Source organism: Rathayibacter sp. AY1C1, assembly GCF_002932105.1.
GTDB lineage: Bacteria > Actinomycetota > Actinomycetes > Actinomycetales > Microbacteriaceae > Rathayibacter.
Map to the genome: position 1 here is coordinate 1 of NZ_PSWH01000002.1, position 112173 is coordinate 112173.

A 112173-nucleotide genomic window follows, 5' to 3' on the forward strand; every position below is an offset into this window, starting at 1 on the left:
GTCGGCTCCCGCCCCGGCCGCCGCCGCGCCGGCCCCCGCGGCCGCCGCGCCCGCCGCCTCCCCGGAGCCCACCGACTCCAACCCCGGCTACGTCACCCCGCTCGTGCGCAAGCTCGCCGGCGAGAACGGCATCGACCTCTCCACCCTCACGGGAACCGGAGTCGGCGGCCGCATCCGCAAGCAGGACGTCCTCGACGCGGTCGAGGCCGCCAAGTCGGCTCCGGCCGCCCCGGTCTCGGCGCCCGCCGCCGCAGCCGCCAAGGCCGCGCGCACCCCGCTCGAGACGTCGCCCCTCCGCGGCACCACGCAGCCGATGTCGCGCCTGCGCAAGGTCCTCGCGCAGCGCGCCGTCGAGTCGATGCAGACGAGCGCCCAGCTCACCTCGGTCATCGAGGTCGACGTCACGGCGGTCGCCCGCTTCCGCGACTCGGTCAAGAAGAGCTTCCAGGAGAAGACCGGCGCCAAGCTGTCCTTCCTCCCGTTCTTCGCCCTCGCGGCGGCCGAGGCGCTCAAGGCCTACCCGGTGATCAACTCGACCCTCGACGGCGAGTCGATCGTCTACCCGGACCACGAGAACATCAGCATCGCCGTCGACACCGAGCGCGGCCTGCTGACCCCGGTCCTCAAGAACGCGTCCGAGCTGAACCTCGCGCAGATCGCCTCCACCATCGGAGACCTGGCCGAGCGCACCCGCAACAACAAGCTGAAGCCCGACGAGCTCGCCGGCGGCACCTTCACGCTGACCAACACCGGTTCGCGCGGGGCCCTGTTCGACACTCCCGTCGTGTTCCTGCCGCAGACCGCGATCCTCGGCACCGGCATCGTCACCAAGAAGCCGGCCGTCGTGCAGGTGGACGGTGCTGACGCCATCGCGATCCGCTCGACCGTCTTCCTCGCGCTCTCGTACGACCACCGCACGGTCGACGGAGCCGACGCGGCGCGCTTCCTGGTCGCGATCAAGGAGCGCCTCGAGGAGGGCTCGTTCGAGAACGACCTCGGCATCTGACACGCTCCCCCTGAGCGCGCCTCTCACGAGGCCGCTCCGGTGTAGACGTCGCGGATGAGCCAGCCGGCCTCCGTCCTGATGATCAGGACGGAGGCCGCTGTCGTCCCCGGGGCTGTCCGGAGGTGCACGACCGCCGATGCCCCGTTCACGTCGACGAGGACTGCCGACGCCTCCCCCGTCGCCGGGACAGCGGAGGCGGGGCCGTCCGCTGCGTCGCCGAGCGGCGAGTCCGCCGTGACCAGACCGCGGGCGCACTCCCGGTCCCCGCACGCGCGCACCGCGTCGATCAGCACCTCCGCCGCCTGCTCGGCGTCGAGTGAGGTCGCCGCGACCGGAGCCGGCGGTGCCGCGGTCGCCACCGCCGGCGGAGTCGACCGCGCCGGAACGGGCGCGGCTGCGGTCGGCGCCTCCGCATCCTGCACCTGCCGATCGGGCCCGCCCGCGAGCGAACCGGCGAGCACCGCTCCCAGCACGATCGCCGTCCCGACCGAGAGCGGTCCCCGACGCCGGACGACGAACGCCCGGAGGCGGTCCTGCCAGCCGTCGAGCGGATGGACCCGCCGGTGCCGGGCAGTCGGAGCAGGCACCGCCTCCCGACCCCGTGCATCCGCGCCGGACGTCGGCAGCGCCCGCACCGCCTCGCCTATCCCCTGCGGATCAGCGAGTCCGTAGAGGTTGCCCTCCAGCGCCAGCAGGTCGCGGTGCCGCGCGAGGGCGGCGACCGGCAGCTCCGGGCAGAGCATTCCGAGGCGCTCCAGGACCCGCTGCAGCGCGTCGCGCGCCGCACGCGGGGTGTCGACGGCGGGCGTCGTCAGCAGCAGCAGCGGCCGACCCTCCTCCGTCAGGCCGATGTCGTCCGTCGTCGGAGCCAGCCATGCTCCCTCGAGCGCGGCCGAGCGGACCGCGCCCACCACGGGGGCGAGGAGGGTGACCGCGGCGCCGAGTCCGATCCCCCGCTCGACCCGCAGGAACCTCTCGAGCGTGGCGACGACGGGAGGGGCGGTCGACACGATGCACCTCCTCGGAGACGACTCCACCCGGACGATGCTCTCGCGGTGGCGGTGCTCGGCGAGCCGAGCCACCGGCGACGCCTGCAGCGCCTCGGCCTCCCGCGGCCGCATCGTCCGCTCGGCCGACGGTGCGGCGTCCGGCGCAGGCGTCCACCGCCTCCCCGTCCGCGCTCCGCCGATCCTCCGGCCCTGGACCGTCCCGCTGCTCGTCATGAGGCGAGCCTGACCGCAGGCCGAGGCGGAGGACGCCCGCCGATCCCGATCGGTGGAGGGATCGGCGCACGTGCCCTCTGTGGAGGAGTCGGATCCGCGTCCGGGGTCCGCCGCCGCGCTCCCGCTCGGTATCCTTGACGTCATGGCACGCAGCACGGAACCGTCGACGAAGGCGGTCAAGGAACCCGGACGTCTCAAGCAGATGTGGCAGGTGTTCCAGATGACCCGCCGCTACGACAGCAGCGCCGTCTGGATCATCCTCCTCGCGCTCCTGCTCCCGATCCTGCTCGGCGTGCTCCTCGGCATCCTGCTCGGCAACGGCAACGGCTTCGTGATCGCGCTGTGGATCATCGTGGGCGTGATGGCCGGCCTGGTCGCCGGACTCGCCGTGCTCTCGCGCCGCGCCGAGCGCGCCGCCTACGGGCAGATCGCCGGGCAGCCCGGCGCGGTCGGCGCCGTCCTGCGCAGCGGACTGCGCGGCACCTGGACCGGCGGCGAGATGCCCGTTGCCGTCAACGGCAAGACCCAGGACGCCGTCTACCGCGCCGTCGGCCGCGGAGGCGTCGTGCTGATCGCGGAGGGCCCCGCCTCCCGGACCAAGCGCATGCTCGAGGACGAGCGGCGCAAGGTGTCGCGGATCCTGCCGAACGTCCCCGTCACCTTCGTGCACGTCGGCTCCGACGCCGATGCGACTCCGCTGCACAAGGTGCCGAGCCGCCTCTCGAAGACGAAGAAGGTCCTCACCAAGGCCGAGGTCCTCGCGGTGAAGAACCGGCTCTCCTCGCTCAACACGTCGCTGCCCATCCCGAAGGGCGTCGACCCCTTCAAGGTGCGCCCTCAGCGATCGCGCTGACGCAGACGCGACAGGCCGGTCGGGATCTCTCCCGGCCGGCCTGTCGCGTCTGCGGCGCGAGTCAGTAGCGGACGAGAACCGTGCCGGCCACCTTGTCGTGGAAGCCGCGCTGGTCCGAGTCCCAGACGAGCGCCGGCACCAGCACGGCCAGCAGCACAGAGCGCACGATCGGGCGCCACACGCCGACCCAGCCCCCGCCGAGACGGATGACGCGCATCCCGAGCAGGCGGTGCCCGATGCTGCCGCCGATGGTGGGGATGAAGACGACCTGCAGCAGGACGAACAGCAGCAGGCTCGCCCAGCGGTCGTAGTCGAAGAACGCGAGCGACAGCAGAGCGGCGACGGCGAAGTCTACGGCCAGGGCGGCGATGCGGCGGCCGGACCGTCCGACCGAGAGGCGGCCCTCTCGGGGGAGGCCGAGACGCTCCCCCGGGTACGAGCTCGGGGCGGCGTCGGCGAAGGTCCTGCGGTCGGCGGCTGGCATCCTCCGATCCTATCCGCGGCGTCTCGGAGCGGACCGAGGAGCGGGTGGTCCGGCAGACGACGTGGAGCCCGACCCCGGACCGGCCCCGTAACATGTCGGAAACAACAGGGACACGGTGGGGAAACCCCCCGTCACTACCCTGGAACGGCTGCGCTCTGCAGCACCCCGTCACGCCATTGGAGACCTTTGCATGTTTAAAGATTCTTCCGAGGTGCTCTCGTTCATCAAGGACACGGACGTCAAGTTCCTCGACATCCGGTTCACCGATCTCCCCGGTGTCCAGCAGCACTTCAACATCCCCGCCTCGACTGTCGATGAGGAGTTCTTCTCCGTCGGTCAGCTCTTCGACGGGTCCTCGATCCGCGGATTCGCGAACATCCACGAATCGGACATGCAGCTGATCCCTGACGTGACCACCGCCTACGTGGACCCGTTCCGCGTCGAGCGCACGCTGATCCTCGTCTTCGACATCTACAACCCGCGCAACGGCGAGATCTACTCCAAGGACCCGCGTCAGGTCGCGAAGAAGGCCGAGAAGTACCTCGCGTCGACCGGCATCGCCGACACCGCGTTCTTCGCCCCCGAGGCGGAGTTCTACATCTTCGACGACGTCCGCTACGAGATCACGCAGAACTCCGCGTTCCACTCCGTCGACTCGGTCGAGGGCGCCTGGAACTCGGGACGCGTCGAGGAGGGCGGCAACCTCGGCAACAAGACGCCCTACAAGGGCGGCTACTTCCCGGTGAGCCCCGTCGACAAGCAGGCCGACCTCCGCGACGACATCTGCCTCAAGCTGATCGACGCCGGCCTCATCCTCGAGCGCTCGCACCACGAGGTGGGCACCGGCGGCCAGGCCGAGATCAACTACCGCTTCGACACGATGGTCCACGCGGCGGACGACATCCTGAAGTTCAAGTACATCGTCAAGAACACGGCCGAGCAGTGGGGCAAGACCGCCACGTTCATGCCGAAGCCGCTCTTCGGCGACAACGGCTCGGGCATGCACACCCACCAGTCGCTGTGGAACGACGGCACGCCGCTCTTCTACGACGAGAACGGCTACGGCGGTCTCTCGGACCTCGCGCGCTGGTACATCGGCGGCCTGCTCAAGCACGCCCCCGCCGTCCTCGCGTTCACGAACCCGACGGTCAACTCGTACCACCGCCTGATCCCGGGCTTCGAGGCGCCGGTCAACCTGGTCTACTCGGCCGGCAACCGCTCCGCGTCCATCCGCATCCCGATCACGGGCACGAACCCGAAGGCCAAGCGCATCGAGTTCCGTGCGCCCGACGCCTCCGGCAACCCGTACCTCGCGTTCGCCGCCCAGTTGATGGCGGGCCTCGACGGCATCAAGAACCGCATCGAGCCGCACGAGCCGGTCGACAAGGACCTCTACGAGCTGCCCCCCGAGGAGGCGAAGCTCATCCCGCAGGTCCCCGCGACCCTGGGCGAGGCGCTCGACGCCCTCGAGGCCGACCACGACTTCCTCCTCCAGGGTGGCGTGTTCACTCAGGAGCTCATCGACACCTGGATCGAGTACAAGCGCGAGAAGGAGATCAAGCCCCTCGCGCAGCGTCCTCACCCGTTCGAGTTCGAGCTGTACTACGGGGTCTGATCCCGCAGCACTGCCGAAGGGCCGTTCCTCCTCGGAGGGGCGGCCCTTCGCCGTCCCCGGCGCGCGGGCGTCAGCGGTAGGAGGGAGCGTCTCCCGCGGCCGGCCCGTAGAACAGGCGCTCGAAGACCGCGCGGGAGCGGCGGGTCACGCCGAGGTAATCGTCCTCGAGCGCCGTCGCGGACCCGGCCGGATACTCGAGCAGGCGCGCGACGCCCTCGAGCTGCCGACGGTCGGTCGGGAGGACGTCGCTGGTGCGGTTGCCCCAGAGCGTGGTGCCCGAGCGGACACGGGACGCGAGGATCCACGCGGCACGCAGCCGCTCCGCGTCCTGCGGGCCGACCATGCCCTCCTCCTCCGCGACCGCGAGGGCGGTGAGGGTCGAGGTGGTCCGCAGCGCCGGGGTCCGCCGCGCGTGCTGCAGCTGGAGGAGCTGCACCAGCCACTCGACGTCGCTCAGCGATCCGCGGCCGAGCTTGAGGTGACGGCGGGGGTCGGCGCCCTGCGGCAGACGCTCGCTCTCGACCCGTGCCTTGATCCGCTTCACCTCGCGGATGTCGCGGTCGGAGACCGCTCCCGGGTAGCGGACCCCGTCGGCCAGCTCCTCGAAGTCCTCGATGAGCGCCTGGTCCCCCGCCACTCCCCGCGCCCGGAGCAGCGCCTGCGCCTCCCAGGTCAGCGACCAGCGGGCGTAGTAGGCGCGGTAGGAGTCGAGGGAGCGCACGAGGGGCCCGTTCTTGCCCTCGGGCCGCAGGTCGGCGTCGAGGTCGAGCGGCAGGCGGGAGTCCTCCGTGAGCCGGACCAGCTCGGCGACGACGAACTGCGAGTAGAGCTGGGCCTGGTGCGGCTCGGCGGTGCCGGGTCGCTGGACGTACATCACGTCGGCGTCGGAGCCGAAGCCCAGCTCCGCCCCTCCGTACCGGCCCATGCCGATGATCGCGAACTCCGCGTCGGCGCCGGGCCGGGTCGCACTGCCGCGCCGGATGGCGGCGAGCACGCCGCCCAGCAGTGCGCTGATGATGTCGGTGAGGCTGGTCGCGATCTCCTCGATCGAGCTGAGACCGAGCACGCCCCCCATGGCGGTCCGCAGCACCTCGCGCCGGCGCATCGAGCGGAGGACCGAGGCGACTGCGTCGGGCGTCTCGTGCCGGGCGAGCACGGCGCGCACCTCCTCGGCGAGCTGGGCGGCGCTGCGGGGGCGGAGGGCGTCGTCGTCCTCGAGCCAGGCCGCCGACTCCGGGATGCGGTCGAGCAGCTCGCCGACGAAGCGCGATCCGGAGAGCACCGTGGTGAGCCGCTTGGCGGCTCCGGACGAGTCGCGCAGCATCCGGAGGAACCAGGGCGTCCCGCCCAGTGCGTCGCTGAGGCGCCGGAACGCGAGCAGGCCGTAGTCGGGGTCCGGTCCGTCGGCGAACCACTGCAGCATCACCGGCACGAGGTGGCGCTGGATGCTCGCGCGGCGCGAGACGCCCGAGGTCATCGCGGCGATGTGGCCGAGCGCCCCGCGGGCGTCCGCGAAGCCGATGGCGGCGAGGCGCGCCTCCGCCTGGCCGGTGGACAGCTCGGCGCCGCCGTCGGAGAGCGCGGCGACCGCGGAGAGCAGCGGACGGTAGAACAGGCGCTCGTGCAGGCCCCGGACGCGGTGCTTGATCCCGTTCCAGACGCTCAGCAGCTCCTCCGCCGTGCGGGCGAGCCCGCTGGAGCGGGCGAGGGTCCGCAGCTCGTGCTCGTCCCGCGGCATCAGGTGCGTGCGTCGCAGGCGCCGCAGCTGGAGGCGGTGCTCGAGCAGCCGGAGTGCTCGGTAGTCCTGCGCGAACTCCTCCGCGGCGGAGCGGCCGATGTACCCGCGGTCGGCGAGGGCGCCCAGGGCGAGCAGAGTCCCGGGCATGCGGATCTCGTCGTCGGTCTGCCCGTGGACGAGCTGGAGCAGCTGCACCGTGAACTCGATGTCGCGCAGGCCGCCGGGCCCGAGCTTGATCTGGTAGTGGACGTCGTTCTGCGGGATGTTCTCGGTGACCCGCTCCCGCATCCGCTGCACCGACTCGACGAAGTTCTCGCGGGAGGCGCTCGACCAGACCTTGGGCGCGACCGCGTCGACGTACGCCCGCCCCAGCTCCTGGTCGCCGGCGAGCGGACGCGCCTTGAGCAGCGCCTGGAACTCCCAGCTCTTCGCCCACCGGTCGTAGTAGGTGATGTGCGACTCGAGGGTGCGCACGAGCGCGCCCTGCTTGCCCTCCGGGCGCAGGTTCGGGTCGACCTCCCAGAGCTCCGGCTCCATCGCCAGCGCAGAGGTCCCGCGCATGAGGAGCACGGCGAGCCGGGTGGCGACGTCGATCGCACGGGCGTTCGTCAGCTCCTTCTCCGGGTCGCCCTCGGCGACGAAGATCACGTCGACGTCGCTGACGTAGTTGAGCTCGGACGCTCCCGCCTTGCCCATGCCGATGACGGCGAAGCGGGTGGCGGCGACCTCGTCCCGGCCGAAGCGGCCTGGGCCCGTGCCCTCGACCAGCTCGGTCCGCGCCACGGCGAGGGACGCCTCCAGCGCGGCTCCGGCGAGGTCGGCCAGCGCCCTCGTCACCCGGTCGATCGCCGCGACGGGGTCGGCTTGGCTCAGATCGTGGACGACGATCCTGGTGAGGAGGCGGCGGTACCGGACGCGCAGCGCCGTCCAGCCCGCCTCCTCCCGGAGCGACGAGAAGCCGTCGACGGCGCCGACCGACTCGAGCAGCTCGGCCTTCATCTCGGCGCGCCCGGGGAGCGTGCGCACCGGCTCGAGCACGCTGGCCAGCTCGTCGGGCCGGCGCTGGAGGAAGTCGGCGAGGCCGGAGGAGGCCCCCACCACCAGAAGCAGCCGGGTCAGTGCCTCGTCGTCGGCGAGGACCGCGTCCATGCGGTCGCGGTGCCGCCGCAGCAGGTCGATCAGAGCGAGCAGCGCCTCGTCCGGGTCCGCCACCCGGGCGAAGGAGGGCAGCACCGACTCGAGCTGCCGCCCGGCGAGCTCCTCCGCCTCGGCCAGCCGCGCCCCGGTCTCGCCGAGCGCGGCGAAGCCGAGGCGTGCGACATCGCGGAGGGAGCGTTCACGGGGCATGGCCGAGGCGTCAGAGCATCTCGAGATTGCTGCGCAGCTCGTACGGCGTGACCTGGGCGCGGTACTCGGCCCAATCCTTCCGCTTGTTGAGCAGCACGAAGTTGAACACCTGCTCGCCCAGCGTCTCGGCCACGAGCTCGGACTCCTCCATCAGCGAGATGGCGCGGTCGAGGCTGGCGGGCAGAGCGCCGTAGCCGAGCGCCCGGCGCTCCGCGTCCGAGAGGGCCCACACGTTGTCCTCGGCCTCGGCCGGGAGCTCGTAGCCCTCCTCGATGCCCTTGAGCCCGGCCGCCAGGAGCAGCGAGTACGCCAGGTAGGGGTTCGCCGCGGAGTCCAGCGCCCGGTACTCGATGCGCGAGGACTGCCCCTTGTTCGGCTTGTAGAGCGGGACGCGCACGAGGGCGGACCGGTTGTTGTGGCCCCACGAGACGTAGCTGGGCGCCTCGTCGCCGCCCCAGAGCCGCTTGTAGGAGTTGACGAACTGGTTCGTCACGGCGGTGATCTCGGGGGCGTGCTTGAGCAGGCCCGCGATGAACTGGCGGCCGAGCTTCGAGAGCTGGTACTGGGCGCCCTGCTCGTAGAACACGTTCACGTCGCCCTCGAAGAGCGAGAGGTGCGTGTGCATGCCCGAGCCGGGGTGCCCGGAGAGCGGCTTCGGCATGAACGTCGCGTAGACGCCCTGCTCGATCGCCACCTCCTTGATCACGGTGCGGAAGGTCATGATGTTGTCGGCCGTGGTGAGCGCGTCCGCGTAGCGGAGGTCGATCTCGTTCTGGCCGGGGCCCGCCTCGTGGTGGCTGAACTCGACCGAGATGCCCAGATCCTCCAGCATGCGCACGGAGCGGCGGCGGAAGTCGTGCGCCGTGCCTCCGGGGACGTTGTCGAAGTACCCGGCGGAGTCGACCGGCTCCGGACCCTCGGCGCCGAAGGACGACGACTTGAGGAGGTAGAACTCGATCTCGGGGTGCGTGTAGAAGGTGAACCCGCGCTCGGCCGCCTTCGCCAGCGTGCGCTTGAGCACGTTGCGCGGGTCGGCGACGGCGGGCTGGCCGTCCGGCGTGGTGATGTCGCAGAACATCCGCGCCGTCGGGTCGATCTCTCCGCGCCACGGGAGGATCTGGAAGGTCGACGGGTCCGGATGCGCGAGGACGTCGGCCTCGAAGGAGCGGGTGAGGCCCTCGATGGCGGAGCCGTCGAAGCCGAGCCCCTCCGCGAACGCGCCCTCCACCTCGGCCGGCGCGATCGCGACCGACTTCAGCGTGCCGACGACGTCGGTGAACCAGAGGCGAACGAATTTGATCCCTCGCTCTTCAATGGTACGAAGAACGAAGTCCCGTTGCTTGTCCATCCAGACCCCTCCTGTTTCGACCCTCAGGCTACTGCCTCCGACCGGGGCCCGCGGGGCGCCCGAGGCGCGCCGTAGACTGGCGCCCATGTCAGCGCAGCCCGTGAAACGCGTTCGAACCCGCCACTTCCAGAACGCGAAGGACTCCGGTGTCCGCATCACCGGGCTGACCAGCTACGACCAGCTGACGGCGAAGATCTTCGACGACGCCGGGATCGACTTCCTCCTCGTGGGCGACTCCGCCGGCAACACGGTGCTCGGCTACGACACCACTCTGCCCGTCACCGTCGACGAGCTCATCCCGCTGGCACGTGCCGTCGCCGGAGCCGTCGAGCGCGCCTTCGTCGTCGCCGACATGCCCTTCGGCTCCTACGAGTCGGGTGCCGACGACGCGCTGCACACGGCGTTCCGCTTCATGAAGGAGACGCACGCGCACGCGGTGAAGCTCGAGGGCGGAGTCCGCTCCGCCGAGCAGATCCGGCGCATCGTCGAGGCGGGCATCCCCGTGATGGCGCACATCGGCTTCACGCCGCAGAGCGAGCACGGGCTCGGCGGTCACATGGTCCAGGGGCGCGGCGAGGGCATCGAGCAGCTGCTCGCCGACGCGCGCGCCGTCCAGGAGGCCGGGGCGTTCGCCGTCGTCCTCGAGATGGTGCCCGCGGACGCGGCACGTCAGGTGACGGAGGAGCTGCGCATCCCCACGATCGGAGTCGGAGCGGGACCGCACGTCGACGGACAGCTGCTCGTGTGGACGGACTTCGCCGGATTCACCACCGGCCGCATCCCCCGCTTCGTGAAGCAGTACGCGGATCTGCGCGGCGTGCTCACCGGAGCGGTCACCGCGTACCGGGACGACGTGGAGTCCGGCGCCTACCCCGGCGCCGAGCACAGCTACGAGTAGCCGCGGTCAGCGGTCCTCGGCGGCGTCCTCCTCTGCCCACTTGCGGCTGTTCTCGTGCAGCCGCTCGAGGGCGTGCTCCGCCTCCTCGCGAGAGGAGAAGGGTCCCACCCGGTCGACGGAGGGGGACACGAATCCCTGCTCCACCGTGCCGGCCTTGAGGTTGTACCACCAGGAGTTCGTGTCGCCGTCAGCCATGCCGCGATCCTACGCCGCAGCCCGCGTCGGTCCGCACCCCCGCCCTTCGCTAGCATGGCCGCTATGACTGCTGCGGCGACCGCCATCGGGATCGACATCGGGGGAACGGGCATCAAGGGGGCCTCGGTGGACCTGGCCGCGGGCACCCTGCTCAGCGACCGGATGAAGCTCGCCACTCCCCCGGGAGGCACGCCGAAGGACATCGTCGCCACCGTCCAGCAGATCCTCGAGAAGATCCCGGACCTGCCCTCGGACACCCCGGTCGGCATCTGCTTCCCCGCCGTCGTCGTCCACGGACGGACGATGTCGGCGACGAACGTGTCGGACGAGTGGATCGGCCTCGAGGCCGAGAAGCTCTTCGAGGACGCGATCGGCAGGAACATCTTCTTCGTCAACGACGCCGACGCGGCGGGCTACGCCGAGTCGCGCTTCGGAGCGGCGAAGGACAAGAAGGGCCTGGTCATCATGACCACCCTCGGCACCGGCATCGGGACGGCGCAGATCCACGACGGGATCCTCATCCCCAACGCCGAGCTCGGCCACCTCGAGATCCACGGCGGCGACTACGAGAAGAAGGCCTCGTTCGCCGCCAAGGAGCGCGACGACCTCGACTACAAGCACTGGGCGAAGCGCCTGCAGCGCTACTACTCCCACCTCGAGGCGCTGCTCTGGCCCGATCTCTTCGTCGTCGGCGGCGGCATCTCCAAGCACCACGACGAGTTCCTCCCGCTGCTCGACCTGCGCACCCCGATCATCCCGGCGGCGCTCCGCAACAACGCCGGCATCCTCGGCGCGGCCGCGCTCGCAGGGCGGGGCTGAGTCTTTCTCCTCGGCGGTCCCCGCCCGCCGAGGCGCGGTCGGCCTCGGGAGGTGACGCGATCCGGGGAGCGGGGTGCGGACGGCTACGGCGAAACGCTGGCACGCGTTTCGCCGGTTCGCCTCGTGCGTGGCGCCGTGGCGCACGGGCGTGATCGGACCTTCGGGGTCCAGTCGTCGCGGTGAGCCACGACGGGGCGGGGCACCTGGTCCTCGGCGGTCGATCCGCAGCGGCGTCCCAGGACCGTCCTCCGGGACCGTCGCCTGCCGGACGCCGTGCTGCACCGCTTCGTCCGCAGGAGGCAGCGCGAGAGATGGACCGCGCCAGTCCTGTCGAGTGGCGGCGCAAGGATGTATCGAGACCCGGGAACCGCCACGGCAGGCCGTCGCGCCGCCTGCGGGCGGGAGCGCGAGCTCGGCGACCGGTGGAGACGCGAGATGCCCCGCCGGGGCGGGGCATCTCGTGGCGAAGGGGTCGGCTGATACGCCGGGTTCTGTTCACGCCGCGCCTCTCGGCGGGCGCTGGACGGCCATCTCTCTCGGAGCCACGTCGCCGTGACCCTCCAGCGGTCTACCCGAGGACCCGACGAGCAGCCGCATCGTCCTCTGTCTGACCTTGCTCCGGGCGAGGTTTACCGAGCGGACCGGATCACTCCGGCCCCTGGTGGTCTCTTACACCACCGTTTCACCCTTACCGCCGGCCGGAGCCGACGGCGGTCTGTTCTCTGTGGCACTGTCTCGCGGGTCGCCCCGGGTGGGTGTTGCCCACCGCCCTGCTCTGCGGAGCCCGGACGTTCCTCGGCACCACGGCTCTCGCCGCGGTGACGCGACCGTCTTGCCGGCCCGTTCGCCCGTCCAGTGTACGGCTCAGGCGAGGGTGGACTCCTCGCCGCGCACCAGGATGCAACCGCTGTCGGGGCAGAGGACGACCTCGTCGGGAGCGGAGGCGCGGATCCAGGAGAGGTCCGACTCGGTGAGGGCCACGCCGCTCCCCTCCGACACCTTCCCGCGGAGGAGGGCCGCGCCGACTCCGTAGCGGGCGCGCTGCTTCTCGTACAGTTCGACCAGGTCCTCCGGAAGGGTCGTCACCAGGTCGGCGCGGTCCCGGGCGAGCGCCTCCTGCTTGTCGCGGAGCTTCTCGGCCTGCGCGTCGCGCTCCTCGGCGAGGGTCCCGAGCGAGGCGACGACCTCGTCGCGCTCGGCCTGAGCCGCGGCGACCTCGGACTCGATGCCCTCGATCCGCTCCATCAGGGTCAGCTCGATGTCCTCGAGGTCTCCCCGCCGCTTCACGAGGGAGGTGATCTCGCTCTCGAGCGCGGCGATGTCCTTGGCCGCGGATGCGGTCTGCAGGCGGTCGCGATCGCGGGTGAGCCGCTTCTCGACCACGCTGACGTCGGACTCGATGCGCCCGAGCTCGGTGCGCACGTCCTCGAGGCGCCCTGTGCGCTCGGCGAGGGAGCGGCGGGTCTCGTTGTCGCGGGCCTGCATCGCCTGGATCCGCGCGATCTGCGGGAGCGTCGCGAGGGCGTGGCGCAGCTGCGCGCCCCTCGTGTCCAGACTCGCCAGAGTCAGGAGTTCGCGCTGGTGTGCGGGGCTGGCTTTCACGTGGCGGTCCTCGTTCCCGGCGCGCAGTACGGGCGCGCCGCGTCCATTCTCCTGTGCCCGCGGCGGGTCAGTGCACGATCGCGAAATCCCACGGGTCGGTGCGGGTCTCGCTCACCTCGACGGTGACCGTGGGCAGGGCCTCCCGCAGCGCGGTCGCGGCGACGTCGAGCCACAGCCACTCGCTCGCCCAGTGCGAGACGTCGATGAGGGCGGGGCCGGTGCCGTGCAGGGCCTTCTCGCGCGCCTCGGACGCCGGGTGGTGCCGGAGGTCGGCGGTGATGAAGACGTCGCTCGTGCGGACGGCGGGGGCGTCCAGGAGCGAGTCCCCCGCTCCCCCGCAGAGCGACACGCGGCGCACGGGCGTCTCGTAGGCGCCCGCGGCCCGCACTCCCCCTGCGGTGGCCGGCAGGAGCTCGGCCACGGCTCCGGCCAGGCGTCCGAGCGTCACCTCCTCGGGCAGGTCGCCCACTCGGCCGAGCCCGACCGACGGGTCGGCGCCCGGGACGAGCGGAGTCGCGCCGGTCAGGCCGAGGCGGGTGGCGATCACGTCCGAGACCCCGTCCGCGACGATGTCGGCGTTCGTGTGGGCCGAGATCAGTGCGCAGCCGCCCCGGATGAGGTCCGCGAGCAGGCGGCCCTTGTAGCCGTCCTCGGCGATCGAGGTGACGCCGCGCAGCAGCAGCGGGTGGTGCGCGACCAGGAGCTGGTATCCGCCGTCGACGGCCTCCGCGACGGTGTCGGAGACCACGTCGACCGTGAGCAGGATCCGCTCCACCGCAGCGTCGGGGTCGCCGGTGACCAGGCCGGGCGCGTCCCAGCTCTCGGCGGCCGCCTCGGGCCAGAGACGGTCGATGACGGCGTGGACGTCGCGCAGTGAGGGCATGCGTCCAGGGTAGGGCCGCTCAGGGCGGGTGGTCGGTGTCCACGGCGCGGATCCCGGCGTCGGCCGCCGCGTCCAGGTCGGCTCGCGGGTGGTCGTCCGACTCCAGCAGGAGGACGGTGATGCCGCCGTACTGCTCGATCTCGAGCAGGCCCGCGACTCCGGAGGCGGCGAGCACGTGGCCGCCGATCCCGCCGGTGGTGTCGACGTCGTGCGTGTGCAGGCCGGCGACGCTGATCCCCTGGAACGGCTGCGGGCCGACGAAGCCCAGCAGCGTGCCCTCGACGCCGGTCAGCCGGACCTCGTGCTGGTCGCGCATCGCGTCCGCCAGGCGGCGGTAGGGCTCCGCCTGCGCGATCGGCCGGCGCAGGGTCGGCGTCTCCGTCCGCGCGCGCAGGCGGACGCCGACGAAGACGTCCGGACAGGGCACGAGCGAGCGCACCGCGGCCGGTCCGCCGAGCGGCGTGATCGGGAGCCGTCGCGGCGCACGGTCGGTGGTCCGTGCTTGCCTGGGGACCATGAACGAGTACCTCCCCTGGGCCGTCGCGGCCGCCCTGCTCCTGGCCCTTCTCATCACGGTCGTCGCCGGCCGCCGACGGCGCACTGCGGCGAGAGCGGCGGCGGAGCAGGCCGCGGAGGAGGCCTCGGAGGAGGCCTCGGAGGAGCACCAGCGCACGATCGCCGAGCGCGACCGGAGCCACGAGGCGGCGCTCAAGGCACTGACGCGCGCGCGCGACGCCGAGCGCGACCTCAGTCGGACCGAGCTCGAGACGGCGCAGGAGGAGGCCGAGCAGACCCGTGACGCGCTCGCCAAGACCTGGAGCAGCGAGGCCGTCTCGCACACCCTGATCCGGGAGGCGTGCGCCTCGGCGGGGCTGTCCGGCGTCCTCGCCACGAACGTCGTCTTCGTACCGGTCGACGCGCGCACGACGCGCCGCTTCCTCGCGCAGATCGACCATCTGCTGCTCACCCGGCACGGCGCGCTCATCATCGAGGCCAAGTACTGGCAGGGGGTCGTCTTCGACGGCGTGCGACCCGGTACCGTCCACCCCTCCTACGGCGTCCTCCTCGACGAGGATGCACTGCCCGAGGCCTTCGCGGTTCAGATCGCACCGGGGACGGTGTCGCGGTGGACGGTGCGCACGCATGTCGAGCAGCACGTCCCCGCCCGGCAGGTCCGGATCCAGGCCGCGAGGCTCAAGGAGCACCTGGCCCTGAACGGTCTGCCCACGCCGTGGTTCGAGACGGCCGTGCTCTACAGCCACCCCGACGTCAGGACGTACGCGCCCGGATGGCAGGGCACGGGAGCGGCACGGACGAGGATCCTGACGGGAGTCGACGAGCTGACGGACGCTCTGGCCGATCTCGCACGGCGCCCGGGCACCACGATCGGGGAGGACGCCTGGGGCGAGCTCTCCGGATTCCTCGCCGGATGCGGCGGCCATGTGGAGCCGGTCGGGCCGACCCGTGCGTGACCAGCAGGGGGACCCGGTGGCCGGACGGGCACGGTCCTGGCTGGCCTGACCGGCCTGAGCCGGACAGGACGGCGCCGGACAGGACGGCGCCGGACAGGACGACGTCAGACCCTGTAGCGCCGTGAACGACGAAGGTCCGCACTCCCGGAGGAGTGCGGACCTGTTCGGTGGATCCGAGGGGATTCGAACCCCTGACCCCCTGCATGCCATGCAGGTGCGCTACCAGCTGCGCCACGGACCCATGTTGTGTTCTGTCTTGCTTCGTACTGTCTTTCGCTGTCTCCGCCCGGCGGAAGCAACTCGAATAAACTACAACACGATTCGCGTGAAATGAAATCGAGCGCTGTCGCCGGGCGTGTTCGTCAGTTCGAGGACGTCGACGAGTCGACGGCGACGGGCTGCTCGAGGGTGAACGGCACCGTCGGGCAGTCCTTCCAGAGGCGCTCGAGCGAGTAGTACATGCGGTCCTCCTCGTGGAAGACGTGCACGACGAGGTCGCCGAAGTCGAGGAGGATCCAGCGGCCCTCCGCACGGCCCTCGCGGCGCAGCAGCTTGGCGCCGGAGTCGTTCAGGCGGTCCTCCACCTCGTTCGCGATCGCGACCACGTTGCGCTCGGAGCGGCCGGTGGCGAGGAGGAAGATGTCGACCAGCGGCAGCGGCCCCGAGACGTCGAGGGCGACGAGGTCCTCACCGCCCTTGGAGTCGGCGGCGGTGGCCGCGAGCTGGAGCAGGGCGCGGGCGGAATCGGTCGCAGTCATGAAGCCTTCAGTGTCGGTGGTGGAGATCAGAAGATGTTGAGCACGAAGCCGCCGATGAACAGCGCGATCGCGCCGACCAGCAGGACGGCCGCGGTGATCGCGAGGACCACCGGGACGCTCACGCCGGCGCGCTTCTGCGGCGCGATCATCGAGGTGCCGGCGGCGTGGGTGGAGACGGCGCTGGACGCCCGGACCGGCTCGGACTCGCCGACGGGCTGCTCGCGGTCGATGCGGTCGACGTAGCGGTCCACATCGGGCGAGTCGTAGAGGTTCGGGTGCTGGCCCGTGGAGCCGAGGCTGCGCGGGAGGTCGAACGAGCCGGTGACGAGGATCTCCCCCGTGTCCGTGCCGACTGTCGCGCCGGGGCCCGTGGTCGGCAGGATCAGCGCGTTGGTGGTGGTGACGGCACCGGTGGCGGCGACTCCGCTCGCGATGAGGGAGTCGAACGAGGCGTCCACCTCCTCCTTCGACTTGCTGTCGAGTTCCTCGGTGATGGCGAGGTGCTCGATCGGCGGCTCGAAGCTCCCGGTGATCTCGGTGGCCTTCTCGTCGGCGATGTCGAGGGATCCGCCCACCGACGCGAAGAGCGCGGTGTTCAGGTGCGGCTGCTCGGGCTGCTCGCCGGCCGTCGGCTGCTCGTCGTCCGCGTCCCGCTCGTCGGAGGCGTCCGCGGACGGCGTCTCGTCGTCGGAGGAGGAGCTCTCGATCTCGGCCTCGTGCACCTCGGCCGCGTCGGCGTCCGCGGTCGCATCGGTGGCGGACTCGTCCGCCTCCTCCTCGGACGCCTCGGGGGCGTCCTCGGTGACGACGTCCTCGTCGCCCTCCGGCTCCTGCTCCGCTGCGCCCTCGGGCACCGGCTCCGCATCACGGGACTCGTCGGCCGCCTCGATCACGGGGACCGCCCCGGTCGGCGGGAGCGCCGAGGCGCGCTCGAGGGCGCCCTCGACGTAGTCGGAGCGCTCGTCGTCGGACCGCTCCTCGTCGGCGGGCGGCTCCGCCTCCGGTGCGGCGGCGACCTTCTCCGCCTGCTGCTGCGCCAGCAGTGCGCGCAGCTCCCGACGGGTCAGCTGGCGGCCCGTGGCGTTCTCGGTGGCGACGATCTCCATCGAGGAGGTGCGCAGGTCGGGCTCGCTCGCGGGGCTCGGCTCGACGGGGGTGATCCGCAGGGCCTGGGTGGGGGTCAGCACCGGCATGTCGCCGGCGGTGGTGGCGGTCGCGGTGGCAGCTCGGCGGGACGTCGTCGGAACGGCGGCGGTCGTGGCCGCACCGGCCTCGCGCCTCTCGCGCTCGCGGATCTCGCGCCGGGTGAGCGGCTTCTCCTCGGGCTGAACTGTCATGACGTGCTCCGATACAGGTGGTGCTTCGAGATGTACTGGACGACACCGTCGGGAACCAGGTACCAGACCGGATGACCCCGGTTGACGCGGCTCCGACAGTCGGTCGAGGAGATCGCCAGTGCCGGAATCTCCAACAAGGATACGTCCTGGGCCGGCAATCCCGAAACGTTGAGGACGTGCCCCGGCCGGCTGACGGCGACGAAGTGGGCCAGCTCCCACAGCTCGTCGTAGTCCTTCCAGCTCAGGATCTGAGCGACCGCGTCCGCGCCGGTGATGAAGAACAGCTCGGCGTCGGGGTGCGCGGCGTGGATGTCGCGCAGGGTGTCGATCGTGTAGGTCGTGCCGATGCGGTCCACGTCGACTCGGCTGACGGTGAAGCGCGGGTTCGACGCCGTCGCGATCACCGTCATCAGGTACCGGTGCTCGGCGGAGGTCACCGTCTTCTTGTGCCACGGCTGGCCGGTGGGCACGAAGACGACCTCGTCCAGGTCGAACGACTGGGCCACCTCGGAGGCGGCGACCAGGTGACCGTGGTGGATCGGGTCGAAGGTGCCGCCCATCACGCCGATGCGCGGACGCCGCGGGCCTCCGCTCGCGGCGGACGTCACGATCGCTGGGCTCCCCGCCTAGTGTCCGTGACCGTGCTGGTCGTGGGAGCCGGCACCGGTCTTGTGCGAGTGGCGGTTCGCCACGTCCCGGTAGCTCCAGGTGACGAAGCCGAGGGCCGTGAAGGCGACGGCGGCGATCAGGCCGAAGACGATCGGGGGGAACGGCAGCTCCGTGTGGGCCGCTGCTTCGGCGAGGACGGTCGTCGCGAGGGACATGCAGTGCTCCTTGGAGGTCGTGGTCGCCCCGGCGGGGCTCCGACGAGTCTACCCGGACGCCGCTCGACGCCGGATCGCCGGTCCGGGCGCTAGGCGCGGACCTGTCCCGCGCCGCGCAGCAGCCACTTCGTGCTGGTCAGCTCGGGAAGGCCCATGGGACCCCGAGCGTGCAGCTTCTGCGTCGAGATGCCGACCTCGGCGCCGAACCCGAACTCCCCGCCGTCGGTGAAGCGGGTGGAGGCGTTGACCATCACGACCGCGGAGTCGACCTCGGCGAGGAAGCGCTCGGCGCTTCGGAGGTCGTTCGTCACGATCGACTCGGTGTGGTGGGTGGAGTACCGGTCGATGTGGGCCATCGCGGCCTCTAGGTCGTCGACGATCGCGACGGCGACGTCGAGCGAGTAGTACTCCGCGGACCAGTCCTCGTCGGTGGCGGGCACCGCGTCGGGCCAGAGCGCCGCGACGCGCTCGTCGCCGTGCACGGTCACTCCCGCTTCCGCGAGCCGGCCGAGCACGGGCGGGAGGAGGCGCTCGGCGGCGTCGCGGTGGACGAGGAGGGTCTCGAGGGCGTTGCAGGTGCTCGGACGCTGCACCTTGGCGTTGTGGACGATGTCCACGGCCCACTGCTCGTCGGCACTGGCGTCGAGGAAGACGTGGACGACGCCGGCGCCCGTCTCGATCACGGGGACCGTCGACTCCGTCACGACCGACTCGATGAGGCCGGCGCTCCCCCGCGGCACCAGGACGTCGACGTAGCCGCGCGCTCGCATGAGGGCCTTCGCGCCCTCGCGGCCGTGGTCGTCGACCGTCTGCACCAGCTCGGCGGGCAGGCCGACGGAGGCGACGGCCTCCTGCAGCAGCTCCACCAGGACGCGGTTCGTGTTCTCCGCGGCCGTGCCTCCACGCAGGATCACGGCGTTCCCGCTCTTGAGGGCGAGCGCCGCGATGTCGATGGTGACGTTCGGGCGCGCCTCGTAGATCGCTCCGACGACGCCGAACGGGACCCGCACCTGGGTGAGGGAGGCGCCGTTGGGCAGGTTCGATCCCCGCACCGTCTGCCCGACCGGATCGGTGAGCCCGACGACCGCGACGACGGCGTCGGCGAGGGACCCCAGGCGCGCCGCATCGAGGCGGAGGCGGTCCTGCAGGCCCGCGCTCATCCCGCTCTCGCGACCCCGCTGGAGGTCGAGCTCGTTCGCCGGGACGACGCGCGCGGCGCTCGAGCGCACCGCGTCGGCGATGGCGAGCAGAGCCCGGTTCTTGAGGTCGGTGGTCGCACTGCGGAGGGAGCGCGACGCGGCACGGGAAGCGGCGAACCGCTCGGTCAGCGCACTGCTGTCGGGGGTCGTCTGCGGCATCCGGCCAGTGTAGAGGCAGACGACCCCGGCGGCGGGAGTCAGCTCTCCTCGCCGGCCTCCGTGCCGTCGCCCTCGTCGGCGACGCGCCAGACGCCGCCCTGGCGCTCGCGCTCGAGCTCCGCGCGGGCCTCGGCCTTGGCGTCCATCCGCTCGAAGTAGTCCTCGCGACGCTCGTTGCGGGTCTTGCGCCGGTTGTCCTCGAGGCGGAGGTCCGTTCCGCGGGGCGCGGTGATGAGCTCGGCCGTCGAGGTGAGGGTCGGCTCCCAGTCGAAGACGACGCCGTCGCCGGGGCCGATGACGACGGTGGAGCCGGCGACCGCTCCAGCCGAGAACAGGCCGTTCTCGACTCCGAGCTTGGCCAGGCGGTCGGCGAGGAAGCCGACGGCCTCGTCGTTCGTGAAGTCGGTCTGCGCGACCCAGCGCACGGGCTTGGTGCCCAGGACCCGGTACACGTTGCCGTACGAGCCGCCCTCGACCCGGATCTCGAAGTCCTTCTCGTCCACGGCGCGGGGGCGGATGGTGATGCGCTCCACCCGCGGCACGGCGGCGAGCTCGAGGCGGTGCTTCTCGACGATCTCGGCGAGGGCGAACGTCAGCTGGCGGAGTCCCGAGTGGCTGACCGTCGAGATCTCGAACACGCGGTAGCCGCGGCCCTCGAGGTCGGCCCGGACGAAGTCGGCCAGTTCCTGGGCCTCGGGCACGTCGACCTTGTTGAGCGCGATCAGCTGCGGCCGCTCGATCAGCGGCACCTGTCCGTCGCCGACGGGGTACGCCGCCAGCTCCCCGAGGATGATGTCGAGGTCGGTCAGCGGGTCGCGGCCGGGCTCGAGCGTGGCGCAGTCGAGCACGTGGACGAGCGCGGTGCAGCGCTCGACGTGGCGGAGGAACTCCAGACCCAGGCCCTTGCCCTCGCTCGCGCCCTCGATGAGACCGGGCACGTCGGCGACGGTGAAGCGCGACTCCCCCGCCTGCACGACGCCGAGGTTGGGCGCGAGGGTCGTGAACGGGTAGTCCGCGATCTTCGGCTTGGCCGCCGAGATCGCCGCGACGAGGCTCGACTTGCCCGCCGAGGGGAATCCGACGAGCGCGACGTCCGCGACGGTCTTCAGCTCGAGGACGACGTCGCCCTCCCAGCCCGGCGTGCCGAGCAGCGCGAAGCCGGGCGCCTTGCGCTTCGTGGTGGCGAGCGAGGCGTTGCCGAGCCCGCCCTGCCCGCCCGGAGCGATGACGAACCGGAGGCCGGGCTCGTCCATGTCGATCAGCTGGTCGCCGTCCGGCGACTTGACGACCGTGCCGACCGGGACGGGGAGCTCCATGAGCTCGCCGTTCCCGCCCGCGCGGTGGTCGCCCATGCCGGGACCGCCGTTCTCGGAGCTGCGGTGCGGGTGGCGGTGGTAGGCGAGCAGCGTCGTCGTCTGCGGGTCGGCGACGAGGACGATGTCGCCCCCGTGCCCGCCGTTGCCGCCGTCGGGGCCGGCGAGCGGCTTGAACTTCTCGCGACGGACGGAGACGCAGCCGTTGCCGCCGTGGCCGGCACGCAGATGCAGCGTGACGTTGTCGACGAAGGTGACCATGGTGTGAATCCGTCCGTGAGTGCGTGCGGCGCCGGGATGCCGGCGCCGGGGGGCTGTGCCCCGGTAAACGCGCAAGGGGCGAGCCGAAGCCCGCCCCTTGCGTCCTGTGCCTGTGCGGCCGAGGAGGTCGACCCTACTGGGCGGCCGCCACGATGTTGACGACCTTGCGGCCGCCCTTGCTGCCGAACTCGACAGCGCCCGCCGAGAGGGCGAACAGGGTGTCGTCGCCACCGCGTCCGACGTTCGCGCCGGGGTGGAAGTGGGTGCCGCGCTGGCGGACGATGATCTCGCCCGCGTTCACGACCTGGCCGCCGAAGCGCTTGACGCCGAGACGCTGCGCGTTCGAGTCGCGACCGTTGCGAGTGGAGCTCGCGCCCTTCTTGTGTGCCATTTCTCATCTCCTCGAGACCGGGGGGCCGCAGCCCCGTGCTGTTGCCCTGCAGGGCGATGGCTCGCTCCGCAGGTCAGCTCAATTCCTTTGCAGGACTACTTGATGCCAGTGACCTTGACGCGCGTGAGGTCCTGACGGTGCCCCTGGCGCTTCTTGTAACCGGTCTTGTTCTTGAACTTCTGGATGATGATCTTCGGACCACGGAGGTCCTCGAGCACCTCGGCGGTGACGGTGACGCCCGCGAGGGTCGCCGCGTCCGAGGTGATCGACTCACCGTCGACGAGCAGCACGGCAGGAAGCTGCACGGTGCCGTTCTCGTCGGCCTTGACGCGGTCCATCGTCACGATGGTGCCGACCTCGACCTTCTCCTGCCGACCGCCGGCGCGCACAACTGCGTAAACCACTTCTCGTACCTGTTTCTCGTCTGGACGGAGCGGAGGCCTCGTCCGGGGCTTGTAGGGACGGGGCTGAGCCCCGGTCTTCCGGTTCGTACCCGTCTCCTCACGACACGAGGGAACCGGCACCGCGGCCCGCGCCCCGTGAGGGGCGGAGCGACAACGGAAATCTGCGTGAGCACATGGATCGCGCCACACCAACGGTCAAGAGTACGGGATCCGCGCTCCACGGTCAAACGCACACGACTGCGAAGCCGTGTCCACCCGACCGGCGACCCCGTCACGATAGTCGAGGAGGAGGCGCGTGGACGGACGGCGCGCCGCCTACGATCGGGGAATGGCCATCCTCGTCGACGCCGCGCGCTGGCCGGCGCACGGCCGGCTGTGGGCGCACCTCGTGAGCGACGTCTCGCTCGAGGAGCTCCACGACTTCGCGCGCCGTCTCGGCGTGCCCGAGCGCGGCTTCGACCTGGACCACTACGACGTGCCCGAGGAGCGGATCGACGAGCTCGTCGCCGCGGGCGCGGTCCCCGTCGGCGCGCGGGAGCTGGTCGAGCGGCTGAGGCGGAGCGGGCTCCGCGTCCGCGGGCGCGACCGGGACGCCGAGAGGGCCCGGCGCCGGCTCTCGCCGGGCACCGGGCCCTCCTGACACCGGGTCGCGCTACTGGTCGGCGCGGCGCGGGGTCTGCTCGGGGATGACCGCGACTCCGGTGAGCGCGGCCGTCGTGACGCGCCGGCTCTTCGCACGGCCCTGGCCGGGCTGCTTCGGGGCCGGCAGAGCGTCGAGCACGGAGTCGAGCAGGTGCTCGGCGACCTCGCTGCGGACGCGGCGCGGAGGCGTGACCGGCGCGATCGGGATGTCGAGGATCGGCGCGGCAGCGGCCGGCTCGATCTCCTTCTCGACCGGGGTCTCGACGGGAGCCGACTCGACGGCCGCCGTCTCGGCGGCCTCCTGGCGCGGCTCGCGGTCGCGGCTGCGACGACGGCGCTCGCCCCGGGCGGGACGCTCGCCGCGACGGCTCGGCTCGGACGGCTGCTCCTCGGGTGCCGTGGCGGACTCCTCCGGCGCCATGGCCTCGACGGTCTCGGCGGCGTCCTCGACCAGCGCGGCCGCCTCCTCCGCCGCCTGGCGCACGGCCTGGGGGTGGATGGTGCTGGCGGCGATCTGCGCGAGCGCGTTCTTCGCGTCGTCCGTGATGGCGTGGGTGCTGACCGGCTTGGTCGCCGGCGCGCCCTGCCCGTTCTGCCCGCCGTTCGAGCGCCCGGAGGCGGCGGGCTGCTGCTCGCCGCCCTTGCCTCGGCGGCGCTGCTCCTGCTGCGGAGCGGCGGTCGACCGGTGCTTGAGCACGGGGTCGTGGTGGACGATGACGCCGCGTCCGGCGCAGATCTCGCAGTTCTCGCTGAAGGTCTCGAGCAGGCCCAGGCCCAGCTTCTTGCGGGTCATCTGCACGAGGCCGAGCGAGGTGACCTCGGCGACCTGGTGCTTCGTCCGGTCGCGGCTCAGGCACTCGACCAGGCGGCGGAGCACGAGGTCGCGGTTGGACTCGAGCACCATGTCGATGAAGTCGACGACGATGATGCCGCCGATGTCGCGCAGGCGCAGCTGGCGGACGATCTCCTCGGCCGCCTCCAGGTTGTTCTTCGTGACCGTCTCCTCGAGGTTCCCGCCCGAGCCGACGAACTTGCCGGTGTTGACGTCGACCACCGTCATCGCCTCGGTGCGGTCGATCACGAGCGAGCCGCCGCTGGGCAGCCACACCTTGCGCTCCAGCGCCTTCTCGATCTGCTCCGTGATGCGGAACTCGTCGAACGCGTCCTTCTTACCCGTGTAGACCTCGACGCGCTCGAGCAGATCGGGTGCGACCTGGCTGAGGTAGAGCTCGATGGTCTCGCGGGCGTCGTCGCCGGCGATGACCATCTTCTCGAAGTCCTCGTTGAAGACGTCGCGGACGATCTTGATCAGCAGGTCCGGCTCGCTGTGCAGGAGAGCGGGAGCCTGCCCGGTCGCGGCCTTCGCGCTGAGAGCCGTCCACTGCGCGGTCAGGCGCTCGACGTCGACGGTCAGCTGCTCCTCCGTGGCGCCCTCGGCCGCGGTCCGGACGATGACGCCCACGTTCTCGGGCAGCACCTCCTTGAGGATCTTCTTCAGGCGGGCGCGCTCGGTGTCCGGGAGCTTCCGCGAGATGCCGTTCATCGAGCCGTTGGGCACGTAGACGAGGTAGCGGCCGGGGAGCGAGATCTGGCTCGTGAGACGGGCGCCCTTGTGGCCGACGGGGTCCTTCGTGACCTGGACGAGGACCCGGTCGCCGGGCTTGAGCGCGAGCTCGATCCGGCGGGGGCCGCCGGCGTTGTTCGCGGCGTCCCAGTCGACCTCGCCGGAGTAGAGCACGGCGTTGCGCCCGCGTCCGATGTCGACGAAGGCGGCCTCCATGCTCGGGAGGACGTTCTGCACGCGGCCGAGGTAGACGTTGCCGATGAGCGACGCCTCCTGCGAGCGGGCGACGTAGTGCTCGGCGAGGACGCCGTCCTCGAGCACGCCGATGCGGATGCTGTCCTCCTTCGAGCGGACGACCATGACGCGGTCGACGGCCTCCCGGCGGGCGAGGAACTCGGACTCGGTGACGACCGTGCGGCGCCGGCCGGCGTCGCGGCCGTCGCGGCGGCGCTGCTTCTTGGCCTCGAGGCGGGTCGAGCCCTTGATGCGCTGCGGCTCGGTGATGAGCTCGGGCTCGCGGGCCTCGCGCTGCTCGCGCGGCTGGCGGACCCGGACGACGGTGTTCTCGGGGTCGTCGGAGCCGGACCTCTCGCTCTCGCCGCTGCGGCGGCGCGAGCGGCGGCGGACGGAGCCCTGCTCCTCGGCCGGGCTCTCGCGCTCCTCCTGGACGCCCAGCGGCGCACCGCGGGGAGGCAGCGGAGCCAGCTCGACGTAGTCGGGCAGGACCGGCGCCTGGAACAGCAGCGACGGGCTCGGCAGTGCGGGCCGTCGCGGCTCCTCCTGCTCGGCGCCCGGGGTCTGCGGGAGGGCGTTGAAGAACACCGCGCCCGTCGACGTCGACGGCTCGGCCGCCTCCGCGGCGCTCCCGGTCTCGGGCAGCTCGGTGCCCTCGGCTCCGGTCTGGTCGGTCTCGTTGCTGTCGATGATCGTCTCCCCTGTCGCTGGCGCGCTCGACTCGGTCCGCCGGGTCGCCCGGCGGCCACCGAAGAGGCGGCTGATCTTCCTGGCCCCGCTGCGGGGCTCGTCGCGGTCCGGATCGGATCCGCTCGTACTGTTGTCTTCCACCATTCCTGGTGCACTCCTCGGCCGGGTCGTCCGCCGCGTCGTCTTCCCGGATGCTTCTCTCGTGCGAGGGGCCTCGGCCCGCCGCGAATCCTTCCGCTCCCCCGGTCCCGTCGCGCTCGTGGCGCGGGACTCCGGTTGCAGCTGCACTCTCGGAACTGACTATCCGACACGCGCTCCTCCGCGGTGCGACCTGCGGTCGACTCCCGGCGGAGCGGAGACCCGGCGCGTCCATTCGCGGAACGCTGTCGATCTCCTGTGGCCCGGTACTCGCCCGGTAAACCTTCTTCGCGTCGATGCGGGGTCCCCCGGACCGACGGCTCCGATTATCGCACGCATTCCCAGAGGCGCCGATCCGGCGCGTGCCATAATCCCCCGGTGTCCAGCGATCCCGGGGTGCGCGACGCCCCCACCCAGCAGCGCCCCGTCGTCTTCGCCGTCCTGCTGATCGTCCTCGGCGTGATCGGCTGGACCGCCGCCTTCGCCCTCACGAACGACAAGTTCGCCGCCCTCGAGAACCCCGATGCGGGCCTCGGCTGCGACTTCAGCCTGCTGGTGCAGTGCAGTGCGAACCTGAACTCGGCGCAGGGCGCGGTCTTCGGCTTCCCGAACCCTCTCATCGGCCTGGCGGCCTGGATCGCGCCGATCGTGGTGGGGCTGGGCCTGCTCGCAGGCGCCCGGTTCGACCGGTGGTTCTGGGCGGCCTTCAACGTCGGCTTCCTGCTCGCCCTGGTGTTCGTGGGCTGGCTCATCGCGACGAGCGTCTTCGCGCTCGGGACGCTCTGCCCCTGGTGCATGCTCACCTGGGCCGTCGTCATCCCGGGCTTCTGGCTGGTGACGCTCCGCAACCTCCGTGAGGGCGTGTTCCCCGTCCCCGCCGGGGTGCGCCGCTTCGCCGGTGCCGCCTACGGCTGGGTCCCGTTCATCACGCTGCTCTGCTACCTGCTGATCGCGGTGATCGCGCAGGTGAGGCTGAACGTGCTCGCCTACCTCTGACGGACGTCGTCAGAGGCAGGCGGCCGAGCGGCTCAGGCGAACCAGAGGCCGAGCTCGCGCGCGGCCGACTCCTCGGAGTCGGACCCGTGCACGAGGTTCTGCTGGACCTTGAGGCCCCAGTCGCGGCCGAGGTCGCCGCGGATGGTGCCGGGAGCGGCCGTGGTCGGGTCGGTGCTGCCGGCGAGGGCGCGGAAGCCCTCGATCACGCGGTCGCCCGCGATGCGCAGGGCGACGATCGGGCCGCTCTCCATGAATTCGACGAGCGGCTCGTAGAAGGGCTTGCCCTCGTGCTCGGCGTAGTGGGCGGCGAGCAGCTCGCGGTCGGCCTCGACGAGCTTCACGTCGACGAGGGAGTAGCCCTTCGCCTCGATGCGGCGGAGGATCTCGCCGGTGAGGTTGCGGGCGACGCCGTCGGGCTTGACGAGGACGAGGGTCTCCTGAGTGGCCATGGTTTAGCGGTCTCCTTCGGTGGGGTCGGTGGGCTCCGCCGCCCGGCGCGTCTGAGCGTCGAGGCGGGTGCCGGTCACCATGCAGTACGTCCACAGCGCCACGAAGGCGGCGCCGATCACGTACATGATCGGGACCAGCAGGCCCGAGGCCACGATAACGAACTGCAGCACCCAGCCGATGCGGAAGCCGACCGGCCGGTTCAGCAGGCCCAGAGTGGCGACGAGCGCGAGGCAGACCACCGCTCCCCCGACCAGCACGATCACGGGATCGGCCGCCTTCAGCCCGAAGGCCACCAGGGTGGCGAGGAAGACGATGACCGCCTCGAAGCCGAGCACGATCGAGCCGAGGCTCTCCCGGACGGTCCGCGAGCGCCGCGGGCGCCCGGCCCTCACGCGCCCAGCCAGTTCTCGTCGCGGGCCGCGGTGATCGTGCGGCCGACGAGGGTGATCGAGCCCGTGACCAGCAGGGCGCCCTTGTCGGTGCGCGCCGCGAGGACGCGACCGGCCGTGAGAGCACCCAGCGGGTCGTCGGCGACGCGGACCGCCTCCTCCGGGAACACGGTGCGGGCGAGCGCGGCGAGCTCCTCGGCGGGCATCGCCCGATCGCTCGGCGCCGTGGTCACGATCAGCTCGTCCACCACGGGGCGGAGCTCCCGGAGGATCCCCTCGGCGTCCTTCTCGGCCAGCACGCCGAGGACGGCCGTCACGCGGTCGAAGTCGAAGTAGCGGCCGAGAGCGGCGGCGAGGGACGCGGCACCGTGCGGGTTGTGCGCCGCGTCGACGACGGTGCGCGGAGCGAGTCCGACGAGCTGCAGGCGCCCCGGGGAGGTCGCGGCGGCGAAGCCCTCGTCGAGGACGTCGCCGGTGAGCTCCTGCGTCCCGCCTCCCAGGAAGGTCTCGACCGCGGCGACGGCCACGGCGGCGTTCTCGGCCTGGTGGTCGCCGAAGAACGGCAGCAGCAGCTGCTCGTACGTGGTGACGAGTCCCCGGACGGTGACGACCTGGCCGCCGACGGCGACGGTCGTCGACTCGACGTCGAACTCCGCCCCCTCGACGACGATCGTCGACTCGGTGGCCTCGGCCGCGTGCCGCAGCACCGCCTCCGCCTCCGGGACCTGCCTCGCGGAGACCACCGAGGCGAGCGGCTTGACGATGCCCGACTTGGTGCGCGCGATCTCCTCGATCGTCGAGCCGAGGCGGTCGGTGTGGTCGAGGGCGATCGGCGTGAAGACGGCGACCTGCGCGTCGGCGACGTTCGTCGAGTCCCACTCGCCGCCCATCCCCACCTCGACGACGGCCACATCGACCGGCGCGTCGGCGAAGGCCGCGTAGGCCAGGACGGTGATCGCCTCGAAGAAGGACAGCGGCGCCTCGCCCTGCTCGGCCAGCTCGGTGTCGGTCATCCGCAGGTACGGCTCGACGTCCTGCCAGTTGTCGGCGAGGCTCCGGTCCGAGATCGGCTCTCCGTCGATGACGATGCGCTCGTTGAAGCGCTCGAGGTGCGGACTGGTGAACAGGCCCACCCGCAGCCCGTGGGCGCGCAGCAGGCTCTCGATCATCCGGCTGGTCGAGGTCTTGCCGTTGGTTCCGGCGATCTGGATCACCGGGTAGGCGCGCTGCGGGTCGCCGAGGATCTCGACGGCGCGCCGGGTCGGAGCGAGGCGCGGGCGGACGCTCGCCTCGCCCAGGCGCTCCAGCAGCGCGGCGTAGACGGCGTCGGCGGCCGCGCGGTCGGCGTCGTCCGGCTCGAACGGATCAGACATCGGCGGCCTCGACCTTCTCGACGCGGATGATGGCGGTGCCCGCGGGGCCGAAGGCGATCGCGCCCTCGCCGCCCTCGAGAGCCGTGGTGAGCGGAGTGAACGCGCATCCGGTCGCGAGGGTCTCCTCCGCGATCCAGAGCGCGTGCGGCTCGAGCGCCTGCAGGCTCGGCTCGTCGAGCACGACCTCCAGGACGATCCGGTCGCTGACCTCGAACCCGGCCGCCTTGCGGGCGTCCTGCACCGCGCGGATGAGGTCGCGGGCGAGCCCCTCCGCTTCGAGCTCGGGGGTCGTCGCCGTGTCGAGGAGCACGAAGCCCCCGCGCGGGAGCAGGGCGATGGCGCGGTCGTCGCCGGCCGAGCCGCCGACCTCGAGCGTGAGCTCGTACTCGCCCTCGACCAGCTCGACGCCGCCGGCGGTGACGACGCCGTCCGTCTCGCTCCAGTCGCCGGCCTTGGCGGCCCTGATCACGGTCTGCACGCCCTTGCCGAGCCGGGGCCCGGCGGCGCGCGCGTTGACCGCGAGACGGGAGGTGACGCCGTAGTCGGCGGCGCTGGAGTCGACCAGCGGCACCAGCGACACCTCCTTCACGTTCAGCTCGTCGCGGAGGATCGCCTCGAACGGCGCGAGCTCGGCGGCGTCGGCGACCACCACGGTCAGGCGCGCGAGCGGCAGGCGGACGCGGAGCCCGGCCTGCTTGCGGAGGGAGAGCGCGGTGGACGAGATGCCGCGGACCGCGTCCATCGCGTGCACGAGCGCCGGGTCGGCGGGGAACTCGTCCGCCTCCGGCCAGTCGGTGAGGTGGACGCTGCGGCCGCCGGTCAGGCCCTGCCAGATCTGCTCCGTGACGAGAGGCAGGAGCGGGGCGGCGACGCGGCACACGGTCTCGAGGACCGTGTAGAGCGTGTCGAACGCCTCCGATCCGCGGCCGTCCTCGTCGACGCCCTGCCAGAAGCGGTCGCGGGAGCGGCGCACGTACCAGTTCGTGAGCACGTCGCTGAAGTCGCGGAGCGCGGCGGCCGCGAGCGTGGAGTCCAGCGCCTCGAGCCGGCCGGTCACGGTCTCGACCAGATCGCGGGTCTTGGCCAGCAGGTAGCGGTCGAGGACGTCCTCGGAGCCTGTGCGCCTGGTCGCCTCGTAGCCGCCGCCCGCCGAGGCGTTGGCGTAGAGGGAGAAGAAGTACCAGGTGCTCCACAGCGGCAGCAGCACCTGGCGGACGCCCTCGCGGATGCCCTCCTCCGTCACGACGAGGTTGCCGCCCCGGAGGACCGGGCTCGACATCAGGAACCAGCGCATGGCGTCGGAGCCGTCGCGGTCGAAGACCTCGGCCACGTCCGGGTAGTTGCGCAGCGACTTGGACATCTTCTGCCCGTCGTTGCCCAGCACGATGCCGTGGCTGACCACGTTGCGGAACGCCGGGCGGTCGAAGAGCGCGGTGGAGAGCACGTGCAGCGTGTAGAACCAGCCGCGCGTCTGCCCGATGTACTCGACGATGAAGTCCGCCGGGTTGTGGGTGTCGAACCAGTCCGCGTTCTCGAACGGGTAGTGCACCTGGGCGAAGGGCATCGATCCGGAGTCGAACCAGACGTCGAGGACGTCGCTGATCCGGCGCATCGTCGAGCGCCCGGTCGGGTCGTCGGGGTTCGGGCGGGTCAGCTCGTCGATGAACGGCCGGTGCAGGTCGTCCGGGCGCACGCCGAAGTCGCGCTCCAGCTCGTCCAGCGAGCCGTAGACGTCGATCCGCGGGTACTCCGGGTCGTCGCTCTTCCACACCGGGATCGGCGAGCCGAAGTAGCGGTTGCGGCTGATGGACCAGTCGCGCGCGCCCGAGAGCCACTTGCCGAACTGGCCGTCCTTGACGTTCTCGGGGACCCAGGTGATCTCCTGGTTGAGCTCCTCCATGCGGTCGCGGATCGCGGTGACGCGGACGAACCAGCTCGAGACCGCCTTGTAGATCAGCGGATTGCGGCAGCGCCAGCAGTGCGGGTACGAGTGCTCGTAGCTCGCCTGGCGGAGCAGCCGGTGGCCCGCGCGCAGGAGCTGCGTGAGGGGCTTGTTCGCGTCGAAGACCTGGAGGCCGGCGACCTCGCTGATCTGCGGCAGGAAGCGGCCGCCGTCGTCGACCGAGATGATGACGGGGATGCCCGCCGCCTCGCAGACCTTCTGGTCGTCCTCGCCGTAGGCGGGCGCCTGGTGCACGATGCCGGTGCCCTCGCTGGTGGTCACGTAGTCGGCGACGAGGATGCGCCACGCGTTCTGCGTGCCCCAGGCCTCGGTGTCCGCGTAGTGGTCCCAGAGGCGATCGTAGCTGATCCCCTCGAGCTCGGAGCCCCGGTGGGTGCGCGAGACGGCGGCCAGGGCCGACTCCGCGTCCGGATAGCCGAGGTCCTTCGCGTAGGCGCCGACCTGGTCGATGGCGAGCAGGTACTCGGCCGAGAGCTCGCGCTCCTCGGGCTCGCCCCTGCCGTCGGCCGCGCCGTTCGGGCCGGCGGGGACGACCGCGTACTCGATGTCGGACCCGACGGCGAGCGCGAGGTTCGTCGGCAGCGTCCACGGCGTCGTCGTCCACGCGAGAGCGCGGACCGCCGTCAGCTGGAGCGCCTCCGCCGTCTCGCCGACCAGCGGGAAGGTGACGGTGACCGTCTGGTCCTGGCGCATCTTGTAGACGTCGTCGTCCATCCGCAGCTCGTGGTTCGAGAGCGGCGTCTGGTCGCGCCAGCAGTACGGCAGCACGCGGTGGCCCTCGTAGGCGAGGCCCTTGTCGTAGAGCTGCTTGAACGCCCAGATCACCGACTCCATGAAGGTGGGGTCGAGCGTCTTGTAGTCGTCGTCGAAGTCGACCCAGCGCGCCTGGCGGGTGACGTAGTCCTGCCACTCCCCGGTGTAGCGCAGCACCGACTCCTTCGCGGCGGCGTTGAAGGCCGCGACGCCCATCTCCTCGATCTGGGACTTGTCGGTGATGCCGAGCTGCCGCTCCGCCTCGAGCTCGGCGGGCAGGCCGTGGGTGTCCCAGCCGAAGCGGCGGTGCACCTGCCGTCCGCGCATGGTCTCGAAGCGGGGGAAGACGTCCTTGGCGTAGCCGGTGAGGAGGTGCCCGTAGTGCGGCAGGCCGTTGGCGAACGGCGGGCCGTCGTAGAAGACCCACTCCGGCGCTCCCTCGCGCTGCCGGATCGACTCCTGGAAGGTGTCGTCCGCCTTCCAGTACGCGAGCACGCGCTCCTCGATCTCGGGGAAGCGCGGCGACGGGGACACGCCCCGGCCGAACGCGGAGCCCTCGGCGGGCTCGGCTCCGTGCGGGGTGGGCGGGGTCAGGGGGTAGGTCACGTGCGGTCTCCTGGCAGTGCTGCTGGTCTGCACGAGGACGGCCCGCCCGGATCTCAGACCCCGGGCCGGGTCGCGGTACCACCTCGCTTGGACCGGTCGGCCGGTCGCTCCCGGAGGAGTGCCCGCTGACGCGTTCCCACTCGATCGGCTGTCACGGGCCGCACCCGTCCGGGTCTACTGGGCGCAGGCCGGAGCCGGCGCCGTTCTTCCGGAGACTCACCGGTGATGGCCGGGTCGAAGTCGTCCGGCGCTATCCTAGCGCGTCGGGGGAAGCGGAGCAGGAGCGGTTCATGGTGCGAGGAGTGCAGCGCGGACGGCCCCGCGCGTCGTCGCGCTCCATGCTCGAGGACGCCGCACTGGACCTCTTCGTCGAGCAGAGCTACGCGGGCACGACGATCGAGCAGATCGCCCAGCGGGCGGGGGTCTCGCGCAACACCTTCTTCAACTACTTCGAGTCCAAGAGCGACGTCTTCTGGGTGCTGGTCGACGACCGGCTGGCCGAGCTCCCGGAAGCGCTGGCCGAGACGGCGGCAGAGGCGCCGGTGATGGACGCGCTCGGCGACGCGCTGCTCGCGATCGGCTCCGGCTTCGGACCCGCGACGGTGCCGTGGGTGCTCACCCAGTCCGAGATGATCGGCAGCGTCCACGAGCTGCAGGCGTCGGCCCTCGGCCGCCTCGCCCGGCAGGCGGCCGTCATCGCCCGCTTCGTGGAGGAGCGGAGCGCGCGCCCGCTGCCCTCGCACCTCTCGCGCGCCATCGCCTACGCGAGCGTCGGAGCCGCGGTGGCGGCCGTGCAGGCGTGGGCCGCGGCGGGCCCCACCCGCGGCGAGCTCGTGCCCTATCTCGACGAGGCGCTCGCGCCCGTCCGCGCCGGCTTCACCCCCGTCGTCGACTGACCCGGCTCCCGCCGCTCCGGTAGAATCGGCGCGGCCGGCGGGCGACTCGCCCCGGAGCCCCCATCCAGGCACCATCACCACCGACACGGTGCCGCCCATAGCGAACCGGAGCATCATGACCCTCGCCGACCGCCTCCCCGCGAAGCCCGCCCTCGAGGGCCTGGAGGGCACGTGGGGCCTCCGCTGGCAGACCGACGGGACCTACCGGTTCGACCGCACCGGCCTCACCCGCGCCGACGTCTACTCGATCGACACCCCGCCGCCCACCGCGTCCGGGTCGCTGCACATCGGGCACGTCTTCTCCTACACGCACACCGACGTCGTCGCGCGGTTCCAGCGGATGCGCGGCAAGAGCGTCTTCTACCCGATGGGCTGGGACGACAACGGCCTGCCCACCGAGCGCCGCGTGCAGAACTACTACGGTGTGCGCTGCGACCCGACGCTCCCCTACGAGCCCGGCTTCACGCCTCCGTTCGAGGGCGGCGACAACAAGAGCAGCAAGGCCGCCGACCAGAAGCCGATCTCGCGCCGCAACTTCGTCGAGCTGTGCGAGCGCCTCACCGTCGAGGACGAGAAGCAGTTCGAGGACGTCTGGCGGGCCCTCGGCCTGTCCGTCGACTGGTCGCAGAGCTACCGGACCATCGGCGACGAGTCGCAGGCCGCCTCGCAGCGCGCCTTCCTCCGCAACCTCGCCCGAGGCGAGGCCTACCAGGCGCAGGCCCCGACGCTCTGGGACATCACCTTCCGGACCGCCGTCGCCCAGGCGGAGCTCGAGGACAAGGACCAGCCCGGCGCCTACCACCGCCTCGGCTTCCACCGCGAGGGCGGCGAGGACGTCTTCATCGAGACGACCCGTCCCGAGCTGCTGCCCGCCTGCGTCGCCCTCGTCGCGCACCCCGACGACGAGCGCTACCAGGCGCTGTTCGGCACCACCGTCCGCACGCCGCTCTTCGACGTCGAGGTCCCGGTGCTCGCGCACCACCTCGCGCAGAAGGACAAGGGCTCGGGCATCGCGATGATCTGCACCTTCGGCGACATCACGGACGTGGTCTGGTGGCGCGAGCTCGACCTGCCGAACCGCGCGATCATCGGCTTCGACGGCCGCCTGATCTCGGAGGCTCCCGCCGCGATCACGAGCGACGCGGGCCGCGCCGCCTACGAGCAGCTCGCCGGCAAGACCGTCTTCTCCGCGAAGCAGGCCGTCGTGGCGCTGCTGAAGGAGTCCGGCGAGATGGTCGGCGACCCGCGCCCCATCACGCACCAGGTCAAGTTCTTCGAGAAGGGCGACAAGCCGCTCGAGATCGTGTCGACCCGCCAGTGGTACATCGGCAACGGCGCTCGCGACGCGGTGCTCAAGGAGCGCCTGCTGGAGCTCGGCCGCGACGTGCGCTTCGTGCCGGAGTTCATGCGCGTCCGCTACGAGAACTGGGTGAACGGCCTCTCCGGCGACTGGCTGATCTCGCGCCAGCGCTTCTTCGGCGTGCCGATCCCGGTGTGGTACCCGCTCGACGGCGACGGCAACCCCGTCTTCGACTCCCCGATCGTGCCGGACGAGGCGGCGCTGCCGGTGGATCCCTCCAGCGACCCGGCCCCCGGCTACACGGAGGACCAGCGCGGAGCGGCGGGCGGCTTCCAGGGCGAGCTCGACGTGATGGACACCTGGGCGACCTCCTCGCTGACCCCGCAGCTCGCGGGCGGCTGGGAGCGGGACGACGAGCTCTGGCAGCTGGTCGCTCCCTACGACCTGCGCCCGCAGGGCCAGGACATCATCCGCACCTGGCTCTTCTCGACCCTCCTGCGCTCGCAGCTCGAGGACGGCCGCGCCCCGTGGAGCACGGCGACCGTCTCCGGCTTCATCGTCGACCCCGACCGCAAGAAGATGTCGAAGTCGAAGGGCAACGTGGTCACGCCCGCCGCGATGCTCGAGCAGCACGGCTCGGACGCGGTCCGCTACTGGGCCGCCTCCTCGCGCCTGGGCACCGACGCGGCCTTCGACCCGCAGAACCCGACGCAGATCAAGATCGGCCGCCGACTGGCGATCAAGATCCTCAACGCGGCGAAGTTCATCCACGGCTTCCCTCTCGCCGAGGGCGCCGAGGTCACCGACCCTCTCGACCTCAGCATGCTGGCCACCCTCGCCACCGTGGTCGCCGACGCGACGACGGCGCTCGAGAACTACGACCACGCCCGCGCCCTCGAGACGACGGAGGCGTTCTTCTGGACGTTCTGCGACGACTACCTGGAGCTGGTGAAGGAGCGCGCGTACAGCGAGGACGGCGCGTCCGCCGCGGCCGCCCTGCACCGGGCGCTCGACGTCCTCCAGCGCCTGTTCGCGCCGTTCCTGCCGTTCGCGACGGAGGAGACCTGGTCGTGGTCGCACGACGACTCGGTGCACCTGCGCCCCTGGCCGGCCGTCGAGGGCCTGGGCGGCGACCCCGCCGTCCTGGCCGCGGCGAGCTCCGTCCTCACGGCCATCCGGCGCGCGAAGACCGATGCGAAGGCCTCGCAGAAGACGCCGGCCCGCTCCGCCCTGGTGACGGCGCCCGCCGAGCTCGTCGCGTCTCTCCGACTCGCCGCGGGAGACCTCGCGGCCGTCGGCAGGATCGCGACGCTCGACTTCGCCGAGGGCGACGCCCTCGCGGTCGGCATCGAGCTCGAGACCGAGGCGTAGCGCCGCTCCCGGGAGGCGGGAATGGTCCCGCCTCCCTCCCCACCGTCGAGAGGACCCCTCCCATGCAGCTCGGAACCCGCTGGTCGGTCGGCCAGGTGCCGCCGCAGACCCTCCCCGAGATCGTCGTCACCGCCATCGGCGACGTCGAGGGCGAGATCACCGCGGCCGGCACGGCGACCGCCGACTGGCGCTGGACGCTCACCTGGCTCGAGGGCAGGCCCGTCCTCGAACTCGACGACGGCACGACGATCACCTACCGCCCCGACGAGGACGCTGCCTACATCACGCAGCCGCAGGGCCGCGTGGAGGGCGAGGACGACGACTGGGGCTGACGCCCCTTCGCGGCGCGGTCGTCGAGTCCGGTGAGCGCGCGCGTCCTGCGATCCTGAGCCGGAGCCCTCTCTCCCCGCTCGAGCTCTAGGCTCGCAGGATGAGCGCTCCCGATCCCGTCGCCGTCCTGCTCGAGCCGAGCGGACTCCCCCACGGGCTCCCCTACTTCGCCGCCGTCGACCCCGAGGCCTACCGCCCGGCGTTCCTCGAGGCCCTCCGCCGGCACCGCGCCGAGATCGACGCGATCACCGGCGCCTCCGAGCCGCCGACCGTCGAGAACACCCTCGTCGCCCTCGAGCGGGCGGGCCGCGAGCTGCGCCGGGTGAGCGCCGTCTTCTTCACCGTCGCCGCCTCCGACCGCACTCCGCTCACCGACGCTCTGGAGGCCGAGCTCGCTCCGCTGCTCTCGGCCCACAGCGATGCGATCAGCCTCGACCCGCGCCTGTTCGCCCGGCTCCGCACCCTCGCCGAGCAGTCGTCGGAGCTCGACCTCGACGCCGAGACGGCCTACCTCCTCGAGCGGAGGATCACCGGGTTCGAGCGCTCCGGTGCGCTCCTCGACGCCGCGGGGAAAGCACGGCTCGGCGAGCTGAACGAGCAGCTCTCGACCCTGACCACGCGTTTCGAGAAGGACCTGCTCGCCGAGTCGAACGACCGGGCGGTCCTCCTCGAGGACGTCGCCGGCCTCGACGGGCTCGACGAGTCCGACGTCTCGGCCGCCGCGCGCGCCGCCGCCGACCGCGGCGTCGACGGCTGGCTGATCACCCTGCCCCTCTACTCCGGCCACCCCTGGCTCGCGCGTCTGCGCGACCGCGGCGTCCGCGAGCGCGTCCTGCGCGCCTCTGTCGGCCGCGGTGCGGAAGGCGGGCCGCACGACACCACCGCGACCCTGCAGCGGATCGTCGCGCTGCGGGCCGAGCGCGCAGCTCTGCTGGGCGCGGCCTCGCGCGCCGAGTTCGTGATCTCGGGCCAGACCGCGGGCTCGCCGGAGCGCGTCCTGTCGCTGCTGCGCGAGCTCGCCGCTCCCGCCGCCCGGAACGCGAGGATCGAGCTCGAGCGGATGCAGGCCTCCGCCGACGCCGAGCAGGACGCCGCCGGAGCGCCGCGCTTCACGATCGAGGCGTGGGATCGCGCCTACTACGAGGAGCGCGTGCGGTCGGAGAGCTACTCCGTCGACTCCAGCGCACTGCGTCCCTTCTTCGAGCTGGAGCGGGTGCTCCAGCACGGCGTGTTCGCCGCCGCCACCGGTCTCTACGGCGTCCGCTTCTCGGAGCGGAGCGACCTGGCCGGCTACAGCGAGCACGTCCGCGTGTTCGAGGTGCACGAGGAGGACGGGACGCCGCTGGGCCTGTTCCTGCTCGATCCCTTCACCCGCGACTCGAAGCGCGGCGGGGCGTGGATGAACTCCCTGTCCAGCCGCACCTCGCTGCTCGGCGACTCCGCCGTCGTCGTGAACAACCTGAACCTGTCGGCTCCGGGCGCGGGCGAGCCCGCCCTTCTCAGCCTCGACGAGGTGGAGACGCTGTTCCACGAGTTCGGGCACGCCCTGCACGGCCTGTTCGCGAGCACGCGGTACCCGCGCTTCGCCGGTACCGCGGTGTTCCGGGACTTCGTCGAGTTCCCGAGCCAGGTGAACGAGACGTGGGTGCGCCGCCCCGGGCTCCTCGCCGAGTACGCCCGCCACGTCGAGACCGGCGAGGCCCTGCCCGCGGGGACCGTCGAGCGCCTCGAGGCGTCCGCGCTGTGGGGCGAGGGCTTCGCGACGAGCGAGTACCTGGCGTCCGCCCTGCTCGACCTCGCCTGGCACTCCCTGCCGGCCCCGGTCGAGCCGCGCGACGCGGCCGCCTTCGAGCGCGAGGTGCTCGACGGCGCGGGCCTCCTCCTCCCCGCCGTGCCGCCCCGCTACCGCAGCACGTACTTCGCGCACGTCTTCTCCGGCGGCTACTCCGCGGGCTACTACTCCTACGTCTGGAGCGAGATCCTCGACGCGGACACGGTCGAGTGGTTCGAGGAGAACGGCGGCCTCGACCGCTCGGCGGGCGAGCGCTTCCGCCGCGGGGTGCTCGAGCTCGGCGGCTCCCGCGATCCGCTCGACGCGTACCGCGCGTTCCGCGGGCGGGATGCGCGGACCGAGCCGCTGCTCGCGCGCCGCGGCCTCCTCTAGCGGCGCCGGGGGACGAGCCAGGCGAGGAGGACGAGTCCCACGACCAGGCCCCAGAACGCCGATCCGATCCCCGCGATGGTCGTGCCGGAGGCGGTAACCAGGAGCGTCGCCGCCGCCGGCAGCCGCAGCCGCGCGTCCTCCACAGCGGCCTGCACCGCCGACACGAACACCCCCAGCAGCGCCAGACCGGCGACCGCCTCGATCAGCAGCGGGCTCGCGGAGGACACCAGCGCGGCGGCCGCTCCGGCGAACACGCCCAGCACGAGGTAGGAGGCGCCCGCCGAGACCGAGGCGACCCAGCGCTGCTCCGGCCGCGGCGAGGCCTCGGGACCCGCGGTCAGCGCGGCGCTGAGCGCGGCGTAGTTGATCGGCACGCCGCCGAAGATCGCCGAGACCCCGGAGAGAGCACCGGTCGAGACGATCCCGGGACGCGAGTGGGCCGCGAAGCCGAAGCTCGTCAGCACCGCGATGCCCGGGATGTTCTGCCCGGCCATGGTGACCACGTAGAGCGGCAGGCCGATCCCGACCATCGCTCCGATCTCGAACACCGGAGCGACGAACTGCGGCACGGGGAGCAGCGGTGCACCGGCGAGTGCCGCGCCGTCCGTCACGATCAGCAGCACGATCGCCAGGGCGATCGCGGCCGGCACCGCCCAGCGGGGCAGGAGCCGCAGGAGCAGCAGCCAGAGCAGGATCACCGGCAGCGCGAGCGCGGGGATCTCGACCGCCGCGCGCACCGGCGCCAGGACGAGCGGGAACAGGATGCCCGCGAGCATGGCGTTCGCGAGCGGCCGCGGGATGCGCGCGACGAGCCTCCCGAGCGCCGGCCACAGCCCGGTGACCACCAGCAGAGCGGAGGCGACCAGGAACGCCCCGACCGCGCGGTCGAAACCACCGGGGAGCGTCGCTGTCGCGGCCAGCAGGGCGGCTCCCGGCGTGCTCCAGGCGAAGGTCATCGGCACGCGGTAGCGGATGCTCAGCACGATGCAGAGGACCCCCTGCAGCACGCAGACGGCGAGGAGGCCCGACGCGGCCTGCACGTCGGTGGCGCCCACCGCGACCACCCCGGCGAGCACGATCGCGAACGAGCTCGAGAAGCCGGTCAGGGCGGCGACGATCCCGGCGAGCAGCGGCTGGACGATGGCGGAGCCTCCCGGAGGATCGACCGGCACCGAGGCGACCGGACGCGCCGTCGGCGCGCTCCGCCAGGTTAGGGAAACGAGAGCGCCTCGCCGGACGATCCGCCGGGCCAATCGCGGTGAACTGGCAGAGCGGGGCGGGGAGCGACTAGGCGCTCTTCTCCTGGCGACGGGGAGCGTGGGGGACGATCGTCGGGGCCGCGTTGTCGAGCACCGCGGCGCGGGTGACGACGACGCGCGCCACCTCGTCCGAGGAGGGCACCTCGAACATGATCGGGCCGAGCACCTCCTCGAGGATCGCGCGCAGTCCGCGGGCGCCGGTCTGGCGGAGGACCGCCAGGTCCGCGATGGCCTCGAGAGCGCCCCGGTCGAACTCGAGCTCGACGCCGTCGATCTCGAACATCCGCTGGTACTGCTTCACGAGTGCGTTGCGCGGCTCGGTGAGGATCTGCATGAGCGCGACCTGGTCGAGCTGCGTGACCGTCGTCACGACGGGGAGGCGCCCGATGAACTCGGGGATCAGCCCGAACTTGTGCAGGTCCTCCGGGAGGACCTCGCTGAAGATGTTGATCTCGTCTTCCTTGTTGTGCAGCGGGGCGCCGAAGCCGATGCCGCGCTTGCCCGCCCGCGACGAGATGATGTCCTCGAGCCCGGCGAAGGCGCCGGCGACGATGAAGAGGACGTTCGTCGTGTCGATCTGGATGAACTCCTGGTGCGGGTGCTTCCGCCCGCCCTGCGGGGGCACGGAGGCGACGGTGCCCTCGAGGATCTTGAGCAGTGCCTGCTGCACTCCCTCGCCCGAGACGTCGCGCGTGATCGAGGGGTTCTCGGCCTTCCGCGCGATCTTGTCGACCTCGTCGATGTAGATGATGCCGGTCTCGGCACGCTTGACGTCGTAGTCGGCGGCCTGGATGAGCTTGAGGAGGATGTTCTCGACGTCCTCGCCGACGTAGCCCGCCTCGGTGAGGGCCGTGGCGTCCGCGACGGCGAAGGGCACGTTGAGGCGCTTCGCGAGAGTCTGGGCGAGGTAGGTCTTCCCGCATCCCGTGGGGCCGATGAGCAGGATGTTGCTCTTGGCGATCTCGACCTCGTCGTGGATCGCGTCGGCGGCGGTGATGGTGTTGCGGGCGCGTACGCGCTTGTAGTGGTTGTACACGGCGACGGCGAGGGCCTTCTTGGCCTGCTCCTGCCCGATCACGTACTCCTCGAGGAAGCCGAAGATCTCCTTCGGCTTCGGGAGGTCGAACTCGTGGCTCGTCTCCTCGCTCGACTCGGAGAGGCGCTCCTCGATGATCTCGTTGCAGAGCTCGACGCACTCGTCGCAGATGTAGACGCCCGGTCCCGCGATGAGCTGCTGGACCTGCTTCTGGCTCTTGCCGCAGAAGGAGCACTTCAGCAGGTCGGCGCTTTCGCCAATACGTGCCACGGGGATGCCCCACTTCCTTGTCGTGCGTCTGTCGTGCGTCGGTCGGTCGTGCAACGGAGCCCGGAGCTCCGGCCGGTGCGAGCGGGACGAGCCCCCTGACACTGCTCCGAGCCTAGCCGCTGAGCCGCGAGGGCTCGGCAGGCGGGCCGGATTCGCCGTGCCTTGCGCCTCGTGAGGCGCTTTGCTACGGCGACGGAGGACGCAGAGAGGGGCCGGGCGGCGGATCGCTCCGCCACCCGGCCCCTCCCGGACGCCCTACGCCGTGAGAGCCGGGAGGCTCTTGCGGCTGGTGAGCACCTGGTCGATCAGCCCGTACTCGAGCGCGTCGCTCGCGCCGAGGATCTTGTCGCGGTCGATGTCCTTCTTGACCTGCTCGATCGAGCGGTTCGAGTGGTGCGACAGCGTCTCCTCGAGCCACTCGCGCATACGCATGATCTCGGCGGCCTGGATCTCGATGTCCGAGGCCTGGCCCCCGCCCTGCTGCACGGCGGGCTGGTGGATGAGGATGCGCGCGTTCGGCAGCGCGAGGCGCTTGCCGGGCGTTCCCGCGGCGGTGAGCACGGCGGCGGCCGAGGCGGCCTGGCCGAGCACGACCGTCTGGATGTGCGGGCGGATGTACTGCATCGTGTCGTAGATCGCCGTCATCGCGGTGAAGGATCCACCGGGCGAGTTGATGTACATGACGATGTCGCGGTCCGGGTCCTGGCTCTCGAGCACGAGGAGCTGGGCCATGATGTCGTCCGCGGAGGCGTCGTCGACCTGGACGCCGAGGAAGATGATGCGGTCCTCGAAGAGCTTGGCGTACGGGTCCTGGCGCTTGTAGCCGTAGGCCGTGCGCTCCTCGAACGTGGGGAGGATGTAGCGCGAGGACGGTGCGGCTCCGGAGCCGAACGCCGTTCCGCCGAAGGTGGGTGTGGTCATTGTCTGTTCCTGATCTCTCGGCGCGTTCGCTGGACTACTCGTCGATGGCGGTTCCGCCACCGCCGGCCACGTCGGTCGCCGACGAGCGGATGTGGTCGACGAAGCCGTAGGCCAGGGCCTCCTCGGCGCTGAACCAGCGGTCGCGGTCGCCGTCCTCGTTGACCTGCTCGACGGTCTTGCCGGTCGCCTTGGCGGTGATCTCGGCGAGGCGCTTCTTCATGTCGAGGATGAGCTGCGCCTGGGTCTGGATGTCGGAGGCCGTGCCGCCGAAGCCGCCGTGCGGCTGGTGGAGGAGCACCCGCGCGTTCGGGGTGATGTAGCGCTTGCCCTGGGTTCCGGCGGTGAGGAGCAGCTGGCCCATGGAGGCCGCCATCCCGATGCCCACGGTCACGATGTCGTTCGGGACGAACTGCATCGTGTCGTAGATCGCCATGCCCGCGGTGATGGAGCCGCCGGGCGAGTTGATGTAGAGGTAGATGTCCCGCTCGGAGTCCTCGGCTGCCAGGAGCAGGAGCTTCGCGGCGATCTCGTTCGCGTTCTCGTCGCGCACCTCGGAACCGAGCCAGATGATCCGGTCCTTGAGCAGGCGGTCGAAAACACTGTTGGGCATAACCATGTCGGCCATGTATTGCTCCGTTTCAGTTGTCGCTTCGGAGGCGAATCTATCGGACGCCGCCAACCCGATCCGGCCGTGTTCGCCCGGGGCGGAGCGGGAGTCGCCCGTGTTCGCCCGGGGCGGACCGGAGCCCCCCCAACGAGAGGAGCCGCCCTCCGACGGATCGGGGGGCGGCTCCTGACGTGCTCGCGGCGACTACTCCGCGGCCGGGGTCTCCTCGGCGGGAGCGGCGGCCTTCTTCTTGGCCGGCGCGCGCTTCTTCTTGGGGGCCGGGGCGGGCTCCTCCTCGGCGGCGGGCTCCTCGGCGACGGGCTCGGCGGGGACCTCGGCGTCGGCGTCGGCCTGAGCCTCCTCCGCGACCTCGGTCTCGTCCGAGGCGACGGCCTCGTCGGAGGCCTCGACGGCCTCGTCGTCACCGGGGACCGCGGTGAACGCGGTCAGGTCGACGGCGTTGCCCTCGGTGTCGGTGACCTTCGCCTTGCCGAGGACGATCGCGAGCGCCTTGTTGCGGGCGACCTCGCCGACCATCTGGCCGATCTGGTTGTTCTCGGACAAGATCTTGATGAACTCGTTCGGCTCCATGCCGTACTGCGCCGCACCCTGGATGAGGTACTGCGTGAGCTCGTCCTGGCTGACCTGGACCTTCTCCTGCTCGACGACGTGGTCGAGGAGGATCTGCGTCTTGAAGGTCTTCTCGCTGGCCTCCTTGACCTCGGCGCGGTGCTCGTCGTCCTCGAGGCGGTTCTCGCCCTCGAGGTGGCGGTGCACCTCGTCCTCGACGAGACCGGCGGGCACGGGGACCTCGACGAGGGCGAGCAGCGCCTCGACGAGCTTCTCGCGGGCCTCGCCGCCCTGGCCGAAGGTCTTCTGCTGAGCGGCCTGCTCCTTGAGCGACTCGCGCAGCTCGGCGATGGTGTCGAACTCGCTGGCGATCTGCGCGAAGTCGTCGTCGGCCTCGGGGAGCTCGCGCTCCTTGACGGCGGTGAGCGCGACGGCGATCTCGGCCTGCTCGCCGGCGTGGTCGCCGCCGAGCAGCGGAGCGGTGAACGTGGTGCTCTCGCCCGCGGTGAGCGAGTCGAGCGCCTCGTCGATGCCCTCGATCAGCTCGCCCGAGCCGAGCTCGTACGAGATGGCGTTGGCGGTGTCGACCTCGACGCCGTCGATGGAGGCGACCAGGTCGATCTGCGCGAAGTCGCCGGTCTTCGCCGGGCGGTCCACGGTGACCAGGGTGCCGAAGCGGCTGCGGAGCTTGTCCAGCTCGGCGTCGACGTCGGCGTCGGTGACCTCGGCCGCCTCGACGGTGAGGTCGATGCCGTCGTAGTCCGGGACGGTGATCTCGGGGCGCACGTCGACCTCGATGGCGAGCTCGAGGTCGCCGGTGAAGTCCTTGTCGCTCGGCCAGGCGACGATGTCGGCCTGCGGGCGGCCCAGGGGGCGGACCTCGGTCTCGCGGACGGCCTCGCGGTAGAAGCCGTCGAGGCCCTCGTTGACCGCGTGCTCGAGCACCGCGGCCTTGCCGACGCGCTGGTCGACGATGGCGGGCGGGACCTTGCCCTTGCGGAAGCCGGGGACGTTGATCTGCTCGGCGATGTGGCCGTAGGCGTGCGTGATGCTGGGGCCGAGCTCGTCCGGGGTGACCGAAATCGCGAGCTTCACGCGGGTCGGGCTCAGCTGTTCTACCGTGGTCTTCACGTGAGGGGATCTCCTGTGCTGGTTGGTGTCGGCGCCGGATGACGGTCGTCACGGGTCGATGTCGTCACGATGAGTACTCGTGGTCGGGGCGACAGGATTCGAACCTGCGACCTCCCGCTCCCAAAGCGGGCGCTCTAGCCAAGCTGAGCTACGCCCCGGATGCGCGGGCCTGGGCACCGTGCGTGAGACTCTCGTCGAGCCGTCCCCGCACGTGCGCTTGCGCGACACGCCGAAATGGCCTTCGCAAGTGTACTGCACCGCGGCAGCGGCGACCGGAACCGCGCGGCGGAGGACGACCGGGGTGTCCACGGTGCTCGCGCGATGTACTACGCTGTCCTGGTGCCCGGTCGAGAGACCCGGTCGCACCGGTTCGCGGTCGTCAGACCAGCGATTCGGGGCTGTAGCTTAGTGGTAAAGCCTCTGTCTTCCAAACAGATGATGCGAGTTCGATTCTCGTCAGCCCCTCTCCTCTCGAAGAGCCCCGGATGTCCGGGGCTCTTCGTCGTTCCAGGCGTGCTCAGCCGACCGCGCCGCGGTGCTCCTCCGTCAGGGCGAGGTACGAGGCGGCGTTCCGGCGGATGCCCTCGCGCTCCTCCTCCGTCAGCTCCCGCCGGACCCTCCCGGGGACGCCCGCCACGAGCGAGCCCGGCGGGACGACCGTCCCCTCGAGGACGACGGCGCCCGCGGCGATCAGCGAGCCGGTGCCGATGACGGCCCCGTTCAGGACGGTCGCGCTCATGCCGACCAGCACGTCGTCCTCGAGGGTGCAGCCGTGCAGCACGGCGTTGTGCCCGACCGAGACTCCGGCGCCGATGACCGCGTCGTAGTCGGCGTCGACGTGGACGACGACGCCGTCCTGGAGGTTGCTGCCGGCGCCGAGCTCGATCCGCGCGTGCTCCGCGCGCAGGACGGCGCCGTACCAGACGCTCGCCCGCTCCCCCAGGCGCACGGAGCCGATCACGGTGGCGCCCGGAGCGACCCACGCGGTGTCGGCGATCTCCGGGGCGCGTCCCCCGGTCAGGGCGAGGACGCGGGCGCCCTCCGCAGGACTCGACGGCATCGGGTTCTCCTCTTCTCCGGTGGTCAGCGCCCGGCGCGCAGGAAGGCGAGGACCGCCAGCACCCGCCGGTGGTCGGAGCCCGAGTCCTCGAGCCCGAGCTTCTGGAAGATCGCGGTCACGTTCTTCTCCACGGCGCCCACGCCGACGAAGAGAGCGGAGGCGATGCCCGCGTTCGTGCGCCCCTGGGCCATCTGCTCCAGCACCTCCCGCTCCCGCGGGGTCAGCGAGGCGAGCGGGTCGCGGTTGCGCTGCAGGAGCGAGGCGACGACCTGCGGGTCGAGGACGGTTCCGCCCGCTGCGACGCGCTCGACGGCGTCGCGCAGCTCCTCCACGGAGGCGACCCGGTCCTTCAGGAGGTAGCCGAGTCCGCCGTCGCCGGAGCCGAGCAGCTCCTGCGCGTAGGTGACCTCGACGTACTGGCTGAGCAGCAGGACCGACACCTGCGGGTAGCGCCGGCGGATCTCCAGCGCCCCGCGGACGCCCTCGTCGCGGAAGGTCGGCGGCATCCGGACGTCGAGCACGGCGACGTCGACGCCGGCCGGGTCCCGCGCCAGATCGGCGAGCAGGGCGTCCGCGTCCCCGAAGGCGCCGACGGAGGCGAACCCCGCGTCCTCGAAGAGGCGGACCAGGCCCTCGCGCAGGAGGACCGAGTCCTCGGCGATGGCGACTCGGATCACGGGCACGCCCTCAGGATAGGACGGCCGGGAGGTAGGGGACGTGCACCCCGACCGTGGTCGGCCCGCCGACCGGCGACTCCACGCTCAGGATCCCGCGCAGGCCCCGGACGCGCCCGCCCACCCCCTCGAGACCGTGACCGGCGACCGGCGACGCCCCGCCGACTCCGTCGTCGACCACCCAGGCGTCGAGCCAGCGCTCCCCCGGAGTGCCGGAGTCGCGGGTGTCGAGATGCACCCGCACCGATCGGGCACCGGAGTGCTTGGAGACGTTGGCGAGCAGCTCGGCGACGACGAAGTAGACGCTGCGCTCGACCTCGGGCGGCACGTCCGCCACGGGGTGCTCGGTGAGGACCTCGACCGGCACCGGGCTGAGCTCGGCGAGCGAGTGCACCGCCGCCTCGAAGCCCCGGTCCTGCAGGATCGGCGGCGCCACTCCGCGGGAGAGGGCGCGCAGCTCGTCGAGCGCGGCGCGCACGTGCTCGCGAGCCTCGTCGACCAGGCGGGCGGCGGACTCCGGGTCGGCGGCGAGTCGGTTGCGGGCCGAGGCCAGGTCCATCTGCACCCGGATCAGGCGCTGCTGCGGGCCGTCGTGGATGTCGCGCTCGAGCCGGCGCAGCGCGCGGTCCTCGGCGGCGACGGCTGCGCCGCGGGAGGCGCTCAGCTCGGCGACCTCGCGCTGGAGCGCCTCCGACTCCCACGGGCCGAGCAGGAGACGGTCGACCAGCCAGTGCAGGAGGGAGAGGCCGCGGGTGGCGAACGGCAGGGTCGAGACGAAGAGGACGGTCGTGGCGACCGTCGCCGCGGCGACCAGTCCCGCCGGAGGCTGCGGGGCGCCCAGCAGAGCTGCTCCGCTCTCGGCCAGCAGGCGGGCCGGACCGGGGGCCCCCGTGAGCGCGGCGGCCACCGTGCCCGGGCCCGCCCAGGTCCACAGCGCGAGGAGCAGTCCGGACAGCAGCGCGAGCACCGGAGCCACGACGAGCGTGTGCAGGAGAGCGAGCCAGTAGTGCCCGTCGATCACCGGACCGTAGAGGGCGAAGGTCGAGGGAGTGACGGCGGAGGGCGGTCGCCGCCACTGCGGCCGGGGGACGGCGGGCCGTCCGGCCAGCACGTCGAGGCCGACGGCGGCCCGCGAGAAGAAGCGCGCCGTGTAGAGGGCGGCGGGCAGGAACACCAGGCCGATCAGGACTCCGACGAGCCCGAGCGCGACGGCCAGCGCGACGCCGGCGCAGAAGGCGCCGAGGAGCGCGACCGGGATCGCGGCCACCAGCGCGAGCACCTCCCGGGGCAGTCCGCGCCAGAGCCGGAGGTAGGCGCGCGAGGCCTCGCCGAGGGCCGTCGATGCTCCGCTCATCCGCGCCTCCTGTCCGCTCCCGCCGCCGCCGCGACCCGGTCGAGCGTACCGGCGGCACGGCTCCGTGCACCCGGGGGGAAGCCCCCGTGACGCCCCTCCGCGACAGAGGTGAGCCTGTCCTTCACCGGACTGAGCCGAGCCTGCGCTTCCTTGCGGCGCCGAGGGATCTGCGTACTGTTGACGATCAGTCACCCCCTCTCGAAAGGACCAGACGATGTCCACCACGTCCGTCACGTCGCTCACCTCGTCGAACCCGGATGTCGCATCCGGAGTCGCCCAGTTCCTCAGCCCCGTCGTCGTCGAGATGACCGCGCTCGCCGTCAACGGCAAGCAGGCGCACTGGCACGTCCGCGGCGCCAACTTCATCGGCGTCCACGAGCTGCTCGACGCGATCGTCGGCCGCGCCATCGAGTGGGCCGACCTCGCCGCGGAGCGCGTCGTCGCCCTCGGCCTCCCGGTCGACGCCCGCATCCAGACCGTCGCCTCGGCGACGCAGTCCGAACCCCTCACCCCCGGCTTCCAGCGCTCCGAGAACGCGATCGTCGAGATCATCCGCCAGATGGACGTCGCCATCGCGACCGTCAACACGGCGATCGCCGAGCTCGCCGAGATCGACGCGAGCAGCCAGGACGTCGCGATCGAGATCGGCCGCGGCCTCGAGAAGGACCGCTGGTTCCTCTTCGCCCACGTCAGCGAGAGCTGAGCACCACGCCTCGACCGGCCCGCGGATCCTCGGATCCCGCGGGCCGTCGTCGTTCCCCGGCCCGTCCGCGCGATCCGGAGCAGCCGGAGTCGCGACGGGCGCGGGTCAGCCGCCGTGCGTGAAGCGGCCCGCCAGGAGGGTCGCGGCGACCGGCATGGATCGGAGGGCTCCTGCATCGGCGGCGAGCGGATCGCGGTCGACCACCACCAGATCGGCGGGATCGCCGGCCGCGGGCGTGAGCCGGCGCACCCGGGTCGAGGCGACGATCGCCTCCTCGACGCTCACCCGCTGCTCCGGATGCCAGGGCTCGTCGCCCGGCAGCGCCCGCGCGACCGCGGCCGAGATCGCGACCCACGGGTCGAGCGGAGCGACCGGAGCGTCCGAGCCGAGCACCACGCGGGCCCCGGAGTCGAGCAGCGAGCGCAGCGGGAACGCCCGGCCGGTGCGTCCCGGCCAGTACCGCTCCGCCACCTCGCGGTCGTCGAGCGCGTGCGCGGGCTGCACTCCGGCCTCCACGCCGAGCGCGGCGAACCGCGGAAGGTCGGTCTCCGCGAGCAGCTGAGCGTGCTCGATCCGGCCCCCGCCGACCCGGCCGAGCGCGTCCAGAGCCAGCGTCGCCGCGGCGTCTCCGATCGCGTGCACGGTGGAGCGGATGCCCCCGGCGGCCGCGCGGGCGAGCAGCTCGTCCAGCTCGGCGGGCTCCACGGTGAGGACGCCGTTGCCGTCGTGGTCGGCGTAGGGGTGGGCGCAGTAGGCGGTCCTCGTGTTGAGGGAGCCGTCGATCAGGACCTTGAGCGGGCCCATCCGCAGCAGGCCGTCACCGCCGTCGAGTTCGTCGCCCGTGCGCAGTCCCTCCGCGAGGGCGCGGTCGAGGTGGTCGCGGTAGACGCCGGTGTCGACGCGGAGGGAGCGTGCTCCGCCAGCGACGCGACGGGGCCAGTCCCCCACATTCCAGCGCATCTCGAGGTCGACGACGCCGACCACCCCGCGAGCCGCAGCCCGCCGCGCCGCAGCGTCGGCGAGTGCGTCGAGCTCGTCGTCGCCGAGGGCGCCGAGTGCGGTGACGAGCTCGAAGCAGGCGTCCTCGCGCAGCAGCTCGGGCTCGGGAGCGACGGCGTAGCGCCGGTACGCGGCGGAGTTCAGCCAGGCGCAGTGCAGGTCGCCGCTGATCAGCACGACGGGCCGCTCCGGAGAGACCTCGTCCAGGAGCGCGGTCGTCGGCGGCTCCGGCCAGAGGCCGTCGCGGAAGCCGAAGCCGATCAGCGTGCCGGTACCGGGCTCCTCCGCCAGGCGACGTCGGACCGCGTCCGCCGTTCCGCGGGCCGAGTCGGCTGACGAGACGTCCAGGCGCGGGGCCGTCATCGCCCACTGGGAGAAGTGGACGTGCTCGTCCCAGAGGCCGGGGAGCACCCAGCGCCCGTCGAGGTCGCGCACCTCGTCGCCCGGGGCGGCGGCGGCGTCCGGTCCGACCGCTTCCACGCGGCCGTCGCGCAGGAGCACGGCACCGGGTCGGGACGAGCCGAGGAGGCGGGCGCCCCGGAGCAGGAGACCGCCGGTCATCGGGCGGCCTCGCGGAGCGCGGGGCGGACGGCTCGGCGGGCGCGGGACCGGGCCGGCGTCTCTCCACCGGCGCTCACGACTGGCACACCGGGCACCAGTAGAGCTTGCGCGCGCCGATCTCCTCGAGCAGCACGTTCGTGCCGCAGACGCGGCAGGGCAGACCCTCGCGCTTGTAGACGTAGTTGCGCTCGGCGCGGCTGCGGACGGCTTTCGAGCGCTCGGTCTTCGTCAGGCCGCGGCGCGTGATCATCATCCCGGTCCGGATGCCGTCCTCGAGCAGGTCCGCCCAGTCCCGCCACAGCTCCTGTGCGAGCTCCAGCGGCACCTGCTTGCCGGGAGTGTGCGGGTCGAGGCCGGCGCGGTAGAGCAGCTCCGCGCGGTAGATGTTGCCGATGCCGCTGACCACGGACTGGTCCATCAGCACCAGCCCGACCGGCGTCGCCGTCCTGCGGAGCCGGTTCACGAAGCGGTCGCGCGCCTCGTCGGAGTCGTCGACGGCCGGATCCGGACCGAGGCGGGCGAGGAGGGCCTCCACCTGGGCGGGGTCCATCACCTCGCAGGCGGTGGGGCCGCGCAGGTCGGCGACCGTCTCCTCCGTCATGATGCGCACGCGCACCGCGCCCACGGGCTCCGGCGGGAACTCGTCGAGGTCGGAGTCGGTCTCGTGCTCCGTCTCGGAGAGGCGCACGGCGCGGCGGCGCCGGGGAGCGCCGATGCTGCTGCCGGCCTTGCCGTCCGGGAACAGCGGCGAGACGTGCCCGAGGAAGTCCCACGCACCGTAGAGGCCGAGGTGGACGTGCAGCGTCAGGTCGCCCTCGAAGCGCAGCAGCAGGTGCTTGCCGACGGCCGTGGACTCGAGGACCTCGCGCCCGTCGAGGAGCGCGGCTCCCTCGGTGAAGCGGCCCTGGGGGCTGCTGGTCGCAACGCGGTGCCCGACGACGTCGCGCTCGAACTGCAGGGCGATCCGGTGGACGGAGTGCCCCTCGGGCACTCAGCGCTCCTTCGCGGCGGAGTCGACGACCCGGCCGGCGATGTCGCCGGTGGCCTCGTACTCGGCGAGCTGCGCGATGCGGCGCACGTGCCGCTCCTCGAAGGTGAAGGGCTCGGCGACGAACGCGTCGATGAAGCCGGTGGCCTCCTCGACGGAGTGCTGGCGGGCCCCGATCGAGATGACGTTCGCGTCGTTGTGCTGGCGGGCCAGCACGGCGGTGCTCAGATTCCACACGAGTGCCGCGCGCACGCCCGCGACCTTGTTCGCCGCGATCTGCTCGCCGTTGCCCGAGCCGCCGAAGACGACGCCGAGGGCCTCGACCCCCGCCTCCTGATCGCGGACGACCGCGGCGGCGGCGTTGATGCAGAAGGACGGGTAGTCGTCCAGCGGGTCGTAGGACGTGGGGCCGTGGTCGATCACGTCGTGACCGGCGGCGCCGAGGTGCTCGATCAGGTGACGGCTGAAGTCCAGCCCTGCGTGGTCCGTGGCGATGTGGATGCGCACGAGAGAACTCCTCCGGAAGAGCCGTCTGGGACCCGCGGTGCCCGGGCCGGGAGCCAGAGTACCGCGGGTCGGCTCAGTCGAACTGCGGGTCGCGGGTCCGCGAGCGCTTGAGCTCGAAGAAGCCGTCGAAGGAGGCGGCGGCGACGATGCCGTCCCAGAGGGTCAGCGCCTGCTCGCCCCTCGGGATCGGCGAGATGACGGGGCCGAAGAAGGCGACGTCGCCGATCGCGATGACCGGGGTGCCGACGTCCTGGCCGACCCGCTCGATCCCGTCGAAGTGGGAGGCGCGCATCGGCTCGTCGTACTCATCCGAGTCGGCGTGGGCGGCGAGCTCCGCGGGCAGGCCGAGCTCGGCGAGCGACTCGGCGATCACCGCGTCGACGTCGGTGCGCCCCCCCGGGTGGATTCGGGTGCCGAGCGCGTCGTAGAGCGGCTTCACGTGCTCGCGGTCCTCGCGCTCGGCGACGGCGGCGACCAGGCGCGTGTAGCGCAGCGCGCGCGGGAGGAAGGCGTGGTACGAGTCGTCCACGTCCTTGTCCTCGTTGAGGACGGCGAGGCTCATGATGTGCCACTGCACGTCGAGGTCGCGCGCGGGGGTCACCTCGTCCACGAATCGCGAGGTCATCCAGGCCCACGGGCAGGAGGGGTCGAACCAGAAGTCCACAGAGGTCATGGGGACACGCTACGCCGCTCGCCGGGGCCGCGTCCGCGCTCCCCGGCGGCTCCGCAGGATCGGCGCCACGGGGCTCCACGGCGGGTCCCGGCAGCTCTAGGGTGGATCGGCGGCGCCCGCACCCCGGCGCCCGCGGCAGCGCCCGAGACGAACGGATGGAGCACCCCCGTGCCAGGAGACAACCTCACCCGGAGCGAGGCGCAGGAGCGCGCCTCGCTGATCCAGGTCCACGACTACGACATCGCCCTCGACCTGACCCGGGGAGCCGAGACCTTCCTCAGCACGACCACGGTGCGCTTCTCCGCCACCGAGGGCGCCTCGAGCTTCATCGACGCCGTCACGGGCACGGTCCACTCCGTCACCCTCAACAGCGCGGAGCTCGACCCCGCCGACGTCGCCGACGGCGTCCGCATCCGCCTCGACGCCCTGGCCGCGGACAACGAGCTCACCGTCGTCGCCGACATGCTCTATACCAACACGGGCGAGGGCCTGCACCGCTTCGTCGACCCCGTCGACGGCGAGGTGTACCTGTACTCGCAGTTCGAGGTGCCCGACTCCCGCCGCGTCTTCGCGGTGTTCGAGCAGCCGGACCTCAAGGCCGAGTTCCGCTTCACCGTCACCGCGCCCGCGCAGTGGCAGGTCGTGTCGAACCAGCCCACTCCCGAGCCGGTCCCGGCGGGCGAGGAGATCACGACCTGGAGCTTCGAGCCCACCCCGCGCATCTCCTCCTACATCACGGCCCTCGTCGCCGGACCCTACGTGGTCGAGACCGACTCGCTCGTCTCCTCCGACGGCCGCACCATCCCGCTGGGGGTCTTCGCCCGGGCCTCGCTCGCTCCCTTCCTCGACGCCGACTACGTGTTCGAGAAGACGAAGCAGGGCTTCGCCTTCTACGAGGAGAAGTTCGGCGTCCCGTACCCGTTCGCGAAGTACGACCAGCTGTTCGTCCCCGAGTTCAACGCCGGTGCGATGGAGAACGCGGGAGCGGTGACTTTCACCGAGACCTACGTGTTCCGCTCCAAGGTGACGGACGCGATCAAGGAGCGCCGGGTCGTCACGATCCTCCACGAGCTCGCCCACATGTGGTTCGGCGACCTGGTCACGATGAAGTGGTGGAACGACCTCTGGCTCAACGAGTCGTTCGCCGAGTACGCCTCCACCCTCGCCACCGCGGAGGCGACGGAGTGGACCGAGGCGTGGACCACCTTCGCCGCGATGGAGAAGAGCTGGGCCTACCGCCAGGACCAGCTGCCCTCGACCCACCCGATCGTCGCGACCATCAACGACCTCGAGGACGTCCAGGTCAACTTCGACGGCATCACCTACGCCAAGGGCGCCTCGGTGCTCAAGCAGCTCGTCGCGTGGGTCGGCGAGAAGGAGTTCCTCGCCGGCGTCCACGAGTACTTCGTCAAGCACGCCTTCTCGAACACGGAGCTGCGCGACCTGCTGGTCGAGCTGGAGGCCACCAGCGGGCGCGACCTCACCGAATGGTCGGCGCAGTGGCTCGAGACGGCCGGCGTGAACACGCTCCGCCCCGAGATCGCGGTCGACGAGAGCGGAGCGATCGCGTCCTTCGCGATCCTGCAGACCGCGGTCGAGGAGTACCCGACGATCCGCCCGCACCGCCTGGCGATCGGCCTGTACGACTTCGAGGGCGAGCGCCTCGTCCGCGTCGACCGCCTCGAGCTGGACGTCGACGGGGAGCGCACCGAGGTGCCCGAGCTGATCGGCCGCACCCGTCCGGCGCTCGTGCTGCTCAACGACGACGACCTCGCCTACGCGAAGGTCCGCCTCGACGACGCCTCGCTCGCCGTGGCCGTCGAGCACCTCGCGAGCATCGACAGCCCCCTGGCCCGCTCGCTGGTCTGGGGCTCGGTCTGGGACTCGACCCGCGACGCCGAGTCGGCGCCGCGCGACTTCGTCCGCCTCGTCCTGGGCAACGTCGCGACCGAGACCGAGTCCACGACCCTGCGGACGGTGCTCAACCAGCTCGTCGCCACCGCCACCCAGTACGTCGCTCCGGAGTACCGGGCCGAGGTCCTCGAGGAGGCGGGCGATCAGCTGTGGACGCTCGCGCAGAGCGCCGAGCCGGGCAGCGACGCGCAGTTCCAGTTCGTGAAGTTCTTCGCCGCGATCGCGTCCACCCCGGCGCACCTCGAGGCCGTGCAGGCGCTGCTCAACGGCTCCACCGCTCTCGACGGCCTCGACATCGACACCGACCTCGGCTGGGAGCTGCTGATCGCTCTCGTCGCCGGCGGGCGGGCCGGTGCGGACGACATCGACGCGGCGCTCGCCTCGGACAACACGGCGACCGGCCAGCAGTCGGCCGCGCACGCCCGTGCCGCACTGCCGACCGCGGAGGCGAAGCGCGCGGCGTGGGACTCCGTCACGGCCGACGACTCGGCACCGAACACGATCGTCCGCTCGACGGGCCTGGGCTTCCAGCGCGCCGCCGACCCGCGCCTGCTCGACGCGATGGTCCCGGTCTACTTCGACGCCCTCCGCTCCCTCTGGGAGTCGAAGAGCTACAAGATCGCCGAGTACCTGGTCGTCGGCTTCTACCCGGCCGCCACGCCCTCGCAGGAGATCGTCGACGCCACCCGCGCCTGGCTCGACGCGAACCCGGAGGTCCCGGCGCTGCGCCGACTCGTGATCGAGAACCTGGCCGGCGTGGAGCGTGCGCTCCGCGCCCAGGAGCGCGACACCCGGGGCTGACAGCGAGCCGCCCGGTCCCCCGGCGCTCGGCGCTGCGGGACCGGGCGGCTCTCCCCGCTCCCGGCGCCTAGCGTTGCGGGACCGAGCGGCGCTCCGGCCCGTCATAGGCGGACAGCGGCCGGATGAGCGCGTTCGAGCCCCGCTGCTCGATCACGTGGGCCGTCCAGCCCACCACCCGCGCGGCGACGAACAGCGGAGTGAAGATCCCGGTGTCGAAGCCCATCAGCCGGTAGGCGGGGCCGGACGGGTAGTCGAGGTTCGGCAGGATGCCCGTCCGCTCGGCCATCGCCGCGGCCAGAGCGTCGTACAGCTCCATCATCTCGCCGGCCCCCTCGTGCTCGGCGAGCCGCCGGAGAGCGGCGTCCATGGTCGGCACCCGCGAGTCGCCCGACTTGTAGACCCGGTGGCCGAACCCCATGACCTTCCGGCGCTGTCCGAGAGCCTCGGCGAGCCACTCGCGGGACCGCCGGTCCGCCTCCGGTCCGGTGCCGACCTCGTCGAGCACGTGCAGCACGGCCTCGTTCGCCCCGCCGTGGAGCGGTCCCTTGAGCGCTCCCACGGCGGCGGTCACGGCCGAGTGGACGTCCGACAGCGTCGACGTCACGACGCGGGCCGTGAAGGTCGAGGCGTTGAAGGAGTGCTCGGCGTAGAGCACCAGCGAGACGCGGAACGCGTCGACGACGACCGGCTCCGGCACCTCGCCGAAGGTCGTCCAGAGGAAGTTCTCGGAGTAGTCGAGGTCGTCGCGCGGATCGATCGGCTCGAGGCCGCGCAGGCGGCGCTGAGCGTAGGCGACGATCGCCGGCAGTGCCGCCCAGAGCCGCACGGAGCGCTCCAGCACGGCCTCGGCAGCGTCGGCGTCCGGATCCTCCTCGAGCGCGCCCAGGACGCTCACCGCCGTCCGCACCACGTCCATCGGGTGCGCCGACAGCGGCAGCAGGTCGATCACGGTGCGCACCTCGGGGGCCAGGGCGCGGTGGGCCCGCTCCACGGCGGCCAGCCCGGCCGCCTCCTCCGCAGTGGGGAGCTCGCCGTGCCAGAGCAGCCAGGCCACGTCCTCGAACGAGGTCCCCGCCGCGAGCTCCTGCACGGGGTAGCCGCGGTAGAGCAGCGAGTTCGACGCCGGGTCGACCTTCGAGACGGCCGTCGTGTCGACGACGACCCCCACGAGTCCCTTGCGGATGTCCTGATCGGTCGTGCTCATCCTTCGCTCCTTCGCGAGAGGCGGGCGGCGGCGCCGGGGAGCGCCGCCGGTTCATGCGGGTCGGCGCGCTTAGGCGCCGTAGTGGTCGGCGAGCGAGAAGTCGAAGACGCCCTCGTCGAAGCGGCTGTACGAGGCGTAGTCGAGGAGCTCGTAGAGCTCGGCGCGCGTCTGCATGCCCGGGACCTCCGAGCGGAGCGAGCCCTCCGCCTTGAGGGCGTCGAGTGCCCGCATCGCGGCGCCCATCGCGATCCGGAGCAACGAGACCGGGTGGATCACGACGTTCACGCCGACGTCGGCGAGCTGCTGCGCGGTGAACAGCTCGCTCTTGCCGAACTCGGTCATGTTGGCGAGGATCGGCACGTCGATCGCGGCGCGCACGGCCTCGAACTCGGACAGGTCGCGCATCGCCTCGGGGAACACCGCGTCTGCTCCGGCGTCGACGAGGCGCTTGGCGCGGTCGATCGCGGCCGGCAGGCCATCGAGGGCGCGGATGTCGGTGCGGGCCATGATCACCAGATCGGAGTCGCGCCGCGCGTCGACGGCCGCCGCGATCCTCCGCACCGAGGTCGCCGCGTCGACGACCGCCTTGCCGTCGAGGTGCCCGCAGCGCTTGGGGTTCACCTGGTCCTCGATGTGCAGCCCCGCGACTCCGGCGTCCTCGAGCATCTGGACCGTGCGCGCGACGTTCAGCGGCTCGCCGAAGCCGGTGTCCGCGTCGACGAGGACCGGCAGGTCGGTCAGGCGCGCGATCTGCTGCGAGCGGCCGGCCACCTCGCTGAGCGTGGTGAGCCCGATGTCCGGCAGCCCCAGCTCGGCCGAGAGCACGGCGCCCGAGACGTAGATCCCGTCGAAGCCCGTCGCCTCGATGAGGCGCGCGGAGAGCGGAGTGAACGCGCCGGGCAGCTGCAGCAGCTCGCCCGAGGCGAGGCGCTCGCGGAAGAGGCGGCGCTTCTCGGCGGGAGTCCGGGTGGAGTGGAGCATCGGGCGTCCTTCCCAGGGCGGTGTCCGGGTCCGAGCGGACCCGACTCGAATCTATACGCGCGCGGAGCTCGTGCACCCGTCTCGGAGGGAGGCGTCCCGTAGCCTGGAGCGGTCATGCTGCTTCTTCAGACCTCCACCCCGGACCCTGTCGCCGCCACCGTCTCCTTCTTCGAGTCCGAGCCCTTCTGGAAGGTGGTCGCGATCCTCGGGATCGTGCTGGGCGCGCTGCTGGTGCGCGTCATCGCCCACTTCGTGATCGGCCGCGTCGTCGACCAGATCGTGTCGGGAGTGAAGCGCCGCCAGCGCGTCGAGGACACCCAGTCGATCGCCGCGTCGCCGCTCGCGGCCGTGCGGGTGGTGCAGCGCACGCGCACGCTCGGGTCGATCCTCAACAACCTGAGCTCGATCCTGATCGTCGTCATCGCCCTGGTCATGATCGTGACGACGATCGACAAGGACCTCATCGGCTCCTTCGCCCTGCTGACGGCCGCCCTCGGCGCGGGCCTCGGCTTCGGCGCGCAGAACATCGTCAAGGACGTCCTCAACGGGCTGTTCATGGTCGCAGAGGACCAGCTCGGGGTCGGCGACGTCGTCGACACAGGGCAGGCGACGGGCGTGGTCGAGTCGGTCGGCGTCCGGGTGACGCAGATCCGCGACGTCAACGGCACCCTCTGGTTCGTCCGCAACGGCGAGATCGTCCGGGTCGGGAACATGTCGCAGGGCTGGTCGCGCGTCATCGTCGACCTGGCCGTGCCCTACGAGACGGACCTCGAGCAGGTGCAGTCCACGGTCCTCGCGACCGCGAACGAGCTGGCGGCGAGCAGTCGCTGGCGGGCCCGGATCATCGACAAGCCCGAGCTCTGGGGCCTGGAGTCCATCGCCGACGACGCCCTGGTCATCCGGGTCGTGGTCAAGACCCGCACCACCGCCAAGGACGACGTCGCCCGCGAGCTGCGCCTGCGCCTGAAGAAGTCGCTCGACGCGCTCGACGTGAAGCTCCCCTCGCTGGCCACCGTCGTCCTCGAGGGCTTCGAGGGGGCGACGAGCGTCGGAGGCGCCAAGCCGCCGCGGACCACGCCCTCCCCCACGATCAGCACCGAGCACGGCAAGCCCGTGCGGCTCCCCCGCGCGCTGCGGCGCGGGAGCGGGACGCCGCCCCAGGACGGCGGCGGCACCTCCGGCCCGACGGGAGCGCGCTCGTGAGCGGCCTGCAGATCGGCGGCACGCCTCCGCTGCGCAGCTTCTGGGAGCACATCGGCGGCCGGCCGACGTTCGAGCGACTGGTCCGCCGGTTCTACGAGGGCGTCCGCGAGGACGAGGTCCTCTGGCCGATGTACCCCGAGCACGACCTCGAGGGCGCGATCCAGCGGCTGACCGGCTTCCTCGAGCAGTACTGGGGCGGGCCGGGCACCTACAGCGAGGAGCGCGGCCACCCGCGCCTGCGGATGCGGCACCAGCCCTTCCGGATCAACCCCGAGGCCCGCGACCACTGGCTCCAGCACATGCGGACGGCCGTCGACGATCTCGAGCTCGCTCCGGCCGACGACACCCTGCTCTGGGACTACCTGGAGCGCGCCGCCCACGCGATGGTGAACACCTTCGAGGAGTAGCCGCTCAGCCCGGGGTGCGGACCAGCACGTGTCCGCGCCGTGAGGTGAGGCGGCGCCAGGCGCCGCTCTCGAGCAGGGCGACCGGGTCGTCGGCGCCGAGGAACCCGAGCGCGAAGAGGGCGAACGCCGCTCCCGCCGGGACGTCCTCGAGGCCGTCGAGCGGGCGGCCCCAGACGCTCGACCGCACGCGGCCGACGATCTGCTCGCCCGTCTCGGAGCCGACGGCCGCCGCGATCTCGTCGATCCCCTCGCGCGCGACGCGCTCCAGGAAGCCCGGGTCCACGGGCTCGCGCCGGGTCCAGCCGCCGCGGGGCGGGGAGACGCCCGCCCAGGGCCCCGCCGTCGCGTCGTCGCCGTCGGGCAGGACGACCGGCTTGCCGTCCGCTCCGCCCGGCTCCCACTGCAGGCGGGCGAGGCGGTCCGACAGCGCACGGATCGGCACGACCCGGTCGAAGCCGGCGGGCTCGTCGAGCGCGAAGACGCGCAGGCCCAGCACGGTCGCGGAGCGGTCGAGCAGACCGCGGGGCTGGAGGATCGGCGTGTAGGCGGCCAGCACGTGGTCGTCGGCGAGGAGCCGGACCGCACCGTCCTCGACCCGGGCCGAACGGCCGAGGAAGACGCGCAGATCCGACAGGCTGGGCGGATCCGCCAGGGAGAAGGACGAACTCATCGCGTCGATAAACTTACCCGAGGCCGCTCGCCCGACCGCCCGACACCCCGGAGGTACCGTGCCCGATCCCCTGTCCTCGTTCCTCACCGCGCTCGACCTGACGGACACCGGCGCCCGCACCAGCGAGGACATCTCGACGGGTCCCTCGCAGTGGATGCCCGAGGGGCGGGTCTTCGGCGGCCAGGTCCTCGCGCAGTCGCTCATCGCGGCCGGTCGCACCGTCGAGGGGCGCTCCGTGCACTCGATGCACGGGTACTTCCTCCGCCCCGGGGACGTCTCCCTGCCGATCACGTTCTCTGTCGACCGGATCCACGACGGCCGCTCCTTCTGCACGCGGCGGACGCAGGCCTACCAGAACGGACGCCCCATCCTCTCGATGATCGCCTCGTTCCAGACCGAGGACGAGGGCCTCGACCACCAGGCGCCGATGCCGGAGGGGATCCCCGACCCGGAGTCGCTGCCGAGCACCGCTGAGATCCTCGCGGGGGTCGACCACCCGGTCGGCAGCTTCTGGGCCACGCAGCGCCCCTTCGACGTGCGGCACGTCGAGCAGCCGGTGTACCTCCGGGCCGACCCCGAGCGGGTCGCGCACCAGAGCGTGTGGATGCGCTCGCTCGGACCGCTGCCGGACGATCCGATGCTGCACCGCGCCGCCCTCGCCTACGCGAGCGACTACACGATCCTCGAATCCACGCTCCGCCGGCACGGTGCGGCCTGGACGACGCCCGGCCTGCGGATCGCGAGCCTCGACCACGCGATGTGGTGGCACCGCCCCGCGCGCGTGGACCAGTGGCTCCTCTACGTGCAGGAGGCGCCGAGCGCGTCCGGCGGACGCGGGCTCTCGCTCGGGCGCATCTACACGCAGGAGGGCGTGCTCGTGGCGAGCGTCGCCCAGGAGGGCATGGTCCGCGTCCCCCTGGGCTGAGCTCAGCCCCGCTTCGAGAAGGTGATGGGCTCCTCGACGTAGGGGCCCCACGCCTCGCGGAGCTCCTCCGGGATGCGCTGGGGCCTGCCCGTCGCGGCCGTGACCAGCACCAGAGTGGTGGCCGCCTTCGTGAAGAGCACCCGCGGGACGACGCCGGCGGGCGAGTAGAGCTCGTAGCAGACCTCGAGGCTCGCCCCGCCGATCCGCCCGATCCACAGCTCCACGTCGATCGGCGCGCGCATGTACGGGATCGGCGCGAGGTACTCGATCTCCTGCCGGGCGATGAGGCTGATCGACTCGGCGCCCGGCCGTGCGTCGAGCACCGCCGTCGCCATCCCGCCGGGCTGCGGCGAGTCCGGCTTCCAGAACGCCTGGATGCGCGCCTCCTCGAGCAGGCGCAGCATCTCGGCGTTGTTCACGTGCGCGTAGGCGTCGAAGTCCGACCAGCGCAGCGGGATGGCGACGTGCAGGCGCATCAGTCGCGGGTGAGCTTGCGGTACGCGGAGCGGTGCGGCTTCGCCGCGTCCGGGCCGAGGCGCTCGATCTTGTTCTCCTCGTACGCCTCGAAGTTGCCCTCGAACCAGTACCAGTTGGCCGGATCCTCCTCGGTGCCCTCGTAGGCGAGGATGTGCGTCGCGATCCGGTCGAGGAACCACCGGTCGTGCGTGATGACCACGGCGCAGCCCGGGAACTCGAGGAGCGCGTTCTCGAGGCTGCCCAGAGTCTCGACGTCGAGGTCGTTGGTGGGCTCGTCGAGCAGGAGCAGGTTGCCGCCCTGCTTGAGCGTCAGCGCGAGGTTGAGGCGGTTCCGCTCGCCACCGGAGAGGACGCCGGCCTTCTTCTGCTGGTCCGGGCCCTTGAAGCCGAACTGCGAGACGTAGGCGCGGGAGGGGATCTCGGTCTTCCCGACGGTGATGTAGTCGTGCCCGTCGGAGACGACCTCCCACAGGTTCTTCTGCGGGTCGATGCCGCCGCGGCTCTGGTCGACGTAGGAGATGTCGACCGTCTCGCCGATCTTCAGGTCGCCCGAGTCGAGCGGCTCGAAGCCGACGATCGTCTTGAAGAGCGTGGTCTTGCCGACGCCGTTCGGGCCGATGACGCCGACGATGCCGTTGCGGGGCAGCGTGAAGCTGAGGTCGTCGATGAGGACGCGCTCGCCGAACTGCTTGTGCAGCTTCTTCGCGTCGATGACCTGGGAGCCCAGACGGGGGCCCACCGGGATGACGATCTCCTCGAAGTCGAGCACGCGCGTCTTCTCGGCCTCGGCCGCCATCTCCTCGTAGCGCGCCAGGCGCGCCTTCGACTTGGCCTGACGGCCCTTGGCGTTGCTGCGCACCCAGTCGAGCTCGGTGGTGAGCCGCTTGGCGAGCTTGGCGTCCTTCTTGCCCTGGACCTCCAGGCGGGCGCTCTTCTTCTCGAGGTACGTCGAGTAGTTGCCCTCGTAGGGGTAGAGGTGTCCGCGGTCGACCTCGGCGATCCACTCCGCGACGTTGTCGAGGAAGTACCGGTCGTGGGTGACGGCGAGCACGGCGCCGGGGTACTTCGAGAGGAACTGCTCGAGCCAGAGCACGCTCTCGGCGTCGAGGTGGTTGGTGGGCTCGTCGAGCAGCAGCAGGTCGGGCTTCTGCAGGAGGAGCTTGGTGAGCGCCACGCGGCGCTTCTCGCCACCCGAGAGGTTGGTGACGAGGGAGTCCCCCGGCGGGGTGCGCAGCGCGTCCATCGCCTGCTCCAGCTGCGAGTCCAGGTCCCAGGCGTCGGCGGCGTCGATCGCCTCCTGCAGGGTCCCCATCTCGGCGAGGAGACTGTCGAAGTCGGCGTCCGGGTCGGCCATCGCGAGGGAGATCTCGTTGAAGCGGTCGATCTTGCCCTTGATCTCGCCCACGCCCTCCTGGACGTTCTCGAGCACCGTCTTGGTCTCGTCGAGCTCGGGCTCCTGCATCAGGATGCCGACGGTGTAGCCCGGGCTGAGCCGCGCCTCGCCGTTGCTCGGCGTGTCCAGCCCCGCCATGATCTTCAGGATCGTCGACTTGCCGGCGCCGTTGGGCCCGACCACGCCGATCTTCGCTCCCGGCAGGAACGACATGGTGACGTCGTCCAGGATCAGCTTGTCGCCGACCGCCTTCCGCGCGCGCACCATCGAGTAGATGTATTCAGCCATGCCCAGTCCTCAAGTCCGTCGGTCTGCGCGGAGTCGGGTCGCCCGCCGGTCCCCTGCTCCGCGCGGAGGCGCTGACGGAGGCTCGGACCGGGGCGGGACGCCGGGCCCCGGCCGACGCGGAGCGCAGGCCGCGGGACCGTCCGCACCAGTCGAGGATAACGGGAACTCGCCGGTCCGCGTCGGAGGGACCGTCTGAACGCGGACCGCCCTCCGCTCCGGCCGGGCCGGTGGGGAGGGCGGATCGCGTCAGCGGCCGACGGTGCGGATCAGCTGCAGGGCGTCAGGCGCTCCACCGCCTCGGACAGCGTGTCCGTGCTGCCGAGCAGGATCACCTGCGTCGCCTTGGATGCGGTGATGTCGGCGAGGACCGCCCGGGGCACGCAGGTGGGCTGGACCGCGAAGAGCGGGCTCCCGGTGTAGCCCGCCGCCGTGGCTCCGGCCAGGGCGTCGGGGAACTTCTCACCGGTCGCGAGGTAGACGGTCTTCGCCGAGGTGAAGGCCGCCTTGTTCAGCTTCTCCGAGGTGTCGTACCGGTCGGTCCCGCCGATGCGGGTGATCACCGGGCCCGTGATCGAGCGCTCGATGCCGGCGCTGACCGAGAGCGAGGAGCCCGCGATGGTCAGCGTCCTGATCTTGAGGCCGCTGATGATCTGCTGGGTGAGGGGGTCCACCGTGGAGCCGGTTCCGTTGGTCAGCACCACCGGAGCGTCCTTGGCGCCGGCCGCGGCGCTGGCGCTCAGAGCGTCGGGGAACTTCTCGCCCGTCGCCAGCCAGGCCCTCGAGGAGCCGCCCCTGAAGGCGTCCTGGAGGATCAGCTTCGAGGTGTCGTAGCGGTCGACTCCGCCGAGGCGCGTGATGTTCCTGTTCGTCGCGTACCCGGCCAGGTCGTTGTAGACCTGGCTGCCGACGCTGAGCTCGGAGCCGACGACGACGATCTTCGCGGGCTTGAGACGCGTCAGCTCGGTGCGGACGACCTGGCTCATCGAGTCGCGGTCGACCAGGAGCAGCGGCCCGCCCGCCTTGGCCGCGGCGGGTCCGGCGCTGAGCGCGTCCGGGAAGTTCTGCCCGGTGGCGACGTAGACGACGGGGACGTTCGCCGGGAAGGTGCGCTTGGACACCTCGACCGCGGTGCCCTGACGGTCGGTGCCCGAGATGCGCGAGACGACCGGCGAGCCGGCGGGCGGGGCCGTCGGCGTTGCGGTCGGCGTGGGCGTGACCGGAGGAGTGGTCGGGGTCGGCGTGACCGGCGGGGTGGTCGCGGTGGCCGTCGGGGTCGGCGTGACCGGCGGGGTGGTGGCTCCGCTTCCCGTCACACGGACCGCGGCGTCCGACGTGATGGTCGCTCCGCGGGGCTGCTCCACCCTGCCGTTGCTGATGCCGGTGACCTGGAGCAGGCTGCTCACGCGGTTCTTGTAGGCGTCGTAGGCGCTGGACGGGATCGTCACGGTGACCTTGGACTGATCGTTGTCCGCGACCACCTGGGCGGGGATCCGCTCGGTCCTGCTGGGACCGACGTAGGCGGCGAGCCCCTGGAGGTCGTAGAAGCCGTCCCGGTTGGACTCGAGGACGACGGTGTCGCCGCCCTTGACCTCCACGACGTCGACGTCCTTCTTGTACGCGAAGTACGCGGCGCTCCGCTGCAGCGTCTGCGCGGTCCCGCTGAGGTCGACCCCGCCGACGCCGCCGCTGCCGGAGGCTTCGGCGACGGAGAGGGTGGCCGACGTGGTCAGCTCGTAGCCGCTGTCGACCGGCTGGCCGATCGGCTCCTCGGGGTTCTTGATCGGCTGCTTCTGCGCAGTGATCTGCAGAGCGACGGTTCCACTGCCGAACGAGGCGAGGGGCTGCTTCAGGTCGATGCGGAAGCTGCGACTTCCGGACGCGAGGGTCGCCGACCCGGCGAGGTCGTAGTCCCCGATGGCCCAGTTGTAGGTCGTGAACGCCGGGTACGGTCCCGTCGGCCGAGCGGAGTCGGAGAGCGTGACGTCGAGCCCGGTGACGTCGCCCGCGACGGCAGCGGTCTGGGCGGCCGAGAAGGTCTCCGTCGTCGACCAGTTATAGGGACTGACCTGCGCGGACAGACGCTCCTGCTCGGCGGCGGCCGCTCCGGCTCCTGTCGTCACTCCGAGGACGACGGCTGCCGTGCTCGCGACCGCGATGGCGGTGCGCCTCCACCTCGCTCGCGTCGTCGTCTGCGGTCGGGATGTGGTCATGGCGAGTTCCCCCTCGTCGTGGTCCTCGTGCCGAGCACTCCCGTCGGCACGTCCGTCGCGGTGCCCGCGCTGGGGCACACGTGTCGGTCAGGGCAGCCTAACCGTGCAGAGCGGCGTCCCGGGGAGGGGAGGGCGCCGCCGACCACCGGGATCGCCGACCGGTCCGCTCGCACGAGGCGGTGCTCACGCTCGGATCCGTACCGGTCGGAGTGGTCCTGCAGGAGCGACGGGCGAACACCGGGCTCTCTCGGACTCGACGGGCGAGGGGCTTTGTCGAGGATCCTTTCGTCCTTTCCGACCCCGACCGGGGCCCATGGCGGAGCGGTTCCCGGTCGAGGCCGGCGCGTCAGCCCTGGATCGGGACGGTCCGGCCGACCAGGCAGGCGCCGGTCGCGATCGGAGCCGCGATCACCGCCCGCACCCCGCCGCTCTTCGGGCCGTACTGGCCGATGAGGCACGACTCCCCGAGCTTGACGGAGACCTGCACCGAGTCCGCGTCGAGTCCGACCGAGGTCTCGTCGGCCGTCAGCTGCATCGTTTCGCGGGAGAACCCCGCCGCGACGAGCGCGTCGACCACACTGGAGCCGCTCACCTCCGGATCGGGCTCGGCCGCCGCGCGAAGGGTCTGCTCGAACACGGGGAGGTTCTGCTCCGTCGTCCCGCCCGGCACGAAGGCGACGGGTGCGGTGGACTCCGCCGGTGCCGGTGCCGGCGCCTCGGCCGCGGAGGAGGACACTACGGGGTCCGGCGCCGACGGCGACGTGCAGCCGGAGAGGCAGACGGCGAGACCGCCGAGCACGAGCGCGATGCGGGCCGCTCGGTTCCGTGTCACGCCCGGCTCCTCCCGACCGGGACGGCTCTCGCTCCGGTCCCCCGGATCAGAACGGGGTCTCCCCGGATCCTACCGAGAGACCGGGAGCGCCTCCGCCGACGCCCGCCGCCACCGGCGGCTCTGGCGCGGCATCACCGCGGTCAAGGCCCGACGCGCCCCAGTCCCCCGCCGCGGCGCCCTCGCGCGGCGCCTCCTCGCTCCACGCGGGCTCGGCGGCAGGGGCGGGAGCAGAGGCGCGCCCGACGGTCTTCGTGAAGCTGCTGGTCCCCCAGGCGAGGTCGTGCCCGATGCCCTCGGCCGTGAGGACCACATCCGTACCGGCCTTGCCTCCCGCCTCCCAGGCCCTCACCCCGAGCCGCCCGGTGACGAGGATCCGGTCGCCGCGCGACAGGGAGGACAGCGCGTTGCCGGCCAGGCCGTTGAACGCGGTGACGGTGTACCAGTTGGTCGAGACGTCGACCCAGCGCTGCTCCGAGCGGTCGTAGCGCCGCTGCGTCGAGGCGAGCCGGAAGCTGGTCATCGCGGTGCCGCTGGAGGTGTCGATGCTCCGGGGCTCGGTGCCGATGGTCCCGATGACGGTCAGGGTGTCGGTCATGGTCGTGTCCTCTCTACTCCTGCCCCGCCACGGCTGCGACGGGCACGGCGCCCGGGCGGAGGGGGCTGGTACCGCTCGGGCGCCGCAGGGCCAGTGTCGCGACGAAGGGCCCGCCTCCGAGGTGGAGGCGGGCCCTTCTGGGGAGAGGACGAGCGGATCGTCCCCTGTGGAGGAGCGTTACGACGCGGTGATGTACCTCGAGTAGGACTTGCGGATCTTGTTCACCTTGGGCAGTGCGACCGCCATGCAGTAGCCCTGGCCCGGGTTCTTCGCGAAGAAGTCCTGGTGGTAGTCCTCGGCGGGGTAGTAGACGCCCAGCGGCGAGATCTCGGTGACGATCGGGCCGTCCCACCACTCGGACGCACGGTCGCGCGCGGTCTCGAACAACTCCTTCTCCTCGTCGGAGGAGTAGAACATCGCCGAGCGGTACTGCGTGCCGACGTCGTTGCCCTGGCGGTTCAGCTGTCGCGGGTCGTGCAGGGTGAAGAAGACGTCGAGGACGACCTGCTCGGGGATGACCTCGGGGTCGAAGGTGACGGCGACGGCCTCGGCGTGGCCGGTGCGCCCGGAGCAGACGTCCTCGTAGTCGGGCTCGGTCGTGCGGCCGCCGGTGTAGCCGGAGACGACGTCGGTCACGCCGTCGAGGACGCGGTAGACGGCGTCCAGACACCAGAAGCATCCTCCGGCGAGTACGAATGTGCGCATTGCGTGTGACTCACTTCCTGTCGCGTCGACGCGTCCGGGGTGCCGGAGGCGTCAGTCGGTCCAACACGCTCACCGCCCCCTGCATTCCGCGGATCCGCCCCCTGCAATAGAGTCGCGGCGTGAGCTACGACGCCGCCCCCGCCCGCTACGACCGCATGGACTACCGACGCACCGGACGGAGCGGCCTGCTGCTGCCCGCCCTGTCGCTGGGCCTCTGGCACAACTTCGGATCCGACCGCTCCCTCGACACGCAGCGCGCGATCCTCCGCCGCGCGTTCGACCTGGGCGTCACCCACTTCGACCTCGCGAACAACTACGGACCGCCCTACGGCGCCGCCGAGACGGCCTTCGGCCGCATCCTCGCGGAGGACCTCCGCCCGTACCGAGACGAGATCGTCATCTCGTCCAAGGCCGGATACGACATGTGGCCCGGCCCGTACGGGGACGGCGGCTCGCGCAAGTACCTGCTCTCCTCGCTCGACCAGAGCCTGCAGCGGATCGGCGTCGACTACGTGGACGTCTTCTACTCGCACCGTCCGGACCCGGAGACTCCGATCGAGGAGACCATGGGCGCTCTCGTCTCGGCGGTGGAGTCGGGCAAGGCGCTCTACGCCGGCATCTCGAACTACTCGCCCGAGCAGACCCGGGCCGCGCAGGCGGCACTGGCGGGCAGCGGAGTCCCGCTCCTCCTGCACCAGCCCCGCTACTCGCTCTTCGACCGCGGACCCGAGGACGGCCTCTTCCCCGTGCTCGACGAGCTCGGCACCGGCTGCATCGTCTTCTCGCCGCTGGCGCAGGGGCTCCTGACGGACCGCTACCTCGACGGCACCGTGCCGGAGGGGTCCCGTGCGGCGACGTCGCGCTTCCTCTCCTCCGACCGGATCGACGAGGCGTACCTGACGCGCGCCCGCGGCCTGAACGCGATCGCGCAGCAGCGCGGCCAGTCGCTGGCCCAGCTCGCCCTGAGCTGGGTGCTCCGGGTGCCCACCGTCACGAGCGCCATCATCGGCGCGTCGAGCGTCGCGCAGCTCGAGCAGAACGTCGCCGCGCTGGACGCCGGCCCCCTCTCGCAGGAGGAGATCGACGCGATCGAGGAGTTCGCGGTGCACGGCACGACCCTGCGCTGACGCCCCGGCGGGGATGTCGGTGGTCGGCCGTAGTCTGCGACAGCACTCGGCCGGTGGGTGCTCCGAGACTCGAGCAGGAGGAACCGATGTCCCTGTCCACGCTGCACGCCACCCGCACCCCGCCGACGCTCACCCGGGTCAACGCCCGGCTGTGGCGCGTGAGCACCGGCTCGGGCGCCGTGGTCGGTCACATCGAGCTGGTCGAGGATCCGCTCGGCGAGCGGTACCGCGCCCGGCTGCTGCGGGCGGGCATGCCCGCCGGCGCCGAGATCGGCGAGTTCTGGAGCGTCGACGACGCGATCGAGGTCTTCCGCGTCGCCTGACGCGCCGATCCGCCCGGTCGGCGGCGTGCCGACCGGGCCGAGGCGACCGCCCCGGATAGCGTTCGCCCCATGCAGTGGTGGAACGAGTTCATGTCCTGGATCCGCACGAGCGACGGGCACCAGGCGGTCTTCACGGCCGCTGTGGTCCTGCTGGCCGTGGTGGTCGGAGCGATCGTGATCGGCTCCGTCTTCCGGGCGTCCATCGCGCGCCTCATCCGTCAGCAGGATCACGAGCGGAAGAACGCGGTCATCGCGACGCTCGTCGACGCCGCGGTCGACGCCTCGGCCTGGAACGTCCTCAGCAGCCCGGAGCGCGTCCTCAGCGACCGCGCGTCCGCGCAGGCCGAGACGCACCTGCGCCTCCTGCCCGTCAAGGGCTCCGGAGTCGCGGCCAACTGGGCCGCTCACGAGCTCGCCGAGCTGAAGCACACGTCGAGCACCGGCGGATACCAGACGCAGGCGAGCGTGGGCGAGTTCCGCGACCGCCTCGTGCAGTGGCGGGACAAGCCCGGACGCGCCCGGAAGGCCTTCCTCGCCGACCTCGAGCGCTGGCGCTTCTCGGAGACGGGTCGAGACCGCTCCGCCGAGCCCGCTCCGTCGTCCGATCGGGCCCCGAGCACCTCCGAGGCCGCTTCCCAGCGCACCGCTCCCCCGGCCGCCGGATCGACCGCCGCCGCACCGACCGCCGTCGCACCGGTCGTCGTCGGGGCGGGCTCCGCCTCCGGCTCTGCAGCCCCGCAGACGCCCACGATCGTCCTCCCCGCGTCGGCCGGGGACGCCTCGCAGGAGGAGACCCGCCGCCTGCTCGCCGACGTCGACCGCCTGGAGGTGCCGTCGCGCGAGCGTCCCGTGGAGGAGCTGCCGCCCGTCGACCCGCAGCGCTCGGCTCCTGCCGCCGAGCCGCAGCCGGACGCGGAGCACGACGCGACGCCGTCGGCTCCGGCCGACGGAGACCGCGACGACGTGCCGGCCGACGACGAGGCGGTCGTCCGGGCGGACGAGGCCCGGTTCGAGCGGTCCGCCTCGGACGACGACCGAGGCCAGGACCGCAGCTCGGTCTGAGTGCTCCCGACCACAGAGAAGGCCCCGATCGCGACTGCGATCGGGGCCTTCTCTGTGGTGCGGGCGGTGCGTGTACTGACTAGCTGTGTGCATCACGTGCACGGGCGACTCGGCCGACCAGTACGGCGAGGGGCGCCGCGACGATCGTCCACGCGACGGCGATTCCACCGAGGATGGCGAGGAGCAGCATGGTCGTACCTCCGTTCGTTACGTCGTTGTAATTCCGGACACCCCAAGACTAGGTGCCTGAATGACACTCAAACGACTTCGGGTGGGAAACACGCCGGTGTTGCCTCCGATTTGCCGGTGTGTTACTGGTGGAGCGACCGCGAGTCCTCGTCCGAGGGTCACCGGAGCGGAGGAAAACCCCGTGGGTGCCGGGCGTCACTCCTCGGAGGAGCGCAGCGCCGCCCGAGGAGAGGCCGCGACGCGGTCGAAGGACGGGCGCGAGGCGTCGACGCTGATCCGCACGCCACCGGGACAAGACTAGGGACGGCGACCGGCGCGCTCCCGATCCGATGGTGCCCCCGGCAGGAATCGAACCTGCGACCAAGAGATTAGAAGGCTCCTGCTCTATCCGCTGAGCTACGGGGGCGGACTGCGACCACGATACCGAAGCGCAGGGGCCGCGCCCGCCGGGGCCTAGGCGCCCCGGACGAGTCCCAGCACTCCCACGACCAGGGAGACCACGGCGAGGGCGAGCGACACGCCGATGAGCACCGTGTGCACGCGGAGGAAGGTCGTCGCGCGGCCGTCCGCGTCGCGCGCCCGCGGGTCCTTGCGGACGCGGCGGAGGAAGGGCGGCCAGACGATCGCGTTCCACACGGCGTTGACGATCAGGAGGCAGCAGGCGAGCGTGATCACGAGGGTCCAGTGTAGGAGGAGCGAGGCGGCCGGACCGGGTGTCGGCGGCCGCCGATAGACTGCCCCGCATGAGTAGCGCCCCCGACCGTCTTGTCTGGATCGACTGCGAGATGACGGGGCTCGACCTCTCCGTCGACGAGCTCGTCGAGATCGCCGTCGTCGTCACCGACTTCGAGCTGAACCCGCTCGACGAGGGGCTCTCCCTCGTCATCCGGCCCGACGCGACCGCGCTCGAGAACATGGGCGACTTCGTCCGGTCGATGCACGAGACCTCCGGGCTGCTGGTCGAGATCCCCTCCGGCGTCAGCGTCGCGGAGGCCGAGTACGAGGTGCTGGAGTACGTGCTGAAGCACGTCCCGGCGGAGCAGCAGGCCCCCCTCGCCGGCAACTCGATCGGCACCGACCGCGCCTTCCTCGCGAAGTTCATGCCGCGCCTCGACGGCCACCTGCACTACCGCAACGTCGACGTCAGCACGATCAAGGAGCTGGCACGGCGGTGGTTCCCGCGCATCTACTTCAACGCGCCCAAGAAGCACGGCGGACACCGCGCCCTCGCCGACATCCTCGAGAGCATCCGCGAGCTGCAGTACTACCGCCGTGCCGTGTTCGTGGAGCAGCCAGGGCCGAGCACCGCCGAGGTGCAGGCCGTGTCGGCCGCCGTCGTGGACGAGTTCGCCTCCCGGATGTAGTACTCTCGTACAGTTGCTTCGGCGGGTCACCCCGCCGGAACACGCTCCTGGTGGGTATAGCTCAGTTGGCAGAGCGCCTGGTTGTGGTCTAGGAGGTCGCGGGTTCGAGCCCCGTTACTCACCCCAGTGGCTGTGCACGCAGCGGAAGAGGCCCGGAGTTCCGACTCCGGGCCTCTTCGCACATCCGGCGACCGGCAGCGATCGCCGACGCAGAGAGGTCCCGGATGCTCGAGCTGGACGAGGACGCCTTCGAAGCCCTGGTGATCTCCGAGCTCGACGCGCTCCCGGACGACATGGTCGACGGGCTCGACAACGTCGTGTTCGTCGTGGAGGACCGGCCCGAGGACGGGACCCTGGATCTGCTCGGCTACTACGACGGCGTCGCTCTCACCGAGCGCGAGCGCTACGGCTTCGGCGAGATGCCCGACCGCATCGTGCTGTTCCGCGAGCCGCACCTCGCCGCGTGCGACGATCTGGACGCGCTGCGCGACGAGATCCACGTCACCCTCGTCCACGAGATCGCGCACTTCTACGGCATCGACGACGACCGGCTGCACGAGCTCGGCTGGGCCTGATCGCCGCCGAGGGAGAGCCCCCACCGGCATCCGCGCGTCGCCCCGCTCGGAGGGGACCCCTCAGCCGCGCACCGCTCCCCCGCCGCCCGTGTCCAGCACGAGGTCGGCGTTCTCCCGGGGCCGCTCCCGAGCGCAGTAGGAGCGGAAGTCGCGGTCCCAGGCGTCCCAGTGCGGAGCGAAGAGCTCGCCGTCGCGCTCGAGCGCGCGCACGCGCCGCACCTCGTCGTCGGCCTCGAGCCAGACCACCAGATCGGCGTGGCGGCGCGCGGCGGCGCCGGCCGATCCGCAGCCCTCGAGCACGAGAAGCGGCTCGCGGACAACGCGGCGCCCGGCCGTCGTCCCCGCGGCCCAGTTCCAGGGCCGCCAGTGCGCCGCGAGGCCGAGGCCGTGGGGGCGGATGAGCGTCCCGGCCGTCTCCCGCGACGCCCGGTCCAGGCCCGTCCAGCCGGGGTAGAGGTCGTCCATCCGCACGAGCGCGACCGACGATGCCGCCGGCGCGAGACGGAGCTGCTCGACCAGCGCGCGCGCGAACGTCGACTTGCCGGAGCCGCTCGGTCCGTCCAGCACCACCGTCCGACGGCGACGCGCGATCAGCGAGCGGGCGAGGTCGCCCGCCGTCCGATCCGTCAGCGGCAGGATCCGCTCAGCCATGCAGGACGAAGCTCCAGGAGCCGGTGACGACGGCGGCGGTCACGGCGACGGCAGCGATCAGCACTCCGCCCGCGAGCAGCAGGAGGTCGCCGGCTCCGAGGCGCGACTGCCGCGCCCAGGTGCGCGGGACGCCGGAGCCGAAGCCCTTCGCCTCCATCGCCGTCGCGAGCCTGCTCCCCCGCCGGATGGCCAGCACGAGCAGCGAGAACGTGCGGGCCGCGAGGCTGCGGAGCGCCTCGATGGGCCCGCGGCCGTCGGCGACCCCGCGGGCCCGGCGGGCCATCGACAGGGTGCGCCAGTCGTCGACGAGCAGACCGACGAGCCGCATGCCGGCGAGAGCGCCGAGCACGAAGCGCGAGGGCAGGCGCAGGATCTGCGCGAGGCCGTCCGCCAGGTCCGTCGGGTCGGTGGTGGCGATGAGGACCACGCTCGGCAGTCCGATCGCCAGGACGCGCAGCGCGATGGCCAGCCCGAGGGCGACGGATCCCTCTGTGACCGACACGATGAGGAACTCCGCGTAGACGGCGCCGCTGTCGCGCCCGTAGAGGACTGTCGAGAGGCCGGCGAGCGGAGCCGCGATCCAGACGGGAGCCGTCCGCCGCACGAGCTCACCCGCTCGGAGCCCCGCGAAGGGCAGAACCAGCAGCTCGAGCGCCAGCGCCGTCGCCGCGGAGACCGCATCGACCGTGAGGAGGAGCGCGAACGCGATGACCAGGCTGGCGAGGAGCTTGGCGACCGGGTTGGCCCGGGCGATCCGGCTGCGCGCGGGAACGGAGTCGAGGAGCGTCATCCCGACACCGCCTCGCGGGCGCCGAGGGTGACGACCGAGTCGGCGAAGGCGGCGACCAGCGCCTCGTCGTGGGTGACGGCGAGCACCGCCGTGCCCGCGTCGCGCTGCTCGGCGAGGAGGTCGACGAGCACCTCCCAGGTCAGGCGGTCCTGTCCGAACGTCGGCTCGTCGAGGACGAGCACGGACGGCGACCGGGTGAGGGCGGACGCGACGGCCAGGCGCCGCTTCTCGCCTCCGGAGAGGGTGAACGGATTGGCGTCGGCGAGGTGCGCGAGGCCGAGGCGCTCCAGGAGCTCCTCCGCCCGATGCCGCTCCGTCTCGTCGCGGGCGCCCAGCGCCAGCTCGGCGCGCACGCGAGCGGTGAGGAACTGGTGCTCCGGCTCCTGGAACACCATCGCGATCCGTCCGGCGAGCTGAGCCGAGGTCCAGCCGATCGGCTCCGGGCCCGCACCGGCGCGGAGCGACTCGGAGGCGGTCACCCGCCCCGCGACCGGCGGCAGGAGACCGGCCAGCGTGAGCGCGAGGGTCGACTTCCCCGCGCCGTTGGGTCCCAGCACGGCCGTGGCCCGCGCGGAGTCGACGGCGAGCTCGAGCCCCGAGGCCACGATGGTCGAGCGGCGGCGCCCGAGGACGGGCCGGCCGATGGCGAGGTCGTGCGCGCTCAGGGCGGCGGGCGAGGGCAGCACGCTCGCCCCGCGCCGGGCGGGGGTGTCACCGGGCAGCCAGACGCCGGAGGCGCGGAGCACGTCGTGCGTTCGATCGAGGACCTCGACCGGAGCGCCGTCGGCGACGACCGCGCCGTCCCGCCCGAGCACCACGACCCGGTCGACGAGGCCGACCCACACGTCGACCCGGTGCTCGACGACGATCAGCGTCGCCCCCGTGCGGGCGGCCGTGCGCTCCACCGCCGCCCGCACCTCGCGTACACCGTCCGGATCGAGGTTGGCGGTGGGCTCGTCGAGGAGCAGGAGCCGCGGACGCATGGCGAGCACACCCGCCAGGGCGAGCCTCTGCTTCTGCCCGCCCGAGAGCGCCGAGGTGGAGTGGTCCAACGGCACGTCGAGACCGACGTCGCCGAGCGCCTCCCGCACCCGCGCGGGGATCTCCTCGCGCGGCACGCCGAGGTTCTCGCAGGCGAACGCGACGTCGTCGCCGACCCGCGCCAGGACCGCCTGAGTGTCCGGATCCTGTAGCACGAGCCCCGCGACACCGCGCCGGGTGAGCGGCGCCGCTCCGTCGATCTCGAGCTCGCCGGCCGCGGAGCCGTCCTCCTCCCCGCCGAGGACGCCGGCCAGGGCGTGCAGCAGCGTGCTCTTTCCCGCGCCGGAGGGGCCGAGGAGCAGCACGCGCTCCCCCGGCTCCAGCGCGAGATCGAGGCCGGAGAGGGCGTCGCGGGAGCGTCCCGCGTGCCGCCAGCTCCAGCCCCGCGCCCGGACGGAGGCGCCGCTCATCGAGCGCCCGCGCCGGCTCCCTCGACCGTCCGGCCCTCGCGCCCGGAGGCGAAGCGGTCCAGCGCTCCCGAGGCCGCGAGCCCCCGCACCGCGAACCAGGACAGCAGCCCGGCCAGGAGCGCGCCCGAGACGATCGAGGAGGCGACGTAGACGGTCTTGAAGAGCGCGTCGTTGACGGCGTAGTACGACAGCAGGTCGTTGATCGCGAGGGCCAGCCCGGCACCGGCACCGGCCAGCATCGCGACGAGCGGACGGCCGCTGCGGTAGAGGAAGAGCGCCAGGACGATCTCCGCGCCGAGTCCCTGCACGAGTCCGGAGATCAGCACGGTGAAGCCCCACTGGGTGCCGATCAGAGCCGACACGGCCGCGGCGACCAGCTCGGTGTAGAGCGCGGCTCCGGGCTTGCGGATGATCAGGCCGCCGAGGACGCCGGCGAAGAGCCAGCCGCCGCCGAGGAGCCCGCCGAGCCCGGGCAGGAACTCGAAGGCGAGGCCGAGGACGTTCGTCGCCAGGCCCCAGGCCCAGAAGACGATCCCGCTCGCGACGGCGACGACGCTCGCCACCACGATGTCGACGACCCGCCAGCGCAGATCGCGCCGGGCCGGGGCGGAGGAGGTGAGGTTCTGCGCGTTCGTGTTCTGCGCGTTCGTGTTCTGCGCGTTCGTGTTCTGCGCGTTCGTTTTCTGCACTGACGTGCCCTTTCGTGGAAGCGAATGGAGGGCACGGGTTGGTAAGAGGAGATCGAAACGTTCCTTCGCTGGCATGACCCAGATCAGGTTCGACGGTCGAAGGCTGCTGCCTTCCTCTCAGCCCGGTGCACCGGACTCCCGTGTTCGTCGGCAATCATAGACGTCATGTCGTGGTCGGTGGTCGTCGTCCTGGCCGTGCTGCTGATCGTTCTGCTGCAGGCTCTGCTCTGGCAGCGCCGTGCGCGGATCCGCCGCGAGCTGCTCAGCTACGGCACGCGGGTGCCCGCGCGCGTCGTCGGGCCGGATCCGGCACGCGGCGATCGCGATTCGGCACGGGATCTGGGCAGGCTCCTGGTCGTCTACCGGACCGCCGAGGGTGTGGAGAAGCGCGCGCAGAAGTACCCGCTGAAGCGGGGGGACGCGTGGATGGCCGGTGAGCCCGCCGCGGTGATCTACGACCCCCGCCGGCCGGACGACGCCGAGCGTCTGATCGTCGGCTTCGGCCGGACGAAGAAGAAGTGGTACCCCGCGCGCCAGCAGCGCGCCAGCTGACGCGGGGCCGCTCCGGCTACTTCTTGAGGGCGCGGATGATGCGCGCGAGGGCCTTGCCGGTCACCCACACGAAGGGGATGCCGACGGCGAGGACCGAGATCACGTTCGGCTGGAACCGCAGGCCGAGGTCGTCCTTGATGTACGCGCCGATCGGGATGACCGTGGCGCCGCCGCCTCCGCCGCCGCCCTCCTGGCCGTCCTCGGAGCCGCTGCCTCCGCCGAAGCCGAACCAGCGGAGGGCGACGGGGACGAGCGAGACGCCGTCGACGGTGACGGGCTCGCCGTAGATCGTCGCGGTACCCGCGGTGGTGACGGTGTCGGCCAGGGAGACTGCGATGTTGGGCATGGTGCGACGGTACTCCGCGGCTCTCCGCGGCGACAAGCGGCCCGCCGGGGCGCACAGGACTCGTCCATGGACCTCCGGGGACCTGCTGCCATGATCGACGGATGTCCGCCCGCACCCGCCGCCGCCGCCCCGTGCGCTCGGCCGCGGTGGCGGTCGCGAGCCTCGTGCTCGCCGCCTTCCTCGCCTTCCACCGCGCGCTGCCCGATCCGATCGGCTGGCTGTCGGTCCTCGAGGTCGGGATCCCGTGGACGGGGCTCCTCGTGCTGCTCCTCATCGCGGCCGCGGCGGCCCTCCGGTCGCGCCGGACGGCGGCCGCGGTCACCGTGCTGGCGATGGTCTACGGCGTGCTGGTGCTGCCGGTCGCGCTTCCGGCGCCGGCCGTGCGCTCCGGCTCGTTCACCGTCGTCAGCCAGAACATCGAGACGAGCAGCGACGCCGGTGGGCTGGCCGCCTCGCTCGCCGCCCGCGGCCCCGACGTGATCGCGCTGCAGGAGCTCGACGGAGACGCCGTGGACGCGGTCGACGCCGAGCTGGCCGACGAGTACCCGTACTCGTCCGTCTCGAGCACCGTCGGCGTCTGGAGCCGGACCGAGCTGACCGACGAGGAGCCGCTCGACCTCGGTCTCGGCTGGGAGCGCGCGCTCGCCGTCGACGTCGACACGCCGGTCGGCAGCGCGCGCCTGTTCGTGGTGCACCTGGCCTCGTTCCGGCCGGGCGACCACGAGGAGCGGGACACCATGCTCTCGAACCTCGCCACCGCTCTTCGAGACGACGCGTCGGAGCGGACACTGGTCATCGGCGATTTCAACACGCCGACGGACGACCACCTGTTCGCTCCGGTGCTGGCGGAGGCGGGCCTCGTCCGCACGGGCGGAGTCGGCTTCCCGGCGACCTGGCCGTCCCTGCTGCCGCTCGTCTCGCTCGACCACGCGCTCGCCGACGGCGTCACCGCCGCGACCGTCGCGGTCCTGCCGCCGAACGGCTCCGACCACCGCCCGATCAGTCTGACGATCGGTTCCGCGTAGCGAGCGTGTCGCTGAGGTCGATCCCCTTGGCCGACTCGGGAGCCGACCTGGACAGGAGCGAGGCGGGACGCACGGCCCCGGAGCCGAAGCGGGCGGCCACGCCGTCGACCGCGAGCTCCGCGTCGCGCCAGTCGTCGGAGTCGCTCCACAGGGAGAACGCGACGTCGTCGCCCTCGACCAGCTGCTCGCCGCGCACGCCGATCAGCCGCACGGGCCGCCGCATCGGGTTGGCCGCCTCGAGGAGCGCGGAGGAGGCCTCGTAGAGGACCCGGGCCACGTCCGTCGCCTCGACGAGCGTGCGGGAGCGGGTGAGGGTGCTGAAGTCGCCGAAGCGCACCTTCACCGCGACGGTGCGGCAGCGCACTCCCGAGCGGCGCATCCGCACGGCGACCTTGTCGCAGAGCCGCAGCAGCTCACGACGGACGAGCTCGGGGTCGGCCACGTCGTCGGCGAACGTGATCTCGTGTCCGGCGCTCTTCTCGATCTGGCGGGTGTCGACCGGCCGCGGATCCACCCCGTTCGCCAGGGCGTGCAGGCGCCTCCCGGTCGCCTCGCCGAGGGCGGACACCAGCGACGGCAGCGGGGTGGTCGCGACGTCGGCGACGGTGCGCAGACCGCGGCGCAGAAGCGCCTCCTCCGTGCTCGCGCCGACTCCCCACAGCGCGCTCACGGGCAGCGGATCGAGGAACTCGCGGACGCCGTCGGCGGGGACGACCAGCAGACCGTCGGGCTTGGAGCGGCCGGAGGCGAGCTTGGCGACGAACTTGGTGCTGGCGATCCCGACCGAGCAGGTCAGCCCGAGCTCGGCGTGCACCCGGCGGCGGATCTCGGTGCCGATCGCGTACGGCGAGCCCGAGATGCGGCGGGCACCCGCGACGTCGAGGAACGCCTCGTCGATGCTCAGACGCTCGACCAGCGGCGTGAAGGAGTCGAAGATCGCCATGACGCGGCGAGAGGCCTCGCGGTAGCGCTCCATGTGCGGCTCGAGGACCACGGCCTGCGGGCAGCGGCGGAGGGCGACCGCCATGGGCATCGCCGAGTTGACGCCGTAGCGGCGCGCCTCGTACGTCGCCGCTGTGACGACGGAGCGCGCTCCATGGTGGCCCACGATGACCGGCCTCCCGCGCAGATCCGGCCGGTCGAGCAGCTCGACGGAGGCGAAGAACGCGTCCATGTCGATGTGCATGATGCTCGCGCGCGGGTCGTCGAAGGGCTCGGTCGTGACCTGCCGCCCCGTGCCGTCCTGCTTGCTCACGCGGTGCCGTCCTGCTTGCTCACGCGGTGCCGTCCTGCTTGCTCACGCGGTGCCGTCCTGCTCGCTCACGCCGTGCCGTCCTGCCTGCTCACGCCGCTCCGTCCTGCTCGACCACACCTCCGGACATGATCGCACCCACCACCGACATCGGCTTCCCGGCCGCTGCGCCCGGGCCGGCCGGGAATGAGCGCCGACCACTCGCGGTTGACCCGAGCACCACGACGCTCCGGAGAGACCATGACGCACGAGCAGCCCGACTCCCCCACCGCCACCGAGACCGGCCCCGGCGCCGAGATGAGCCGCTGGCTCGATCTGCAGGACCGCGCCCACCGCGCCTTCGAGCTCCGGCTGAGCGCCGTCGAGGACTGGTCGGCCCCCACGCCCGACACCGAGTGGGACACGCGCGCGCTCGTGCTGCACGTCGTCCGCGAGCAGCAGCGCGCGCACACGCTCCTCTCGGGCGGCGACGAGTCGGCGCTGCGCCTCGAGTCCGTCGCCACCGATCTGAGGAGCGAGTGGCGCCGCGTGACCGACCGCCTGCGCGTCGCTGTCCGCACCGTCGACCCGGCGGCGACCGTGCAGCTGGGGCGCGACACCGTCAGCGCCGTCGAGCTGCTGCAGGAGCAGACGGCCGATGTGACCGTCCACGCCTGGGACCTCGCCCGCGCGACCGGCAGCGACGAGCGGCTGGACGAGGAGCTCGTCGCAGCGGTCTGGGAGCTCTTCGCACCCCAGGAGGAGACCCTGCGCGCGAGCGGCCTCTACGCCGCGCCCGTGCCGGTCGACGACGCCGCCTCCCTCCAGAGCCGCCTGCTCGCCATCACAGGACGCGACGACCGCCTCGCCGCCTGACGGCCCGGCGCCCGGACGCCGTCAAGGCCTGGGGGCGTCCAGGGACGCCGCGGCAGGATGGAGGGGACCACGAACACGGGGCGACCCGCCCCGACGAGGAGAGGAACGTCCATGACACGCATCGCCGTCATCGGAGCCCACGGCAAGGTGGGGCAGCAGATCCTGCACCTGCTCTACGACGCCGGCCACGAGTCGGTCGGAGTGATCCGCAACCCCGATCACGCCGAGGACATCGTCCGGCTGGGCGGCGAGCCGCTCGTGCACGACCTCGAGGACACGACGCCCGAGGCCTTCGCCGAGGCGCTGGGCCACGTCGACGGCATGGTCTTCACCGCCGGAGCCGGACCCGACTCGGGCCCGGAGCGCAAGCGCACCGTCGACCTGGGGGCGTCCGTCCTCAGCCAGAAGGCCGCCGCGATCGTCGGGGTCCAGCACTTCGTGCAGGTCAGCGCGATCGGTGTGGACGAGCCGCTCCCCGAGGACACGGAGGAGGGCTGGAAGGCCTACGTCGAGGCCAAGCGCGACGCCGACGCGGCACTGCGCGACTCCGGCCTCGACTACACGATCCTCCGCCCGGGCGGGCTGACGGACGACGAGGGCACCGGCACGATCACGCTCGGCACCTCCGTCGAGAAGGGGAGCATCCCGCGAGCGGACGTCGCCGCGACGGTGATCGCCGCCCTGGCGCAGCCGACCTCCATCGCGAAGACGTGGGAGATCGTCTCCGGTCCCACCCCGATCGAGGACGCGGTGGCTCAGGGAGCCTGAGCCCCGGCCCCTCCTCCTAGAGTGGGGCGGGTGAGCACCCACCCGCCCCGCCCCTGGATCCGCAGCTACGCGCCCGGCGTGCCGACGGAGCTCGAGCTCCCGACCGGCTCGCTCGTCGACATCGTCACCGAGTCGGCCGAGCGCTATCCCCACCAGGTCGCGCTCGAGTTCTTCGGCCGTTCGACCAGCTACTCCCAGCTCGCCGACGAGGTGGAGCGGGCCGCCGAGGGCCTCCGCCGCCTGGGCGTCCGCGCGGGCGATCCTGTCGCCCTCGTCCTCCCGAACTGCCCGCAGCACGTCGTCGCCTTCTACGCCGTCCTCCGGCTCGGCGCAGTGGTGGTCGAGCACAACCCGCTCTACACCCCGCGCGAGCTGCGCCACCAGTTCGAGGACCACGGCGCTCGTGTCGCGATCGCCTGGAACCGCGTCGTGCCGACGGTGCAGGACCTCCCGGCCGACCTCGGCGTCGAGACCGTCGTCGCCGTCGACCTCACCCGCGCGATGCCCGCCTCGATGCGCGCAGCCCTCCGCCTGCCGCTGAAGAAGGCCCGGGAGTCGCGCGCCGCGCTGACCGGGCCGGTCCGCGGTGCGATCGAGTGGGAGTCGCTGCTGAGGCGGCGGATCGACCCGGCGCACCCGCGCCCGGTCGCGGAGGACCTCGCGGTCATCCAGTACACGAGCGGCACGACCGGCACGCCCAAGGGCGCCGAGCTGACCCACGCGAACCTGACGGCGAACGCCGCCCAGTCGCGCGCCTGGGTGCCGACGGTCCGCCGCGGCGACTGCGTAGTCTACGCGGTGCTCCCCATGTTCCACGCCTACGGGCTGACGCTCTGCCTCACCTTCGCGATGAGCATGGGCGCGCGCCTGGTGCTGTTCCCGAAGTTCGACCCGGAGCTGGTGCTGAAGGTCGTCAAGAAGCACCCCGCCACCTTCCTCCCGGCCGTTCCGCCGATCGCGGAACGCCTGGCGCGCAGCGCGCAGCAGCGGGGCGTCTCCCTGCGCGGCATCGAGATCGCCATCTCCGGCGCGATGCCGCTCGACCCGGCGCTGGTCGACTCGTTCGAGGCGCTGACCGGAGGCACGCTCGTCGAAGGCTACGGCCTCTCGGAGACCTCTCCGGTCCTGATGGCCAACCCGGTCGGTCCGACGCGACGCGCCGGGACGGTCGGGCTTCCGCTGCCCGGCACGGACGTGAGGATCGTCGACCCCGAGGATCCCGACACGGAGGTGGCGACCGGCGAGCAGGGCGAGCTGGTCGTGCGCGGTCCGCAGGTGTTCCGGGGCTACCACCGCAAGCCCGACGAGACGGCGGCGACCTTCACCGGCGACGGCTGGTTCCGCACCGGCGACATCGCGACGATCGACGAGGACGGCTTCGTGCGCATCGTCGACCGGATCAAGGAGCTCGTGATCACGGGCGGCTTCAACGTCTCGCCGTCCGAGGTGGAGGAGGTGCTGCTCCGCCTGCCCGAGATCAAGGAGGTGGCGGTGGTCGGCCTGCCCGATCCGCGCAGCGGCGAGTCCGTGGCGGCGGCGGTCGTCCTGGAGCCGGGCGCGCAGCTCGACGTCGCAGCCGCCCGCAAGGCCGTCCGGGAGGCGCTGACGCCCTACAAGGTGCCCAAGCGGATCACCGTCGTCGACGAGCTGCCGCGGAGCATGATCGGCAAGGTCCTCCGCCGCCAGGTGAAGGCGATGCTGACCGACGAGGACTAGCCCGGAACGAGCGAGGGCCCCCGACCACTGTCCGTGATCGGGGGCCCTCTGCAACGAGGCTAGAAGCCGAAGTCGCCGCCTCCGAAGTCGCCGCCCCCGCCGAAGTCGCCTCCGCCACCGAAGTCGCCTCCGCCACCGAAGTCGCCGCCGCCGGAGTCGCCCCAGCCGCCGCCGTCTCCGGCGTCCGCACCGGAGGCGTCCGCACCTCCCGCATCCGCTCCGCCGTCGGCCGAGGCTTCTCCCCCGCCGTCACCACCGGCGTAGTCGCCTCCCGCGTCGGGGAGGAACGCGCCCGCGATGGCCGAGCCGATCGCGAACCCGGCGATCGTGCCGAGCATCGAGGAGGCGAGGACGCCGCCGAAGCCCATGCCTCCGCCGCCGGAGAAGCGCCGCTCCATGAATCCGGGCTGGCGCAGCTCGCTCCTCGTGGCGGACTGGGCGAGCGTGCGGGGGTCGTCGTCCTTCGGCGCGTCGCCGACAGGGGCCCCCTCGCTGAGCTCTCGGAAGACCTGCTGGCGCTGCTCCGGGGTCAGCTGCTCGAAGGCCTCGCGGTGCACCTGCTCGATCGCCTCGGGCGGCGCGGTGCGGAGGAGGTAGCGGTAGCGCTCGATGGCACGCTCATCGTCAGTGCGCGGAGACGTCGCCGGAGGGGAGCCGTACTCGGGCCTGCGGTCCGCGGCCTGCGGCGGCGCGTACGTCGAGCGGCGTGCGCTCTCGGGCTGCTCGTCGCGGCCCAGCAGTCGGTCCAGGAATCCCATGATCTCCTCCTCGGCGCCCGACGGACGCACACCGCCACGGTAGGCCTCTCACCGCTCCGGGTGCTGAGCGTTCTCTCAGAGGCTGCTCGGAGCGGAGGCCTCGGTCACTTCTGCTTCGGGATGACCACCCACATCACGAGGTAGGCGATGATCTGCGGCCCCGGGAGGAGGCACGAGAGCACGAACAGGAGACGCACCACGAAGGGGCTCCAGCCGAATCGGCGGGCGAGACCGGCACAGACGCCGGCGATGATCCTGCCCCGACGGGGGCGCACGAGAGTAGCCATGACTCCACTCTGGCGCAGGGCGCCTGAGCGGGGCATCCGGGAAACCCCCTAGGTCTGCGCGGGAGTCCCGTCGAGCTCCTCGGGCCGGAACGCTCCGACCGAGCGGGCGAAGGCGGCGGCGCGCTCGGCGTCGGCCTCCGGCCAGACCACGTGGAAGCGCTCGAAGACCACGTCGCCGATGCCGCCCGGTGAGACGCGGGCGAAGTAGCGGCGGTGGCCGTCGAGCCAGGAGGCGCGCGTGCGGTCCCCCTCGCCCTCGGCCCAGGCGAACGCGTCGTCGACGGAGTCGAGCGGACCGGTCCGCACGTCGTCCGTCACGAGGACGACACGCGCCGCTCCCGCGCCGTCGCAGACGATCCAGTGGTCACCCGCAACGGGCGCCCCCTCCTCGGCGAGGGACGCCGTGGCCGTCTTCACTCCGCGCCGCACGAGGCCCAGCAGCTCGTCCGCCATCGCCGTGCTGTCGCCGAACGCCTCGACCGGCGGGAGCGCCTCGTCGACTCCCGGATGCGCGGAGCGGTACTCCGCCCAGAGGAGCGCCGCCGAGGCGGCGTCGGTGTCGGGGAGGGAGGTGCGCTCCGGCGCGACGGGCACGAGCGCCACGATGTTCGCCCCGGCTAGGGAGGCGGGATCGTCGGGGTGGTTGTCGGGCGTGGTGACCGTGTCGAAGGGCCAGTGCTGCTGGAGCCAGCGGCGCGCGTAGGCGTCGAGCTCCTCCTCGAGCCGCGAGCCCCGGACGGCGGGGACGACCCACCAGGAGGCCTCGGCGGAGTCGCCGCCGCCGGGCCGGACGCTCAGAGCGCCCAGCGCCTCGGTGCGGTCCGGGCCGACGAGCAGGAACGCGTGCGCTCTGCCCGCACGCGACTCCTCCTCGAGGCGCAGGAGACCGCGTACGTCGTCGCCGAGGGACGCCGACGGCAGGGCGGCCGGATCGTCCCCGCGGAGGAGAGCCGCGAGCCACGGTCGCTGCTCGCCGATCACCGCGTGCAGAAGGTCCGCATCGCTCGAGACGAGGGGACGCAGGAGGGCGCCCGCCGGCAGCTCGAGCCGCGCGGGAAGGGGCGCGTCGCCGGTTCCACCGCTCATGACCGCACCTCCCCGCGCACCGGCTCAGCCGGCCGCGCGCTCCAGCACGAGCTCGCGGACGCGGGCGGCGTCGGCCTGCCCCTTCATGGCCTTCATCACGGCACCGATCACGGCACCGGCGGCCTGCACCTTGCCGTCGCGGATCTTCGCGAGCACGTCGGGCTGCGAGGCCAGTGCCGCGTCGATCGCCTCGATGAGCGCTCCGTCGTCCGAGACGACCGCGAGTCCCCGGGCGTCGACGACCTCCTGCGGGGTGCCCTCTCCGGCGATGACGCCCTGGAGGACCTCGCGGGCGAGGCGGTCGGTCAGCGTGCCGCTCTCGATCAGACCGGCGAGCTCGGCGACCTGCGCCGGAGTGACCAGGGAGGCCGGGTCCTCGCCCGCCGCGTTCGCGAGGCGCGCGATCTCCCCGGTCCACCACTTGCGGGCCGCCTGCGGAGCGGCTCCCGCGGAGACGGTCTCGGTGATCTCGACCAGCAGGCCGCTGTTGGCGACGTCCTGGAACTCGAGGTCGGTGAAGCCCCACTCCTGCTTGAGGCGGCGGCGGCGGTCGGCGGGCTTCTCGGGGAGCGCGGCGCGCAGCTCCTCGATCATCTCGGGGCTCGGCACCACCGGGAGCAGGTCGGGCTCTGGGAAGTAGCGGTAGTCGTCGGCGTCGCTCTTGGGCCGTCCCGCGGAGGTGCGGCCGGTGTCCTCGTGCCAGTGGCGCGTCTCCTGCGTGATCGTGCCGCCCGCGGCGAGGATCGCCGCCTGGCGCTGGATCTCGTAGCGGACGGCGCGCTCGACCGAGCGGAGCGAGTTGACGTTCTTGGTCTCGGTGCGGGTTCCGAGCTTCTCCTGGCCGATCGGGCGGAGCGAGACGTTCGCGTCGCAGCGCAGGTTGCCGCGCTCCATCTTGGCGTCCGAGATGCCGAGCGCCAGCACGATGTCGCGGATCGTCGCGACGTAGGCCTTCGCGTACTCGGGCGCGCTCTTCCCCGCGCCGTAGATGGGCTTCGTGACGATCTCGACGAGCGGGACCCCCGCTCGGTTGTAGTCCACGAGCGAGTACTCGGCGCCCTGGATGCGGCCGGTGGCGCCGCCGACGTGCGTGAGCTTGCCGGCGTCCTCCTCCATGTGCGCGCGCTCGATCGGGATCTGCACGAGCGAGCCGTCGGCCAGCTCGATCTCGACCGAGCCCTCGAAGGCGATCGGCTCGTCGAACTGCGAGATCTGGTAGTTCTTCGCCAGGTCCGGGTAGAAGTAGTTCTTGCGCGCGAAGCGGCTGGACGGGGCGATCGAGCAGCCCAGGGCGAGGCCGAGGCTGATCGAGTAGCGGACGGCCTGCTCGTTCACGACCGGCAGCGAGCCCGGGAGGCCGAGGTCGACCGGGGTCACGTTCGTGTTGGGCTCGGACCCGAACTCGTTCGGCGCGTCCGAGAACATCTTGGTCTTCGTGTTGAGCTCGACGTGCACCTCGAAGCCGAGCACCGGCTCGAAGGTCTCGAAGACCTCGTCGTAGTCCATCAGCTCGGGAGCGGACGTGTGCGCGGAGGCCATCAGACGGCACCTTCCTCGGTCGCGGAGAGCACGGAGTGGGTCAGGTCGGGGGCCTGCGCGAGGAGCGGGCGGCCCCACTTCTCCTCGAGCAGCGCCTCGAGCGCGGCGCCCACGGTGTAGAGGCGCACGTCCTCCCGGGCGGGAGCGAGGAACTGGATGCCGACGGGCAGCCCGTCCTCGTCGGCGAGGCCGGCGGGGACGGAGATGCCGGGGATGCCGGCCAGGTTCGCCGGGATGGTCGCGACGTCGCCGCGGTACATCGCCAGCGGATCGTCGAGCTTCTCGCCGAGGCGGTAGGCGGTCGTCGGCGCCGTCGGCGAGGCGATCACGTCGACGTCCGCGAAGGCCGCGTCGAAGTCCCGCTGCACCAGGGTCCGGACCTTCTGCGCGCTGCCGTAGTAGGCGTCGTAGTAGCCGGCCGAGAGGGCGTAGGTGCCGAGGATGATCCGGCGCTTGACCTCGGGGCCGAAGCCCTGCTCGCGGGTCGCGGACATGACCTGCTCGACCGTGCCGCCGCCCTCCGGCGTGACCCGGAGGCCGAACCGGACCGAGTCGAACTTGGCGAGGTTGCTGGAGGCCTCCGCGGGGAGGATCAGGTAGTAGGCGGCGACCGCGTGCTCGACGCTCGGGAGGCTCACCTCGACGACCTCGGCTCCGGCGCCCTGAAGGATCTCGAGCGCCTCGTGGAAGCGCGCCAGCACGCCGGGCTGGAAGCCCTCGCCGCCGTCGAGCTCCTTGACCACGCCGATCCGGAGGCCCGTCACGTCGGCGCGGCGCACCGCGTCGGCGAAGGAGGGCCAGGAGTCGCGCAGCGACGTCGAGTCGCGCGGGTCGTGGCCCGCGATGACGTCGTGCAGCAGCGCGGAGTCGAGGACCGTCCGGGAGACGGGGCCGATCTGGTCGAGGCTCGAGGCGAGCGCGATCGCTCCGTAGCGGGACACGCCGCCGTAGGTCGGCTTCACGCCGACGGTGCCGGTCACGTGCGCGGGCTGACGGATCGATCCCCCGGTGTCGGAGCCGAGGGCCAGGGGCGCCTCGTAGCTCGCGACGGCCGCGGCGGACCCGCCGCCGGAGCCGCCGGGGATGCGGTCGAGGTCCCACGGGTTGTGGGTGGGGCCGTAGGCGCTGCGCTCGGTGGTCGAGCCCATCGCGAACTCGTCCATGTTGGTCTTGCCGATCGGGACCAGCCCGGCCTCGCGCACCTTGCGCATGACGGTCGCGTCGTAGGGCGGGCGCCAGCCCTCGAGGATGCGGGAGCCGCTCGTGGTCGGCATGTCGTTCGTGACGATGACGTCCTTGACCGCGAGAGGCACCCCGGCGAGGGGGTGCAGCGACTCGCCGTCAGCCCGCCGGCGGTCGATCGCCTCGGCGGACGCGACCGCGCCCTCGCGCGCGACGTGGAGGAAGGCGTGGACCGCTCCGTCGACCGCGTCGATGCGCTCGAGGTGGGCGCGGGTGGCCTCGACCGAGGAGACCGAGCCGTCGGCCAGCTTCTCGGAGAGGGCGGACGCGCTGAGGCGGACGAGCTCGTCGCCGTGCGCGCTCACTGCTCCTCCCCCAGGATCGCGGAGACCTGGAAGCGGCTGCCGTCGTGCTCGGGCGCGCCGGAGAGCGCCTGCTCGAGCGTGAGGGTCTCGCCGACCACGTCGGGCCGGAAGACGTTCTCGAGCGGGATCGGGTGGCTGGTCGCCGGCACGTCGGGCGTGGCGACGGCCTGGACCGCGCGCACGGAGTCGACGATCTGGCCGAGCTCCCTGGTGAGGCTCCCGATCTCGTCGGAAGTGAGGTCGATCCTGGCCAGCTGGGCCAGATGGGCGACCGTGTCGGCCGTGATCTCGGACATGCGTCTCCGTCTGGTGGTTCGGGGGGATTTCCGGCCGCCAGTCTACTCGGCGCGCCCGCACCGCCTCCTCCCGTGCCGCCCGCCCGTCAGGAGCCGCCGAAGAGGCTGGCGCCGTGCTTCAGGAGTGCGTTGTACGCCCCCTCGTAGGTGGTCGGCAGGTCCTCGCCGGGCTCGCCGTACCGGGCCAGCAGCAGGCCCATCAGGCCGACGGCGGGCGGGCTCAGCGGCTTGTCGCGGTTCACGTGCGCCGGATGCGCCGGTGCCGCCTCGGGGTTCGGGGGCAGGTACTGCGGCACCGTGGTCGGCCAGTCGCCGATCTGCCGCGGCTCGTCAAGCGTCAGCACCCCGAAGAGGTCGGGGGCGGAGGCGTCGCGAGCGGTCAGCGGCTCGAGGCCGTGCAGGGCGCTGAGGGTCCGGATCACGGCGCCGTGGTGCAGCTCGTCGTGCACGATCGTGCCGGCCCTCGTGTACGCCGAGACGGCGATCGCCGGCACGCGGCAGCCGAGCCGGTCGAAGGCGAAGCCCATCTCGCCCTCGCGGCCGTCGCCCGGCGGAGTCGCCGACGGCGGGGGGACGTGGTCGTAGAGGCCGCCGTGCTCGTCGAAGGTCGCCAGCAGGAGCGTGTTCACCGCGTTCGAGCCGGTCGTGCTCGCGCTCTCCCGGATCGCCGAGTACACCTGGTGCAGCAGCAGCTCGCCGGCGCGGACGTCGGACAGCGCGCTGTCGTAGACGGGCGTGCCGTCGACCTCGTCCTCGTGCAGGACGCCGGTCGGCGGGTGCATGTCGTTGTGGTCGAAGACGAGCCGCGGCTCGAGGAAGGCGTAGTCGGGCAGCTCGCCGTTCTCCACGTCGGCGTAGAAGCGGTCCATCGTCGAGAAGTGGGTCTTCCAGTACTTCTCGAGCACCGGCGCGTGCAGGAACCCGGTGTAGGAGACCACCTGCAGCGCGTCGAAGTAGACGCGCCAGGTCCTCCCCGCCTCCTCGAGGCGGTTGAACACCGTCGGCGCGTCGGCCAGGTCGTCCGCGAGCCACTTCTCGTAGCCGCCGCCCTGCTTGTTGGTGACGAAGCCGTGCGAGGTCGACGCGTGCAGGAAGGACCGGTTGCAGAAGGTCTGGGAGGGGACGGCGCAGAACCACTGGTCGAAGACGGCGAACTCGCGGGCGAGGGTGGAGAAGACGGGCAGCATCTCCGGCGAGAAGCCGCCCATGATCGTCCGCGCCTCCTCCGCCGTGGGCTCCTGCCCCTTCTTCATCACCCTCAGGTGCTGGACGTAGTCCTCGAGGAAGCCGCTCATCGTCGGGGCGGAGGCGTCGGCGGGCGCGTTGAAGGGCGCGGTCATGGCGCCGACGGTGCGGCCGGCGTTCTCGGGCGGATCCACCGTGCCGAAGAGCTGGGTGTTGACGTGCGGGTACTCCTCGCCCGGGTCCGGGTCGGGCTGGCGCATCACGGAGTCGGTGGCGCCCTCGTAGACGTGCGTGCCGACGGTCAGTCCCCCGGCGCTGGTGTTCGTCCGCTCGTCGGGGAGGAGGCCCTCGAAGCTCTCGCCCGCGGGCAGGTCGTCCGGTCCGTAGAGGCGGCCGAGGACGTTGTCGAAGGAGCGGTTCTCGAACATGATCACGACGACGTGGTCGAAGCCCGGCTCCGTGCGGGCGGGCAGTCGCGGCTCCTCCTCGCGGCGGGGGCCGGAGGCGACGGCCGCGCCGATCGCGCCGCCGGCGAGGGCTCCGGCTCCGACTCCGGCGGCGGCGGTGCCGGCCAGGAAGCGGCGGCGCGAGCGGGAGCGGGGAGCTCCGTCGTCGTGCTCCGAGGGAGTCCGCTCGCTGGTCATCTCCGCCGCCTCTCCTGCGCCGCCTGCGCCTGCTCGGAGTGTAGCGACGCGCCCGGGACGGCGGCTCGAACGCGGGCGAGCAGTCCGGCCTCCGGCTCGGGGTCGACGTGCGCGCGGCGGGCCGCGTCGCGGAGGCGCCGCCCGACCGGCGCGGGCGGCGCGAAAGCCGGCGCCGTGCGGGGCCAGCGCGCGAGGGGGCGGTCGGGACCGCTGAGGAGTGCGGCCAGGTCTCGGACCTGCGGATCGACGAGCGCTCGGCGCACGCCCGCCCGGGCGCGGACAAGCTGCGCGGGAGTCTCCGGACCGAGCGGCACGCCGATCCGTGCACCCGAGGGGACGGCCGAGGCGAGCACGAGCGCCGGCACCGTGCCGGGCCGCTCCGCGCTCCCCCGCGCGGTGACGAGGAACAGCATCCGCCGCCCCGCCCGCTCCGCGTCGCGGACGGCGTCGAACACGACGTGCAGCAGCTGCTCCGCGAGGCGCGCATCGGCGGATCGATCGGTGCCGGCGGCTGCGGCGTCGGCGAAGTCGGCCGGATCGACGAGGGACCGCGGCTCGACCAGGACGAGCGGAGGCAGGGTGCCGGCTGCGGCCTCGGCGGCCAGCGCGTCGATGGGAAGGAGGCGCCCGCCGCGGGAGCCGGCGGCGCCCGGATCGCGGTGGGGCCACTCCGGATCGGCGAGGAGCGTGGTCGAGACGCCCTGCCGCTCGTCGACCGCGAGAGCCCAGCCGGTGCCGGTCTCCCGGGCCGCGCGCAGGGCCGCCGGCAGCGGATCGCGGCCGTCGGCGCGCCAGTGGTCGGCCCGGGCGAAGGCCGTGGCGAGGAGCGCGTGCACCGGCAGCATCTCGGGGGCGAAGCGCGCGCCCGGAGGATCGTCCGGGCCGGGCGCGGTCATCACGGCGTCCGTATCACCGGTGAATACCGGACCGTCCGGATCGTCGAGCGCGCCGAGGACCTGGTCGCGGCTGCGGCCGGCGAAGGAGAGCACGACCAGGTGGTCGATCCGGCCCAGCACCTCGGCGGTCCGGCGCTCGGCGGCGGTGGGCCGAGCCGCGGCGTCGAGCGCGAGCGACGCTGCGTCGGCGAGGGAGCGGCGCAGGAACGCACGCCGCTCCCCGCCGCCCGCGTCAGGCATCGGGCCCGGTCGGCTCCTCCGTGCTCGGGGCGGCCGTGTCCGGGTCGGCGTCGGTCTCCGGCACGGCGTCGTCCTCCGGCGAGGCGTCGGAGCGCGATGCGCCGGCGACGTCCCCGTCCGGGCCGGCAGCGGCCTCCTCCGGAGCGTCGGGGGACGCCTCCTCCGGCAGCGCGATCGCGTCCGGTCCCTCCGTCACCAGGAGGTGGAACTCGGCCGCGGTGATGATCCGGAGCCCCAGGGCCTCGGCCTTGCCGAGCTTGCTGCCGGCGCCGGGACCGGCGGCGACGTAGTCGGTCTTCTTGGAGACGCTCGAGCCGGCCTTGCCGCCGGCCGCGAGGATGGCCTCCTGCGCCCCCTCGCGGGAGTACCCCTCCAGGCTGCCGGTCGCCACGACCGTGAGACCCGCGAGCACCCCGCCGGCGGCGTCCGCGGCACCGGGACCGGGGTGGCCGGGCGTGGCGAAGCGCACTCCGGCCGCGGCCCAGCGGTCGACGATCTCGACGTGCCAGTCGACCTCGAACCAGGCGATCAGGGCGTCGGCGATGATCCCGCCCACCCCGTCGACCGCGGCGAGCTCGTCGCGGCTCGCCACGCGGATCGCGTCGAGCGAGCCGAAGTAGCCCGCCAGCGCGCGCGCGGCGACCGGGCCGACGTGCCGGATGCTGAGCGAGACCAGCAGGCGCCACAGCTCCTTGGTCTTCGCCCGCTCGATGTTCTCGATCAGCCGGAGGGCGTTGGTGGAGGGCACGGAGGCGGCGTCCCCCGCGAAGGCTCCCGCCTCCGGGTCGAAGGCGCCGTCCTTGGCGAGCTGCCGCTTGCGCTTGAAGGGCGTGACGACCTTCGGATCGCCCTTCGCGTCGAGCTTCTGCAGACCGGTCTCGGAGTCGCGGACGACGACCTCGATCGGGAAGAGATCGGCAACCGTGAGCTCGAACAGGCCGGCCTCGGTCCGCAGCGGCGGCTCGGCGGGCACCAGGGGCTGGGTCAGGGCGGCGGCGCTGACCTCGCCGAGCGCCTCGATGTCGAGCGCGCCGCGGCTGCCGATGTGCTCGACGCGCCCGCGGACCTGCGCGGGGCAGGACTCCGCGTTGGGGCAGCGCAGGTCGACGTCGCCCTCCTTGGCCGGAGCGAGCGTGGTGCCGCACTCGGGGCACTGCGTCGGCATCACGAACTCGCGCTCGGAGCCGTCGCGGAGCTCCACCACCGGGCCGAGCACCTCGGGGATGACGTCCCCGGCCTTCCGCAGCACGACCGTGTCGCCGATGAGCACGCCCTTGGCCTTGACCACGTCGGCGTTGTGCAGCGTGGCCTGGCGCACCTCGGACCCCGCGACCTTCACCTTGGTCATCTGGGCGAAGGGCGTCGCGCGGCCGGTGCGCCCGACGCTCACGACGATGTCGAGAAGCTTCGTGTGCACCTCCTCGGGCGGGTACTTGTAGGCGATCGCCCAGCGCGGCGCCCGGCTGGTGGCGCCGAGCTCGTCGTGCAGCTCGAGCTCGTCCACCTTCACGACCACGCCGTCGATCTCGTGCTCGACCGAGTGCCGCTCGCGGCCGTGGCGCTCGACGAAGGCGAGCACCTCCTCCACCGAGGCCGAGACGCGGTTGTGGCCGCTCACCGGCAGTCCCCAGGAGGAGAGGAGCCCGTAGACCTCGGACTGGGTCGCGACCGGCGGCTCCGGCCAGGCGCCGATGCCGTGCACGTAGAGCGCGAGGGAGCCGACGCGCGCCTCGCCGGCGCGCAGGTCGAGACCCGACTTCTTGTCGAGCTGCTGGCGGAGGCCGCCGCTCGCCGCGTTCCGCGGGTTGGCGAAGGTCGGGAAGCGCCGCAGCGCGCTCGTGCGCGCCTTCTCCTCCTCGAAGACGCCGCGGGTGGCGGCCGGGCGGGTCGACCAGCGGGTCCGCGCCTCCTCGACCGCCTCGTCGCGCAGCGTCTCCTGAAGGGCGTTCAGCTCGGCGAAGGCGGCCACGGGGATGAAGACCTCGCCGCGGACCTCGACGAGTGCCGGGTGGCCCTCGCCGGAGAGGCGCTCGGGGATGCCCGAGACGCGGAGGGCGTTGACGGTGACGTCCTCACCGGTGCGGCCGTCGCCGCGGGTCGCCGCCGTGACGAGGCGGCCGTTCTCGTAGTGGAGGGAGATCGCGAGCCCGTCGATCTTGAGCTCCGTGAGCCAGGCGACGGGGCGGTCGGCCGAGGCCACCGTCTTCTCGCACCACTCGCGCAGCTCCTCGGGCGAGAACACGTTGTCGAGGGAGAGCATCCGCTCGGCGTGGTCGATCGGGGCGAGGCCCGCTCCGACGATCCCGCCGACGGTCCGCGTCGGCGAGTCCTCGGCGGCGAGCTCGGGGTGCTCGGCCTCGAGCGCGGCGAGCTCGCGCACCAGGGCGTCGTACTCGGCGTCGGACAGCGGCGAGGAGTCGGCCGCGTAGTAGTCGTCGCTCGCCGACCGGATCCGCGCCCGCAGCTCCTCGACGCGGGCGGCGGGCTCGACGGCGCTCATCGGAGCACCGCGGCGTCGGCAGCGACCGTGCGGTCGATCGTGCACTGGCCCAGCACGCGGGTGCCGAGGTAGACGACGGCCGTCTGGCCGGGGGCGACGCCGTCGAGCGGCGAGTCCGGAGTGATCACGAGCTCCACCCTGCCATCGACCTGCGACACCACCGCGGAGGCGGGGACCGGGTCGGCGTGCGCGCGGATCTGGACGTCGCAGCGGAAGGGCGCGTCCGCGTCCTCGGGAGCGGCGCCCGCCCAGGTGAACCGCTCGCCGGCGATCTCGCCGATGCGCAGAGCCTCGCGCGGACCGACGACGACCTCGTTGCTCACCGGCCGCACCTCCAGGACGAAGCGGGGCCGTCCGTCGGGCGCGGGGACGCCGAGGTGCAGGCCCCGGCGCTGGCCCACCGTGTACCCGTGGGCGCCCTCGTGGGAGCCGACCACCGCGCCGTCGCGATCGACGACCGCTCCGGTCTCGGGGGCGACGCGCTCGGCGAGCCAGCCGCGGGTGTCGCCGTCGGGGATGAAGCAGATGTCGTAGCTGTCGGGCTTGCTCGCGACGCTGAGGCCCCGCTCGGCCGCCTCCGCGCGCACGATCGCCTTGGACGGCGTGGAGCCGAGCGGGAACATCGAGTGCCGCAGCTGCTGCTCCGTCAGCACGCCGAGGACGTAGGACTGGTCCTTCGCCTCGTCGCTCGCGCGGTGGAGCTCCGGGGAGCCGTCGGCAGCGGTGCGGAGGGAGGCGTAGTGGCCGGTGCAGACCGCGTCGAAGCCGAGGTCGAGAGCCTTCTCGAGCAGGGCGGCGAACTTGATCCGCTCGTTGCAGCGCATGCAGGGGTTCGGGGTGCGGCCCGCCGAGTACTCGGCGACGAAGTCGTCGACGACGTCCAGCTTGAACCGCTCGGAGAAGTCCCACACGTAGTACGGGATGCCGAGGACGTTCGCGGCGCGCTGCGCGTCCATCGAGTCCTCGATCGTGCAGCACCCCCGGCTGCCGGTGCGCAGCGTGCCGGGCATCCTGCTCAGGGCGAGGTGCACGCCCACCACGTCGTGCCCCGCCTCCACCGCGCGGGCCGCGGCCACCGCCGAGTCCACTCCACCGCTCATCGCCGCCAGAACCTTCACCGTGCGAGTCTACGTTTCCCGCGGGCGCGGCCGGCAGGGGTTCAGGCGGGCAGCACCGCGCGGTTCGAGAGTCCGGCTCGGGCGGCGCGGGCGTAGGCGCCGGGCAGCGCGGCCAGGAGGGCGTCGACGTCCGCGTCGGTCGAGGTGTGGCCGAGCGTCATCCGGAGCACTCCGCGGGCCTCGTCCTCGCTGCGGCCGAGCGCGAGGACCACGTGCGAGGGCTCCGGGATCCCCGCCTTGCAGGCGGACCCGGTCGAGACGGAGACGCCCGCGGTGTCGAGGAGGAAGAGGAGGGAGTCGCCCTGCGCACCGGGGAAGGCGAGGTGCGCGTTGTTGGCGACCCGGCGTCCGGAGTCGAGGGCGGGCCCGGTCAGGGTCGCCCCCGGCACGGCGGCGAGGACGCCCGCGACGAGCCGGTCGCGCAGGGCGGCAAGGCGCTGCGCCTCCGCCGACAGCTCTGCGTCCGCCTCGACCGCGGCGGCGGCGAAGGCCGCGGCGCCGGGCACGTCCTGGGTGCCGGAGCGGACGCCCCGCTGCTGTCCGCCTCCGTGCAGCACCGGGACCACGCGGGCGTCGCGGGCGAGCACGAGCGCACCGGTCGCGATCGGCCCGCCGACCTTGTGACCCGAGACGCTGACGGCGGCCAGTCCCGCGCCGCGCCCGGAGCCGGAGGCGCGGCGGATCTCGGCGATCCGCAGCGGCACGTGTCCGAGGGCGGCGACCGCGTCGACGTGGAGGGGGACGCCGGCGCGGGCGCACACCGCCGCCAGCTCGGCGATCGGATTGATCGTCCCGATCTCGTTGTTGACCCAGAGCACCGTGACCAGGGCGACCGATCCGGGGTCCTCCTCCAGCGCCGCGGCGAGCGCCTCCGGCCGCAGGGTGCCCTCGTCGTCGAGCGGCAGCCACTCGAGGACGGCGCCCTCGTGCTCGGCGAGCCAGGCGGCCGAGTCGAGTGTCGCGTGGTGCTCCCCCTCGGCGACCAGGACCCGGACGCGGGCCGGGTCCTCGCTCCGGCGCTGCCAGTAGAGGCCCTTGATCCCGAGGTTGACCGCCTCGGTGCCGCCGGCGGTGAGGATCACCTCGATCGGCTCGCAGCCGAGCACCCCGGCGAGCGCCGACCGGGCGTCCTCCAGCCGGCGGCGCGCCTCCTGGCCGGAGCCGTGGACGGAGGAGGGATTGCCGCCGTGGGCGGACGCCTCCGCGAACGCGGCGAGCGCCGAGGCGCGCAGCGGGGTGGTCGCGGCGTGGTCGAGGTAGATCACAGCAGCCCTTCGTCCCGCGTCGGGGGCACGGAGGGAGCCGGTGCCCGTCACTACTGTAAGTCGCATGACCTCTCACGATCCCCTGGCCCGGCTCGGCGTGACCGTGGACGATCAGGGCGGTGAGCTGCGGGTCTGGTCCGAGAGCGCGAGCGCCGTCGATCTGCTGCTGTACGACGAGAAGGATCCGACCTGGGTGACCCGCACGGTCCCGCTGGCGCGCGACGACGCCGCGGTCTGGTCCGCGCGCTCCGATCTGCTGGCCCCCGGCCGCCGCTACGCCCTGCGCGTCGACGGGCCGACGGGCCCCCGGCACCGCTTCGACCCCCGCCGGGCCCTGCTGGAGCCGTACTCCCGCGGCCTGCACCGGGTGGCGGAGAACGAGTGGCGCTCGGTCGTCGTGGACGACGCGTTCGACTGGGGCTCCTCCTCCCGGCCCGGCACCCCGATGGACCGCACCGTGATCTACGAGGCGCATGTGAAGGGGCTGACCCGGCTGAACCCGGCGCTGCCCGTGGAGCTGCGCGGCACCTACGCCGGCCTGGCGCACGAGTCGACGGTCTCGGCGCTGCTCGATCTGGGCGTGACGGCGGTCGAGCTGCTGCCCGTGCACGCGTTCGTGTCGGAGCAGCGCCTGCTGCGGCAGGGGCTGACCAACTACTGGGGCTACAACACGCTGAACTTCTTCGCCCCGCACGCCGCGTACGCCTCCTCCACCGCGCAGCGCGGCGGACCGACCGCGGTGCTCCGCGAGTTCAAGGGGATGGTGAAGCTCCTGCACGAGGCCGGCCTCGAGGTGATCCTGGACGTGGTCTACAACCACACCGCCGAGGAGGGGCCGGGCGGGCCGATGTCGAGCCTGCGCGGGATCGACGACGCCGGCTGGTACCGCCAGACGCCCGAGGGCCACTACGTGGACGTCACGGGCTGCGGGAACACGATCGACTTCGGCCGGCCGGCGGCGCAGCGCCTCGCGCTGGACTCGATGCGCTACTGGTCGGGCGAGGTCGGGATCGACGGCTTCCGGCTCGACTTGGCCGCGACCCTCGGCCGGGACGAGATCGCGCACTTCCGGAGCGACCACCCGCTGCTGCGGGCCGCGGTCGAGGATCCGGCGCTGGCCGGCGTGAAGATGATCGCCGAGCCCTGGGACGTGGGAATGGGCGGCTGGCAGACGGGGAACTTCCCGGCCGGGTGGTCGGAGTGGAACGACCGCTACCGCGACCGCGCCCGCAACTTCTGGCTCTCGGACATCGACTACGCCCGCCGCGCCGGCACGGCCCCCGTCGGCATCGGCGGCTTCGCGACCCGGCTCTCGGGCTCCTCCAACACCTTCTCGGCGGAGCGGGGCCCCCTCGCTTCGGTCAACTTCGTCACCGCGCACGACGGCTTCACGCTGGCGGACCTCGTCTCGTACAACGTCAAGCACAACATCGGCAACGGCGAGTCGAACCGCGACGGAGCCGACACCAACCGCTCCTTCAACCACGGCTTCGAGGGCCCCACCACCGACGAGCGGATCACGCTGGCGCGGCGCAAGGCGATGCGGAACCTCCTCGGCACCCTGCTGCTGTCGGCCGGCGTGCCGATGATCACGGCGGGCGACGAGACCGGGCGCAGCCAGCGCGGCAACAACAACGCCTACTGCCAGGACTCGGACCTGACCTGGGTGCGCTGGGAGGGCCTGGCCGACTGGCAGCTCGCGCTTCGCGCGCACACGCGCACCCTGCTGCGCCTGCGGCGCGAGCACCCGGCGCTGCGTCCCTCCCTCTACGGCAGCGGCGACGCGAGCGAGCCGGGCGCCACGACCATGACGTGGTTCGACGCCCACGGGCGCGGGATGAGCGAGCACGACTGGACCTCCGCCGCCAACCGGACGCTGCAGTACCTCGCGGCCTCGACGCCGGTCGAGGGCGAGCCGGACCGTGTCCTGCTGGTGGTGCACGGCGTCGAGCAGGACACCACGGTCGTGCTCGCCGACGGCGAGGGGGTCACCGGCTACACGCGCCTGTGGAACAGCGAGGAGCCGGAGCCGCTGGAGCACGGCGAATCGTTCGAGCCGGGGCAGGTCATCCGCGTGGCCGGCACCTCGATGCAGCTCTTCGCCGCGCACGGGCCGGCGGCCGAGCAGGACGCCTGATGGCGAGGAGCGGGCCGGGGACCCCGGCGACCGTCGCGCTGACGGCGGCGGGCGTCCCCTTCACTCCCCGCCAGTACCGGCACGACCCGGCCACGACGCGCTACGGGCTCGAGGCGGCCGAGGCGCTCGGCGTCGAGCCGGAGCGCGTGTTCAAGACCCTGATGGTCGACGTGGACGGCGAGCTCGTGGTGGGCGTCGTGCCCGTCACCGGCTCCCTCGGGCTGAAGGAGCTCGCGGCCGCGGTCGGAGGCAGGCGGGCGGCGATGGCCGACCCCGTGCTGGCCCAGCGCCGGACCGGCTACGTGCTCGGCGGCATCTCGCCGCTCGGGCAGAGGACGCGGCATCGCACCGTGATCGACGAGACCGTCGAGCTCCACGACACGGTGCTCGTGTCGGGCGGGCGCCGGGGCTTCGACATCGAGCTCACCCCCGCCGACCTCGTCGCCGCGACGGCCGCCCTCCTCGCCGACATCGCGCGCTGACCCCCGATCCCTCGCCGTCCTCCTCCGGGCGCCGTCCTCCTCCCGCGAGACCCCGTCCCGGTCCGCGAGGCGTCGAGGAAGGCGCACCGGAGCGGCATCTCGCGGAGAGGGACCGGGCGGGGTCAGCCGGCGGCGGCGGCCAGGCCCAGCTCGGCGGAGCGGGCCAGGAGGGGATGCCGCGGCACGACGCGGACGGTGTAGCCGAAGGATCCGCTGCGGTCGAGGGTGACCACTCCGGCGTAGGGCACGCGCCCGACCGCGTCGGCCGGCACCACGGCACCCGACTCCTCGACCACCTCGAGCTCGTGGTGGCGGACCTCGGTGAGCGAGCCGTCAGCGGACGTCGTCCCGTACACGACCTCGACCGAGACGTCCGCCGGCGAGAGCTCGCCCAGGCGCACGCCCGCCCGCACGGCGAGCCGGTCCCCGCGCTGGGGCACCGCGTCGATCCCGCCGGATTCGACGGACGCGACCGCGACTCCGGCCCAGCCGGCGCGGACCCGCCGCTTCCAGCTCGCCAGCTCCTTGGCCGGCTCGAAGTGATCGGCGGCGACGGCGCGCCCGGCCTCGGCGGCCGGCGAGTAGAGCGCCTCGACGTACTGGCGCACCATCCGCTCGGCGGAGAGCTCGGGCGAGAGGGTCGCGAGGGTGTGCCGGATCGACCGCACCCACCGCCGGGGCACGCCGTCGTGGTCACGCTCGTAGTAGCGCGGCACGACCTCGGTCTCGAGCAGCTCGTAGAGCGCCTCGGCCTCGAGCGTGTCGCGGGCCTCCGGGTCGAGCGCGCGGTCGGAGGAGGGGATCGCCCAGCCGTTCTCGCCGTCGAAGTACTCGTTCCACCAGCCGTCGAGGATCGAGAGGTTGAGCGAGCCGTTGAGCGCCGCCTTCATCCCCGAGGTGCCGCACGCCTCGAGCGGGCGCAGCGGGTTGTTGAGCCAGACGTCGGTGCCCGGGTAGAGCAGCTGCGCCATCGCGATGTCGTAGTCCGGCAGGAAGACGATCCTGCGGCGCACGTCCGGCTCCTGCGCGAAGCGGACGAGCCGCTGGATCAGGCGCTTCCCCTCCTCGTCGGCCGGGTGGGACTTGCCCGCGATGACGATCTGGATCGGGTGCTGCGGGTGGGTGAGCAGCGCCCGCAGACGCTCGGGGTCGTGGAGCATCAGGGTCAGCCGCTTGTAGGTCGGCACCCGCCGTGCGAAGCCGATGGTGAGCACGTCCGGGTCCAGCAGCTCGTCGAGCCAGGCCGGCGGGAGGCCGCCCGGGTTCTGCTCGCGCCAGGAGCGGGCGGCCCGGCGGCGGGCGTCCTGTACCAGCTGCTCCCGCATCGCGCGGCGCGCGGCCCACAGCTCGGTGTCGCCGAGCGCGCCCGAGGCCCAGTCGGCCCGCGTCGTGTCGTCGGTGCCGAGCCGCTCCTCCGCGAGCCGCCGGAGGATCGGATCGGTCCAGGTGGCCGCGTGGACGCCGTTCGTCACCGAGCCGATCGGCACCTCCGCCGTCTCGAAGCCGGGCCAGAGGCTCGAGAACATCGATCGGCTGACCTCGCCGTGCAGCGTCGAGACGCCGTTGGAGCGCTGCGCGAGCCGCAGGCCCATGTACGCCATGTTGAACGCCGTCCCGGAGTCCCCCGGCTCGGCGCCCAGCGCGAGCACGTCCTCGACCTGCACGCCCGGGAGCAGCTCCGTGGAGAAGTACTCCTCGATCATCCCGCGGTCGAAGCGGTCGATGCCCGCCGGCACCGGAGTGTGCGTGGTGAAGACCGTGCTCGCCCGCACCACCTGAAGAGCCTGGTCGAAGTCCAGGCCCGCGCCGATCAGGCCGGAGATGCGCTCGAGCCCCTGGAAGCCGGCGTGCCCCTCGTTGGTGTGGAACACCTCCGGGAGGACGCCGCCCGAGACCTCGGCCCAGAGCTCGAGCGCGCGGACCCCGCCGATGCCCAGCAGCAGCTCCTGCAGCAGGCGGTGCTCGCCCCCGCCGCCGTAGAGGCGGTCGGTGACGGAGCGGAGCGAGTCCTCGTTCTCGGGGATGTCGGTGTCGAGCAGGAGGAGGGTCACCCGGCCGACCTCCGCGCGCCAGACCCGGGCGTAGAGCGCGCGTCCCTCGGGGAGCGCCAGCACGATGCGGGCGGGCGAGCCGTCGGCGAGACGGACGACGCGCAGCGGCAGCCCGTCGGGATCGAGCGAGGGGTAGGACTCGAGCTGCCAGCCGTCGGCGGAGAGCTTCTGCGAGAAGTAGCCCGACCGGTAGAAGAGGCCCACGCCGGTGAGCGGCACGCCCAGGTCCGAGGAGGCCTTCAGGTGGTCGCCCGCGAGGATGCCGAGTCCGCCGGAGTACTGGGGCAGCGCCGCCGCGATGCCGAACTCCGGCGAGAAGTAGGCGATCGAGCGCGGGGCGGACTCCGGCAGCGACTGGTACCACCGCGGCTCGGTGCGGTAGCGCTCCAGCTCGTCGCGGAGGCGCCACGCCTCGTCGACGAAGCCCTGGTCCCCCGCCAGCTCGGTGAGGCGCTCGGGGCTCACTGCTCCGAGCAGAGCGGTGGGGTCCGCTCCCCCGCGCCGCCACAGCTCCGGATCGACCCGCTCGAACAAGCGCCGGGCGGGCTCGTGCCAGGCCCAGCGGAGATTGCCCGCCAGATCGCCCAGAGCCGAGAGCTCGGGCGGGAGGACGGAGCGGACGATGAAGCGGCGGATCGCCTTCACGGCACCCCTCGACTCTCTGCGGACCCCGGAGCGCCCGGTCGCGGAGCACCGGGGCGGTCGCGCTCGGTCACCCTAGCGGACCCCGACCACCGCGGATCGGCGGGACGCGGACCCGCCGCCACCCTCCGGCACGCGCTCCCCGGGTCCGTTTGCACAGGCCCGAGCGCGGGCGCAACCGTCGTGTGCGAGCCGCCGCCGGTCGCTACTGTCGTGACGTGGCTCAGATACCTTTCGGCAAGGCTCAGAACGGCAAGGACGCACGGCGAGCGGGTCGCGGACGCGCACCCCAGGAGGCGTCGGCGCCTCCCGAGACGGCCGCTCCGGCGCCCGCCGCCGCCCCCGAGGCGACTCCTGCTCCCCCCGCGGCCGACAGTGCACCGGCCGCCCCGGTGACCGCGGACGCACCCCACGCGTCGCCGGCGACCGCGACGACCGGGAGCGGCTACCGCGTCCGGGCCGAGCGCCTGCCGATCATCGACCCGCAGCCGCGGCTCGAGGACGACCGCTGGCCCGCGAAGGCGTTCGTCGGCGAGGTCGTCCCCTTCGCTGCCACGGCCTTCCGCGAGGGGCACGACCTCATCGGCGTCGACCTCCTGCTGCGCTCGCCGTCCGGGGCCGAGTCGGAGCACCGCATGTCGCTCCTCGCGACCGGCACCGACCGCTACGGGCGCCTCGTGGCCCTCGACGAGGAGGGCGATTGGAGCTACCGCATCCGCGCCTACGCCGACGACTGGGCGACCTGGCTCCACACGGCCGAGGTCAAGATCCCGGCCGGCCTGGACATCGACGTCACCTTCGCCATCGGCGAGGGCCTGCTGCGCAGCGGCGCCGACGACTCCTCGCGGCCCGAGGGCGAGCGCAGCCTGCTCTCCGACACCGCCGCCCGCGTCGGCGACACCACGCTGAGCGCCGAGGAGCGCCTCGCCGCGGCGACCGATCCCGCCGTCCACGGCGCGCTCGACGCCCGCCCGGTGATGAGCCTCACCAGCGTCTCGGAGCCGCGCACCATCCACGTCGAGCGCACCCGCGCCGGCGTCGGCGCCTGGTACGAGTTCTTCCCCCGCTCCGAGGGCGCCGTGCGCCACGAGGACGGGACCGTGACCAGCGGATCCTTCCGCACCGCGATCGACCGCCTCCCCGCTGTGGCCGCGATGGGCTTCGACGTGCTCTACCTGCCGCCGATCCACCCCATCGGCCGCTCCTTCCGCAAGGGCCCGAACAACACGCTCGACGCCGGCGAGAACGACCCCGGCTCGCCGTGGGCGATCGGCTCGGCCGAGGGCGGCCACGACGCGATCCACCCGGACCTCGGCACCGAGGACGACTTCCGCGCCTTCCACGCCGCGGTCGAGGCCGCGGGCCTCGAGCTCGCCCTCGACTTCGCCCTGCAGGCCTCGCCCGACCATCCCTGGGTCACCAGCCACCCCGAGTGGTTCACGACGCTCCCCGACGGCTCGATCGCCTACGCCGAGAACCCGCCGAAGAAGTACCAGGACATCTACCCGATCAACTTCGACAACGACCCCGAGGGCATCCGTCAGGAGTCGCTGCGGGTCCTGCGGCACTGGATCGACCTGGGCGTGCGGATCTTCCGCGTCGACAACCCCCACACGAAGCCGCTCGACTTCTGGGAGTGGATCATCCACGAGGTCAACGCCGAGCACCCCGAGGTCGTCTTCCTCGCGGAGGCGTTCACCCGCCCCGCGATCATGCGCGCGCTCGGCAAGGTCGGCTTCCAGCAGTCGTACTCGTACTTCACCTGGCGCAACACCAAGGAGGAGCTCGGCGAGTTCTTCACGAGCATCTCCCACGAGACGGCCGACTACATGCGGCCGAACCTCTTCGTGAACACTCCGGACATCCTCACCGAGTACCTCCAGTACGGCGGCCGCTCGGCGTACAAGGTGCGGGCGGCCCTGGCCGCGACCGCGTCGCCGCTGTGGGGGGTTTACGCCGGCTACGAGCTGGTCGAGAACGTCGCTCGCCCCGGCGCCGAGGAGAACATCGACAACGAGAAGTACGAGTACAAGACGCGCGACTGGGCCGGCGCGGAGGAGTCGGGCCGCTCGCTGGCGCCGTACATCACGCGCCTCAACGAGATCCGGCGCTCGCACCCCGCGCTCGGGCAGCTGCGGAACCTGCACGTGCACGGCAGCGACGACGACGCGATCCTCGTCTACTCCAAGCACCTGCAGGCCGCGTTCACGGGCACCGGGACCGACGACACGATCATCGTCGTCGTCAACACCGACCCGCACTCGGCCCGCGAGACCACGGTCCACCTCGACCTGCCCGCGATCGGGCTCGACTGGAGCGCGACCTTCGAGGTCGAGGACCTGATCACCGGCGCCGTCTGGACCTGGGGCAGCGACGACTACGTGCGGCTCGACTCGTTCGTCGAGCCCGTGCACATCCTGAGCGTGAAGGCGGACGAGCGATGAGCGGAACCACCCCCGAGGGCACGAGCCCGGCCGAGGAGGCGGGCCTCAGCGCGCACGCCGAGACGGTCCCCACGACGGGCACCAGCTCGGCGACCACCTCCGGCCACGGCGCGCACGTCGCCGACGCGGCACCCGACGCACGACAGCACCCCGGAGCGGACGGCGAGAACGCGCGCAGCTACGCGGTCGAGACGGTCCCGGAGGCGCCTCAGCCGGTCGCGGGCGACGACGCCGTGACCGTCGAGCGCGACGCCGACGACGCGGAGTCCGCTCCGGTCGGCAGCGGGGCCGAGGGCGACGTGCCCGACGACACGGACGCCGCCGATTCCGTCGCAGCCGACAGCGCCGCTCCCGTCGAGACGACCGCGGACCCCGCATCCGCTTCGGGCCCCGTCGACGGCACCGCTGCGATCGCGCTGCCCGACATCCCGGAGTGGGTGCTGCAGCAGCTCGCCACCGGCAGCAACGCGCTCCCCCACGACGTCCTGGGCCAGCACCTCGTCGCGGCCCCCGGCGTCTCCGACCCGGTGACGGTCGTCCGCGTGCGCCGCCCGCTCGCCGAGAAGGTCGCCGTGGTGCTCGCCACCGGCGCCCGCGTCGAGCTGAGCCACCTCAGCGACGGGATCTGGCAGGGCTTCCACGTCCTCGGTCCGCAGGCGTACACCGTCGAGGCCCGCTACGGCGGCGGCGGCGAATGGACCGCGGAGGACCCCTACCGCTTCTCGAAGACGGTCGGTGACTTCGACCTCTACCTCATCGGCGAGGGCCGCCACGAGCGCCTCTGGGAGGCGCTCGGCGCCCGTCACCGCGAGCACGAGGGGGTCTGGGGCACGAGCTTCGCCGTCTGGGCCCCGCACGCCCAGGCCGCTCGGGTCGTCGGCGACTTCAACGACTGGAACGGCGAGGGCCACTCCCTCCGCAACCTCGGGACGACCGGGGTCTGGGAGATCTTCGTCCCGGGCGTCGAGCCCGGAGCCTCCTACAAGTTCGACCTGCTCTCGCGCGACGGCCACTGGGTACGCAAGGCCGACCCGATGGCCCGCGCCACGGAGGTGCCGCCTGCGACCGCCTCGAAGGTCCCCGTCTCGCACCACCAGTGGGGCGACTCCGGCTGGATGGAGAAGCGAGCCTCGGTCGATCCGCACACGCAGCCGCTCAGCGTCTACGAGATGCACCTCGGCTCCTGGCGTCCGGGACTGGGCTACCGCGACCTCGCGGACCCGCTGATCGAGTACGTCACCGAGCTCGGCTTCACGCACGTGGAGTTCATGCCGCTCGCCGAGCACCCGTTCGGCGGCTCCTGGGGCTACCAGGTCACCGGCTACTACGCCGCCTCGAGCCGCTTCGGCACGGCCGACGACCTCAAGTACCTGATCGACCGTCTGCACCAGGCCGGCATCGGCGTCATCGTCGACTGGGTGCCCGGGCACTTCCCCAAGGACGACTTCGCCCTCGCCCGCTTCGACGGCGAGCCGCTCTACGAGCACCCGGACTGGCGCCGCGGTGAGCAGATGGACTGGGGCACCTACGTCTTCGACTTCGGGCACACCCAGGTGCGCAACTTCCTCGTCGCGAACGCCCTGTTCTGGCTCGAGGAGTTCCACGTCGACGCCCTGCGAGTGGACGCCGTCGCCTCGATGCTCTACCTCGACTACTCCCGCAAGGAGGGCGAGTGGCTGCCGAACCAGTACGGCGGACGCGAGCACCTCGAGGCGATCAGCTTCCTCCAGGAGGTCAACGCCACGGCCTACAAGCTGCACCCCGGCATCATGATGATCGCCGAGGAGTCGACGAGCTGGCCCGGCGTCACCCAGCCCACCAGCTCCGGCGGCCTCGGCTTCGGGCTCAAGTGGAACATGGGCTGGATGCACGACTCGCTCGACTACATGGCGAACGACCCGCTCTGGCGCCAGTACCACCTGGGCGAGATCACCTTCTCGTTCGTCTACGCCTTCAGCGAGAAGTTCGTCCTGCCGATCAGCCACGACGAGGTCGTGCACGGCAAGGGCTCGCTGATCCAGAAGATGCCGGGCGACCACTGGCAGCAGCTCGCGAACGTGCGCGCCTACCTCGCCTTCATGTGGGCCCATCCCGGCAAGCAGCTGCTCTTCATGGGCCAGGAGTTCGGCCAGTACTCCGAGTGGAGCGAGGAGCGGGGCCTGGACTGGTGGATCCTCGATCAGCCGAGCCACCGCGGTCTCTGGAGCCTCGTCGGTCAGCTGAATCGCGTGTACCGCGACTCGCCGTCGCTCTGGGAGCTCGACCACGAGCAGTCGGGCTTCGAGTGGATCGACGGCGGCGCGGCGGCGGCCAACGTCGTCTCGTTCCTGCGCAAGGACAGCGAGGGTCGCCCGATCGCCGTCATCGCCAACTTCTCGGGCTCGCCCGTGCACGGCTACCGCGTGAGCCTGCCCACGGCCGGCCGCTGGGAGGAGCTCGTCAACACGGACGCCGAGATCTACGGCGGCAGCGGAGTCGGGAACTTCGGAGCGGTCGAGGCTCGCGAGGAGCCGTGGGCCGGCCGCCCGGCTTCCGCCGAGCTGGTCCTGCCCCCGCTGGCCGTGCTCTACCTGCGACCCGCCGACTGATCGGTCCCCGCACGGAAGAGGCCGCCCGCCGCGACGATCGTCGCGAGCGGGCGGCCTCTCGGCGTTCCGGCCGGCGTCAGTAGAGGAGGCCGGTGAGCCGGGCCCGAGCCTTGGTGACGCGCGGGTCGGTCTGGCCGACGATCTCGAAGAGCTCCAGGAGACGAGCGCGGACGGCGGCCTTCCCCTCGGCGTCGAGGCGCGGGAACATCGAGAGCAGTCGGTCGAAGGCGTCCTCGACGTGGCCACCCGAGACGTCCAGGTCGGCGACGGCGAGCTGCGCGTCGAGGTTCGACGGCTCGGCCGCGGCGGTCGAGCGGATGTCGTCGAGCGTGCGGCCCTGGAGGCGGGCCAGCAGCCGCACCTGGGCGAGACCGGCGACGGCGAGGTCGTCGCGCGGGTTCTGCGCGATGGCGGTCTCGTACTCGGTGATCGCCGCGGCGTAGTCGCCCCGGTCGATCGCGTCGTAGGCCTCCTGGTGGTGCGGCGGCAGCGGCTCCGGCTCGGGCTCCGCGCCCTCGGCGGGAGCGGCTCCCTCCACCGGCACCGTGCCCGTCACACCGTTCTGAGCCGCGAGCTGGAGGACCTGCTCGAGCAGGTCGCGCAGCTGCTCCTCGGCGACGAGGCCGCTGAACAGGGGCACCGGGCGGCCGCCGATGATCGCGGCGACCGTCGGCACGGACTGCACCTGGAACGCCTGCGCCAGCTGCGGGCTCGACTCCACATCGACCCCGACGAGCACGAACGCGCCGGCGTACGAGACGACGACCTTCTCGAGCAGCGCGGTCATGCTCTGGCTCTGGTCCGACCAGGAGCCGCGCAGGTCGACGATCACCGGCACGCGCGACGAGAGCTGGACCACCTGGTCGAACTCGGCGTCGCCGGCGGTCAGCAGCAGCGGATTCGCGCCGGGCGCGCCTCCGGGAGCGGCGGGCGCGGCCGGGGCGCCGGCGGAGGCGGCGGGCGGGGTGCGGCGGTTCACCAGCGACGAGAGGTCGACGGCGCCGCGGAGGTTTCCGGGCAGGGGCGGGACGGTGCTCACGGCAGCTGCACCACCGAGACGAGTCCCTGGCTCCATCCGAGCATCACGATCTTCTCCTCCGATCCGACGGGCGGTACGTAGAACAGCAGTTGGTATCCGTAGGTGGTCTCGATGCCGGTCGTCGACTTGTCCGTGCCCAGCAGGGTCTGCGAGGCGCCGGAGGTCGAGACGGTCGAGCCCTCGGCAGTGGGGCGGACGGTCGACGTCTCGGCGATGCTCGCCGCGACGAGGGCCCCCGAGTCGTTCGTCGCGAGCGCGATCGTCGGCGACGTGCCGGCGGCGTTCGAGAACTCGATCGAGGCGGTGTCCGGCAGCGCCTCGCGGTCGGCGTTCTTCTTGTCGACGCCGACCTGCCCCCGGAGGGTGTCGCCGTCGGCCGCGAAGAGCTCGGCGTACTGGCTCGAGTCGCCGTTGGCGAGCACGTCCGCGTACGCGGAGCCGACGGTCTGCGGGGCGAGCTTCATCAGGCGCGAGTCGGGCGCCACGATCGACGTGCCGACGGTGACGGGCGCGACGTCGGGGATGCGCGCGTTGGCCTCGAGCGAGATGGCGTAGTCGACCTTGTAGTCGACGCGCGGGCTCGCCTGGCTCATCATCAGCGCGATCGGGGCCTGGGTGGTGTCCGTCGAGTTCTGCACGACGGCGGTGACCAGGCGCGGCCACGACTCCGTGTCCTGCGGGAGCACCAGGCTCACCGGGGAGGCCGGGATCGTCTGCGGGGGGTCGATGGTCCCGCCCTTGGCGACGACGTCGTAGTTGGTGGTGCGCTCGGTGAGCGCCTCGCCCTGGAAGCGCTCGGCCAGGATCCCGGCGTCCCGGGCGGCGTCGGCGCGCGACGCGACATCGGCGACCTCGGCGACGACGGCCTCCGCCTGCTGCGTGGTGACCACGGGGGTCGGCTCGGCCGAGACCGGCTCTGCCCCCGCGGTCGCCGTGGCGGACGCGGTCGGCGCCTCGCTCGCGCCCGCGGCGAGATCAGGCCAGTAGTCGGAGCTGCAGCCGGAGAGGAGGACCGTCGTCCCGAGGACGACGGGCAGCACCAGGGCGGCCCGGCGGCGCGAGGGCGCCGGCGACGCCGTGGAGGCCTGGATCCCGGCACGCGGCCGGGGGCGGCGGGCACCGCGGGGGATCCGGCCCTGCGGTCCCTTCCGGCGCGGGCCGTGCTGGCGGCGCAGGTGGACGAAGGCCCAGATGTAGAGGACGAGGCCGAGGAGGAGGAACACGGCTCCTCCGAGCAGCAGCGGGCCGGCGAGGGGCGTCGCGGTGTCCACGGGCCAGCTGACGCGCACGGAGTCGGCTGCCGGCGCGGTGCCGTCGCTCGCGATGAGGATGGAGACGTCCTCCGGCACGTCGAGCGCCAGGGTCACGCTGCCGCTCCCCTCGAACTCCTCGAGCCAGAGGTCGGAGCCGCGCGGATCGACGACCGCCGCGTCGGCGGTCTCGACGTCGGAGGAGAGCTGGACGCGCTCCCCCGTCTCCTCCGCGGAGGTGAGGGAGTCGTCGGCGCGCTCGTAGCCGATGGCGTCGTAGCTCGAGCCGCCCACCCAGCCCAGCACGTCGGAGGTCCGGGCGTAGGCGACGACGAGGTCGCCGCTGCCCTCGACCGTGATCGTCTGGCGTCCCGGGTTGGCGCCCAGGGTGCTGCCGTCGATCACCGCGTAGGGAGCGGAGGAGTCGAGCGCGGTCTCGGCGGTGAGGGACTCCGGAGGAGCCCAGACCGTCCGCTGACCGATGCCGAGCACGATCATCGCGGCAGCGATGACGGTGGCGATGATGGCGAAGACGAACCGCACGAAAGAACTCCTCCTGCGTTGCCGGATCGGGGTGACGGCCGGGGCCGGCTCGGGGTACGCAGCCGGACCGGGGCGCGACGGCAACAGACAAAGACAGTCCACGATAGCCGATGCCCTCGCTCCGATGCCCGGGAGAAGCCGAGAGTGCGGCCCGGGCGGCGCGCGGTGCGGGTGTCGCCCCGGCCGCGGCCTCCGCGCTGAATACACTTTCCGAGTGCCGCGAGCCCCACCGCGGTCCTGCTCTGAAGGAGACGACGTGGCGAACGACGAGGCCGAATTCACCCAGGTGTTCCGTGGCTACGACCGGGACGAGGTCGACAAGGCCGTCCAGGGCCTGCGCCGCGAGCTCATCCACTCGAACACCCAGGCGGCCGAGAGCGGCCGCGAGGTGAAGCGCCTGTCCTCCCGGATCGAGGGCCTCGAGAAGGAGCTGCAGCAGGTCGGCACTCCCACCTACGCCGGCCTGGGCGCCAAGCTCGAGCACACCCTGCGCGTGGCCGAGGAGCAGTCCGAGCGGATCATCGCCCAGGCCGAGAACGACGCCTCCGCCCTCCGCCGATCCACCCGCGACGACGGCGACCGCATCCTCCAGGAGGCGCGCGACGAGGCCGAGCGCCTGGTGACCGAGGCGCGCCGCCGTGCGGACCGGACCCGCGACGATTCCGAGGCGCAGGCCGCGGCGACGCTCGGCAAGGCCGCCGACGACCGCGACGTGATGACGCAGGACGCCGTCCGCGAGGCCGCCGCGATCCGCGGCACCGTGGCGACCGAGGCCGCCGAGACCCGCGCCACCGCGAAGCGCGAGGCCGCCGCGATCCGCTCCGAGGCCGAGCGCGAGGCTGCGGAGATGCGCGCCGTCGCCGCCCGCGAGATCGAGGTCGCCCGCGCCGAGGCCGCCCGCCTCGCCCAGGCCAACGAGCTCCTGCGGGCCGAGGTCGCCTCCGAGGTCGACCGGCTCCGGGCGGCCGTCGAGGCCGAGGTCGCCCAGGCGCGCGCGGCGGTCGAGGCCGAGGTGCTCTCGACCCGCGCCGCGCTCGACGCCGAGGTCGCCGCCGCCCGCGCCGAGGGCGCCCGCGAGATCGCCGACCAGCGCACCCGGCTCACCCAGGAGCGCGCCGAGGCCGTCGCCGTGCTCGACGCCGAGCTGGCGGGCCTGCGTGCCGCGTCCGCCGACGAGGCCGCTGCGCTCTCGCGCGAGGTCGAGCAGGCCCGGATCGACCTGGTGGTCGAGCTCGCCGCGCGCCGCGAGGAGGCCGACCGCGACGACCTGCTCCGCCACCAGGAGGCCGTCGCGCAGACCCAGCGCTACCTCGACGAGTCGAACCTGCAGCTCGCCGACGCCATCCGACGCGCGAACGACAAGCGCCTCGAGGCGGACGCCCTCCGCAGCGACGCCCTCGACGACACGACGCGACTGCGCCGGAAGGCCCAGGACGACTCCGACGCCCTCCTCGACGACGCGCGCGACCAGGCGCAGAAGCTCGTCGCGGACGCGGAGCGCCGCAGCCGCGAGCTGATGGACACCGCCGAGCGGCGCCTCGACGAGATCCGCACCGAGCGCGACGCGATCGCCGGCTACGTGTCGGGACTGCGCGGGCTCATCGGCCACATCGACGGACTCGCGGACGACAGCGACGGCGACGACTCCGACGGCAGCGGCTCCGACGGCGGCTCGTCCAGCCGCTAGGCGGTCGCTGGGCGGGCGGGCTCAGCCGAGCTCGCCCGCCCACTCCGTCGGCAGCGGGGACGAGGCGGGCGCGACCACGCGCACGATCTCGTCGAGGACGCGCCGGGTCTGCGCCTCGCCGACCCAGAGGTGCTTCCCGCCCTCCACGGCGACGAGGTCCAGCTGCGGCACGCTCGCGAAGCGCTCGGCGGCCGCCTCCGGCCGCAGGTAGTCGTCGAACTCCGGGACGAGCGCCACGAGCGGTCGGCCGTCCTCGCCCCAGGCGGCGACCTCCTCCGCGCTCGTGCGGTGCAGCGGCGGCGAGAGCAGGATCGCTCCCTCGACGGGGTGCTCCCTCCCCCACTTCAGCGCGAGCTCGGTGCCGAAGGACCAGCCGACCAGCCAGGGGTGCGGCAGTCCGCGCTCCGCGACGAGCGCCAGGGCTGCGGCGACGTCGGCGCGCTCCTCGGTGCCGTGTCCGAACGTGCCCTCGCTCGTGCCGCGCGGCGACGCAGTGCCGCGGGTGTTGAAGCGGAGGACCGCCAGATCGGCGAGCGCGGGCAGGCGGGCGGCGGCCTTCCGCAGGATGTGCGAATCCATGAAGCCGCCGTGGGTGGGCAGCGGATGCAGGGTGACCAGGGTCGCGACCGGCTCGTGCTCCAGGGGCAGCGCGAGCTCCCCGACAAGGGTCAGCCCGTCGGCGGTGTGCAGCTCGACGTCCTCGCGGCGGGCGGGGAGGACGACGCCTCCGCGGATCTCGTGGGTCATCGTGCTCCTCGGATTCTCCAGCAGTGCGTGTGCCAGTGACGGCGGCCGGCCAGGTCGGCCGCGTCGCCGAGCGCGCCGTCGGCCCGCCAGGTGACCAGGTGCGGCTGGCCGATGTCGATGGTGAGCCCGCAGCCCGGGCAGAGGTAGTTCTTCACGGCCCGCGCTGCGGAGACGGGCTGGACGTTCCACTCCCGGCCGGCGTGGGTCTCGGTGCGCCGGAATCCGGCGAGCATCTGCGACAGGTCGCGCTGCTCGTCGTCGTCGTCACGGCGGCCGCCCCGGGGTCTGTTGCTGCGCGGCATCCCCCCAGTCTAGGAGGCCGCCGCCGTGCCCCTTCCGTCAGTGGGAGCTGTCGTCCATCTCGAGCCGGGTCTCCTCGGCGTCGAGCATCAGCTGCGCCCGCCGCAGCGTCCGCGAGGAGTAGACCCCGCGCCCCCGGGCGTCCAGCAGTGCCTCCCGCTCGGCGAGCAGGACCGCTCGGCGCAGCCGCAGGTACTGCGCGTGCGGGCCGAGCGGCGCGTCCTCCGCACGGCCGACCTGCTCCCACGCCACCTGCGAGCGGGTCAGAGTGTCGCGGCGCACGCGCTCGAGCACTCGCTCGCCCGCCTCGCCGTCGGGCAGCTCCGCCACCGCCTCGGGCAGGGCCTGGATGCCCGTGGCCGCGACCTCGTCGAGCAGCGTCGCGAGCTCGCGGCGGTCGGCCTCTCCGTCGGTGCCCTGGATGCCGGTGAGCCGGATCAGCGCGGGGAGCGTCGCACCCTGCAGGAGCAGCGTCACGACGGCGACGGTGAAGGCGATCAGGATCAGCTGGGAGCGGTAGGGAGTCTCGTCCGGCAGCGACTGGGCCGCGGCGAGCGTGACCACGCCGCGCATCCCGGACCAGGACAGGACGACTCCTCCGCGCCAGCCGAACGCCTCGCTCGTGGTCGCGGCCAGATCGGTCTCGCGCCGGAGGTAGAGCCGCTCCGCTCTCACCTGCCGCCGCCGGAAGCGCTCGTCGCTGGTGGCGCTGTTGCGCAGTCGCATGAGGCCCACCGCCAGCCGCCGGTTGATCCGCTCCGCCCGCCGACCGGAGCTGCGCAGCCACAGGAGCAGCGGCCACACGAAGAGGGCCCGCAGCACGATCAGGATGACCACGGTGGCCAGACCCAGCAGCACCGCGGTGCCCACTCCGAACTCGCCCGGGTCCACGACCCCGGAGACGATCGCCTTGATCTCGGCGCCCATGAGCAGGAAGACGCCGTTCTCGAGCAGGAACTGCGCCGTCCGCCAGTTCACCCGCTCGCTGATCCGCGACTGCGGCGAGAGGAAACGCGCGCTGTTGTGCCCCGTGTAGATCCCGGTGACCACGACGGCGAGCACCCCGGACGCGCCCAGCTCCTCGGCCGGGATGTAGGCCAGGAACGGCACGGCGAAGGACACGGCGGTGTCGAGCACCGGGTCCCGCAGCTTCGAGCGAACGAAGACGGTGAGCACGCCCATCACCAGTCCGAGGACGATCGCCATCAGGACGGAGTAGACGAAGAGGACCCCCACCTCGCCCACGTCGATCGCGTCGGTCGTGACGGAGGCGCCGACCACGGCCGCCGCAGCCGTCGCGGCGCGCAGCAGCACCAGCGCCGACGCGTCGTTCACGAGGCTCTCGCCCTCGAGCACCGTCACCAGGCGGGGCGGGAGACCGAGCTTCTTGCCGATCGAGGTCGCGGCCACCGCGTCGGTCGGGCTCACGACGGCGCCCAGAGCGATCGCTGCGGGCAGGCTCAGATCGGGGAACACGAGGTAGAGGAAGCCGCCGACCACGAGGGCGGTCACGACGACCAGCAGCACCGAGAGCCCGAAGATCGAGCGCAGGTTCCGCCGGAAGTCGGTGAGGGGCACCTGGATCGCGGCCGAGTACAGCAGCGGCGGCAGCACGCCCGCGAGGATCAGCTCAGGCTCGACCTCGATGTCCGGGACCCCGGGGAGGTAGGACGCGCCGATACCGATGACGACCAGGAGCAGCGGTGCGGCGATCCCGAGGCGGCTCGAGAACCGCGCGACGGTGACGACCGTGATGATCCCGACGACCCCGAGCAGCGCGTAATCCACGGCACCAGGGTAGCGAGAGCCTCAGCCCGCCGGACGCGGCGCCGAGCGGAGGGGAACGATCAGTACCAGCCGACCGACTCGGAGTGGGCCCAGGCACCGCAGGGCGAGCCGTAGCGGCCGGAGATGTAGCCGAGGCCCCAGGTGATCTGGGTGCTCGCGTTGGTCGCCCAGTCGGAGCCGGCCGACGCCATCTTGCTGCCGGGGAGTGCCTGCGGGATACCGTAGGCACCGCTGGACTTGTTCTCGGCGTAGACGTTCCAGCCGGACTCGCGGTTCCAGAGGAGGACGAGGCAGTCGTACTCGCTGTCGGCCCAGCCGCGCTGCACGATCATGTCGTACGCGATCGCCTTCGCGGATCCGGGATCCGGAGCGGCGGCGCGCTGGACGGGAGCGGCGGTCTCGGCCTCGGCGGAGCCCGACTCCTCCTCGTCGACGGTCGCGGAGGCGGTCTGAGTCTCGGACGGAGTGGGCGT

At 72.4% G+C, this 112173-nt stretch carries 100 protein-coding genes, 5 tRNA genes, 1 other RNA gene and 1 riboswitch (1 of these 107 only partly in view); of the genes, 35 read left to right on the top strand and 71 right to left on the bottom strand.

The genetic code is table 11. The annotated features are described in order from the left end of the window. Positions 1-1006, top strand: a 1006-nt coding sequence (gene sucB / locus C5C71_RS01180) for a 2-oxoglutarate dehydrogenase, E2 component, dihydrolipoamide succinyltransferase (protein ID WP_104336976.1), incomplete at its 5' end; no start/stop codon positions are given. Between the two features lie 23 nt (positions 1007-1029). On the opposite strand, the gene C5C71_RS01185 is transcribed toward sucB, so the two are convergent. Continuing rightward, entirely contained in the window at positions 1030-2016 is a 987-nt protein-coding gene (locus C5C71_RS01185; RefSeq protein WP_104336977.1) for a hypothetical protein, read from the bottom strand. On the opposite strand from C5C71_RS01185, the gene C5C71_RS01190 reads away from it, so the two are divergent. Together C5C71_RS01190 and C5C71_RS01195 are read left to right on the top strand one after the other, a co-directional pair. Then, positions 1988-2242, top strand: a complete 255-nt coding sequence (locus tag C5C71_RS01190; protein WP_104226709.1) for a hypothetical protein — start codon at positions 1988-1990, stop codon at positions 2240-2242. The two genes, C5C71_RS01185 and C5C71_RS01190, sit on opposite strands and share 29 nt — an antisense overlap. 129 nt (positions 2243-2371) lie before the next feature. Continuing rightward, complete coding sequence (locus tag C5C71_RS01195; RefSeq protein WP_104223728.1) at positions 2372-3082, top strand: DUF4191 domain-containing protein; 711 nt, start codon at positions 2372-2374, stop codon at positions 3080-3082. 61 nt (positions 3083-3143) lie between these two features. Here C5C71_RS01195 and C5C71_RS01200 read toward each other — a convergent pair whose 3' ends face one another. Continuing rightward, positions 3144-3566 (bottom strand): RDD family protein, encoded by a 423-nt coding sequence (locus C5C71_RS01200; protein ID WP_104223667.1) that lies wholly within the window; start codon positions 3564-3566, stop codon positions 3144-3146. A 190-nt stretch (positions 3567-3756) separates the two neighbouring features. Here C5C71_RS01200 and glnA point away from each other — a divergent pair, with 190 nt between their 5' ends. After that, entirely contained in the window at positions 3757-5181 is a 1425-nt protein-coding gene (gene glnA, locus C5C71_RS01205) for a type I glutamate--ammonia ligase (protein ID WP_104223668.1), read from the top strand. A 70-nt stretch (positions 5182-5251) separates the two neighbouring features. On the opposite strand, the gene C5C71_RS01210 is transcribed toward glnA, so the two are convergent. Together C5C71_RS01210 and C5C71_RS01215 are read right to left on the bottom strand one after the other, a co-directional pair. After that, on the bottom strand, positions 5252-8266 hold the full coding sequence (locus C5C71_RS01210; RefSeq protein ID WP_104226710.1) for a bifunctional [glutamine synthetase] adenylyltransferase/[glutamine synthetase]-adenylyl-L-tyrosine phosphorylase: 3015 nt from the start codon (positions 8264-8266) through the stop codon (positions 5252-5254). A 10-nt stretch (positions 8267-8276) separates the two neighbouring features. Beyond that, positions 8277-9614, bottom strand: coding sequence for a glutamine synthetase family protein (locus C5C71_RS01215; protein ID WP_068253236.1), 1338 nt, complete (start codon positions 9612-9614; stop codon positions 8277-8279). 85 nt (positions 9615-9699) lie between these two features. Here C5C71_RS01215 and panB point away from each other — a divergent pair, with 85 nt between their 5' ends. Further along, positions 9700-10512: a 3-methyl-2-oxobutanoate hydroxymethyltransferase gene (gene panB, locus C5C71_RS01220; protein WP_104226711.1), complete on the top strand. Its 813-nt coding sequence runs from the start codon at positions 9700-9702 to the stop codon at positions 10510-10512. 6 nt (positions 10513-10518) lie between these two features. Here the strand turns inward: panB and C5C71_RS01225 are convergent, their stop codons facing one another. Further along, positions 10519-10707 carry an SPOR domain-containing protein gene (locus tag C5C71_RS01225; RefSeq protein WP_104250575.1) on the bottom strand — a complete coding sequence of 63 codons (189 nt, stop codon included), beginning with the start codon at positions 10705-10707 and terminating at the stop codon, positions 10519-10521. Positions 10708-10770: 63 nt separating this feature from the next. Between C5C71_RS01225 and ppgK the strand changes: the two genes are divergently transcribed. Next, positions 10771-11526 carry a polyphosphate--glucose phosphotransferase gene (ppgK, locus tag C5C71_RS01230; protein ID WP_104336978.1) on the top strand — a complete coding sequence of 252 codons (756 nt, stop codon included), beginning with the start codon at positions 10771-10773 and terminating at the stop codon, positions 11524-11526. A gap of 464 nt (positions 11527-11990) precedes the next feature. Here ppgK and rnpB read toward each other — a convergent pair. The 4 genes from rnpB to C5C71_RS01250 form a co-directional block, all read right to left on the bottom strand. Further along, an RNA gene (gene rnpB, locus C5C71_RS01235) (RNase P RNA component class A) lies at positions 11991-12369 on the bottom strand. A gap of 21 nt (positions 12370-12390) precedes the next feature. Then, positions 12391-13128: a zinc ribbon domain-containing protein gene (locus tag C5C71_RS01240; protein WP_104226713.1), complete on the bottom strand. Its 738-nt coding sequence runs from the start codon at positions 13126-13128 to the stop codon at positions 12391-12393. Between the two features lie 67 nt (positions 13129-13195). Beyond that, positions 13196-14011: a Nif3-like dinuclear metal center hexameric protein gene (locus C5C71_RS01245; RefSeq protein ID WP_104223674.1), complete on the bottom strand. Its 816-nt coding sequence runs from the start codon at positions 14009-14011 to the stop codon at positions 13196-13198. A gap of 19 nt (positions 14012-14030) precedes the next feature. Further along, complete coding sequence (locus C5C71_RS01250) at positions 14031-14528, bottom strand: acetolactate decarboxylase (RefSeq protein WP_181065618.1); 498 nt, start codon at positions 14526-14528, stop codon at positions 14031-14033. Here C5C71_RS01250 and C5C71_RS01255 point away from each other — a divergent pair. After that, the gene (locus C5C71_RS01255) at positions 14527-15483 is read left to right on the top strand and encodes a nuclease-related domain-containing protein (protein WP_146084385.1); all 957 of its coding nucleotides are present in this window, start codon (positions 14527-14529) and stop codon (positions 15481-15483) included. The genes C5C71_RS01250 and C5C71_RS01255 overlap by 2 nt on opposite strands. 168 nt (positions 15484-15651) lie before the next feature. Here C5C71_RS01255 and C5C71_RS01260 read toward each other — a convergent pair. From C5C71_RS01260 to rplU, 9 genes are all read right to left on the bottom strand, one after another. Beyond that, a tRNA-Ala gene (locus C5C71_RS01260) sits at positions 15652-15724 on the bottom strand. Positions 15725-15845: 121 nt separating this feature from the next. Further along, positions 15846-16241 (bottom strand): ribosome silencing factor, encoded by a 396-nt coding sequence (gene rsfS / locus C5C71_RS01265; protein WP_104223676.1) that lies wholly within the window; start codon positions 16239-16241, stop codon positions 15846-15848. 26 nt (positions 16242-16267) lie between these two features. Beyond that, positions 16268-17578, bottom strand: a complete 1311-nt coding sequence (locus C5C71_RS01270) for a hypothetical protein (protein ID WP_104250571.1) — start codon at positions 17576-17578, stop codon at positions 16268-16270. After that, positions 17575-18186: a nicotinate-nucleotide adenylyltransferase gene (gene nadD / locus C5C71_RS01275; RefSeq protein ID WP_104223678.1), complete on the bottom strand. Its 612-nt coding sequence runs from the start codon at positions 18184-18186 to the stop codon at positions 17575-17577. Before nadD ends, C5C71_RS01270 begins: the two co-directional genes overlap by 4 nt. Before the next feature lie 18 nt (positions 18187-18204). After that, on the bottom strand, positions 18205-18402 hold the full coding sequence (locus C5C71_RS01280) for a hypothetical protein (protein ID WP_104223679.1): 198 nt from the start codon (positions 18400-18402) through the stop codon (positions 18205-18207). Positions 18403-18491: 89 nt separating this feature from the next. Further along, positions 18492-19760: a glutamate-5-semialdehyde dehydrogenase gene (locus tag C5C71_RS01285; RefSeq protein WP_104336981.1), complete on the bottom strand. Its 1269-nt coding sequence runs from the start codon at positions 19758-19760 to the stop codon at positions 18492-18494. A 38-nt stretch (positions 19761-19798) separates the two neighbouring features. After that, on the bottom strand, positions 19799-21334 hold the full coding sequence (obgE, locus tag C5C71_RS01290) for a GTPase ObgE (protein WP_104223681.1): 1536 nt from the start codon (positions 21332-21334) through the stop codon (positions 19799-19801). A 133-nt stretch (positions 21335-21467) separates the two neighbouring features. After that, complete coding sequence (gene rpmA / locus C5C71_RS01295; protein WP_068209107.1) at positions 21468-21725, bottom strand: 50S ribosomal protein L27; 258 nt, start codon at positions 21723-21725, stop codon at positions 21468-21470. Positions 21726-21820: 95 nt separating this feature from the next. Next, positions 21821-22129: a 50S ribosomal protein L21 gene (gene rplU / locus C5C71_RS01300; RefSeq protein ID WP_104223682.1), complete on the bottom strand. Its 309-nt coding sequence runs from the start codon at positions 22127-22129 to the stop codon at positions 21821-21823. Between the two features lie 328 nt (positions 22130-22457). On the opposite strand from rplU, the gene C5C71_RS01305 reads away from it, so the two are divergent. After that, positions 22458-22769: a DUF4031 domain-containing protein gene (locus C5C71_RS01305; protein WP_104226718.1), complete on the top strand. Its 312-nt coding sequence runs from the start codon at positions 22458-22460 to the stop codon at positions 22767-22769. A 12-nt stretch (positions 22770-22781) separates the two neighbouring features. Here C5C71_RS01305 and C5C71_RS01310 read toward each other — a convergent pair whose 3' ends face one another. Beyond that, positions 22782-25403: an Rne/Rng family ribonuclease gene (locus C5C71_RS01310; RefSeq protein ID WP_104336982.1), complete on the bottom strand. Its 2622-nt coding sequence runs from the start codon at positions 25401-25403 to the stop codon at positions 22782-22784. Between the two features lie 372 nt (positions 25404-25775). Here C5C71_RS01310 and C5C71_RS01315 point away from each other — a divergent pair, with 372 nt between their 5' ends. Beyond that, positions 25776-26393: a vitamin K epoxide reductase family protein gene (locus C5C71_RS01315; RefSeq protein ID WP_258062881.1), complete on the top strand. Its 618-nt coding sequence runs from the start codon at positions 25776-25778 to the stop codon at positions 26391-26393. 32 nt (positions 26394-26425) lie between these two features. Here the strand turns inward: C5C71_RS01315 and ndk are convergent, their stop codons facing one another. Genes ndk through ileS form a run of 4 tightly spaced genes read right to left on the bottom strand, consistent with a single transcriptional unit; the run spans position 26426 to position 31915 of the window. Continuing rightward, positions 26426-26842 (bottom strand): nucleoside-diphosphate kinase, encoded by a 417-nt coding sequence (gene ndk / locus C5C71_RS01320; protein WP_104336983.1) that lies wholly within the window; start codon positions 26840-26842, stop codon positions 26426-26428. A gap of 3 nt (positions 26843-26845) precedes the next feature. Beyond that, positions 26846-27235: a DUF4233 domain-containing protein gene (locus tag C5C71_RS01325; protein WP_258060376.1), complete on the bottom strand. Its 390-nt coding sequence runs from the start codon at positions 27233-27235 to the stop codon at positions 26846-26848. Further along, complete coding sequence (locus tag C5C71_RS01330; protein ID WP_104336984.1) at positions 27232-28605, bottom strand: folylpolyglutamate synthase/dihydrofolate synthase family protein; 1374 nt, start codon at positions 28603-28605, stop codon at positions 27232-27234. Before C5C71_RS01330 ends, C5C71_RS01325 begins: the two co-directional genes overlap by 4 nt. Beyond that, a complete protein-coding gene (ileS, locus tag C5C71_RS01335; protein WP_104337061.1) occupies positions 28598-31915 on the bottom strand; it encodes an isoleucine--tRNA ligase in 3318 nt (1105 codons plus the stop codon). The genes C5C71_RS01330 and ileS overlap by 8 nt, the downstream gene beginning before the upstream one ends. A 302-nt stretch (positions 31916-32217) precedes the next feature. On the opposite strand from ileS, the gene C5C71_RS01340 reads away from it, so the two are divergent. The 4 genes from C5C71_RS01340 (at position 32218) to C5C71_RS01355 (ending at position 37988) form a co-directional block, all read left to right on the top strand. Further along, the gene (locus C5C71_RS01340; RefSeq protein ID WP_104223688.1) at positions 32218-32823 is read left to right on the top strand and encodes a TetR/AcrR family transcriptional regulator; all 606 of its coding nucleotides are present in this window, start codon (positions 32218-32220) and stop codon (positions 32821-32823) included. A gap of 115 nt (positions 32824-32938) precedes the next feature. Next, complete coding sequence (gene valS / locus C5C71_RS01345) at positions 32939-35494, top strand: valine--tRNA ligase (protein ID WP_104336985.1); 2556 nt, start codon at positions 32939-32941, stop codon at positions 35492-35494. A 62-nt stretch (positions 35495-35556) separates the two neighbouring features. Beyond that, positions 35557-35826: a hypothetical protein gene (locus C5C71_RS01350; RefSeq protein WP_104336986.1), complete on the top strand. Its 270-nt coding sequence runs from the start codon at positions 35557-35559 to the stop codon at positions 35824-35826. Between the two features lie 98 nt (positions 35827-35924). Further along, entirely contained in the window at positions 35925-37988 is a 2064-nt protein-coding gene (locus tag C5C71_RS01355) for a M3 family metallopeptidase (protein ID WP_104336987.1), read from the top strand. Here the strand turns inward: C5C71_RS01355 and C5C71_RS01360 are convergent. The 6 genes from C5C71_RS01360 to C5C71_RS01385 all read right to left on the bottom strand — a co-directional run bounded on the left by C5C71_RS01360 (position 37985) and on the right by C5C71_RS01385 (position 43940). Beyond that, positions 37985-39160, bottom strand: coding sequence for a benzoate/H(+) symporter BenE family transporter (locus C5C71_RS01360; protein WP_104226726.1), 1176 nt, complete (start codon positions 39158-39160; stop codon positions 37985-37987). The genes C5C71_RS01355 and C5C71_RS01360 overlap by 4 nt on opposite strands. Before the next feature lie 115 nt (positions 39161-39275). Beyond that, positions 39276-40553 (bottom strand): ATP-dependent Clp protease ATP-binding subunit ClpX, encoded by a 1278-nt coding sequence (clpX, locus tag C5C71_RS01365; RefSeq protein WP_104223693.1) that lies wholly within the window; start codon positions 40551-40553, stop codon positions 39276-39278. A 255-nt stretch (positions 40554-40808) separates the two neighbouring features. Next, positions 40809-41474 carry an ATP-dependent Clp protease proteolytic subunit gene (locus tag C5C71_RS01370; protein ID WP_068253282.1) on the bottom strand — a complete coding sequence of 222 codons (666 nt, stop codon included), beginning with the start codon at positions 41472-41474 and terminating at the stop codon, positions 40809-40811. A gap of 34 nt (positions 41475-41508) precedes the next feature. Then, positions 41509-42099 carry an ATP-dependent Clp protease proteolytic subunit gene (locus tag C5C71_RS01375; protein ID WP_097165884.1) on the bottom strand — a complete coding sequence of 197 codons (591 nt, stop codon included), beginning with the start codon at positions 42097-42099 and terminating at the stop codon, positions 41509-41511. A gap of 186 nt (positions 42100-42285) precedes the next feature. Continuing rightward, positions 42286-43782 (bottom strand): trigger factor, encoded by a 1497-nt coding sequence (gene tig, locus C5C71_RS01380; RefSeq protein ID WP_104336988.1) that lies wholly within the window; start codon positions 43780-43782, stop codon positions 42286-42288. An 80-nt stretch (positions 43783-43862) separates the two neighbouring features. After that, a tRNA-Pro gene (locus C5C71_RS01385) sits at positions 43863-43940 on the bottom strand. Positions 43941-44176: 236 nt separating this feature from the next. On the opposite strand from C5C71_RS01385, the gene C5C71_RS01390 reads away from it, so the two are divergent. Beyond that, positions 44177-44247 (top strand) — tRNA-Gly (locus tag C5C71_RS01390). 52 nt (positions 44248-44299) lie between these two features. Here C5C71_RS01390 and C5C71_RS01395 read toward each other — a convergent pair. From C5C71_RS01395 to C5C71_RS01405, 3 genes are read right to left on the bottom strand one after another with little or no spacing between them, the layout of a single operon-like run. Next, complete coding sequence (locus C5C71_RS01395; RefSeq protein WP_104226728.1) at positions 44300-44842, bottom strand: gamma carbonic anhydrase family protein; 543 nt, start codon at positions 44840-44842, stop codon at positions 44300-44302. Between the two features lie 23 nt (positions 44843-44865). Then, the gene (locus C5C71_RS01400; RefSeq protein ID WP_104223696.1) at positions 44866-45525 is read right to left on the bottom strand and encodes a response regulator transcription factor; all 660 of its coding nucleotides are present in this window, start codon (positions 45523-45525) and stop codon (positions 44866-44868) included. A gap of 4 nt (positions 45526-45529) precedes the next feature. Further along, positions 45530-46870 (bottom strand): histidine kinase, encoded by a 1341-nt coding sequence (locus C5C71_RS01405; protein ID WP_104288243.1) that lies wholly within the window; start codon positions 46868-46870, stop codon positions 45530-45532. A gap of 214 nt (positions 46871-47084) precedes the next feature. Between C5C71_RS01405 and C5C71_RS01410 the strand changes: the two genes are divergently transcribed. Further along, entirely contained in the window at positions 47085-47573 is a 489-nt protein-coding gene (locus C5C71_RS01410; protein ID WP_104226731.1) for a Dps family protein, read from the top strand. Positions 47574-47678: 105 nt separating this feature from the next. Here the strand turns inward: C5C71_RS01410 and C5C71_RS01415 are convergent, their stop codons facing one another. The 4 genes from C5C71_RS01415 to C5C71_RS01430 form a co-directional block, all read right to left on the bottom strand. Then, on the bottom strand, positions 47679-49133 hold the full coding sequence (locus C5C71_RS01415) for an amidohydrolase (RefSeq protein WP_104226732.1): 1455 nt from the start codon (positions 49131-49133) through the stop codon (positions 47679-47681). Positions 49134-49206: 73 nt separating this feature from the next. Next, complete coding sequence (locus C5C71_RS01420; RefSeq protein ID WP_104336989.1) at positions 49207-50124, bottom strand: Fpg/Nei family DNA glycosylase; 918 nt, start codon at positions 50122-50124, stop codon at positions 49207-49209. Further along, on the bottom strand, positions 50125-50628 hold the full coding sequence (locus tag C5C71_RS01425; RefSeq protein WP_104223700.1) for a ribose-5-phosphate isomerase: 504 nt from the start codon (positions 50626-50628) through the stop codon (positions 50125-50127). It abuts the gene before it with no gap. 73 nt (positions 50629-50701) lie between these two features. Beyond that, positions 50702-51301, bottom strand: coding sequence for a DsbA family protein (locus tag C5C71_RS01430; protein WP_104336990.1), 600 nt, complete (start codon positions 51299-51301; stop codon positions 50702-50704). Between the two features lie 168 nt (positions 51302-51469). Here C5C71_RS01430 and pepN point away from each other — a divergent pair, with 168 nt between their 5' ends. Then, on the top strand, positions 51470-54016 hold the full coding sequence (gene pepN, locus C5C71_RS01435; RefSeq protein WP_104336991.1) for an aminopeptidase N: 2547 nt from the start codon (positions 51470-51472) through the stop codon (positions 54014-54016). A 67-nt stretch (positions 54017-54083) separates the two neighbouring features. On the opposite strand, the gene C5C71_RS01440 is transcribed toward pepN, so the two are convergent. Further along, positions 54084-55220: a bifunctional 2-methylcitrate synthase/citrate synthase gene (locus C5C71_RS01440; RefSeq protein WP_104226735.1), complete on the bottom strand. Its 1137-nt coding sequence runs from the start codon at positions 55218-55220 to the stop codon at positions 54084-54086. Positions 55221-55289: 69 nt separating this feature from the next. Continuing rightward, the gene (gene prpB / locus C5C71_RS01445; RefSeq protein ID WP_104336992.1) at positions 55290-56201 is read right to left on the bottom strand and encodes a methylisocitrate lyase; all 912 of its coding nucleotides are present in this window, start codon (positions 56199-56201) and stop codon (positions 55290-55292) included. Between the two features lie 114 nt (positions 56202-56315). On the opposite strand from prpB, the gene C5C71_RS01450 reads away from it, so the two are divergent. Both C5C71_RS01450 and C5C71_RS01455 read left to right on the top strand, forming a co-directional pair. Further along, positions 56316-57404 (top strand): mechanosensitive ion channel family protein, encoded by a 1089-nt coding sequence (locus C5C71_RS01450; protein WP_104223705.1) that lies wholly within the window; start codon positions 56316-56318, stop codon positions 57402-57404. Then, entirely contained in the window at positions 57401-57811 is a 411-nt protein-coding gene (locus C5C71_RS01455) for a globin (RefSeq protein ID WP_308471733.1), read from the top strand. Before C5C71_RS01450 ends, C5C71_RS01455 begins: the two co-directional genes overlap by 4 nt. Before the next feature lie 4 nt (positions 57812-57815). Here C5C71_RS01455 and C5C71_RS01460 read toward each other — a convergent pair whose 3' ends face one another. Then, on the bottom strand, positions 57816-58481 hold the full coding sequence (locus C5C71_RS01460; protein WP_104247302.1) for a hypothetical protein: 666 nt from the start codon (positions 58479-58481) through the stop codon (positions 57816-57818). Positions 58482-58539: 58 nt separating this feature from the next. Here C5C71_RS01460 and C5C71_RS01465 point away from each other — a divergent pair, with 58 nt between their 5' ends. Continuing rightward, complete coding sequence (locus C5C71_RS01465; RefSeq protein ID WP_244230637.1) at positions 58540-59406, top strand: acyl-CoA thioesterase II; 867 nt, start codon at positions 58540-58542, stop codon at positions 59404-59406. A gap of 2 nt (positions 59407-59408) precedes the next feature. Here the strand turns inward: C5C71_RS01465 and C5C71_RS01470 are convergent, their stop codons facing one another. From C5C71_RS01470 to msrA, 6 genes are all read right to left on the bottom strand, one after another. Next, positions 59409-59882, bottom strand: coding sequence for a thioesterase family protein (locus C5C71_RS01470; RefSeq protein ID WP_104223707.1), 474 nt, complete (start codon positions 59880-59882; stop codon positions 59409-59411). Then, the gene (ettA, locus tag C5C71_RS01475; protein WP_104223708.1) at positions 59882-61564 is read right to left on the bottom strand and encodes an energy-dependent translational throttle protein EttA; all 1683 of its coding nucleotides are present in this window, start codon (positions 61562-61564) and stop codon (positions 59882-59884) included. The genes C5C71_RS01470 and ettA overlap by 1 nt, the downstream gene beginning before the upstream one ends. Positions 61565-61830: 266 nt before the next feature. Beyond that, positions 61831-63774, bottom strand: a complete 1944-nt coding sequence (locus tag C5C71_RS01480; RefSeq protein ID WP_104336993.1) for a cell wall-binding repeat-containing protein — start codon at positions 63772-63774, stop codon at positions 61831-61833. A 346-nt stretch (positions 63775-64120) separates the two neighbouring features. Next, entirely contained in the window at positions 64121-64606 is a 486-nt protein-coding gene (locus tag C5C71_RS01485; protein ID WP_104336994.1) for a DUF6993 domain-containing protein, read from the bottom strand. A gap of 46 nt (positions 64607-64652) precedes the next feature. After that, positions 64653-65201 (bottom strand): single-stranded DNA-binding protein, encoded by a 549-nt coding sequence (locus tag C5C71_RS01490; protein WP_104336995.1) that lies wholly within the window; start codon positions 65199-65201, stop codon positions 64653-64655. Between the two features lie 177 nt (positions 65202-65378). Beyond that, positions 65379-65906: a peptide-methionine (S)-S-oxide reductase MsrA gene (msrA, locus tag C5C71_RS01500; protein ID WP_104223713.1), complete on the bottom strand. Its 528-nt coding sequence runs from the start codon at positions 65904-65906 to the stop codon at positions 65379-65381. Positions 65907-66025: 119 nt separating this feature from the next. On the opposite strand from msrA, the gene C5C71_RS01505 reads away from it, so the two are divergent. From C5C71_RS01505 to C5C71_RS01515, 3 genes are all read left to right on the top strand, one after another. After that, positions 66026-67033: an aldo/keto reductase gene (locus C5C71_RS01505; protein WP_104223714.1), complete on the top strand. Its 1008-nt coding sequence runs from the start codon at positions 66026-66028 to the stop codon at positions 67031-67033. 86 nt (positions 67034-67119) lie between these two features. Continuing rightward, positions 67120-67356, top strand: a complete 237-nt coding sequence (locus tag C5C71_RS01510) for a hypothetical protein (RefSeq protein WP_104336996.1) — start codon at positions 67120-67122, stop codon at positions 67354-67356. A gap of 69 nt (positions 67357-67425) precedes the next feature. Continuing rightward, positions 67426-68418, top strand: coding sequence for a hypothetical protein (locus C5C71_RS01515; RefSeq protein WP_104336997.1), 993 nt, complete (start codon positions 67426-67428; stop codon positions 68416-68418). A 519-nt stretch (positions 68419-68937) separates the two neighbouring features. On the opposite strand, the gene C5C71_RS01520 is transcribed toward C5C71_RS01515, so the two are convergent. After that, positions 68938-69013 (bottom strand) — tRNA-Arg (locus tag C5C71_RS01520). A gap of 47 nt (positions 69014-69060) precedes the next feature. Further along, positions 69061-69282, bottom strand: a complete 222-nt coding sequence (locus tag C5C71_RS01525) for an SCO4848 family membrane protein (RefSeq protein ID WP_104223717.1) — start codon at positions 69280-69282, stop codon at positions 69061-69063. A 68-nt stretch (positions 69283-69350) separates the two neighbouring features. On the opposite strand from C5C71_RS01525, the gene orn reads away from it, so the two are divergent. From orn to C5C71_RS01540, 3 genes are all read left to right on the top strand, one after another. Next, positions 69351-69971 carry an oligoribonuclease gene (gene orn / locus C5C71_RS01530; RefSeq protein WP_104223718.1) on the top strand — a complete coding sequence of 207 codons (621 nt, stop codon included), beginning with the start codon at positions 69351-69353 and terminating at the stop codon, positions 69969-69971. A 50-nt stretch (positions 69972-70021) separates the two neighbouring features. Continuing rightward, a tRNA-His gene (locus C5C71_RS01535) sits at positions 70022-70097 on the top strand. Positions 70098-70195: 98 nt separating this feature from the next. Further along, complete coding sequence (locus C5C71_RS01540; protein ID WP_104223719.1) at positions 70196-70546, top strand: metallopeptidase family protein; 351 nt, start codon at positions 70196-70198, stop codon at positions 70544-70546. Positions 70547-70606: 60 nt separating this feature from the next. Here C5C71_RS01540 and C5C71_RS01545 read toward each other — a convergent pair whose 3' ends face one another. Genes C5C71_RS01545 through C5C71_RS01560 form a run of 4 tightly spaced genes read right to left on the bottom strand, consistent with a single transcriptional unit; the run spans position 70607 to position 74127 of the window. Continuing rightward, complete coding sequence (locus tag C5C71_RS01545; protein ID WP_104336998.1) at positions 70607-71197, bottom strand: hypothetical protein; 591 nt, start codon at positions 71195-71197, stop codon at positions 70607-70609. Further along, positions 71190-71987: an energy-coupling factor transporter transmembrane protein EcfT gene (locus C5C71_RS01550; protein WP_104336999.1), complete on the bottom strand. Its 798-nt coding sequence runs from the start codon at positions 71985-71987 to the stop codon at positions 71190-71192. The genes C5C71_RS01545 and C5C71_RS01550 overlap by 8 nt, the downstream gene beginning before the upstream one ends. Beyond that, positions 71984-73438, bottom strand: coding sequence for an ABC transporter ATP-binding protein (locus tag C5C71_RS01555; protein WP_104337000.1), 1455 nt, complete (start codon positions 73436-73438; stop codon positions 71984-71986). The genes C5C71_RS01550 and C5C71_RS01555 overlap by 4 nt, the downstream gene beginning before the upstream one ends. Next, a complete protein-coding gene (locus C5C71_RS01560) occupies positions 73435-74127 on the bottom strand; it encodes an ECF transporter S component (RefSeq protein ID WP_374954285.1) in 693 nt (230 codons plus the stop codon). Before C5C71_RS01560 ends, C5C71_RS01555 begins: the two co-directional genes overlap by 4 nt. A gap of 43 nt (positions 74128-74170) precedes the next feature. Next, positions 74171-74278, bottom strand: a riboswitch (TPP riboswitch). A 14-nt stretch (positions 74279-74292) separates the two neighbouring features. Here C5C71_RS01560 and C5C71_RS01565 point away from each other — a divergent pair. Further along, entirely contained in the window at positions 74293-74679 is a 387-nt protein-coding gene (locus tag C5C71_RS01565) for a DUF3592 domain-containing protein (RefSeq protein ID WP_104223723.1), read from the top strand. Positions 74680-74695: 16 nt separating this feature from the next. Here C5C71_RS01565 and C5C71_RS01570 read toward each other — a convergent pair whose 3' ends face one another. Further along, positions 74696-75025: a hypothetical protein gene (locus tag C5C71_RS01570; RefSeq protein WP_104223724.1), complete on the bottom strand. Its 330-nt coding sequence runs from the start codon at positions 75023-75025 to the stop codon at positions 74696-74698. Between the two features lie 101 nt (positions 75026-75126). Between C5C71_RS01570 and C5C71_RS01575 the strand changes: the two genes are divergently transcribed. After that, positions 75127-76050: an endonuclease/exonuclease/phosphatase family protein gene (locus C5C71_RS01575; protein ID WP_104226744.1), complete on the top strand. Its 924-nt coding sequence runs from the start codon at positions 75127-75129 to the stop codon at positions 76048-76050. Here C5C71_RS01575 and dinB read toward each other — a convergent pair. Further along, a complete protein-coding gene (gene dinB / locus C5C71_RS01580) occupies positions 76025-77305 on the bottom strand; it encodes a DNA polymerase IV (protein WP_104337001.1) in 1281 nt (426 codons plus the stop codon). The two genes, C5C71_RS01575 and dinB, sit on opposite strands and share 26 nt — an antisense overlap. A gap of 237 nt (positions 77306-77542) precedes the next feature. On the opposite strand from dinB, the gene C5C71_RS01585 reads away from it, so the two are divergent. The 3 genes from C5C71_RS01585 (at position 77543) to C5C71_RS01595 (ending at position 80641) form a co-directional block, all read left to right on the top strand. Beyond that, positions 77543-78157, top strand: coding sequence for a TIGR03086 family metal-binding protein (locus tag C5C71_RS01585; RefSeq protein WP_258059445.1), 615 nt, complete (start codon positions 77543-77545; stop codon positions 78155-78157). 111 nt (positions 78158-78268) lie between these two features. Next, positions 78269-78925 carry an SDR family oxidoreductase gene (locus tag C5C71_RS01590; protein ID WP_104223727.1) on the top strand — a complete coding sequence of 219 codons (657 nt, stop codon included), beginning with the start codon at positions 78269-78271 and terminating at the stop codon, positions 78923-78925. A 30-nt stretch (positions 78926-78955) separates the two neighbouring features. Then, positions 78956-80641 (top strand): long-chain-fatty-acid--CoA ligase, encoded by a 1686-nt coding sequence (locus C5C71_RS01595; protein ID WP_104308734.1) that lies wholly within the window; start codon positions 78956-78958, stop codon positions 80639-80641. A 59-nt stretch (positions 80642-80700) separates the two neighbouring features. Here C5C71_RS01595 and C5C71_RS01600 read toward each other — a convergent pair whose 3' ends face one another. The 11 genes from C5C71_RS01600 to C5C71_RS01650 form a co-directional block, all read right to left on the bottom strand. Next, the gene (locus C5C71_RS01600) at positions 80701-81399 is read right to left on the bottom strand and encodes a hypothetical protein (protein WP_104335690.1); all 699 of its coding nucleotides are present in this window, start codon (positions 81397-81399) and stop codon (positions 80701-80703) included. Between the two features lie 104 nt (positions 81400-81503). After that, a complete protein-coding gene (locus C5C71_RS01605) occupies positions 81504-81686 on the bottom strand; it encodes a PspC domain-containing protein (RefSeq protein WP_104223873.1) in 183 nt (60 codons plus the stop codon). A 48-nt stretch (positions 81687-81734) separates the two neighbouring features. Beyond that, on the bottom strand, positions 81735-82772 hold the full coding sequence (locus tag C5C71_RS01610; protein WP_104337002.1) for an ASCH domain-containing protein: 1038 nt from the start codon (positions 82770-82772) through the stop codon (positions 81735-81737). A gap of 24 nt (positions 82773-82796) precedes the next feature. After that, complete coding sequence (gene gatB, locus C5C71_RS01615; protein ID WP_104283580.1) at positions 82797-84311, bottom strand: Asp-tRNA(Asn)/Glu-tRNA(Gln) amidotransferase subunit GatB; 1515 nt, start codon at positions 84309-84311, stop codon at positions 82797-82799. After that, positions 84311-85858 carry an Asp-tRNA(Asn)/Glu-tRNA(Gln) amidotransferase subunit GatA gene (gene gatA / locus C5C71_RS01620; protein WP_104247609.1) on the bottom strand — a complete coding sequence of 516 codons (1548 nt, stop codon included), beginning with the start codon at positions 85856-85858 and terminating at the stop codon, positions 84311-84313. The genes gatB and gatA overlap by 1 nt, the downstream gene beginning before the upstream one ends. Then, positions 85855-86154 (bottom strand): Asp-tRNA(Asn)/Glu-tRNA(Gln) amidotransferase subunit GatC, encoded by a 300-nt coding sequence (gene gatC / locus C5C71_RS01625; RefSeq protein ID WP_104223877.1) that lies wholly within the window; start codon positions 86152-86154, stop codon positions 85855-85857. Before gatC ends, gatA begins: the two co-directional genes overlap by 4 nt. Before the next feature lie 86 nt (positions 86155-86240). After that, positions 86241-87983, bottom strand: a complete 1743-nt coding sequence (locus tag C5C71_RS01630) for an alkaline phosphatase family protein (RefSeq protein WP_104309833.1) — start codon at positions 87981-87983, stop codon at positions 86241-86243. Continuing rightward, a complete protein-coding gene (locus C5C71_RS01635) occupies positions 87980-89119 on the bottom strand; it encodes a hypothetical protein (RefSeq protein ID WP_104337003.1) in 1140 nt (379 codons plus the stop codon). Before C5C71_RS01635 ends, C5C71_RS01630 begins: the two co-directional genes overlap by 4 nt. After that, positions 89112-91619: an NAD-dependent DNA ligase LigA gene (ligA, locus tag C5C71_RS01640; protein ID WP_104337004.1), complete on the bottom strand. Its 2508-nt coding sequence runs from the start codon at positions 91617-91619 to the stop codon at positions 89112-89114. The genes C5C71_RS01635 and ligA overlap by 8 nt, the downstream gene beginning before the upstream one ends. After that, positions 91616-92737 (bottom strand): tRNA 2-thiouridine(34) synthase MnmA, encoded by a 1122-nt coding sequence (gene mnmA / locus C5C71_RS01645; protein WP_181065620.1) that lies wholly within the window; start codon positions 92735-92737, stop codon positions 91616-91618. The genes ligA and mnmA overlap by 4 nt, the downstream gene beginning before the upstream one ends. Before the next feature lie 41 nt (positions 92738-92778). Then, positions 92779-94002: a cysteine desulfurase family protein gene (locus tag C5C71_RS01650; RefSeq protein ID WP_308471734.1), complete on the bottom strand. Its 1224-nt coding sequence runs from the start codon at positions 94000-94002 to the stop codon at positions 92779-92781. A gap of 64 nt (positions 94003-94066) precedes the next feature. Here C5C71_RS01650 and glgX point away from each other — a divergent pair, with 64 nt between their 5' ends. Further along, entirely contained in the window at positions 94067-96139 is a 2073-nt protein-coding gene (gene glgX / locus C5C71_RS01655; RefSeq protein WP_104337006.1) for a glycogen debranching protein GlgX, read from the top strand. Further along, complete coding sequence (gene ybaK / locus C5C71_RS01660) at positions 96139-96621, top strand: Cys-tRNA(Pro) deacylase (RefSeq protein ID WP_104247616.1); 483 nt, start codon at positions 96139-96141, stop codon at positions 96619-96621. The genes glgX and ybaK overlap by 1 nt, the downstream gene beginning before the upstream one ends. Positions 96622-96743: 122 nt before the next feature. On the opposite strand, the gene glgP is transcribed toward ybaK, so the two are convergent. Continuing rightward, positions 96744-99317, bottom strand: coding sequence for an alpha-glucan family phosphorylase (glgP, locus tag C5C71_RS01665; protein WP_104337007.1), 2574 nt, complete (start codon positions 99315-99317; stop codon positions 96744-96746). A gap of 470 nt (positions 99318-99787) precedes the next feature. On the opposite strand from glgP, the gene C5C71_RS01670 reads away from it, so the two are divergent. Both C5C71_RS01670 and glgB read left to right on the top strand, forming a co-directional pair. After that, complete coding sequence (locus tag C5C71_RS01670) at positions 99788-101758, top strand: alpha-1,4-glucan--maltose-1-phosphate maltosyltransferase (protein WP_258063673.1); 1971 nt, start codon at positions 99788-99790, stop codon at positions 101756-101758. After that, entirely contained in the window at positions 101755-104346 is a 2592-nt protein-coding gene (gene glgB / locus C5C71_RS01675) for a 1,4-alpha-glucan branching protein GlgB (RefSeq protein WP_104337008.1), read from the top strand. The genes C5C71_RS01670 and glgB overlap by 4 nt, the downstream gene beginning before the upstream one ends. Before the next feature lie 76 nt (positions 104347-104422). Here glgB and C5C71_RS01680 read toward each other — a convergent pair whose 3' ends face one another. Next, complete coding sequence (locus tag C5C71_RS01680) at positions 104423-105385, bottom strand: tetratricopeptide repeat protein (RefSeq protein ID WP_104337009.1); 963 nt, start codon at positions 105383-105385, stop codon at positions 104423-104425. Further along, positions 105382-107178, bottom strand: a complete 1797-nt coding sequence (locus C5C71_RS01685; protein ID WP_104337010.1) for a hypothetical protein — start codon at positions 107176-107178, stop codon at positions 105382-105384. Before C5C71_RS01685 ends, C5C71_RS01680 begins: the two co-directional genes overlap by 4 nt. Positions 107179-107434: 256 nt before the next feature. Between C5C71_RS01685 and C5C71_RS01690 the strand changes: the two genes are divergently transcribed. After that, positions 107435-108865 (top strand): DivIVA domain-containing protein, encoded by a 1431-nt coding sequence (locus C5C71_RS01690; protein ID WP_104337011.1) that lies wholly within the window; start codon positions 107435-107437, stop codon positions 108863-108865. A gap of 21 nt (positions 108866-108886) precedes the next feature. On the opposite strand, the gene C5C71_RS01695 is transcribed toward C5C71_RS01690, so the two are convergent. The 4 genes in view from C5C71_RS01695 to C5C71_RS01710 are tightly spaced (at most 59 nt apart) and all read right to left on the bottom strand, a layout consistent with a single transcriptional unit that may run on beyond the window. Further along, complete coding sequence (locus C5C71_RS01695) at positions 108887-109612, bottom strand: alpha/beta hydrolase (RefSeq protein ID WP_104337012.1); 726 nt, start codon at positions 109610-109612, stop codon at positions 108887-108889. Further along, the gene (locus tag C5C71_RS01700; RefSeq protein ID WP_181065621.1) at positions 109609-109914 is read right to left on the bottom strand and encodes a hypothetical protein; all 306 of its coding nucleotides are present in this window, start codon (positions 109912-109914) and stop codon (positions 109609-109611) included. The genes C5C71_RS01695 and C5C71_RS01700 overlap by 4 nt, the downstream gene beginning before the upstream one ends. Before the next feature lie 37 nt (positions 109915-109951). Beyond that, positions 109952-111700: a sodium:proton antiporter gene (locus tag C5C71_RS01705; protein ID WP_104226863.1), complete on the bottom strand. Its 1749-nt coding sequence runs from the start codon at positions 111698-111700 to the stop codon at positions 109952-109954. Positions 111701-111759: 59 nt separating this feature from the next. Beyond that, a protein-coding gene (locus tag C5C71_RS01710) for a lytic transglycosylase domain-containing protein (protein ID WP_258059467.1) crosses the window boundary here: on the bottom strand, positions 111760-112173 show its 3' portion. The gene runs 324 nt beyond the window's last position; only the last 414 of its 738 coding nucleotides appear in the window; the start codon falls outside the window, past its right edge; the stop codon is at positions 111760-111762.

Excerpts from the sequence above, each read along its gene's own strand:
- C5C71_RS01695 (WP_104337012.1), bottom strand. The coding sequence starts at position 109,612 with ATGACCCACGAGATCCGCGGAGGCGTCGTCCTCCCCGCCCGCCGCGAG.
- ppgK (WP_104336978.1), top strand. The coding sequence starts at position 10,771 with ATGACTGCTGCGGCGACCGCCATCGGGATCGACATCGGGGGAACGGGC.
- C5C71_RS01480 (WP_104336993.1), bottom strand. The coding sequence starts at position 63,774 with ATGACCACATCCCGACCGCAGACGACGACGCGAGCGAGGTGGAGGCGC.
- C5C71_RS01395 (WP_104226728.1), bottom strand. The coding sequence starts at position 44,842 with ATGCCGTCGAGTCCTGCGGAGGGCGCCCGCGTCCTCGCCCTGACCGGG.
- obgE (WP_104223681.1), bottom strand. The coding sequence starts at position 21,334 with ATGGTCACCTTCGTCGACAACGTCACGCTGCATCTGCGTGCCGGCCAC.
- C5C71_RS01565 (WP_104223723.1), top strand. The coding sequence starts at position 74,293 with ATGTCGTGGTCGGTGGTCGTCGTCCTGGCCGTGCTGCTGATCGTTCTG.
- C5C71_RS01245 (WP_104223674.1), bottom strand. The coding sequence starts at position 14,011 with ATGCCCTCACTGCGCGACGTCCACGCCGTCATCGACCGTCTCTGGCCC.
- msrA (WP_104223713.1), bottom strand. The coding sequence starts at position 65,906 with ATGCGCACATTCGTACTCGCCGGAGGATGCTTCTGGTGTCTGGACGCC.
- C5C71_RS01305 (WP_104226718.1), top strand. The coding sequence starts at position 22,458 with ATGGCCATCCTCGTCGACGCCGCGCGCTGGCCGGCGCACGGCCGGCTG.
- panB (WP_104226711.1), top strand. The coding sequence starts at position 9,700 with ATGTCAGCGCAGCCCGTGAAACGCGTTCGAACCCGCCACTTCCAGAAC.
- rsfS (WP_104223676.1), bottom strand. The coding sequence starts at position 16,241 with ATGACTGCGACCGATTCCGCCCGCGCCCTGCTCCAGCTCGCGGCCACC.
- C5C71_RS01590 (WP_104223727.1), top strand. The coding sequence starts at position 78,269 with ATGACACGCATCGCCGTCATCGGAGCCCACGGCAAGGTGGGGCAGCAG.
- ndk (WP_104336983.1), bottom strand. The coding sequence starts at position 26,842 with ATGGCCACTCAGGAGACCCTCGTCCTCGTCAAGCCCGACGGCGTCGCC.
- C5C71_RS01430 (WP_104336990.1), bottom strand. The coding sequence starts at position 51,301 with ATGACCTCTGTGGACTTCTGGTTCGACCCCTCCTGCCCGTGGGCCTGG.
- C5C71_RS01575 (WP_104226744.1), top strand. The coding sequence starts at position 75,127 with ATGTCCGCCCGCACCCGCCGCCGCCGCCCCGTGCGCTCGGCCGCGGTG.
- C5C71_RS01225 (WP_104250575.1), bottom strand. The coding sequence starts at position 10,707 with ATGGCTGACGGCGACACGAACTCCTGGTGGTACAACCTCAAGGCCGGC.
- ettA (WP_104223708.1), bottom strand. The coding sequence starts at position 61,564 with ATGGCTGAATACATCTACTCGATGGTGCGCGCGCGGAAGGCGGTCGGC.
- valS (WP_104336985.1), top strand. The coding sequence starts at position 32,939 with ATGACCCTCGCCGACCGCCTCCCCGCGAAGCCCGCCCTCGAGGGCCTG.
- C5C71_RS01630 (WP_104309833.1), bottom strand. The coding sequence starts at position 87,983 with ATGACCAGCGAGCGGACTCCCTCGGAGCACGACGACGGAGCTCCCCGC.
- C5C71_RS01545 (WP_104336998.1), bottom strand. The coding sequence starts at position 71,197 with ATGGCTGAGCGGATCCTGCCGCTGACGGATCGGACGGCGGGCGACCTC.
- C5C71_RS01375 (WP_097165884.1), bottom strand. The coding sequence starts at position 42,099 with ATGGCCGACATGGTTATGCCCAACAGTGTTTTCGACCGCCTGCTCAAG.
- orn (WP_104223718.1), top strand. The coding sequence starts at position 69,351 with ATGAGTAGCGCCCCCGACCGTCTTGTCTGGATCGACTGCGAGATGACG.
- C5C71_RS01270 (WP_104250571.1), bottom strand. The coding sequence starts at position 17,578 with ATGACAGTTCAGCCCGAGGAGAAGCCGCTCACCCGGCGCGAGATCCGC.
- C5C71_RS01340 (WP_104223688.1), top strand. The coding sequence starts at position 32,218 with ATGGTGCGAGGAGTGCAGCGCGGACGGCCCCGCGCGTCGTCGCGCTCC.
- C5C71_RS01460 (WP_104247302.1), bottom strand. The coding sequence starts at position 58,481 with ATGAGTTCGTCCTTCTCCCTGGCGGATCCGCCCAGCCTGTCGGATCTG.
- C5C71_RS01195 (WP_104223728.1), top strand. The coding sequence starts at position 2,372 with ATGGCACGCAGCACGGAACCGTCGACGAAGGCGGTCAAGGAACCCGGA.
- gatB (WP_104283580.1), bottom strand. The coding sequence starts at position 84,311 with ATGGCCTCCGCGCACACGTCCGCTCCCGAGCTGATGGACTACGACGAG.
- C5C71_RS01700 (WP_181065621.1), bottom strand. The coding sequence starts at position 109,914 with ATGCCGCGCAGCAACAGACCCCGGGGCGGCCGCCGTGACGACGACGAC.
- C5C71_RS01355 (WP_104336987.1), top strand. The coding sequence starts at position 35,925 with ATGAGCGCTCCCGATCCCGTCGCCGTCCTGCTCGAGCCGAGCGGACTC.
- ligA (WP_104337004.1), bottom strand. The coding sequence starts at position 91,619 with ATGAGCGCCGTCGAGCCCGCCGCCCGCGTCGAGGAGCTGCGGGCGCGG.
- C5C71_RS01330 (WP_104336984.1), bottom strand. The coding sequence starts at position 28,605 with ATGTCTGATCCGTTCGAGCCGGACGACGCCGACCGCGCGGCCGCCGAC.
- glgB (WP_104337008.1), top strand. The coding sequence starts at position 101,755 with ATGAGCGGAACCACCCCCGAGGGCACGAGCCCGGCCGAGGAGGCGGGC.
- C5C71_RS01310 (WP_104336982.1), bottom strand. The coding sequence starts at position 25,403 with ATGGTGGAAGACAACAGTACGAGCGGATCCGATCCGGACCGCGACGAG.
- C5C71_RS01515 (WP_104336997.1), top strand. The coding sequence starts at position 67,426 with ATGCAGTGGTGGAACGAGTTCATGTCCTGGATCCGCACGAGCGACGGG.
- C5C71_RS01450 (WP_104223705.1), top strand. The coding sequence starts at position 56,316 with ATGCTGCTTCTTCAGACCTCCACCCCGGACCCTGTCGCCGCCACCGTC.
- C5C71_RS01510 (WP_104336996.1), top strand. The coding sequence starts at position 67,120 with ATGTCCCTGTCCACGCTGCACGCCACCCGCACCCCGCCGACGCTCACC.
- C5C71_RS01350 (WP_104336986.1), top strand. The coding sequence starts at position 35,557 with ATGCAGCTCGGAACCCGCTGGTCGGTCGGCCAGGTGCCGCCGCAGACC.
- rpmA (WP_068209107.1), bottom strand. The coding sequence starts at position 21,725 with ATGGCACACAAGAAGGGCGCGAGCTCCACTCGCAACGGTCGCGACTCG.
- C5C71_RS01200 (WP_104223667.1), bottom strand. The coding sequence starts at position 3,566 with ATGCCAGCCGCCGACCGCAGGACCTTCGCCGACGCCGCCCCGAGCTCG.
- C5C71_RS01540 (WP_104223719.1), top strand. The coding sequence starts at position 70,196 with ATGCTCGAGCTGGACGAGGACGCCTTCGAAGCCCTGGTGATCTCCGAG.
- C5C71_RS01285 (WP_104336981.1), bottom strand. The coding sequence starts at position 19,760 with ATGCCGCAGACGACCCCCGACAGCAGTGCGCTGACCGAGCGGTTCGCC.
- C5C71_RS01250 (WP_181065618.1), bottom strand. The coding sequence starts at position 14,528 with ATGGTCCCCAGGCAAGCACGGACCACCGACCGTGCGCCGCGACGGCTC.
- C5C71_RS01415 (WP_104226732.1), bottom strand. The coding sequence starts at position 49,133 with ATGACCGGCGGTCTCCTGCTCCGGGGCGCCCGCCTCCTCGGCTCGTCC.
- C5C71_RS01570 (WP_104223724.1), bottom strand. The coding sequence starts at position 75,025 with ATGCCCAACATCGCAGTCTCCCTGGCCGACACCGTCACCACCGCGGGT.
- C5C71_RS01370 (WP_068253282.1), bottom strand. The coding sequence starts at position 41,474 with ATGACCACACCCACCTTCGGCGGAACGGCGTTCGGCTCCGGAGCCGCA.
- prpB (WP_104336992.1), bottom strand. The coding sequence starts at position 56,201 with ATGCTCCACTCCACCCGGACTCCCGCCGAGAAGCGCCGCCTCTTCCGC.
- C5C71_RS01405 (WP_104288243.1), bottom strand. The coding sequence starts at position 46,870 with ATGAGCGGAGCATCGACGGCCCTCGGCGAGGCCTCGCGCGCCTACCTC.
- C5C71_RS01600 (WP_104335690.1), bottom strand. The coding sequence starts at position 81,399 with ATGGGATTCCTGGACCGACTGCTGGGCCGCGACGAGCAGCCCGAGAGC.
- C5C71_RS01255 (WP_146084385.1), top strand. The coding sequence starts at position 14,527 with ATGAACGAGTACCTCCCCTGGGCCGTCGCGGCCGCCCTGCTCCTGGCC.
- C5C71_RS01490 (WP_104336995.1), bottom strand. The coding sequence starts at position 65,201 with ATGACCGACACCCTGACCGTCATCGGGACCATCGGCACCGAGCCCCGG.
- C5C71_RS01470 (WP_104223707.1), bottom strand. The coding sequence starts at position 59,882 with ATGCGCCTGCACGTCGCCATCCCGCTGCGCTGGTCGGACTTCGACGCC.
- glgX (WP_104337006.1), top strand. The coding sequence starts at position 94,067 with ATGACCTCTCACGATCCCCTGGCCCGGCTCGGCGTGACCGTGGACGAT.
- C5C71_RS01550 (WP_104336999.1), bottom strand. The coding sequence starts at position 71,987 with ATGACGCTCCTCGACTCCGTTCCCGCGCGCAGCCGGATCGCCCGGGCC.
- C5C71_RS01440 (WP_104226735.1), bottom strand. The coding sequence starts at position 55,220 with ATGAGCACGACCGATCAGGACATCCGCAAGGGACTCGTGGGGGTCGTC.
- C5C71_RS01410 (WP_104226731.1), top strand. The coding sequence starts at position 47,085 with ATGTCCACCACGTCCGTCACGTCGCTCACCTCGTCGAACCCGGATGTC.
- ybaK (WP_104247616.1), top strand. The coding sequence starts at position 96,139 with ATGGCGAGGAGCGGGCCGGGGACCCCGGCGACCGTCGCGCTGACGGCG.
- C5C71_RS01610 (WP_104337002.1), bottom strand. The coding sequence starts at position 82,772 with ATGAGCGGTGGAACCGGCGACGCGCCCCTTCCCGCGCGGCTCGAGCTG.
- C5C71_RS01215 (WP_068253236.1), bottom strand. The coding sequence starts at position 9,614 with ATGGACAAGCAACGGGACTTCGTTCTTCGTACCATTGAAGAGCGAGGG.
- C5C71_RS01585 (WP_258059445.1), top strand. The coding sequence starts at position 77,543 with ATGACGCACGAGCAGCCCGACTCCCCCACCGCCACCGAGACCGGCCCC.
- C5C71_RS01555 (WP_104337000.1), bottom strand. The coding sequence starts at position 73,438 with ATGAGCGGCGCCTCCGTCCGGGCGCGGGGCTGGAGCTGGCGGCACGCG.
- C5C71_RS01210 (WP_104226710.1), bottom strand. The coding sequence starts at position 8,266 with ATGCCCCGTGAACGCTCCCTCCGCGATGTCGCACGCCTCGGCTTCGCC.
- gatC (WP_104223877.1), bottom strand. The coding sequence starts at position 86,154 with ATGTCCGAGATCACGGCCGACACGGTCGCCCATCTGGCCCAGCTGGCC.
- C5C71_RS01280 (WP_104223679.1), bottom strand. The coding sequence starts at position 18,402 with ATGTCCCTCGCGACGACCGTCCTCGCCGAAGCAGCGGCCCACACGGAG.
- C5C71_RS01605 (WP_104223873.1), bottom strand. The coding sequence starts at position 81,686 with ATGGCTACTCTCGTGCGCCCCCGTCGGGGCAGGATCATCGCCGGCGTC.
- C5C71_RS01635 (WP_104337003.1), bottom strand. The coding sequence starts at position 89,119 with ATGCCTGACGCGGGCGGCGGGGAGCGGCGTGCGTTCCTGCGCCGCTCC.
- glnA (WP_104223668.1), top strand. The coding sequence starts at position 3,757 with ATGTTTAAAGATTCTTCCGAGGTGCTCTCGTTCATCAAGGACACGGAC.